We start from the raw sequence: 115,343 nt of genomic DNA, 5'->3' as shown, positions 1-115,343 counted from the left end.
TTGCTGAAATCTGTTCGGCCACGGGGCGGGCAGGCGAGGCGGAGGCGATGCTCGGGCTGGCGCTCGCCGGCGGCGACCCGGAAGCGTCGTGGAGACTGGCCGATGTGCTGAACGCTGAGGGCCGATTTGACGAGGCGGCGTCGCATCTGGAGACCGCTCGATCCGGGTTCGAAAGACTGCTGGAAAAGCATCTGTTGGCGTTCGCCGATCACGGCGCCGAATTTTACATAGGCAGCGGTTGTGATCCCCTGCGCGCACTCGAACTGGCGCAAATCAATCTCGCGAACCGCCCCACGCTTCGTGCATTTGAGCAGACTTACGCTATTGCTCGTGAAGCAGGCGAGAGCGAAGCCGCGGCGCAACTTCATGCAAGAGCGACAAAGCGCTGGGGAAGCTCACGCGCTTTCCAATATTCACAGTTTGCCAAGACGTCACTGCAGACCGGAAAAGGGGCAGCCGCATGATTGTCGATCGTCGGGTCTTCGTTGCCGGTGCGGCGGTTGCTGCCTTCTCGCCCGCGTTTCAATTGTTGGCGTCCGATGCTGCCGTCCCGGAGTTGAAGACGGCTCTACCACCCGTGTTCATGATCAGTGGCTGGAGCACGGAAGCGGATGGCAGCGTTGGCGACGTAATATGGTTGAGGGTCGGCCACGGCTTGCGGACAGTCTGGCGGTAGCCAGTCAACGCGGCCAAGCTTGGTGTCGAGCGAATTTGGGCCCTTAGTCGAGATACCAAACCGCAGATAGGCAAAAAGGTGTGCTGATGAAATTCGCAACCTTGGTCGTTGCCATGATCGCGTCGAACTCCGCCGTGTTCGCGCAGACAACCGTGCCGATGGCGAACCCACCCGGTGTCACGCAGGGACCATGGACAAGCGCAAAGCCGGGAAAATCGAGCTCTCAGTGCGGTCCGGGCGAATATGTGATGGGCATCGAGGTTGAGGCGACCCCGTCTGGAGCAAGTCCCTGTACTGGATGCGTTTCCAGGCTCAGAGTTATATGCCGACGTTACGGGATCTAGCGCCCGGTTGAAAATCGAACGATACCGATCGTACCATTGGGTGCTCGTGCCCTTTGGGCGCTCACCATTCCGGCGGCCGGACTGTGGGCCCGATGTCCTCTGGGCCCGGGAGGCCGGGATCAGGCGGTTGTGGTGCGTTCGGCGGCGGAAGCAAGCTGCCCCAGTCGGTTCGCGCTCGCATCTGGTCGACCGTTGCCGGGCTCACGAAATTGTTGCCTTCTCGTATCTGCCATCCACCGCCAAGCGCCCGAAAAACAGCGGTTAGGCCAAGCGAAACGTTGGCCGAGGCCCCGGCCAGGCCGTTCTGGGCCTGAAAGAGATTTTGTTCTGCGGTCAGCACCGTGGTGAATGACGTCCCCCCTTGCTCGTATTGCTCCAGCCCGATCCTGAGGGCGCCATTCGCCGCCTCGACGCTGCGACGGAGATAGGCGGCCTGGCTTCGTGATTTCACATATGTCACAAGCCCGTTGTCAACTTCCTGTTGTGCGCTCAACACGGTGTTCTGATAGTCGATCAGCAACTGCTGCAGCTTGGCATCCTGCAAACGAATGTTGTTGGTAATTTGCCCGTAGTTCAGGAGATTCCACTGGAACGACGGGCCCGCGGCATAGGCCACACCCTTCCAACCGACCACTTGACCAAGGTTGTGGCCGTTGGCGGTGCTGGCCGAGCCGCCGAAAGTGCCCGTAATGCTGATGGCGGGATAGAGTTGCGTCGTGGCGATTCCGATCTGTGCGCTCTGCGCCAGAGCGGCGAGCTCGGCGGCGCGGACGTCCGGCCTCCGGCGCAACAAGTCCGCGGGTATGCCAACCACGACGGAAGCGGGCGGCGACGGAATCCTGCCGACTGTTCGTGACAGCAACATGCCGAGCGACTGCGGCGGAACGCCGAGCAGGATGCAAAGAGCGTTTTCGCCCTGCTGCTTTTGGATCGTCAATTGGGGAATCGCCGCCCGCGTCTGTTCCAGAACATTTGTCGCCTGAAAGACGTCAAGTTCGGACGTCCCGCCGCCGGAGAATTTTGCCTTCGCGATGCGAAGTGCCTGTTCCTGCCGTTGAACATTGGCACGCGCGATACCGATCAACTGCTCCGTCGTGCGAATGCCGATGTAAGTCGCGGTCACATCGGCCAGCAGCGAGACCAAAACGCTGTCGTAGCTCGCGATCGACGCCAGATACACACTATCGGCCGATTCGACGCCGCGGCGAAATTTACCCCAGAAGTCCAGCTCCCACGCTGCCTGTGCAGCCAATGTATCGGTCCAAAAATACGAAGGTGTCGCATTTGGCCCTGCCAGCGGCGTCGCTGCGCTGCTTCGGTTGTAGGCTACCGATCCCACTCCCTGCTGCACCTGGGGATAGCTTATGCCAATGGCTATCCCCAATACCGCACGTGCCTGAAGCACCCGCGTGCCTGCGCTCTGCAGCGTCAGGTTCTGACCGTAGGCGATCTGGATCAGCTTGTTGAGGGTTGGATCGCGAAAGCCTTCCCACCAGTGTACGTACTCGAGGGGGCCCGCCTTGACGGAGCGATTATCTACGTCACGAAAATTGTCGGCGAGCGGAGCGAAAGGCGCTGTAAAGTTGGGCCCAATCGTACATGACACGGTAGGCAGGAGAAGCGCAGCCGCACGCATCCACCGAAATGAGGGCCAGAGAACGGCGCCGATAATGCATCGTCGCCCAAACGGTGTCTGATACGACGCCTCCAAGGCTTTCTCCCCACGCAATGCTTAGCTCGTATACACCCATTTATTGTTGGGTTGCAGGTTACGATGGCGGCTTTTCCACCGAAGGCATGACGTACAGCAGCCATTTCTTCATCCGGATGGTGACCTTTGAAATGACGTGGGTAGCCTTGCCCTTCCGCGTGTAAATGGCAGCCGATCCACCCGAACCCAGCGCAAGCTTATGGGCTACAGCCTCGTCGCTGAAATTGATCCGCACGGCGTAAAGGCCGTCGGATCCAATTCGTGCGGCGTTCGGGATGGTCCCGCTCGTTGTGAATTGACCGCCTCCAGTGGCCGGAATGACGTAGTCCACTTTCCCCAGGAAAAGGCGGCCCGGGTATGGATTAAGTACCATCTCGACGTCGTCGCCCGGTTCGACGTTCGAGAGCCAGTTCTGTGGGAACACGGCGGCGACGGCGGTATCGGACACATTGACGAACGTTCCAGCGGCGGCAAGAGGCATCGGCACCAGCATCGTTCCGATCTGAACCTGCCAGTTTGTGACGTAGCCGTCATCGGGCGCCGTCATCTTGCATTGCGTCAGGTTAAAGCGCGCTTCATCCAATTGTGCTTCGACGGCCGGAACGTTGCTTTTGGCCGTGCGCACGGCGGCTTCGGCCTGTTGCGCAGAAGCCTGCGCTTGCGCAAGGGCGGCTTCGCCTTGCTGAACGGCGGCGTCCGCCTCTTCGCGTTCCTGCGTCGCTTTGGCCACGTTGAGCACGCTGATAGCGGCTTTGTCCTGGCGTTGGATGTTGAGGGCGACTTGCTCTTGCGTCTTCGCTAACTCGTCGGCCGCCTTGACCTTGACGAGATTGGCCTGTGCGCTTGGGACAGTGGCAGTTGCGGTTACCAGCGCGGCTTCGGCTTGTTTTACGTTGGCCCTCGACGTCGCCAACTGCGCCTCGACCTGGTTGACCGTATATTGGTACGGCGCGGGATCAATCTCCAGCAGCAAATCACCCTTCTTCAAGCGCTGGTTTGGCTGGGCATGAATCGCTTTGACCTGTCCCTTCACGTAAGGGACGAGCTGTACCACGTATTGGCTGGTCACCATCTTGTCAGTGATCGGAGCGGCCTGTGTCCAGACCACCACGACGCCGCCAATCATGAACACGCCGACAACGATCATGCTGGCAATGATATTGGCCGTCGGCCGGATATGCATCATCTTGAACAGAACAAGGATGACGGCGGTATAGACTATGATCAATATTGCAATCATGGGCGGGGGTTCGCGTCAGAGGCGTGGCTTTCTGGCGTCGTCATAAACGCCCAAATAAACGCGATAGGCCAAAGCAGGCCGCCCGTCGCGATTCCGATCCAGCCCGCAGCGTTGATCGCGGCAGCCTGCGGATGCCGCCATTTCCTCGCGAGTTGACCAGGTAATTTCCCCAAACTGACGATGATCGCCACTGTGACAAAGATCAGAATGGCGAAGACCAAAAATGCAAAGGCGTCCAAGATCCCAAACGACGAATCCATTGCCACTCCCCGGGGTTACTTCCCGCGAACCCTAGCAGCTTTTACTCAAGGCCGCTCTCAAACAACCAAAGCCGCGGATCATGCCACTCTCGACGATTTGTCCCAGCGCACGAACTGGAGGAGGCTTCTTAGTTTGGCTCAATGTGTCGCCTCCAACGTCCGTACGCGGTCGAAATCGACGCAACCGCACGGCGGCAGGCGCCGTCACCTGGTTGGTCTTGCGGCCATCATGTTGCAAAGGACGGCACCAGCCTATGCAAAAACGGCAAGGACATCGAATACGAGGAGCCTCAAAATTTGCGTCGAGCGAGCATAGGCATGTTCGCACTCTCCGGAGCGACAAAATGACCTGCGTTTTTGCGTTTCGGCTTCCGAAATTGCATAGCGAGAAGGAAGCCTGGTCGTGCATCCTACCTGTTTAATGATCGCGTTTCGCAAATGCATTTGCGCTTCCAGCAGGAGGAAGTGGATGGCGGAAAACGGGACAGCCACATTTTCCGACCCGGATTTCTATCAGGCCGGCATTGGCGGTCTGAGCAGCGAAGGTGCGAGTGTGCGCTTCGTCGTCACCCACGGCGGCGAATTCAAGGCTCGCCTGACCTGGTTGAACTTGCACGATCTGCGTGTGCTTCGCGGATCCGCGAATTTGCCGAGTATCGCCTTTGTGTCGCTGCCGCCGGAGCGGGTAGTTGTTGTATTTCCAACCAGCACGGCGCCCTTGATATGGAGCGGGCTTAAGTTGCAGTTTGGCGACATCGTTTTCCATAGTCGCGGCGAGCGAACGCACCAATGGACGCCCGGCGAAGGTAAGTGGGGCCTTATCTCATTGCCGTCCGAGCAGCTATCGTTTTGCGGATCGAAGTTGACCGGTTCGAAAATGTCAGCCCCGACATTCAGTCGTGTGCTGAGGCCGTCGAGCGTCGTCGCATCTCGCCTGCTGCGACTTCACTCGAATGCCTGCCGTCTTGCAGAAACGCGTCTTGAATTGATTACGAATCCGGAAGTCGTGCGATCTTTGGAGCAGGAATTGCTGCATGCCCTGATTAATTGCCTTACGGTCGACGGTGCAGAGGATCATTCAGAAACCCGTCGGCATCATGCGGAAATCATGGTGCGGTTCGAGGATGCTTTGGCCATTCATACCGACCGGCAGCTCAACATATCAGCACTTTGCGCTGCACTCGGTGTGCCCGAGAGAACTCTGCGGATGTGCTGCAATGAATTTCTGGGCACAAGCCCTAGCCGCTATTGGGTACTGCGACGGTTGAATATGGCTCGCTCTGCATTGCTGCGCGCCGATCCGGAGACGACAAGTGTCGCAGAGATCGCCAGAAACCATCAATTCGTTGAACTCGGCCGCTTCTCGGTAAACTATCGCAATGTCTTCGGAGAAATGCCTTCTGCTACCCTACGCCGCTTGCCCCTCGTCGCGAATTGATCTGCGAGGCTTGCGTGACCGGTTGCCTTGATGAACGCCTTGAATTGCCGGTTCGCGACGGGCGTGCGGTTGATTAGGAACGAACTGACGGTAACGCGATGGACGGGGCTTCTTCGGGATAATGCTCGTCCGATCCCATGCGAAGGTGCCGCCCGGAATCTGGGCCATATCCGGATAGTTGCGCGTCTTGGCGTCAACGGTATCATTATCAAATCCTACCGTGCTCAAAACTGTGTTTCTTGAGGTTTGGACGGTCTGTGTGTTGCTATTGAGCGGCCATGGCCTCGATCTTCTTGATGGCTTCCGCGCAGCCGCCCGAAACCGTAGATTTGTTGTCGAGCAAGCACGTGGCGATGCGCCCCTGGCCCGGTACGATCTTCCCGCACACACTAGCTATCTCCGCTTTGCATGCGGTAACACCGTCCTTGAGGGCGTCAGCCGTGGTTTGCACGTTCGCCGCAGCATCTCCCAGTTCGAAGGCGCATTTGATACTTATTTTGTCTTCATGGGCCTGCATGCAGTAGACCATTCGTCCTTCGCCGGGCGTCACCGTGGTGCAGTACTTCTTGATGTCTTTGGCGCAGACGCTCTCGAGTTTCGAGACCTTCACGGCCAGCTTTTCAAGAATCGTTTTTCCGATGCTGGACTGCGCCGAAACGGAGCTGATTGACAGTATGGCCAACAAGGGCACCCCGACCTTGGTCAGCAAGCGCAATGTGAACTTCATCGAACATCCTCTGATGATTGGCTCGGAACCGAGCAGCTGGGTTAACACCGGTTGATCGGTGTTGTTCGCAGTTGTCCTTACTGGGCCAGAGCAAGCGTGAGACTGGAAACTCCAACAGACAGATTAATCCCGACGGAGCCTTCAACCGAGAGCGGTTGCAACGCGATCGAACGGTTGGATCCTCCTAACAGAAAATTGGCGCCCACGCCGACGCCGACCCCTATAGCGCCGCTCGCGCCGACATAGGTACCAGCCAATTTTCCTCGCATGGGACCTGCCGTCGGAGCCAAAACGCCCCATGCCAGAACACCGCCTGCGGTGACGCCGATATCAAGACCGATCGTGCCCATTACGCCGACATAGGCCTCTGGTGGATATGATCCGTTCGGAGCGAAGCGGCAGGCCATCCGCTGTCGCGATCCGAAAATCAAGCCGATCGAAGGCGCCATCTGGCAAGTGAGCGTGCCGGCACTGGTCGTCGGTGGACCCTGGGCGCGCGCTGGAGAAGCGGCGGCAGCGAGCGTAAAAAGGACCAGCGCAATAATGCATTTCAACATGACTGAACTTTCCGTTTCTGAAAATTAATCACTGGTACTGCGATCCATGATCGTCAGAATTTGTAGCCTGCTCTCGTGATAACCTGGTTCGGGCTCAGTTCATGTTTGAAGCCGATGCGGCGAGACCGGGATTCTTGGACTCGCGGTATTCGATCCCTGTGATCCAGTTGTTCAGAACGATTGTGACCAGGCGGTCCATGGATATCTCACGTGATGCGATACATTTTGTACGCGCTATTCGAAAGCGCATATCTGCTTGCAGTTTTTCTCCATGTCGATCCGAATCGGCTTCTCCGGATGGCTGCCTGAAGTGCCACGACTACGGCGTCGGTACGCAGCGGTTGTAGGGTGGATAATAATAGTAGCCGTATCCACAAGCGATCGGGGCGGCAGCGCCATAGTAGCCGGGGTAACCTGAGCCGTAGTAAGCACCCGCGGCGGCGGCGCCGACCGCAGCAGCACCGACCGCAGCAGCACCGACGCCCACCGCCACACCCGGGCGGTAGAAGCCACCGCGGTAGACACCACCGTGGTAGACACCACCACGTACGCCAACTGCCCGAACGCCGCCTGCCCGAAAGCCACCAGCGTGAACTCCACCTGCGCGGAAGCCACCGGCGCGGAAGCCACCGGCGCGAAAACCACCAGCACCGCGTGCGGACGCCTCGTCTGAAACAGTCAACATGAATCCCATGCCGAAAATGGCGGAGGCAGCGAGTGCCAGAACGGTTCGATGTGACATTCTCTTCCCTTCCTCACGGCTGGTGTGATCCAATCGCGATTAATCAGACCTGCGCCTCCGCCACGCACCTTTACGCGGAGTTTCGACGGAGGACTATGCAAAAACGGCGCGCTAGCAGGCATCAATGAGGGCTCTTCCTTGACTTGTTGAAATGTGCCCGCGTACGCTGCGGGTCAATCGCGTCGTTTTGACAGGTGCAGCTCACGTCTGGTCTAACCCCACAACCAGACATAATGGGGCCCGTCGGCATCCCTCAAAAGGGCCAGCAGGGGAATTGCTGGCGCCACGCCGGAAGGTGACGCTATGCCTCGAATTCAAGCAGTTTGAATAAGACTATTTGCAATGTTGTAGGCCAGTGCATTCCTCGGCTTTGGTGGTGCACAGTTGGCGCTTTGATTGAAGGTTTGATGGGGTGTTCGAAAGCACTTGGGCAATCCGACGCGATTGACCCAGAGCTGAGTTCGGGACCTTCCGGTGTATTCCTAAGACATGCCACTGCATCGGGCGCACTGGTGGGGCAAGTCAAACTCAGACGAAAGGCCGCGACCGCGCCGCAGGCGTTTTTCAGAACTGGCCCGGTTGAGCAGATGGGCTGGGCCAATCCGACCGCAGGTTGTTCGGGTTGCTTCGATCGAATAAGTCCTGCCTAATAAGGCCGCTCGGGCGAGTATCGATTGAGGGTGGGATTTTGCGAGGCTCATGGCTTGGTGCCACTACGATCGCTGGTCGTACGACGCAATAGGCAGGATAACCGGCGTGTTGGCAATAAACCACGGCACTGCCCGTTCTAGTGCTTCCAGCCAAGAACACAATTATTAGCGACGCCGACAACGCGATTGACAGTTTCATTTTTGCCTCCGTCGCCAAACCACGAACAGCATGATGGCAAGTGAAGTATGGCGCTATGCAAAAATGGCAAGATTATTGAGCGACGGATTTTCCCTTCGGGTCATTCGCATCTGATCTAGATTTCCGGGCCCTGTTCACCCAGACCGGCTCTGGTGTTGACGAAGAAGGTACCCCGCAATCGTTGGAAACAGCAGTAAGGACAGAACGGCGGCGCCCACGAGCACTGAAGCCATCAGAGGGCTCATGGTCTTCGCTCGGACGCCAATCTCTGTGATGACCACCACCAACGAAAGCGAGGCGACTGAACTGTAGAGCGCAAAGGAAGTGCGCTCTGCGGTCGTTAGATCGCTGCGATACAGAAACACGGGGGCGCCGCGCACGAGCAAAAAGAGCGCAAGGCAAATCGGGACCAACAACATCGTGAAGGTGCCGCCTGTTATCGATGCGAGATCGAATTTAATGCCGGTACCGACAAAAAAGAACGGAATGAACCATCCAAAGAAGATGGCATCAATCTTCATCCGCGGCGCTTTGCCTTCCGCTCCTTGGGTCGCCAATCCTACCACCATTCCCGCGGCAAACGTGCCCAGAATGCTTTCGAACCCAAATCTCTCCGAAAGTACGAAAAAAGCGGCGAACAAGAGCAAGGTCACACGTACCGGGAGCTGCGAACTCGCATGCATCGAGCGGCCCAGAAGCGCCAATACGCGCGGTGGCCGTAGTCCGAAGCTGACTGCGGCCGTTAGAACCACGACCGCGAGGAAAACCATCAGGAAGCCAAACTCCTGCAAGGTGGTGTACTGCTGGCTAAGGAGCAACGACATCGCCACAATCGGCCCCAGCTCGCCCATCGTACCTGCAGCGATAAAAAGTCGTCCGAAGCGCGTGTCGAGTTGATCGGCGTCGCGCAAGATCGGCAGCAACGTGCCCAAGGCGGTTGTCGCCAGCGCTAACGCCACAATCATCGGGTCATGGAGCGAACTTGCATGAAGCCCGGCTGCGGCAGAAAGCCCAAGCGCGACCGACATTCCCCACCCGACAACCGCCAGCCACAAGGGTCGACCACGAATTCTTTCGAACTCGAGTTCCATGCCTGCCATGAACAGGGTTCCGGCCATTCCGAACGCGAACATCGAAGCCACGATGCCGTCGAAGTGCACCAGCCCCAGCATCTGAGGACCAATGATGATGCCCAACACGACTTCGAGGACCACCGCAGGAATGCGAAATCCCACCGGAAGTTCGGCAAGCAATGGTCCGGCAACGGCCACCGACAAGACCAGCAGAACGGGAAAGTGACTTTCGGCAAACATCTTCAAAAACCATCATTCCGTCAGATCGTCGACGCGGTCAGCGGTCTTGGAGGAATGAAAACGTCGGGCTCGCGTTGCCGCTTGAACTTGAAAAAGACACGTCGGTCATCCTGGTCCTAAACCAGTACAGGCGTATCGGGTGCAGTCCCGGTAAACACCCCGGCATTCGAACGATGGCAACTGATTCAGGCGACGACAGTCGCGATAACGTGCACGACAGGTGTTTATGCATTGCTGCTTGCCGATCTGAGCCCCCGCGATAGTGGCGGGGGCGTCGCGCGCATCGAGTGTTCCTGAACCCAATGGGAAGAACGCTGCGGCGAGTACACAGACGGTGAGGAATGATGGCTTGCTACATTGCATGTTTTAGCCCTTTGAGATGAATATCACGATGAACCTTGGAGTGCTAGTGCCAGGCACTAAGCATGGCATTCGCAATTCCGCCGTCCGCAGTGACTTATGTTTCAAACATTGCCTTCAGGCTAACCAGTACAAACTGTATCCCCATTGATGCTACGATGAGACCCATTTGTAAGCGGATGTCGCGCTGATTTATCGAATTTGGTTCGCTCAAGATCCCAAGTTCAATAACGGGGAGCGAATACGTCGGCTCCCGCCTCATCCTCTTCCATGCTGTTGATCATGTTCTGCTCGGGGTTCGTAAAACCGCCGGACGAGCCGGGTAATAGCGTGTCTGCCGGCAAAGCCGCAAAACTGGTGCGATATTTATCCATCGCTGCCCTTTCTCCGACATAAGCGCAGGTACATCCCGAAAGGTCCGCATAGACGTAGTACGTGCGACCTTGCTTATTCCGCGAAACGAATTGGTGTGCAGGAAACGTCGTCAATCGTGACACCATATCGGGTGTCGTGGCGGCAACGGGACTGAATCCCGACAATATCAATAGCTGCCCTGTCGTTTGTTGAGCGTAAGCCGAAGCAACGGATACAAGCAGCGCGACGAGAGCGACATAGACAAGTCTCGAGACGGGCCGTGCCGAAATAAGCATTCTTGTTTCCTCCAGTTCAAGTTTCGCTCCCCAGATATTCGTCATGTCCGGTCTACTCTTTAGTGTCGGAAAGGAGGGGTAGCCTGTCGCTGTTGCAATAGACTTCGCCTCTCCGACACATGCGGTAAGCAAGCAGCCTGTTCAAGCAGTGCTTTCGCGAGTTCGTGGCACCGCACCGCGGTCAGGCTTGCCTCTCGCATTTAGGGCCCTTCTGCAATTGATTTGATAGATCTAACCAAATGCTGACTCGATGCGTTCTCGATGACGTGTTGTTCCGCTGACCTTGCCACGATGATGTCGCCTCGACTATGCAATTGCGGTGGCTGCCTGCAATTCTCATACACTGCCGATTTTGCATACTGGTCCTGAGGACGGGCGACAGTCGCGGCGTACGAGCCGCTGTTTACCGGCACCGGTGGTTAGGGCGGCTTTGCGCGATCCAAAAACCATCGGTCGACTGACGGCCGTATCAATGTCGCCAAAGGCGCTTCCTCAAACATTGAGCGCGATTTGACCGAGAAGGGTCCTTCGAGGGTGCCTATCCAGGAGGCTCGAGGCGAGTCTCGGAAGGATGCTCCGATCAAAGCTGCCGAGACCGCACAAACCATTGGTATGAGCAACTTTGCGGATCAATGCCGGTCAACGAAATCGGCCAGAGATGACGGGCGGTCCACAAGCCTGGACCGCTCAACCGCGGGCATTCGCAACGATTCCGACGGCAATTCTCCGAACAAGACACGGTATGCTACCGAAAAGCGACCCAGTTCCCAGAAGCCGTAATCCGTTGCAATCTGGGTAACGGTGGCCTTCAACGGATCAGCCCGCAAGAGTGCGCGACGTACAAGGTGCATTCTGCGAAGGGTCAGGTAGCGGATCGGACCCATTCCCAGGTGCTCCTCGCAGGCAGCCCGAAGAGTGCGCTCCGCAACTCCCAGTGCTGCGCAAATTTCTGCCAGATAGACCGGTTGATCTGAGTTGGCTTCGAGGAATTCCTCAAATCGCGCTATGATACGGTCGTGACGCCAACTACCGGCGCTCATCGAAAGAGAGACGCTGTCGGCCAGGCATCGGATCATAAGATGAATCAATTGTTGTTCCAGAGACCGAACTACCTCTGGCATAACAAAAATGCCGGGAGACGTTTTCGCTATCATCTCGACGGTCGCATGCACATGTAATAAGCGCGAGGTGAGGTCGGGATCAGGTCTCACAACCAATGCCAATGACTCATCCTGAATGTCGCAACCTGTGATGACCTTGCAGGCGGCGTGGAAGTCGTCGTGCGCCAGGGACATCGACCCCCAATTTCGGTTTGCGGCATTACGTCGGTGCTGCGAGTCGGTCCTGTGAACGATAATGCTTCCAGGCAGGACAGACTGGCCGCAGTATATCATATCCTGCTCCTTGGTCAGAAACGTGATAGCTTTGCGGATGGGCGTGACCTTTCCAGCCACCACCTGCGGCAGGTTTTCATGGCCGCGTTGCATCCAAATTTTATCCAAGTTGATTTGCGTCAACTCGGCGTGGAATTTACCTTTGTCCGTCGGGACGATTTCAATATCTGAAATCCAAAGAGCGGCCTGATAAGGCAGCGGATCGGAAAAGGTCAGGAAATTGCTCGAAGGCATTTTTATCCTCCATGAGCCGAGGGAATGGCCGGGTTTCCACTCTGCAATTGATCAATTATGCTGAAGGTGTCTTGGCACCACAATGCCCATTTTCGGAAAGCGCAAGCGGCCGCCTTGGTGATCTGCGTAATTTTCGAATGCTTTGTCAGGCAGTTAGGTGGAGGTAAGTCGTTGAATTCGCGCCGCCAATTCTTGTGTGCCGCGTCGGGAGCTGCACTAGTTGCGATATCGGACCGATCAGGGGCAGCACAGGTCTTCCCGACGCGCCCGGTAACATTGATCGTCCCGTTCTCGGCCGGCGGCACGACTGATGTCGTGCTCCGCGCCCTTGCTTCCGCGAGCGAAAAGCATCTGGGACAGCCGATCGTGATCGAGAACCGCGTCGGCGCAGGCGGCACATTGGGGCCGGCGATGATGGCTGCGACTGCCAAGCCGGACGGCTACACCGTTTCGCAAATTCCGTTCGTCATGTTCCGCGATTCCGCAATTCGTCGGACAAGCTACGATCCGGCTACCGACTTCAGCTATATCATCGGCGTAAGTGCTTACACCTTTGGCGTCGCGGTGAGGAGCGATGCGCCCTGGCGAACATTTCTAGAATTCCTAGCAGACGCAAAAGCAAAATCGGGCCAGATCAATTATGGGATAACCTCTCCTAACAGCCTGCCCAACACGGTTATGCGTCAAATCGCGAAACAGCAAAATATTGAATGGATCAGCGTGCCTTTCAAGGGCATAGCCGACGCGATCAATGCACTGCTCGGCGGGCATATCCACGCGATAGCGGACTCGACCGGATGGGCCCCGCAAGTGAATGCCGGCCAATTCAAACAACTGGTATTCTTCGGCGAGGCTCGCACGAAGAATTGGCCCGAAGTGCCGATATTGAAGGACTTAGGAATCAATCTGGTCGCGAGCGGGCCGTTTGGAATAGCGGGCCCCAAGGGAATGGATGAAAGTATCGTCAGCAACCTGCACGATGCATTTCGCGCAGGAATGTCAGAGCCATCGTTTCTGGACGTCCTTGCCCGCCTCGATCAGAACCTTTGGTACTTGAGCAGCGAAGCCTATCGAAACTACGCCTTGAAGACGGTAGAAAGCGAGAAGCGTGTGGTCCGCGAACTTGGACTAGATGTGGAATAGCGTCGGGTGGAGGCAATTATCGTTGTGGGTCAGAAGCCCCCATCAGGGGGCTGGGCTTCATGTCCCCTTGTGCGGCGGATTGAACCGATTGACGCGACGCTCTGATCTTTTAGCAAAGATAGAGTGTGGATATGAAACGACGGCGTCGCATTTGTTATTCGGCAACTCAAGAGTCTAATGAAGCACTCTCCGGAAATCTTATGTTGCAGCCGACAGCATGTTCTGTGGCTCCTCGACGAGGGCGCGGGCGCAGCGTGCCGACGCGGGCATACTTCTAGAAGGCCGGCGGTCGCGCCGGCGTTCTAGAAGTCTCTAGGGACGAGATCAGTATCTCGAGGCCGACGGACCTCCGAAGCGGTAGTTGATGCGAGCTGTGATCAGATTGACATCCGATCTCGTATTAGCGGTGATCGAGGTCACGGCAGGTGCCAGCGCGGGCGTCAGGAACGTGGTGCTATTGCTGACCCTGAAGAGATAGTCGTATTCAAGGGCGACCGACCAATTCGGTGTGAAGCCGTACTCAATGCCGGTTCCGACCGTGCCGCCCCAACGTGTCCGCTCTGCCTGATTGATGCCAACGCCAGTCGCCGTATTGAAGAGATCCCACCGTTGGTTAGCGACTGCAGCGCCACCCTTCACGTACCAAAGAACGTTGTTCCAGGCATAACCGACCTGACCTGTGAAAAGACCCAAAGCATTGGTCTTCGAGGTCCAGGTATTTCCTGGAAAGAACAGGCTGTCATTCGAGTTTCGGAGATTGGCCCAGTCGCCCTGTGCTTCCAGCCCGAACACAAAGTTGGCGGACTGCCATCGATAACCGATCTGGCCACCGACAACGCCACCGCCCGCATTGCGGCAACCTTCGGCGTCAAGGACGCCAACGCCATTGATCGCGGTAACGTCGTTGCACCGATTGCTCCATCCATACCCGGCATTCGCGCCGATGTAGAAGCCGGTCCAGTCGTAGACGGGAGCCACCATGGGTGGCGCCTTGGTGTAAGGACGAGCAGCCAGATCAGCGGCCGACGCGGGAGCTGCCATCATCAATGCTCCTAGCCCGACCGCAGCCAATAAAGTCTTCTTCATTGCATTTCTCCATCCCCGTCGCTCTGATCTTCCAGAACAGAAGAGCTTCTCGCGATCGCGCTACGATGTTGCCTGCGAATGACTTCCAACTTGCAACCCAAGCCTACACCTCGACGCCCACAGCTTGTGTATCTCGCAAACAACAATCGGCTTTTCAAATGCGGCTTGAATTGGGCGCGTCGTAGCGAACGTTAAAGTCTGCCGGATGAAGACGATCTTGGTCTGACCAGAATGTCGCGGGTGAAACGGGAGCCGCTTCGGTCAGTACTACCGACATGCGCGCGGCCGGCAAACGTCCACTTCGCGCCGCCGCCATTCGGATTGATGCAGTGCACCGTCAGTCAGGCAGATCGTCCAACGTTCAGCGGAGATGGAAGCGGCTGCGAGGGACAAGAGACCATGGCGGCGTTGTACTTTGGCTGCCGCAATGTCGCGGACGGCAGCTCTCCAAACAGCGTGCGATACGCAACCGAGAAACGCCCAAGTTCCCAAAAGCCATGGTCGGTCACGATCTTCGTGACGGTAGCCTTGGACGGGTCCGAATGCCGAAGCGCCCGCCGCACCATGTGCATTCGACGCAAATTCAGATAGTGGATGGGTCCCATGCCGAGATGCTTTTCGCAGGAGGCGCGAAGTGTTCGCTCCGCGACGCCGAGGGCGGCGCAAATATCGGTTATATAGAGCGGCTGGTCGGGATTTGCCTTTAGGAATTCCACGAAACGGCTGAGCATACTCTCCTGACGGCAATGAGTTGTGGTCAACTCCAGGCCATGGCCTTCGGCGAGGCAGCTCACCAGGAGACGAGTTAACTCAGTCTCCAGCGCCCGCGTCACCTCCGGGAGCTCCAGAATGTCCGGGGTATGGCGAGCGAGCTGCCCGATGATCTTGTGCAGGTCTAACAGTCGAGACATCAACGCAGAAGGCGGGCGGACAATGGACTTGTGAGATGTCTCCGGCAGGCAACGACCGAGCATTGAGTCCGCAGCAGCGGCGAGATCGTCTGTCGGAAGGGACACCGTGCCATAATGAAAGTTCGCGTCCGATCGTTGGTGTACGACATCGGACCTGTTGATGACGATGTCGCCGTGCCGAACTTCCAGGCCACAGTCCAGCAAAGATGATGAATTACATTCGGTAAGAAAGCCAACCGATTTGCGGCCGGGCTTAGCTGCGACAGTATTAATCTGGGGCAGCGATATGTGAATTCGATGCGTCCAAATGCGGGTCATGCCGACTTGCGTGATCCCGGCATGGAAATTCCCCTTTCCTGTCGGAAATAGCTGGACATCGGCAGAAGGGAAAACCGCCTGACAGGCCGCCGGATCGTCGAGACTGAAAACTTTACTCAAGGCCACTTTTTTCTCTCCGAAACAGGAGTGCCAGTCGGACAGCTGCTTTCAAAACTACGAGCGTGAGGAAAGCTTTAGCAAAAATGGACGGTGATCAGGGCATCGGAGTTTGGCACCGGTACAACCTATAATCAACATGATATATTCATTTCAATCATGCGCGGATTGAGATAAGGCGTCATGGCGCTTCGGATTAAACGACTGGCTTCAGCTTGGAATGTCGGGAGCGCCACCGCGAGGGCCGCTTTGGGTCATTGGACTAAACCGCTCGCGCGGTAGGGCACGACGGCCGGCAGCACGGCTGAGAGGATAGCGCAACGAGGCGTCCTGTCTTGAGATGAGGGGTTCGCAACCTTCACCCAAGACAGGAGCATCCCCATGACCGACGAGGCCACGAGCCCGTTGCGGCGGCGCATGATCGAAGACATGACGATCCGCAAGTTCGCGCCGAAGACCCAACATGACTACGTGCAGAGGGTCAAGAACTTCGCGGTGTTCCTCGGGCGATCGCCGGATACGGCGAGCTTCGAGGATGTACGGCGCTACCAACTCCATTTGGCATCGAGCGGTGTCGGCGTGCCGACCATCAACCAGACCGTCTCGACGCTGCGGTTCTTCTTCAAGGTCACGCTCAAGCGCCACGAGATCGTCGAGCACACCCATGTCGTTCAAGAGCCGCGCAAGCTGCCGGTGGTGCTGAGCCCAGAGGAAGTGGCGCGCCTGCGTTCAACGAGCCGACGCCCCCACATTCGGGTCCGCGTCGTGATCCAGGCAACCGCCAGTCCCAGCACCGTCGCCGCCGTTGCAGCGATGACCGTGATCAACAGGCTGTTGACGACTGTCGCCCGCACATCTTCTGACTGCCACAAATAGGAAACGTTGGCCGATGTGAACCGGCCTGACCACGTAAACGTCGAAAAAGCTGCCGCGGTGATGATGACGATTGGTCCAACGACGGTGAGCGTGAGATAGAACCAAATGATCGTAGCGACGACATAGCGACCGCCAGTGAGCTCAATGATTCTGGCCGGAACCCCTTGCCAGTTACCGTGACGAAAGAACGTCCACGCAGTGCAATGCTTTGCAATATGTTTGCGAGCGTCGACATGAACATCAGGTAGATTGCGAGCGCTGCAACTATCCCAAAGCTCGGTGGAAAATGCTGTAATTCTAGGTAGATCCGCGACGTGATCAGGTAGATTTCTTTGGTCATGCCGAGGAGCACTGGCGTGCCAAACAACCCAATGCTGATTACAAAGGCGAGGACGGCTCCAGAAAGAATCGTAAGCGTCGTTCTCAGGCCACGACCCTAAGCGCCGGGGCAATGGGATAGGCCCATGGCAGCAGATCGTCGACTTGGCTGTTCGGGTGAGCGTTGACGATCTTTGTGATGACGTCGGCAAGGTACGCGTGAGGTTCGATACCCGTGAGTTTGCAGGTTTCGATCAGCGAGGCGATGACGGCCCAATGCTCGCCGCCGCCGTCGGAGCCCGCGAAGAGTGCGTTTTTGCGATTTAGGGCGATCGGCCGGATCGCGCGTTCGACGACGTTGGAGTCGATCTCGATGCGGCCGTCAACTCGCTCAAGTACAAGACCGAGCTCGCGCTCGTGAAGGCACAGAATATCGACATCACTCAGTTTGAGAGCCAGCTCGAGACGTTCAAGACTGCATTCTCGAAGAACTACGATCTTGCTTCCAGGCACTTCCAGACGGCGATCGCTGAGATCGATAAGTCCATCGATCATCTGCAGAAGACGAAGGATGCGTTGATCGGCGCGGACCGCAACCTGCGCCTCGCGAACGACAAGGCCCAGGATGTGACGATCAAGAAGCTGACCCGGGGCAATCCGACCATGGCCGCGAAGTTTGCGGAGCTGAAAAGCTCACCTGCTGAAGCCGCGGAGTGAGGCAACCAGGGCCAGGCAGATTCGATTGTTTACGGGGCTAAAGAGAAGCATAGTACTTTCGGGAAGTAGGAATATATTCCATAATCTTCATTATGCGAATAAGAAGTGTAGCCGCAATATAGAGATGACACCCCTCCGCAAAGTTGAGATGGCACTCCTCAGTTGGAATGCAGTTGCGGAGAACGGCAATCGTGGTGGTGTCGATGAGCGAAGCCGAGTTTTCGCGGCTCAATGTGCTTCTGGACGTGCAAGCCAAACGACTGACTGTGGCCGAGGCGGCCAGCGTGCTTCAGTTGCATCGCCGACAGGTGTTTCGGCTGTTGCGAGGGCTGCGGCAATACGGTGCCGCCAGCTTGGCGTCGAAGCGCCGGGGCAAGCCCAGCAACAGCCGGGTGCCAGCCGTATGCGGACTTTGGGCCGACGCTGGCGGCCGAGAAGTTGCACGAGCACCACAACTGCCTGGTGTCGCGCGAGACACTGCGCAAGTGGATGATTGAGGATGGGCTGTGGATCGATCACAGACGCCGCCTGCCCTCGATGCATCAGCCACGCAACCGCCGGGAGCGGATCGGCGAACTGATTCAGATCGATGGCTCCAAGCACCACTGGTTCGAGAACCGCCGGCCGGCCTGCTCGCTGATTGCCTATCTTGACGACGCCACCAGCCGGATTCTGCACGCCGCGTTTGTGCCATCGGAATCGACACTCGACTATCTGCGCGAGACCCGGACATATGTGGAGCGCCATGGTCGCCCGATCGCGTTCTATTCGGACAAGCACGCGATTTTCCGCGTAAACAACCGCGAGGCCAAGGGCGGCGACGGTATGACACAATTTGGGCGGGCCCTGCACGAGCTCAACATCGACATCATCTGCGCCAACACCCCACAAGCCAAGGGTCGCGTTGAGCGTTCATTTGGCACGCTGCAAGACCGTCTGGTCAAGGAGCTGCGGCTCGCTGGGATCTCGACCCTCGAGGCTGCCAACGCGTTCCTGCCGGGGCTTCTGGCGAACTACAACACACGGTTCGGCAAGCTTCCTCAGTCCAATCAGGATGGGCATCGGCCGGCCGAGGATCTCCCGCCCTTGACCGATGTGTTTGCGTGGAAGGAAGAGCGTACGCTAAGCAACAATCTGACGGTGCAGTACGACAAGGTCCTGTTCATGCTGGAACCGAACGAGATCACTCGACCCCTCGCCCGCCAGCGCGTTACCGTCGTCGACTATCCCGATGGCCGGGTCGCAATCAGGCACCAGGGCCGCGACCTGCCCTACCGCACCTTTGACAAGCTGCAGAAGGTTAACCAGGCGGCCATCGTCGAGAACAAGCGGCTGGGCGAGGTACTAGCCTACATCGCCGAACAGCAGCAGCTGCGCGATGAAGGCCGTTCGCAGAAGACGCCGCGTCGGCGTGGCCAGGCCGACCGACACATATTCAAGGCCACATAATCGCGCCTCATCCGGGCGGTCGTCGCTGCGCTATCCCGCCCAGCTCCGCGCCGCCCGCCCTCCTCGCCGGCCATCCTGGGTGACATTTCTACTTTGCACCCGCGGTGCCATCTCTACCTTGCGCCGACAAGAAGTGTAGACCACCGTTAGAAAGGTCACACCTATCCTCATCAGAGATGTCACTTTCCCGGCCATGTCCTCAGTTCCCAGCATCCGCGTCACGCAAAGCCTCTCGCAATCGATCAGGAAATGTACAAATGGCGGCACCTCATCGGGGACTTCTTCGGCAGGCTCAAGGAGTTCAAGCGCATCGCAATGCGTCGACACAACCGATCAGAGCTTCGCCTCCGTGATCCAATCTCGCCGCAGGCGTGATAATCTCCCGATGAATCCAAACAGACCCAAGATCTTATGATCTGGTTGAGGGCGTGAATGCTTGGCAAGCGTCTAGTTGTTTGAAGCGTCCCTAGTCGCAGCACATTGCGACGTTACGCCCCGAACGCACTGAGCGGCGCCGAGAACGCTGAGGCGACGGGGTTCTGCGCTATAGCATGCATAAACGACGATTTACTGTTCTTGCCGCCGACGCCTTTTTAAGGGCGTCGACCGCTCGTTCAAGGCGACTACCGAGAAACCTCATCGATCAAGTATTGCCTTGAGAGCCTTACGCAATTCGGAGGTAGGGGCGGCTCCCTCCTTCATAGACCGCCAGCCGACATAACCGTCGGGCCGCACGAGAATGCAGCCGGTGTCTTCGATTTCGCGCCGTCTCGTCCATTCCCCCAAAGGGTCATTGTACGTTTGACGCGGACCGATCTTATAGCTTGCGATCTCGACGCCCAGTTCACCACTGGCCTCCTGTGATGCCTTGATCCAAGCGTCACCGCCGATACCGGTAATTAGGGCAAAACGACCAGACCGCGTGAGATCTAGTGTCGACAATTTCCGCCCCTCATGCTCAAGCCACACGTGTGGTAGATAAGCGCCGGGGTGCGTCGTCGGATGATAGTGCAGTTCGGGATCACGATCGTACGCAGGGAATGGCGTTCCGTCACTAACGACCGCCTTTGATTGATACCGCTGCCCCAGTTCGACTCCGATCGCATTAAATTGCCAATCCATCAGCTTAAGGCCTGCGATAAGTTCATGCCGACGCCGGGCCCCGGTCTCGGTTGGACCATAAAGCTCATCCAAGTTGGCCCAGGCCTCTTCCTTGGTCTGACCTGCCTTGAGTCCAAGCGCGGTGGCCCACGGTCCGAGCTCGGCGACGCTCTTGTTTGCACGATCGACCACTTGACGTCCGACGGGCTGACGCTCTGCATTGTATGTCTCCAGCAATCCTTCTCCGGCTCGGCCCGATAAGACGAACGCAAGCTTCCAAGCCAAATCGTACGAGTCCTGAATGCACGTGTTGCTGCCCAGACCGTTGGCCGGTGGATGACGATGGGCCGCATCTCCAGCCAAGAACACTCTCCCGATCCGATACCCAGCCGCGACGGCATGATTGATCTTCCAGGTACTGATCTTCTTGATCTTCACCGCAACCGACGGATCGCCGATAGCGGACCGGACCCTTTTTAGGACCTCATCTTCAGAAATGTCCGATGAGTCGAGTGAAAATCGGAGAAACAAGGGATTCCATTCCGTCCAAGGCTTCACGCAGGTCCATGCGCTTAACCACACATCGCTTCCCGGCTCACATACGAAAAAGAGCGCACCGGACCGATGTTTCGTATAGCGGGACAAATCAGCATCGAGCCACACGGTGAAAGCCTCACCGAGCCCCATCGCACCTTCGATTTCAAAGCCAATCTGCTCGGCCACAATGCTGCGCGCGCCGTCGCATCCGATGGCATACTTGGCGTGGATCTCGTATTCGCGACCCGTCGCCCGCTCCAGGATACGCGCGATAACGATGTTTGCGTCTTGTCGAATTTCAGTCAGTTCCGCACCGAACCGCATGTCCGCGCCATGTCGTTCCGCCGCCTGTCGGATCATCGGCTCCAACAGATGCTGTGGCATGTTGCACATGCTGCTCGGACTGGCCGCTACGTACTCAGCCTTTCGGTCGATTCCTGCGCCCCACGTCATCATCCTGCAGAGTTCTTCCCCAGCGAACGCGGTTGCAAAAACCTGCGTCCCCATCAAATCCTGCGGCATAGCCTCGGCCATCATCTCGTCTTCGATGCCGAGATCACGAAGCACCTCGACCGTACGTTGGTTCGTGATGTGAGCGCGCGGAGAATTGGCGGTGCCATTATATCTCGTGACCGTAATTGCGGCGATATTGTAGCGCGCGAGAAAAGCCGCCGCGGTCAAGCCGGCGGGCCCAGCTCCAACGACTAGCACGTCAGTTTGAAATACCTGCATCGATCGTCTTCTCCCATCATTCTATTGGTGCAAGGCCAATGGCTTTGCTCGCCGCTCGCATGCCGCGTGCTGCCGCTCAAGAAATGGCGCCGCGGATACGGTCGATTAGTGCGCGAGCATCGGCCGGGGCCCGGTCGCCTGACCAAGCGACGTGCCCATCGGGCCGAACAAGGACGAGTAGGTGTTTGTACTGCGGATCCAGCTTCGCCGACCGCACAGTGCGGATTGGCAGCTTACAAGACGCAGCTTCTCTTTCGATTGGCTCACTGTCCGCCCCTGCAAACGCAATCAGCGCAAAATCGAACCCAAACGCGTCATAAACCGATGTTTGTTCATCGAGCAAGAAATGAGGTGCCCGTGCGCCAGCCGCGTCGCTTGGCGTATATCGATCCCAAGAATCGACCGCCGGTGACTCAGTTGGCGGAACGACCACTGGCGAGAAATAGCGCTCGCCTAGTTGTATTCCCAGCGTCGCGTATTCGTCCCTGTCGTCCTCCGCAATGAAGGCGCCAAAGGACGCGCGCGACTTTTCGGCCGTCGGGGAGTCTTCATTGATGTCGGCAGGGATGTGCCACTTGTCCTTACGCGCAGCGCAGTGGATTCCAATCTGAGAATTACGCGTGCCGATCGGCCGACGTTCGGGATCATACGACTCGGTGAGGTGGCGCCCGCCCCAGCCCTGATGCATCGCGGCAAGTTTCCAGCCGAGATTAATAGCATCGCCGATTCCGGTGTTCATGCCGAAGCCACCGAGAGGGGTATATAGGTGGGCGGCGTCGCCGGCGATAAAGGCGCGTCCGTCAGAGTACTTGTCAGCGACGAGTGCTAGTCCTCCCCGCCACGGACCCGAGGAGAGGACTTCGTAATCTGCGGTTGGGCCCAACATCCGTGCCATCACATCTTCGGTCTTTAGGTTCTGCCAATCAACACCTGGCGGAACCTGATAATGAACGATGAATTTCTCACGGCCATCCTGCGACATGATGAAGCCGCGTGCGTCATGATTGACGATCCATGTCAAGACGGCCGGCGTGGCGCGGGATTTTCCGTAAAGCGTGGGGGATCGTATGAAATAAGCCATCATCGTGCCGGAAACAAAATTGCGGACGATCGAACCATTTTCGCCGACGAGCTTCGAACCGATGGTCTGACGGACCAGACTACTTGCGCCGTCGCATCCAATGACGTAGGCGGCGCGGACAACGTATCTTGCGCCACTCTTCAATTCTTCGACCAAGACGGTCGCGCCGTCTTCGTCCATCGTGATTTCCAATGCCTTGTGGCCGAACCGTATATCGATGCCGTCCTGTGTCTCAGCATGGGCTTTTAGTATTGGCTCCAAGAACAGCTGCGAAATGTTGTGCGGATATTCGGGGCCCGGCCAAACGCTCTCTTTTAGGAACGTCAGCTCGATGCGGCCGAGTTCATATTCCGTAAAGCGATTGCGAAACGATACGGCACGCGGAAAGTCGGCACCCAGTCCGGATCGTCGAACCTCTGAAGCAATGCCCAACCGACGAAAGTGCTCCATGGTGCGCGTATTGGAGTAATTGCATTTGGGATGCTGCGCCGTCACCGTCCCCTGGTTGACCAGAATCGTGGGGACATTCCGCCGGCCGAGATCGAGAGCGAGTGACAGACCGACCGGTCCGCCACCGATGATCAAAGCGAACGTTTCTTCCCGACTTATCAATATTGCCTCCGCTATCTTGCTCTCTGTACATCCGTGAAATTCTGAATCATGAGCATCAAACCAGCCGACACTCGGATTAGGTCATGCCTTGCCTGCACGCTGCACGGGGACGCGAAGGTGTCGTCGAATTCCTCGGCACAAACTCTTGACCGGCAGCGAACTGGCAATGCGGGCGCGGTTCAACCATGGTGATACCGTGCTGGGCCATTACGCTCGGCCAGATTTCTGGCGATCGGTGTCGAGCACCAGATTGTTGATCGACACATTGTTCGCGGCCAACGCTCGCGAGAGAGTCTTCGCAGCAGCTATCAGTCCCGCTCGCGCGCCGGAGAAAGCTCTAGGATCGAATACGTCGCTTTCACAATCGCCGAGGTTATATCGAGGGTCCACCCGAATTGTCGCGAGCGCATACCAACCGGCAACGTGGAAAGGCGCGAGTATCTTCAGCTCGATCGTCGCGCTCCATGCGGCGTGGTTGGGGCGGACAAAACTGCCGGGCGCCGGCCGCGATCGTTGTCGATGTCCGGTTCGGGGCACGCCTCCACCAGATTCGACCGAGCCGCTTTCCATGGTGATATGCGCCTCGGATAGCCCGTCAGCGCGCTGGATTGCCGCTCGCTCGCTGGTGAGAACGCGGCACCACGCGGGCGCCAGCGGCGGCGCACAGGCAAGTACCAAATCCTTGGAAGACGCGCAGACGATAACCGTCCTTCCACCCAGTCCCGGATCCATTGTTCCACCGGAATATATTATTGACTTTTCATGGCAGTAATATCTATATTTTTTGGTGATGACAAACATTTTCTTTTTTATGACCCCATGAAAACTGCCCTCTCTACCGAGACGTTGGCTACGGCCACGTATTTGAAACTGCGCACTGACGTGATCGCGGGGACGTTTCCGTTCGGCGCGAAGCTCAAGATTCTCGAGCTCTGTGAACGTTATGAGGTCAGTACTGCGCCTATGCGCGAGGCGCTGAATCGGGCTGCAAAGGACGGCATCGTCAGCCAATCGGAACAGCGCGGATTCTCCGTCGCCCCCTTGAGTGTGGAGGATCTTGACGACCTGCTTCAGACGCGCCTGCTCCTGAATGAAATCGGCCTCCGGCGCTCCTTCGAGTTCGGTGGAGCTGCATGGGAAGAGCAGGTTCTGGTTTCGTGGCATCGCCTTTCTCGTATTTCCTACACACCGGGGGCGATCGATCCTGCTTGGGAAAGCGCGCATCGTGTCTTTCACCGATCACTCATCTCGGCATGCAAAGCGCCACGGATCATCACCTATTGTGACCAGCTGTTCGACAGCGCGGATCGCTACCGGTTCATGGCGAGGACCGCTCCAGCCAAGGAGCCTCGCTTTGATGATCACAAATCGATCACGGACGCCGTTATTGCGCGGCAGCCGGACGAAGCTGTCGCGCATTTGAAGCGGCATTTCCAGGAAACGGCCGATCGCTGCAGGGCGCGGCTCCTGCCCCAGGATGAGACGCAATCCGCCGCGAGCGAGCGCCCGGACTGCTGACAACTTAACGCAAGCGAGCAAGAACGACGATTGGGAAGAAACGATTGGCCGACGACTTGAGGAAATGCAGACTCTGACTCTCGTTGTTCCGCGACGAGAGATTGCGTTCGGCGCAGAGGCTCATAAGAAAGCCCGCGCCCCTGTCGGCCAGCAACAAGACGAAACGCAAGAGAAGTCCTGGGAGGGACCTCATGAAACTGACAGGCGGCGTCGCCAGCATCCGCAGCGCGAAAGTTAAACTGAACGATCCGAATTCTGTCGATCTCGACCAATTTGTCGACGATCGCCCCATAAGCGCATTTCATATCAACCTGGTGATTTGGCCGCTGATCACGATGATTGCCGACGGGTTCGATCTCGTCGTCATGGGATTTTCAGCGCCGGAGATCATCAACGCATTCCATATCGATCGCGGCTCTATGGGTTGGATTCTGAGCGCGAGCCTGATCGGCATGCTGATCGGAACACCGATCGCCGGATATCTGGGGGATCGATTTGGCAGGAAGCCGCTGGTCGTGGCTGCAACGTTGCTGTTCGGCGCGGCTACTTGGGTGACCGTATTTGCTGATACCGCAACTCACTTTTTCGTTTTGAGATTTGTTGCAGGATTGGGTTTGGCGGGCATCATCCCAAATGTCACGGCTCTCGTGTCCGAATCGATTCCGCGCGCATCGCGCGGGTCATTGCTCGTTATCGTCCAACTTGGCGTTCAAGTCGGAGCCTTGGTCCCCGGCCTCGTCGCCGCCTATCTTGTTTCGAAATTGGGATGGCCAATCCTCTTTCATGTCGGAGGTGCCTGCCCGATCCTGCTGGCACTCGCGCTAGTCTTCCTGTTGCCGGAATCGATCAAGTTCCTTGCGCTCGACCCCAAACGCCGCTCCAAGGTATTAAAGATGGCTCGTGCGATCGATCGAAACGTCGCATGGGATGATGCGACCCGCATCGTTCAGCATGTTCCGGACGCAAAAGCCTCTCTGTCTCCCATCGTGCCGTATCGGAATGGGATGCATGCAATAACGCCCCTTCTTTGGGCGCTCGCGGCCATCGGCCTGTTCACAAATTTGCTGATCGCGAGTTGGGCACCGACCGTGTTGCGAGATCTGGGTCTCGTGCCAGCGAGCGCCGCGTTGACTGTCACTTTCTTTGCCCTGGGAGGCTTGGTCGGTAGCTTGGTTATGACGCTGGTATTTAGCCGCTACGGATTCCTGGCAGTCGCCATTTTCTACCTGATAGCGGTGCCGGTCATTGCCGCAATTGGATATGTCGATCGCGGCCGGCTTCCCTGGCTGATCTTTGTTGCCGGTATCTGTGTGTCGGGAACACAGTCCGCGATCAACTCCGCATTCGGCATGCTGTACCCAACGCCGATACGTGGCAACAGTATAGGATGGGGGATGGCGATCGGCCGGTTGGGCTCAATATTCGGTCCACTCTTTGGCGGCTTCTTGATGGGACGGCATGTCACCGGAGACCAATTTTTTGCCATCGCCTCTGTACCGATCGCCATCGGAATCTGCGTTGCCGTCGTGCTTACCTATCTATGCCGGCAGCGATTCCATTCCTGGTCACTGAACGACATGCCCCTCTAATTCTAAAACTGGCCGGCGACAAACTCGGAAGTGGAATCCTGCGGATTCCCGAGTTTCGAACGGGCAGCACTGATTTGGTCGGACGGGCTGCGTCTGACCAGCGGGCTTACGCGCGCCGAAGCAGCAACAGCGCGCGCCCCTTCGCCGACTGCACGATGCTTTTTTGGACGCAGTCTGCCAGCCCAATAAGATTTCTCCGACCGTCGGTCGCAGCCGTATCGCAAGTTCGTCCGATGCCGCTATGCGTCAATATTGAGTGAGCTGCCCGGAAACGTACAGCCACTTGCCGTTCCTTCGGATGGCGACCTGCTGGCAGCAGCCATTCATGATTTTCCCGCTCGCGAATTCGTTAAGCTGGTTCCCGGTCATGATCGCGGTATCATCGTAAATCCGGATGTCAAGATTTGAACGCGTGACTCTGCGCGGGTTCTTGGCGATTCCTGACAGATAGTCGTGCCGGTCATCGATCCGACCGGATGCATGGATATGCCGATAACCGCCGGTCAGCAGTTCGCCGAGCGCCGCGATGTCGCCATTGGACAGGGCTGCGCATCGCCGCTGTTCGAGTTCGAAAAGCTGTTCCATCGATCTGTCAGTCGTTGATGGCGTGTTGCCAAGTTCTGGAATGTTGCCGGCGGACAGCACGAAACGGAGCACCGGTTCACTGACACTGGTGTCGTCGGTATTGAACGAGCAGATTTGCGATATGTGCCCGTGCCCGATCGCCCTAAGTAATTGCGGGCAGATCGCGGCCCTGCCGGCCAGGGCGGCGAAAAGTTCGCCTGCCTGAACCTGCATTTGGGCTGGATCATGTTCGGCGTAAACGATCAGCGCTGCCACGTCAGTAGCATCGATCAGGCGGACCGTCGCCATGTCAGGATACTTCGAAAAATCCGCGCCGAAATACCCCTCGTTTCGCAGATCGGGCGCCGGGATGCCGAATGCGCTGGCCGCCCGCTTTTCCAGCGCAACGTCATAGGAACCCGAGACCAGGACGATACCCGCCGCGCCGAGCGGCTTGCCGTCGTGAAAGCGGGAGACCAGTGCGGCCAGAGCGACATGGGCCGCCCCGGCTGACTCTCCCATCAGCACGATGCGCCCGGAGTCGGCTCCGAGGCTGTCCGCGTTTTGTTGCGCCCAGCGCAGGGCGGCCACGACATCCTCCGCGCCTGATGGCCATCGATCCCGCGGAGCCAGCCGGTAGTTTGCGATCAGCGTGACTACGCCGTGACGCGCGAAGAAATAGCCGATGTTGCTGCGGTCCGCTTTGTCGCCGCGGCTGTAACCGCCGCCGTGAAAGAAGATGACGACGGGACTTGTCCGCCGCGCCGCCGCCGGCCGATAGATATCTAGAGCAAGCCGCTCCGCATCGCCGTATCGAACATCGCGAGCGAGGTCGACGCCCTCCGTCGGCTGGCTCGCCAGCGCTTCCGCGTAGATCATTGCCGTGCCGACCGGGTCGATCACCGAGCCGATGGCGCGTATCTTCGCCGCCACGTCAGGCGGTGGCGAAGCCATTGGCGGACCAGGCTGGCTTGCTCCCGTCATCGTGCCGCGGCTTTCTCGTCGATGCTCAAAGCGTTGAACCTTTCCCAGCACTGCCGCCAGAGCGCGGCGGCGGCGCTGGAGACGCCCATTCCATCGCGGAGTCTGACGCTGCGAATGTTATCGACGGTGGCGCGCGCGGCGCCGCCGTCTCGATGGTAGTAAGGGGCCAGCCGAACCGCACAGCGATTCATGATCAATTCTCGGGGTGCCGACACAGCGGCGGCTCCAATAAAAGCTGCGACATGGTGATGCCAGCTGCAGTGCTTGTCGCTCGTGGGAGTCGCGCTCACGAGCGCGAGCGTGCGGGTGGCTGGGCGCGCCCTTCAAGCATCAGTTGCTCCCTGCACCGGTTGGCGGTTTCCGTGAAATGTTCGCTCAGCAGCGCTACCGCATCGTCCGGCCGGCGCGCGATCACGGCATCGGTGATCAGCTTGTGGTCATTGCGGCGCGGCGCGCGGGTGCGCGAGGTCCGCGCCATGAAGCGATAACGGTCATTGCTGTCGAACAGCTGGTCGCAATAGGCGATGACGCGCGGCGCGCGGCAGGCAGACAGCAGGCTCGCGTGAAACAACCGGTGTGCGCGCTCCCAGGCCGCCTCGGTCGAGACCGGGTTGTAGGGGATGCGATCCAGCCGCATCCATGCCAGCATGACCTGTTCTTCCCATTCGTGGCCGCCGAATTCGAAGGACTTGCGTAGCGCATACTCATTCAGCACCAGGCGGGTCTGCAACAGGTCGTCGAGGTCCTCCACGCTGAGGGGCGCGACCGAAAAGCCACGCTGGTCCGACTGCTGGACCAGGCCATCCTTGGCCGCCCGGTTGAGCGCCTCCCGCATCGGCGCGGCGCTCACCCCGTAGCGCTCGCACAGCGCGCCGATCTTTAGCTTCCGGCCAAACGGAAATATGCCGCCGATCACTTCGGCACGGAGCTTCTGATATGCCGCCGTGGCCAGCGTTTCTGATGGAACCACAGGTTTCATGGAAATGCCCGTCGCGAAAAAAGCCAGTTGATCGTTATCAATAATATCTATATTCATGGTTATTTAGGCTAGCAATATATATTTGGAGGCAGTCTTGGACCTGGGCATCAAAGGGCGGACGGCGCTGATTTGTGCGTCCTCCAAGGGGTTGGGGCTTGCCTGCGCAATCGCGCTGGCTCGCGAAGGCTGCCGGGTCTTCATCAATGGCCGCGACGAGGCCCGACTGGTCGATGCGGTTGCGGAAATCGAACGCGCGGTCGGAAAGAAGGTCACGGCGCTGCAGGCCGACATCGCCGAGGAGAGCGGGCGTGAGGTTCTGATCGCGGCCTGCCCGGACCCGGACATCCTGATCAACAACAATCACGGTCCCTCGCCCGGCAACTTCGTCGAGTTGGGCCACGACGACTGGATCGAGGCGGTCGATCAGAACATGCTGGCGCCGCTGCTTCTGATCCGGGCCGTGCTGCCCGGCATGCGGCAGCGCAAGTTTGGACGCATCGTCAACATCACCTCCGCGATGGTGAAGTCGCCTCACCCGTCAATGGAGCTTTCCTGCGGTGCCCGCGCCGGGCTTACCGCCGCCTGCAAGGCGCTGTCGGTGAGCGTTGCTGCCGACAACGTGACCATCAACAACCTACTGCCCGAGCGCATCGATACCGACCGCCAGCGTTTCATGGCCGAGCGGATGGTGAAACAGCACGGCATCACCTTTGAGGAGGCGCGCACGCGGATCGCCGAATCGCTGCCGGCGAAGCGGTTCGGGCGACCGGAGGAGTTCGGCGATGCTTGCGCGTATCTGTGCAGCGCTCAGGCCGGTTTCATCACCGGGCAGAACCTGCAACTGGACGGCGGCTCATACCGCGGGCTCGTCTGAATTTCAGAACTACGAAAACATCAGCGGAGGCCCCATCTAATGCCGATCCCGAAGCCAGTCTACCGGCCACCTTTCAATATTACCCGTGCCAGCCACGTCGTGCTGCGGGTCAAGGATCTTGCAAGCAGCAAGGCCTTCTATGTGGACACGCTGGGCTTCGTGGTCAGCGGCGAGGACGACGGCCGGCTCTATCTCCGCGGACTCGAAGAGGCCTGCCATCACAGCCTAGTACTGGAACAGGGCGAGGCGCCGTGCGCGCTACGCGTCGCGTTCCGCGTGCTGACCGAGGAGGACCTTGAGATCGCCGCGCAGCACTTCACCAAAGCGGGCCTGGTGCCATCGTGGGTGGCGGTGCCGCATCAGGGCCGTACGCTGCATGTCAACGACGCCGTCGGCTCGCCGCTCGAAATCTGCGCCACCATGGAAACGCGGCAACGGCTGATTTTGCAAGCCAGCCAATTCCACGGTGCCTGTCCGCAGCGCCTCGATCATTTCCAGATCGTCACGCCGCACGTGGCTCGGGCGCTCGATTTTTACTATAGCATGGGTTTCCGGCTGTCCGAATACGTCTCGCTGGAAGGGTCGAACGAACCCGACTTCGTTTTCCTGCAGCGCAAGGGCAATCCGCACGACATCGTCTTTGTGCCGGGACAGGGGCCGCGGCTGCACCACGCGGCATTCATGGTGCCGGAAGCGCACCACCTGATGTTCATCTGCGATCTGCTGGCGGAAAAGGGCTACGGCCGCAACATTGAGTTCGGCCCGTGCCGGCATTTCGCCCCGGGCTACGCGCGTTTCGTCTACCTGCGCGATCCCGACGGCCATCGCATCGAGTTGTTCAACACCCACTACCAAACCATGGACATCGAGGACGAGCCGATCCGCTGGGAAATGACCAAGCTCCTCGCAGGCGGCTGGGGCCCTGCGCCGCCCGAATCCTGGCAGACCCAGGCGATGCCATTTGAGGATGCTTCGGTGGAGTAGGTCGTGTGCTCGATGAGAGAGACGCGGACTGAATCATTTGATGAACGGCGGCCGGAGCGCGATAGGCCTGGAAGTCGGCCTGCCTAATTGTTCTGTGACATGATCAAACAGCAGCCCCGTAGCCGGATGTTTTTCATCATGTGCACGTCACAAAGCGAGCGCGGCCAGCCAACCGCCCTAGTCCATGTTGAGGATAGGGCCGAACCGCAACCAACTCGAACCGTCGAACCGATGCATCTGCATTTGTCTAATCGGATAGTGATTGATGGGCGACGTCGTGAGGGTAATGCCCGGCAACAGAAGCCCGAGCTCAAGATGATCGAGACTTTCTGCCTGCCTCAAGACGTTCGCCCGGGTCAATTCGTCGCCGCATCGTTCGAGCACGTGCACGAGCGCTTGGGCAGACATGAATCCATACGCTAAGAGAGCATTGCTCTTGTTCTCTTGGGGCATGTACGTGGCCAGGAAGGCGAGAAATTCCTTCATGCCCGGATCGTCCGCCCAGTTAGGATCGTCGGGATCCTTGGTGTAGTGCGCAGTCAGAATATCCTTCGAGTTATCGAGCCCAGCGGGCTTGAGCACAGAACCTACTGAAGCCGACGCACTTTGCAGGATATGTACGGGCTTCCAGCCCATCTCGGCAGCCTTCCTGATCGCCATAGCTGCGAATTTAGCTGGAGTAAGATTGGCAAACACTTCGACGCCGGCTGCGCGCATCTCCACGAGGCGCGAATCGATCGTGGGCTCGGTGGACTCGTAGGTCAGTTCGGCAACAATGTTCGATGATGCTTTGCCGAGGCCGTGCTTGAACCCGACAATGTTGTCGCGTCCGAACCCATCATTCGGAAACAGTACGCCGATCTTGGCGTTGGGATAGTTCTCCGCGATGTAGCGGCCGTAAAGGTGAGCCTCGCCCTGGGTGTGCGGCTGAAGGCCCATCGACCAAGGATATTGTACATGATCTCCGAACAGGGTGCCGCCTGCAGCAATAAACAGCTGCGGCACGCGCTTGGCGTTAACATACTTGATGATGGCCAAATTGGTAGGCGTGCCCATCTGGCTGAACAGCAGAAGCACCTCATCGGCCTCAATTAGCTTGCGAACTTGTTCGACCGTTTTCGGAGGGCTATAGGCGTCGTCATAAGAGAGGAATTCGATCTTGCGGCCATTGATTCCGCCCCGCTCATTGATCATCTTGAAATAAGCGGCTTGGATGTGGCCAATGATTGCGTAGGCCGAATTGGGTCCACTGTAGGGATCGGTATTTCCGATCCTGATCGTGGTGTCGCTCGCGCCAGAATCGTATTTCTTTTCAGCACGAGCTATCTGCGCGTTGACAATCATGAGCGCGGCGGCAAGCAGGCTGACAGCCTTGTTTGACATTTCCCACCTCGGGCTTTTTAGGCAGTGCGCGGACTGACGTCGAAGCGCACGCGAATCGCTGCTCAACCACCCCGATCCCCTCTCGTTTCAGATAGCCAAATAGCAAGGCATGCTTCGTCGATGTGAGCTTATTTGAGCCGGGTCACCACTGCAGCGTCACCTTCCGGAAAAGTGATCGTCATCGAGTTATCTGGAATGAAATCGTGATCATTGACGGCGCCGTCTTTGCGGAACATCTCGTATGCGATCTCGCGTTCGATCTTGCCGTCCTTCATCTGGAACACATGGGTCAGCCGCACCGACATGCGGGTTCCAATTGGAAAGGGGACATTAGGCATTTCATCTCCAACTAACGTCGCAACACTAACTTGATCGTCGAACACGAACGTCTCGGTGGCGAAGCGCCGGATCGGAGTAGTCCTGTGGTACACAACAGAACGGAAAATTCCGTGATACGCCTTCAGGATCTCGCTCTTGTCGGTCATCACGATCCCGCGGTTAGGTGCCTCCCAAGTGACCTTGTCGGCGTACAGCGCAATTGCCTCATCGATATGTTCAGGATTTTCGTTGTGAAAATGAGCTTCGACCGCGCGCAAATTCCGCTCGATAATCTGCTCGCGGGTAAGCGCGCTGTCGGGCAGCAATGTCTCGACCTTCATGAGAACACGTCCTGCTTCTGCGGGTCTGCCCATTGGCGTCCTTTCCTTAATGGTGATTATCCGCGGTGGCTTGCATCGACGATTGGATTGGTCACACTGCCCAAGCCTGAGATGCTCACTGTGACGCTATCGCCTGGCCGCATCAGAATTCGGGGATTGCGGCTGTAACCTACTCCATCAGGCGTTCCAGTGAGTAAGACATCGCCCGGCCTCAGAGTGACATGGCGCGATGCAAAAGCGGCAATATCGCCGACGCTGAAGACCATGTCGTCGGTAGTCCCGGATTGCATCGTCTGTCCGTTAACGCGAGTCTCAAGCGTTTGCCCGCGATAGCTATATTCGTCGGCTGTCACCACGACGGAGCCGATCGCACCACTTTTGTCCGGATTCTTGCCCAGGCACCACTGGCCGGTAGACAGCTTGGTCATTTGGACCTGTGATGCCCGCGCGCTAATATCGTTCGCGACGGTGTAACCAAGCATCGAGCGCTCGGCCTTTCTGGCCTCCACATCGATCAGAGTGTCACCGACGATCGCCGCTAACTCCACCTCCCAGTCTAGGCCTTCGGGCTCCGCCCGTGGGACCGGCACCGGCGAGCCGTCGACGACCAATTCTGATGTCCACCGTGCAAAAAGATTCGGGAACTCGGGCGTAGGAAGGTTCGATTCCTTCCCGTGCGCGACATAATTGATCGCAGCACAAATGATCTTGGCGCCGATCGGCACTGGAGGCGCCAAATCGAGTTCGGCAAGAGACATGGTGCCCTTGAATTGTGAACGGGCACGCTCTTTCCATTTGGGAACGTGGTCGTAGAAGCTATCGATGTCAGTCAGAGGCGCGACCTTGTCGTCCACGAGTACGCCCATCGCAATCTTGCGGCGCATCGCTCGGCCTTCAGGATAATATGAAACAAGACGCATTGGTTCTCCCTGGTAGACAGTCGTTGCTCAGCGACCTGACGTGAGTCGGCACTGCTGTCGCGGGCTCTAGCTGAAGGGCGAAAACAATGTTCGCCCGCATGAGCAATCCGATTGCGTCCCGATTATGCGGGCTTGTATCCGTTCCCTACAGTAGTGCTGACCGCAAAGGCGGTCAACATGATTATATATATTTAGAGGTTCGTATATTATACGCTTCTTGGAGGAGCTTCCGAGCCCGCCGCTGATCCGGGGTAAGCCGCTCATCCCACAGCTGAAGGTGATGGAATATGGCAAAATTGCTAAATAGGGATGCCTCGGTCAATGTATGCAATTGGCCAGATTCTATAAACTGGAACCAGACATATGTCTTCCGTTAAGACTTTAGCCGTCGCTGGCGGCAAGAGGACCATGGCCTCCATCCTGACCGAGAGGTTGCGCCAGGATGTGCTGAGTGGGGCCCTCAAAGCCGGCGCCCGACTGACCATGAGGGATTTGGCTGAGCGTTACGATGCGGGTGCCATTCCATTGCGCGAGGCGCTGTCACGCTTGTCATCGACCGGCTTCATCACGGTGGAGGATCAACGTGGATTCAGGGTTGCCGAAATATCGGACGAGGAGGTTGTGGATGTCCAGACACAGCGTGCCGAACTGGAGTGTATCGCGCTGCGCAAGTCGATAGAAACTGGATCTCTTCAATGGGAGATCGATCTCATCTCCTCCTATCATGCACTGCTACATATCCAGTTACGACTCAGCGGCCAACCCTTGGCGAACAATCCGGATTGGGAAGCACAGCACTGCAAATTTCATTTCCATCTTGTTTCCGCGTGCGGGTCGAAATGGCTGCTGCATTTCATTCAAACACTTATTGAACACAGTTCGAGATATAGGCAGGCAGCTTCCATCGTCTTCAGTGCCAACTCCGGAAAACGCGATGTCGGAGCTGAGCACAAGGCCATCGTCGACGCCGCCGTGGCCCGCGATGCGGATTTGGCGTGCGCGCTGTTACGCGCCCATCATAGAACGACCACCGAATATGTAGTGGAGATGATCAGAAAGGCTCAAGACGCCGAAGTTAGCCGCGTTGATAAAGAAGAAAGGCCTTAGGCAATGCAGTGGCTGCTGGAAAAGATGAATGCCTGAGCGCGGGGACGAGTGCTCTCGCGGATGAAACAGTGAAGACGGAAACTCGAGATGCAAGACGGTATTTGGACGGACAACGGCTTGGGCGGAACGCCCCGTGCCGAAATGCATTATGATGGCCGGATGATGCTGTGTTTCCCCGAACGGCCTACCACGCTCGTGGAGATGTTCAACGATCTCGTGCATCGCGTTCCACACAGACCGGCCATCGTCGAGGATCGCGCGATTAGCTATCGCGAGCTGGATCATCTGGTCGGCGCGATCAGCGCCAATCTCGCCGGCCTCGGCATGGCGCGCGGCGACCGCGTCGCATTGTTCCTGGGAAACTGCTGGGAATTCCTGGCCTGCGTGATCGCCTGCAACCGGATCGGCGTCATCGTGGTTCCGATTGGCACGCGTCAGCGACGGGCTGAGCTGACCTTCCTACTGAATGACAGCGACGCCAAGGCACTGGTCTTTGAGAGCGATCTCGTCGATGCCGTTCCGCCGCCGCAAGACGTGCCCTCGCTCACCCACCGGTTTGCTATCCGCGGGGCGGCTGCCGATGCAAGGCCGTTTGCCGATCTGCTTGCCCCGAACGCGTCTACAGCCCGAGCCGCGGACCTGTCGGAAGAAGACGTTGCCATTATCCTCTATACGTCTGGCACCACAGGGCGCACGAAGGGTGCGCAGCTGACGCATCTCGGCATCATCCACTCCGCCCTCACCTTCGCGCGCTGTCATGGATTGGACGAGAGGGACCGCGCGCTGGTTGCTGTCCCGTTGTCGCACATCACCGGGCTGGTCGGGGTCGCGCTCTCGATCATGGTTGTCGGCGGCTGCGTCGTGCTGATGCGTCAGGCGTTCAAGACTTCGGACTTTCTCGCTCTCGCAAGCCGCGAGAAGATCACCTATTCGATCCTCGTTCCGACCATCTATACGCTATGCGTGATGTCGCCGGAGCTCGGGAATCACGATCTGTCTGCCTGGCGGATCGGTTGTTTCGGCGGCGCGCCGATGCCCGTGGCCACAATCGAGATGCTGGCGGTGAAATTGCCTCACCTCCAACTCCTCAACGCTTATGGCGCGACCGAGACGACCTCGCCGGCGACCATCATGCCGGGAACGCAATGGCGCGGACACATCGACAGTGTTGGCATGACCGTTCCATGCGGCCGGATCAAGGTGGTCGACGACGAAGGGATCGAGGTCCCTCGCGGTACGCCAGGCGAGCTGTGGATCGCTGGCCCGATGGTGGTCCCCGGCTATTGGCGGCGGCCCGATGCAAACCAAAGCGAGTTCGTCGACGGCTTCTGGCGTTCGGGTGACATCGGCACGATGGATGCCGAGGGGTTTGTGCGCGTATTCGATCGCAAAAAGGACATGATCAACCGCGGCGGCTTCAAGGTGTTCAGTGCCGAGGTCGAGAACGTGCTCTGCAGTCTCGATGGCGTCCTGGAATGCGCTATCGTTGGTCGTGCCGATCCCGTTCTTGGAGAGCGCGTGCACGCCGAGGTCGTAGTCGCCGAAGGAACCGTGCTCGCGGAATCAACCATCAAGAAATTCTGCGTCGAGCGGCTGTCGGACTACAAGGTGCCGGAAACGATCACGTTGCGTACCCTGCCCCTGCCACGCAACGCGAACGGTAAGATCTTGAAAGGAGAACTGCGGCAGAATGAAGCTGCTAAACCGCCACCGTTGCTGGACTGAACGCTAAGGGTCCGTGATCGAGATGGGAGATCATCCGCGGAGCCCGCTACGTCCCAATGTCCATCTTCGGAAAACGCAATCTTGGCCCGACATGGGTGCCGATTTGGTCGCGCCCGAGCTGCGGTCGCGCCGAGATCGTCATTGAGGCTCAGGACAAAGGCAGTGTCATGCTGCTTGACGGAGGATTTTGCGCCAAGTGGCCATACATGCCGTGCGGCGCTTGAGCCGAGCGCACGCACCTGAACAGACACTAGCATCGAGTTCCCTAGCGACTACCGGACGATCTCCAACCAGGTCTGCCCGCGCCGCCGACCAAACCTGCGCGGACTCGCTGCTTCATCAAGGGACGTGGCCGGAAGCGCTCGCCGTAGGCTTCATGCATAATTTCTTGTGCTTGCAAGCACAGACTCGATGTGGTCGCGTCCATCAGCTCGAAAGGTCCCATCGGATGCCCGAGCCCGAGACGACATACCGTATCGATTTGTTCGGGCGTCGCGACCCCCTCCTCCACGAGGCGGACAGCCTCGATCATGAAGATATGGAGAAGCCGGTTGACCGCAAATCCCGTCACGTCCCTGATCTCAACAGGTGTCTTGCCTGCCTCTGAGCATAGATGCTTTACGAAGTCGAGGGTCTCTGATGACGTGTCGAACGCCGGAATGATCTCAACCAGTTTCATTCGCGACACTGGCGAAAAATAATGAGTGCCGACAAATCGTGACCGGCGCGCCTCCCTAACATGAGTTGCCAGTGCCGAAATCGGGATCGTTGAGGTGTTGGTGGCAAAGATGCAATCGGAGCGGCAGATCTCGTCAAGTTCATGAAAGACATCAGCCTTGACGTCCTCGCGCTCGAAAACCGCCTCTGTGATAAAGTCACACGACACAAAGCGCTCGCGATCGACCGTCGTCTCAATACAGCCGAGAACGGCCTCCTTCTGGCCGGCCTCGTAGAAGCCACGGCCGACCCCCTTCTCATAAAGGCGATCGAGCCGCGCAATGGCGCTGTGAAGGGCTTCTTCCGATCTGTCGTTCAAGAGCACCGACTGCCCGGCACGCGCAAAAATGAAGGCGATTTCTGCCCCCATCAGCCCCGCGCCAACAATACCGATCTTCATTGGAAAGCTCCGCTAATTTTCCGCATTGGTTCGAGATAATGACTGGACGTGCTGAGTTCGCGTATTTGCGCAGCTGCAGCTTGCCCATCTTGCTGCGGTGAACGTCGTTTGGTCCATTCGCAAGCCGCAACGGATATGCGGTTGCATAGACGGCGGCCAATCCAAAATCGCTGCTGGTTACAACTCTCCTGCATCTGGATTGCCAAATCGACGACCTACCAAGTCTTGTTTGGCAGAGCGTCCTCTGCTCATCGCGATCTCTATCTTCGCCAGATCATCCAACGCCGGGCGTGAGCAGGCGCGCTATGCATCATAGTGCGCACTTCCCTGACACGCTCCTGCATCAAGATCAACTCGGGAGCTCCCTTGCCGAACCTAATGCGACTGGCCGTATGCGCAGTGGTTGCTCAGGCGAACTGCCGCGATTTCCGACATGCGTGCTTCCTCGCTCAAAACCACTGGGGTTGCATCAACAACGTCGTCTCGTCGAGGCTGTCGAGCAACGCCCGCTGGGTTCGGGCCTTTGGCAGTTCGTAAGAAAAGAAGAACTGGCAGGTTGTGATTTTACCTCGAAGGAAATCTGGATCGCCTTTGCCCGATTCCAACATCCGAACCGCGGTAACGGCTTGCGTCAACCACATCCATGCGACCACGATATGGCCCATCATGTCGAGGTAGACTGTTGCATTGGCAAGGGCGAGTCTTGGTTGGTCAGAGAGGATAGCAACGAGAGTTTCTGTCGTCGCGACCAATTCCGACAAATGGTCCGTCAGGACTTCTGCGTGGGAGCGAAGCGCCCCGATCTCCCTGGCTCTGCCAGCATCCGCCAAAATGCGGGCCACCAGGATCTTCAGCGCACTGCCGCCAGCCTGGATGACCTTCCGGCCAAGCAAGTCAAGCGCTTGCATGCCGTGCGTACCTTCGTGGATCGGGTTGAGACGATTGTCCCGATAGAGCCGCTCAACCGGGTAATCGCGCGCGTACCCATAACCGCCGAGTACCTGAATCGCATGCTTGTTGGCCTCCAGGCAAAACTCAGATGGCCAGGATTTTGCTAGCGGCGTCAACAGATCAAGCAGCAATTCGTCGTCGCGACGCTCAATTTCATCCGTGCCGGTACGGATCCGATCGACGAGCCTTGCAGCGTAGAGCAATAGCCCCAAAGCTCCCTGAACCGCAGCTTTTTGCATTAGGAGCAATCGCTTGATATCGGCATGCTCGATTATTGGGACTTGAGGAAGTGCGGCATTCTTACCGTCCGGATGGCGACCCTGAGCTCGTTCACGCGCGTAAGCGAGTGACACGCTGTAGCCGGCGGCTCCCAAGGCCGTGGCGCCAAGGCCAACGGCGATGCGTGCCTCATTCATCATCTGGAACATGTATGCGAGGCCCTTATTGGCCTCGCCTATCAGATAGCCGATGCACGGCGCATCTTCGCCGAAATGGAGCAACGTATTGGTTGTACCTCGATACCCCATCTTGTGATTGAGGCCAGCGAGCGCTATGCCGTTGCGACCGCCGAGCTTGCCATCGCTGGAAATAAGATACTTGGGAGCGATGAAGAGTGAAATTCCCTTCACGCCGGGCGGGCTCCCAGGAATTCTCGCCAGCACCATGTGAACGATGTTCTCGGAAATGTCCTGATCTCCACCTGATATCCACATCTTGCGGCCGTAAATGTGAAAATGACCGTCGGGTTGCGGTTCGGCGCGGGTTGTAATGTCCGACAGTGAAGAACCTGCCTGCGGCTCCGACAGGCACATCGTTCCGAAGAAGCGGCCTTCGACCATTGGTTTGAGGAAAGTATTCTTCTGTTCGGGCGAGCCGAACGCGGCGAGGAGGTTGGCTGCCGCGATGGTCAAGAGAGGATAGCCAGCCGTACTAATGTTTGCCGCTGAGAAGATATAAGCGCAGGCGCTGCGGACCGTCTCCGGCATTTGGGCCCCGCCCCATTCATTTTCGAAGCCGGCACCGAAAAATCCTGCATCCCTGTATGCAGCGAGCGCCTTGCCAACGCCAGCGCCCATCAGCACTCGGCCATCGACGAAGCGCGGCTCGTTCTCGTCGAGGTCAGCCGCGTGGGGCAGAAAATGTTCGACGGCAATACGTTCTGCCGAATCGAGCGCCGCTTCAATGCTCGGTCGATCGTAGTCGGCGTATCGCTGTGTCGCCTGCAGGTCATCTACGTGGAGCAGATCGAAGAGCTGGAACGCTAGATCGCGCCGATCGATAGTAATCAAGAGTGTCGCTCCAGGGTAAGAACTTGCCAACTCCCTCCGCGGTCTACGTCTATTTGGTGGGAGCGCGATGACATCGGTTGCTAACTTCCAGTGAACACTGGTGTCCTCTTCTCGAGAAAAGCTCTGGCGCCCTCTTCCTTGTCTTTCGTCGAGTAGCACAAGGCGAAGGCCTTGATTTCAGCCTGACAGGCCGCCTCTGTATCGGCGTCGACAGCAACCTTGAGCGAGGACTTCAGCTGCGCCAGCGCAAACGGTGAATGCGCGGCCAGCTTTAGGGCCAGCTCTTGAGCCGCGTCTGGCAAGTTTTCAGGTTCATGCATCGAGGCAATCAGACCCAGCTCAAGCGCACGCGAGGCCGATATGGGATCCCCTGTCATCGCGAGCAAGCGTGCAACCGACGCGCCGACCAACTTGGTTAGGCGTACCGTACCGCCGCCACCGGGAAGAATGCCAAGCTTGACTTCTGGCAGGCCAAACTGTGCCTTGCTCGATGCGATCCGAATATCACAAGCGAGAGCGAGTTCGAGACCTCCTCCCAAGCAGAAACCGTTGACCACGGCGACTACGGGTTTGGGACATTCCACCAAGGCGTCGGTGACGTGCTTGATCCGTGCCGCAATTGCGAGAGCATCCGCGGGAGAGGCGCCTACGAACTCGGAAATGTCGGCGCCTGCAATGAAAGCACGATCGCCCTCACCCGTTAGCTGCAAGACCCGCACCGCAGAATCAGATGACAGTTCGTTGATGGCGTCGAGCAACTGCTTCAAGACCGCTGCATTCAGGGCGTTGAGTGCTTTTGGTCTCCGCACTACGATCGTGCCTACAACGCCGTTGATCTGGGAAGTTACCAGTTTTTGAGTCACGATTGATTTCCTCCCGTTACGCGATCCGTTCGATCAGGACGGAAAGGCCCTGACCACCGCCCATACAGAGCGTCAGGACGGCACGATGGCCGTTGACGTCCTCGAGATGTTGTAGTGCGGTGATCGCCATCCGCACGCCCGTCGCGCCGGGTGGATGGCCGATTGAAATGCCGCCGCCATAAAGATTGGTAGCATCGCGCGGAACTCCGAGTTGTGCTTCCGCATGCAAGTTCACCGAAGCAAATGCTTCATTGACCTCAAAATAGTCGATGTCAGAAATCTTCAGGTTCTGGCGCTCAAGCAACTTACGTGTAGCGGGCACGGGACCACATCCCATTATGCGAGGCGGGACGCCGGCAATCGCGTAGTCAACGATTCTCGCGCGTGGTCGCACCCCCGCAGCTTCAGCTGCACCGCGCTGGGCAACTACGATGAACGCCGCTCCATCCGTCACACCACTGGAATTGGCCGGCGTGACCCTTCCTCCTTCGCGAAACACGGGCTTCATGGACGCAATCTTTTCCGGCGCGATCGTCGGTCGCGGAAACTCGTCCTTGTCGAAGGAACGCTTCGCCCTGCCGTCTGGCACATCAATCGGAGCGATCTGCCGGGCGAGAAAACCGCTGTCCGCCGCTGCTCCGGCTCGCCTTTGGCTGGTCAAAGCGAATTCGTCCATCGCCTCACGCGTGTACTGGTAGTCCTCGGCAAGGTTCTCCGCGGTCTCGCCCATGAGCTCCAGGCTCAGGGGGTCGCGATAGGTCCAATCTAGCGCGTCGATCATGATCTGCGGACCCCGCTTGACGCCCCAGCGAGCACCAGTGACAATGTAGGGTGCGCGCGAAAAGTTCTCGCCGCCGCCGGCCAGGGCCAGTTGTGAATGACCGCTGGCAATGTGTTCGGCAGCCGAAATGATGGCCTGAAGACCGGATCCGCAGGCGCGATTGACATTCATTGCCGTAGAAACGTCGGACAGTCCGGCCTTCAGAGCTATTGCGCGCGCCGCAAGGTAGCCCTCCTGGTCTACCGGAAGCACATTCCCCCAGACGAGGTGATCGATGCGCTCGGCGGCAAGTCCGCCGCGCTCCATTGTGGCACGCGCTGCATGCGCACCAAGTTCGATAAGCGGCACATCGCGGAGCGATTTCCCAAAATCACCGAACGGCGTACGCATGCCGCTCGCGATAACGATCTCAGTCATGACTGCTACCACCTTATTTCGCTTAATGCCGTTCTTCATGTCCTTAGGGCTACTGCATCGGTTTGCGAAGTCTCACCATGCTGCCCCGTTTGTTGCCGTACTCGGCATCTTTTCGGACGTAGATACCATGACCTGCTGTTCTTGCCATGATGACGGGAATGAGCGATCAGCAAACTACTTCTTGAGCAGGGGACAGCGCGACGCTTCCAGCGGCTGGAATGCCTTATCGCCGGGGACGGTCGCCATCAGCTTGTAGTAGTCCCAGCGCCCTTTTGATTCCGAAGGCTGTTTCACTTCGAATAGATACATGTCGTGAATCATCCGGCCGTCTTCGCGGATCTTGCCGTTCTTGGCGAACATGTCATTGATGGGTGCTTCCTTCATCGCCTTCATGACCGCGGCGGTCTCTGTGGTCCCGGCCGCCTTCACTGCCTTCAGGTAGTGACCGACGGCCGAGTAAAGAGCGGCCTGGACGGAAGTCGGCACGCGGTTGGTGTGCTCCTGGAAACGCTTTGTGAAGGCGCGGGTTTCATCGTTTAGGTCCCAGTACCATGATTCAGCGAGGAGCAAGCCTTGCGCGGTCTGGAGGCCCACACTGTCGATGTCGGAGACAAAAGCGAGCAGCGGTGACAGCTTCTGTCCACCAGTACGAGTAAGACCGAATTCGGCCGCTTGCTTTATCCCAGTGATCGTGTCACCGCCCGCGTTGGCGAGACCTACAACCTTGGCCTTAGAGGCTTGTGCCTGCAGCAGGAAGGACGAGAAGTCCGACGTGTTGAGGGGGTGCTTCACGCTGCCGAGAACCCTACCGCCAGATTTGATCACAACATTGGAAGTATCGCGCTCGAGATCCTGGCCGAAAGCATAGTCGACGGTGAGAAAGAACCAAGTATCGAGTCCTTGTCTTACCGTGGCAAGGCCCGTGACGTTGGCCTGACCATAGGTGTCGAACGTATAGTGGATAGTATATGGACCACAGGCCTCATTCGTTAAACGAACCGAGCCTGGGCTAGTGAGTATGATGATCTTGCCGCGGGCTTTTGCAATCTCATTCGCCGCAAGCGCGGTCGCTGAGGCCGCAACATCAATGATTGCCTCAACACCTTGATTGTCGAGCATGTCGCGCGCGATATTTGCCGCCTGGTCAGCCTTGTTGAGGTGATCGGCTGCGACGATTTGGATCTTCCGACCGAGCACCTCACCGCCGAAATCCTCAGCCGCCATCTTGGCCGCAGTTTCGCTACCTATTCCGGTAATGTCGGCATAAAGGCCGGACATATCGAGGATTGCCCCCAACTTCAGCGGAGGCTTGTCTTGCGCCATTGCGGCGCCGGTCTCATCAATCAGCAGAAGAGCTAGCAGAACCGCAAGAACCCGCCTCGCCTGGATTCGTGAAACAATAACGAAGTCCGCCATACGAATTATCATAGCAATAAGCTTCATGAGTGCCCCCCTAACAGTGCTTGTGTCCGTTTTTCGGCTTTCTTGTCTTTTTCCTCAGACCCAGCCGAACACAGACTGGCACTTGTTCAGATCGTCACATCTGCTCTGCGATCGTGTGCATCAACTGCGGGCTCGACGGATCATGTAGTTGCCATAGGTAGCATCGCAGATTTGATGCCGCTGATACTGTCGTTGCGGAAGGCAACCATCGATAGGTAGTTCGTCTTTGGCCTTGGGTTCTTTGACGAGATTTCAGCGAAGAGCTCATGGAAGAATTAGTGAGTGGCCAGCAGATCGAGGCGGACTGCGGGATGGCCAGCGCGCATGCACGCCCTTGTGTCGGAAGATGCTGTCCCGGCGAAGCTCTCTTGCGACCTGTCGCGACCGCGACAGATCGTGGCGAGAACGGCGAAGTTGTTGGCGTTCGAAAATCCAGCCCCCGGCAAAGGCAGGGTCCGCCCAAAGGCCGCGACACTGCAATGCGTGATCGCCTACGTACCGGAATGATGGAAGCGTTTGCCCGGCCAGGCACGTAACATCGCCTAGACTGGCCAGAGTTCCAGCGCCCGGCAATCTTTCCATCTGCGTGCGGGACCGCCTCAGTGCGCCGAACTTTTTAGCCCAAAGGACTGTTTCGATTGAATGTTTCACAAACGTCCACGCTGTCAGCGAATGTTCCCTCACTGAACTATTGGATTGATTGTTGAACACTTATACATATACAAAATTGATAATCAATATGCGCAGATTGAAAATCTTGGAGATGAATGATCTTGGCCGAGCCTGCCGTTACATTGGCCGCGACATCTCCGCATCGAAAGGATTGAGGACAAACATGCCGAAAACCATTGCATCTGCGAACGCAGAACCGGCGATGGCAATTGATAGTGCGCCCCGAAAGCGCGCGGTGAGCGCCGCTTACGAACTGTTTCGAGAGATAATCCGCGGGCTCTATGAAGGCCGCTACGTTCCGGGCCAGCGTTTGGTCGAAGCCGACCTCATCCGCGACCATGGCGTCAGCCGCTTTGTAGTGCGCGAAGCACTGAAGATGCTCATGAACGAGGGCGTGGTGTCGATTGGATTTAACCGTGGCGCACAGATTCCGCGCCTCACTCGCATCGAAGCGCGCGATTCCCTCACCGTGATGCAGTGGTTGTTCGCGCTCGCGGCGAGAAGCGCAGCAGAGCGCATTGATCTTGGCAATGATCGCGAGACTTTGGTGGCGAGTACGAATGCGTTACTCGCCTTCGCACATGACAGTGACTTCTTTGAATTCGGCCGTGCATGCAGCAACTTCTTTCGCACAATCACCAAGCTCGGCGGCAACAAGGAATTGCACCGGCTGCTTCCGACGCTGCAGATCCACATCGTCCGCGCGCAATTTCGCACTTTTCCGAATGCAACGGAAAACCACCGACTCACAAGCTTCAAAACAATGTCGGATGCGATCTTGTCGGGCGATCCGGACGCTGCAGAAGCAGCGGTCCGCCGACATTTCGTCGACCTGGCAGACGATATCGCGGCGCTTCCGGACCGGGCTTTTCGATAGGGTCAACAAGCATGCCATCCCGCAACGCTTGAAGCCCTTCGGCTTTCGGTCCGCATTACTTTTTGCGAGCATTGAGTTTAGCGAAGACATCCGCTGCTCTATGCTCCGTCGACAAAGCTTAGACTTGCATGGCTTGTCGGTTAGCTGCCGGTCTGAAAATGCAGCGTGCTTGCTCGATAGGCTCGACGGGAAAACGCTATCGATGACCAGGAATGGAAGGACAGAAGCCGCACGCGCCAACAATCGCGACATCTGACAACGATATCCCATTCGTTCCTGTGTCTCCTGACCGCTAGTGTTCGGAATCAAGGCCAACAGCAAGAGCAGGATATCTTCGCCGATCTCGTGCTCGCATCTTTACCATCCACATCTTGCGCCCATTGATGCGGTACCAGGGGCCCAATGCCCCGTCAGGCAGAGTCACGATATAGGAAAGGTTGGAGCCGGTCGCGGCTCGCTCAGATGGGTTGGCGATAGTGAGCAGCGAGCAGGCTCTCAGGGCGATGCTCGCCGAGCTGAAGAAGCTGTTGGCAGCCATTTCCACCGTGCAGGGGAAGTTGACTGTCCAACGAGATCGTTGGCGCAAGGCGTTCGACTGCGGTCGCCGCGCGGTCAACGCCAGGACGTTCGGCGATCGGCTTGCCGTGATGACGCCCGAGGCACCGAAATAAACTTGGGGCCCAGGAAGACGTCGAGCTGGGCGCATGATAGAGGGGCAGCGCGTGCAGCACGTTCTCGTCAGCATCCATGTCGCCATCGATGATGGTGGCCACCTCGGTTGAGACTGAAAGTTCACCAGATGTCCCCCTCTCAATCGCGATTTCTCGTAGTAAAGTGAGTTGATGCCCAGCGTAGCGAAAGCACCGTGGCGACGCGGCCTCTCGACGATAGGTCAGGATTGGCGACCTCATCTGACCTTGGCACGGCCGGTGATGGATTGGAGTAAAACAAATCCTGATCAAAGAGTTATGACTCGCGCGTGCGCGCGGCGGTTCTAACTTTCCTTCGGTTTTGTTCTCATGCAGTCGCCCCCGCCGAGCTGCTGAAAAGAACACTTGGCCATCGGCGCCTGTACTGGGTCCACCGGATCAATGGGTTGCTCGATTCGGAACCAGGCGACGTAAAGCGCCGGAAGGAATATCAGGGTGAGAACCGTGCCGACGATGATGCCGCCCATCATGGCATAGGCCATCGGCCCCCAAAACACCTCCCGGGCTATCGGGATCAGTGCGAGGCTTGCCGCAGCCGCAGTCAGCATGATCGGACGCATTCGGTGCTCGGTTGCCTCTACCACAGCCTCCCAAGGCGCCCGGCCTTCCTCGCGCAAACGTTCGATCTGCACGACGGGAATCACGGGGTTGCGGATCAATTGCCGATCAGTGCCAACACACCGAGAATCGCTACGAAGCCTAAAGGTGCTCCACTCGGCAGCAGCGCGGCGACCACGCCGATCAGCGCGAGAGGCGCCACTGCGAACACGAGGAAGAGACGCTGGAAGCTCTGCAGCTGCAGCATCAGGATTGTCGCCATGCTTAGCAACATCAGCGGTACCACCGCCACAATTAGCGCCTGGCTCTTGGCGCTGTCCTCGACACTGCCGCCAACGGCGACAGAATAGCCCGGCGGCAACCTTGAGATTGATCACTGATCAGTGCATACGCCGCCAGCGACCGAGATCAGCTGCCGAGAGTCGACCCCTCATTCGGATTGAGGAAGGCGCATCCCAGTCACGCGCCCTTTACCGAGCTGCGATTCCCGTAGTCGCTGGAGACCATCGGTCTATTGGCTTGGCCTCGCGATGAGAGTTTCAATCGAGGCGGTCGTCGATGTAACGTCTCAACGCGGCGGCGGCGTTCAACATGTGCGCACGCATCCTGCGTGAGGCCGTCTCGCCGTCGCCTTCGGCGATCGCCTGCATGATGGCATCATGCTCTTCGCGAGACTTGCGGATGCGATCACCCTGCCGCAATTGGGTGCGGCGGAAGGCGCTGAGCCGCGAGCGGACGTCCTGCGCCTGCTCGGCCAGAAAGGAGTTGTGCGTCGCGCGGTAGATGCCTTCGTGGAATTGCCGGTTGAAGGCGTCGTAGGCATCGACGTCATTGGCCTCGACCATCTTCAGCGAGGCGTCATGCAGCTCGATCAAATGGCTGCGCTCGAGCGGGGTCATCCGATAGGTCGCAAGCCTGACGCACATCGCTTCGACCTCGGCGCTGGTCTCGAACATGTCCATGATCCGCTCCGGCGTCATCCGCGCAACGACGAGGCCGCGGCGGCCGCGCACCTCGACGAGGCCGCTGACCACGAGTTGGCGAAGCGCCTCCCGCACCGGCGTGCGGGAAGCGCCGAAAAGATCGGCGAGTTGCTGCTCTTCCAGGGCCGAACCGGCGACGCGCGCGCCTGAGGCGATCTCGTCGGTCAGCGCGTTCCGGATGCGATCGGACAGCAGTCCCGCATCGTCTTCCGGATCAGTTGCGACCTTGAGCAAACCCGCCATTTAGCCTCCTGTGATCGCACGCACCGCAAAGTAGAGGATGGATGGTGCGACCAGGCATCCTAATCCCGTATGGAACGTCGCAGTCAACGCCCCGTAAGGCACCAGTCGCCGGTCGGTCGCGGCAAGGCCTCCGGAAACACCGCTGACTGTCCCCATCAATCCACCGAACACCATGGCGCTGCGCGGATTATCGAGGCCGATCATTTTCGCCACGAAGGGCGTGCCGATCATCACGATCACCGCCTTGAACACACCGGTCGCGATCGAAAGCGCAATGACCGGCGAGGATGCACCGATTGCCGCGCCCGTGACCGGCCCCACGATGTAGGTGACCGCACCGGCACCGATCGTCGTCAATGATTCGGCATCAGTGTAGCCAAACGCCGCGGCAACGAACACGCCGAGAATGAACGGGACCACCGTTCCCAACCCGAGTGCGACCGCACCGATCAGTCCGGCCTTGCGCGCATGGACGACATCGACCTCGAAAGCCGTGGCGACGATGGCAAAGTCCCGCAGCATCGCACCTCCCATCAGGCCGATCCCGGTCAGCGCCGGCAGATCGGCGACGCCCTTTTCACCGCCGGTGGCGATGCCGCCGAAAAAGGCCAGCAGGAGACCCAGCATGATCGCGATCGCCGAGCCGTGAATGCGTCCGAAGGTGAGGTATTTCGAGATCGCGCCGGAGATCCACATCAGGATTCCGACCGCGGCGAAGGCGGTGATCAGCGAATTCGCGGCGAGAACGTGAGATATCATGGTCATCCGATCCTCCCGGACTTGAAGTGAGGCACGCTCGCCTCGAGCGCCTCTCGGGCCTCGATCTCGTCCATGGTCTCGACGGGGCCACTGAACCGGCCGATCAAAGCCACCATCGCGAAACACACCGCGACTGCGCCGGCGCCCGCAATGACGACGACCGGACCGCCTTTCGCCGCGGCGACGACGTTCTGCTGCGCGGCCATGGCGACCACGATCGGAATGTAGAAGCTGCCCCAGAACTCGACGCCGGTCTTGAGCCCGTGGCTGAGCAGGCCATGTCGCAGCAGCCAGAGCCGGGCTGCGATCAGGAACATCATCGCAATGCCGACGCCGCCGACATTGGCCTTCACACCGAGGGCGACGCCGAGCAGGTCGCCAAGCAGGCCCCCCAGCAGCGTGCAGATCGCGAGAAGCGCTACGCCGGAAATGGTCACGGGCGCCTCCCCTCTGCGAGCGGAGCACGATCGCCAGGACCTGGACTATCTGCATGCATTCGCATCGTAAATTCCCTCCTGTGTATGCGAATATCCATCGTTTATGGGTTTGTGTATACGCCAATTGACTTTTGAAGGAAATGCAAATACATTAGGCCAATCGATAGCCAACTCCGCATGCCAAGGAGCCGAAATGAGCGATTGGGGTATGCAAAAGGCCGCCCTCGGCGAGCGCCTGGCGGCCGGCCGACAGCATGCCAGGGGAAAGGTCGTCCTGATCCCGAGCCTGGGCGCGTTTCTCAAGGCGGTGATCAGGTCAGGCGACCGGGTGTGCCTGGAGGGCGACAATCAGAAGCAGGCCGACATGCTTGCTTCGGCGCTTGCCAACCTCGACCCCCATGACGTGCACGACCTGCACATGGTGCAATCGGGCGTGGTGCTGCCGTCCCACCTCGACATCTTCGAGAAGGGCATCGCGCGGCGACTCGACTTCTCCTATTCGGGCCCGCAGGCGGCGCGCATCGCGAAGATGCTGTTCGGCCGCAAGATCGAGCTCGGGGCGGTTCACACCTATCTCGAGCTGTTCGCGCGCTATTTCATCGACCTCACGCCGAACGTCGCCCTGATCGCGGCGGTCAGCGCCGACAAGGACGGCAACCTCTATACCGGGCCGAACACCGAGGACACGCCGACCGTCGTCGAGGCGACGAGCTACAAGAACGGCCTCGTCGTGGCCCAGGTCACCGAGATCGTCGACAAGGTGCCGCGCGTCGACATCCCCGGCGACCTCGTGCATTTCGTGGTCGAGGCCGGCCGTCCCTTCTATGTCGAGCCGCTGTTCACGCGCGATCCCGCCGCCATTACCGAGACCCAGATCCTCACGGCGATGCTGGCGATCAAGGGCATCTACGCGCCCTACGGCGTGCGCCGGCTCAATCACGGCATCGGTTTCAATACGGCCGCGATCGAGCTGCTGCTGCCGACCTATGGCGAGAAGCTCGGCCTCAAGGGCAAGGTCTGCACGCACTTTGCGCTCAATCCACATCCGACGATGATTCCGGCGATCGAAGCCGGCTGGGTCGAGCAGATCCATTGCTTCGGATCGGAAGTCGGCATGGAGGATTACGTCGCGGCGCGTTCCGATGTCTTCTTCACCGGGCCCGACGGCTCGCTGCGATCGAACCGCGCCTTCTGCCAGACGGCGGGCCTCTATGCCTGCGACATGTTCATCGGATCGACGCTGCAGATCGATCTCGAAGGCCACAGCTCGACGGTGACGACCAGCCGCATCGCCGGCTTCGGCGGCGCGCCCAACATGGGCTCCGATCCGCGCGGCCGTCGTCATCCGAGCGAGCCCTGGCTCAAGGCCGGCGCGGAAGCCGACCCCGACTCCGATGCAGCGCTGCGCCGCGGCCGCAAGCTGGTGGTGCAGATCGGCGAGACCTTTGGCGATCGCAACGCGCCTTTGTTCGTCGAGCGGCTCGATGCGCTCGATCTGGCGCAGGAGCTCAAGCTCGATCTTGCGCCGGTGATGGTCTACTCGGACGACGTCACCCACATCGTCACCGAGGAAGGCATCGCCAACCTCCTGATGTGCCGGAGCAAGGACGAGCGCGAGCAGGCGATCAGGGGTGTTGCCGGATACACCGAGATCGGCCGCGGGCGTGACGCGAAACTGGTCGAGCAGCTCAGGCAGCGCGGCGTGATCCGGCGCCCCGAGGACCTCGGTATCGATCCACTCGATGCCGACCGGCGGCTGCTCGCGGCCCGTTCGATCAAGGATCTCATGTTGGCCTCCGGTGGCCTCTACCGTCCGCCCAGCCGCTTCCGCAATTGGTGAGGAGTTTCTGCATGGAAAAGCTCAGCTTCAGACTGACCGCACCCAGGTCTGCCGGCGGCAGCCGCGCGCAGGCGATCATCGGCGTCGTCGCCTCCGGCAATCTTGAAGTGCTGCTGGAACGCAATCTCCCGGCGGATGTCTGCACCATCGACATCGCAACGACGGCCCATGGCTTCGGCATGGTGTGGGACGCCGTGGTCCGCGACTTCGTCGCCCGCCGCTCGGCCGGGGGCCTGCGCATCTCCATCAATGACGGCGGCGCCCGGCCCGACACGGTCGCACTGCGCCTCGCGCAAGGCGTCCGCAAGATCGAGGAGCCTGAGAGATGACAGAGGCCGCTACCAATAATATCCCGCTGAGCTGGTACGAGGCGAGCGCCCGGCAGCGCATCGACGCGCTGGTCGATTCCGGCAGCTTTGCCGAATTCATCGGCCCCGAGTTGCGCGAGATAAGCCCGCATCTGGCGATCTTCGACCTGCCGGAGCAGTTCGACGACGGCATCGTCGTTGGCCGCGGCCGGCTGGACGGCGCGCCCGTGCTCGTTGCCGCACAGGAGGGACGCTTCATGGGCGGCGCCTTCGGCGAAGTTCACGGCGCCAAGCTCACCGGACTGCTGCGCGCAGCGCTGGCGCTCAAGCAAGACATGCTGATCCTGTTCGACACCGGCGGCGTGCGGCTTCAGGAGGCCAATGCCGGCGAGCTCGCCATCGCCGAGATTATGCGCGCGATCGTCGAGGCGCGGTGCGCTGGCCTCAACGTCGTCGGCCTGATCGGCGGGCGCGCCGGCTGCTATGGCGGCGGCAGCCTGATCGCCGGCACCTGCTCGCGCCTGATCATCTCCGAGCAGGGCCGGCTCAGCGTCAGCGGCCCCGAAGTGATCGAGACCAACAAGGGCATCGAGGAATTCGACTCGCGCGACCGCGCGCTGGTCTGGCGCACCATGGGCGGCAAGCACCGCTACCTCATCGGCGGCGCCGACACCTTCGTCGACGACGAGGCGCTGGCGTTTCGGCAGGCCGCGATCGATGCGCTCAAGGTCGGCAGGCGATGCGACGCGGCGGTGCTCGAAGCCGAGCAGAAGCGCCTCGAACGACGGCTGCAGCGTTTTGGCGAGGCCGAGGACGCCGTCGATATCTGGGAGACGCTCGGCATCGGGCAGCCGACCGAGATCCCCGCACTTCCGACCGGCGCATTTCTTCGCGCGGCCGCCAACAGGGAGAATGCCGATGACGCTCGATGACATCCTGGCCGGCCTGTTCCCGAACGGCCGCAAGATCGAAACCACCGGCGCGATGGTCGCGGGACAGGCGACGTTGCCCGACGGCGGACCGATCCACGTGCTCGGCATCACGCAGGGACAGCCGCTCGGTGTGGACGAAGCCATTGTGCTCGCGCGGCGCGTGATCGAGATCGTCAAATCAGGAGATCGGGCACCGATCCTGTTGCTGGTGGATTCGTCGAGCCAGCGTATGAGCAAGCGCGACGAGCTGCTGGGTCTCAGCGAATATCTGTCCCATCTCGCCAAGGCACTGCTGCTCGCCGAAGCCGAAGGACATCGCACCATCGGCCTGCTCTACGGCGGCAGCGCGGCCGGCGCGTTCATCGCAACGGCACTTGCCACCGGCATGCTGGTCGCGCTGCCGGGCGCCCAGCCGGCGGTGATGGATCTGCCGTCGATGGCGCGGGTCACCAAGCTGTCGATCGATGTGCTGAAAGCCAAGGCCGAAGCAACGCCCGTGTTCGCGCCCGGGCTCGACAACATGGTGATGACTGGCGGCATTCATGTCGTCTGGGATGACAATGCGCCTTTGGCGCCGCAGCTTGCCGCCGTGCTGCAACGGCCGCAAGGACAGGACGATCGCGGCCGGCTCGGTGCCGAGCGCGGCGGACGGCGCAAGGCGGCCGAGATCGCCGATCGCGTTGTCGCGCTCGCGACGGTCTCGCATCAGGACGCGCAACATGGTTGAGCCTCTCGCCCGCCACAGCATGGTGAAGGTCTCGACCACCGGTTGGGCGGCGGCGATGGGCCGCTATCCCGAGCTCGCCAGCGAGTCGATCGTCGCAGGCTGGGCGCAGGCCGGCCGTCCTCTCATCGTTCGCCGGCCAACATGCGGCGACGTCGCCGGAATGATTCCGCTCGGTCTGCCACTGCCGCCCAGCCACAGCAAACGACGCATTGCGGTCTCACTCGCCGCGACCGATATCGTCGCATCCGCTCCGCCCCCCTTATTGGCCGATGTCGCCGCGGCGGCGCCAGCGCACTGGCGTGCGACGATCGACCTGCTGCTTCAGCTTCTGCCGGAGACGCGCACGTTCGGCAGTCTGGCTTGGCAGCATCTCACCGGCCTGCCCTATCTGACTGACAGTTCGGACCTCGATCTGCTCTGGCCGCTGGCGGCCGCATCGCGAGCGAAGACCCTGCCATCCGACATCGCCGGAATTGCGAAGCAAGCGCCGATGCGGCTGGATGGCGAGATCATGGGTCCCGCCGGCGGCGTGCAATGGCGCGAGCTGACCGGGACCGACAAGGACGAAGTCCTCGTGAAAACTCCGGCCGGTGTCGCCAGCACGACGCGCGCAGCGTTTCTTCTTTCGGGCGCGGCGTCATGAACCTTGCGCTGAGATGGCAAGCACCGCCGCAACGCGCACTCCGCGCGGAGCAGCTCGGCCGTCTCGCGTCGCTCTGCCTGAAGCGCGAAGTCAAGACCTATCCCAAGCCAGGGCTGGTCAGCGATGTCGACAACGGTGCGCATCGCGACATGGACGCGGCGCTCCTGTGCAAAAGCGCCGACACGCTGGCGCCGTTCTTCAGCGAGCTCGCCGCCGCGGGCGCCGAGGGCGCGGGCATGGATCGCTTGCGCGCGATCGGGGTTGCGGCCGAGCGCGCGATGCTTGTCGCGACCTCGGGTGTGAACACGCATCGCGGCGCGATCTTCGGATTGGGTCTGCTCTGCGCCGCGGCCGGCTATCGCAGCAGGCTCAGCCTCCGCAAACCGCTCGGCGAACTGGTGTCGCAACGCTGGGGCGAGGCGATCCTCGAAGGTCCGATTTCCCTCCGCAGCCATGGCGCCGTGGCATCGCGTCGCTACGGCGCCGGCGGCGCCAGGGCGGAAGCAGCCTGCGGCTTCCCGTCCGTCTACGACGTCGCTCTTCCCGCGCTGGGGGCGGCGCGGACGCTCGCTCCTCATGATGAGGAGGCGGTCCGGGTTCAGACCTGCATGGCGCTGATCGCGGATGTCGCCGACACCAATCTGTTGCACCGGGGCGGAGCCGACGGATTGCGCTTCGCGCAGGCCAGTGCATCCGCATTTCTTGCCGCGGGCGGAATCGGTTGCCCAGGCTGGCGCGACCGCGCGGCCGGCATCCACATCGCCTTCGTCGCACGCAATCTCAGCCCGGGCGGCTCGGCAGATCTGCTGGCCATGGCCTTGTTTGTCGAGGCTCTGTCCGTTGAAACCCGCGTGATCGATCGGCTGGACTGATGCTTGCATTGCTCTGCGGCGGACAAGGCACCCTGTCGGACAAGATCTTCGACCTTGTCGCGACGCAGCCTGCCGCGGAGCCGGTCTTCGTTGCGGCCACGGACTGTCTCGGTGAGGACCCGCGGGAGCTCGTCAGGACGCGCAGCGCGGACGAGCTATCCGCCAACCGTGTCAGTCAGGTTCTGACCGTCACATCGGCGCTCGCAATCCACGCCTGCATTGCCGACCTGCTGACCGGTCAGACCGCCGTCGCCGGCTACAGCGTCGGCGAGACGGCGGCCTGGAGCGTTGCGGGAATATGGACCGCCGACGAAGCCCTGCGACTGACCGATATTCGCGCACGGTTGATGGACAGCGTGGCCGGACCGGATGGGCGGCTCGGCTATGTCCGCGGGCTCGATCGGACCGCGCTGCAACCTCTGCTCGACAAGCATCGCTGCCAGATCGCGATCAGGAATCCCGAGCTTCTTTTCGTCGTCGGCGGCACCGGGCGGGATGTCGTCAATCTCTGCCAGGAGGCGTCGACGCTGAGCGCGGCACGCGCCGGTGTTCTCGCCGTCAAGATCGCCTCGCACACTTCACGGCTCGAACGCGCCTGTGACCCCTTGAAACAGGCGCTGGAGGCGAGCCGCCATGCGTCTGTCGCGCATCAGCGGATCCTCCTCGCCGGAGATGGCGGTGAACGCATCTTCTCCGTGTCCGATGCGATGGCAAAGCTCGCCTGCCAGGTCGCACGCCCGATCGACTGGGCCGCGACGCTTGAGGCTCTTGCGGAGCAAGGCGTCGACCGCGTGCTGGACCTCGGTCCAGGTCACGCGCTTGCCGAGATGATGCAGGGCTTCCTGCCATCGATCCGCTGCTACGCTGCCGACGGGTTCCGTACGGCCGACGGGCTGCGTAACTGGATTGCCTCGGACTAGCCGGACAGCCGATCTCCACCGTGACCAGGGAAGGCGGACTTGCCGACCAGGTCACGCATCATTCACCTCGGGCACAAAAACGTAGCCGCCTGCCCGCACTGTCCGGATCATCGAGACGCCCTCGACGCGATCAAGCTTGCCGCGCAGCCGGCTGACGAGCACATCGACGCTGCGCTGGAACGGGCCGCCCAGACGTCCGGTCATGCCCAGGAGGTTTTCCCGGCTCAGGACCCGGCCATGGCGTTCACAAAGCACCTGGAGAAGCTCGAACTCGGCGCTCGTGAGCGCAATTTTCGCTCCGCCGGGATCACGCAGCTCGCGCAGCCGCAAGTCGATCAGCCAGCCGTCGAACGTCAACCGCTTTGTGGTGCCTCCTGACGATCCCACCGTGGCCGTTGGCCGGCGTCTTAGGACCGCATTGATGCGCGCAACCAGCTCGCGCGGATTGAATGGCTTGACGATGTAGTCATCAGCTCCCATTTCGAGGCCGACGATCCGGTCGATCTCGTCGCTCTTAGCGGTGAGGAAGATGATCGGTGTCGGATGAACGACACGCAGACGCCGGCACAGACTGAGACCATCCTCTCCCGGCAGCGTGATATCGAGCACGATCAGGTCGACGCGGTTCTGCGTCATATGGCGATCCATCGCGCGGCCATCCGGCACCAGATCGACCGAGAAGGAATGCCCGCGCAAATAACGCGCGATCAAGCTCCCTGTCTCCTGGTCGTCTTCCACGATGAGGATGCTCCGGGTGGTCATCGGCTTGCCGTTTGTCCTGTCATTGGAAAGCTCGCCGATCACCCGTGCACCAGACCATCGCAGCGCCGCCCGGCGCCTGAGCTGCAAGCTCAGCTCAACTCCCCGGCGGCACTGGTGACGCCGCGGTGGGCGATCAGGGCGTAGGCGACCGGCACCACGAACAGCGTGAACAGCGTCCCGATCGACAAGCCGGTAGCGATCACGAGTCCCATATTGTAGCGGGACACCACGCCCGCGCCGCTCGCCGTGACCAGTGGCAGGACGCCGAGCACCATCGCCGCCGTCGTCATCAGAATCGGCCGAAGCCTGATCGTTGCCGCCTCGATGATGGCCTCGCTGCGGTTCTTTCCCTCCGCGCGCAGCTCGTTCGCCACCTCCACCATCAGGATGCCATGCTTGCTGACGAGCCCCATCAGCGTGACGAGACCGACCTGGGTGTAGATGTTGATGCTGGCGCCACCGAGGCCGACGCTGATGAAGATCAGCGCGCCGGCGAGCGACATCGGCACCGAGATCAGGATGATGACGGGATCCATGAAGCTGTTGAAGAGAGCGGCGAGCGCAAGATAGATGATGATCAGCGCGAACAGGAACGTGGCGATGAAGCCGCCGGACTCCAGCTCCAGCTGACGGGAGGCGCCCGCGAAGTCGACCGAGTAGCCGGCTGGCAGGGATTTGGCCAGCGTCTTCAAGGTCGCCAGCGCATCGCCCATCGCGACGCCCGGCATGGCGACGCCGGAAATGGTCGCGGCGTTGATCTGCTGGAAATGGTTGAGCGTCTGCGGAACAGTCTTGTCGTCGAGATGCGCGACCGTCGCCAGCGGCACCATCGTGTTGTTGCTGGTGCGGATCTGGTAGCTCAGCAATTGCTCGGTGGTGAGGCGGTCGTTCTGCCGAACCTGCGGGATCACCTTGTAGGAGCGGCCATCGAGGCTGAAATACTCGACGTAGTTGCCGCCCAGCATGGTGGCCAGCGCGCCGCCGAGATCGCTCATCTTCAATCCGAGATCGCCGGCCTTGTCGCGATCGAACACCACGGTGCTCTTCGGCTTGTCAACCTTGAGGTCGTTGTCCAGGAAGATGAACTGTCCGGTCTTGAGCGCCTCGGCCATGAAGTTGCGGGCGACCTCGTCCAGCTCGTTGAACGAGCCCGTCGTGCCGATCACGAACTGGATCGGTAGACCGTTGCTGCCCGGCAGCGGCGACGGCTGGAAGGCCACCGAGCGCGTGCCGGCAATGTCGTTGAGCAAGTTCTGCAATTCCGGCTGGAGAGTCTTGGTCGTCGCGGTCCGCTTGTCCCAGGGCTTCAGCACCCAGCCGCCAATCGCCTGCGAGGGCGTGTCGATCTGGAAGACCACCGCGGTCTCGGCCCGATTGGCGATGAGATCGTAGAGCTGCTGACCGTAGAACTGGCGCTGCTCGGCCGTTGCCGAAGGCGCCGAATTGGTCAGCATCAGCACCACGCCCTGATCCTCGTCGGGCGCGAGCTCGCTCTGGGAATTCACATACAGCCAGGGAATGCCCGCGAGCAGCAACAGCGCGAACACCACCACCACGGATTTGGTTTCGAAGACCGATTCGAGCCCGCGGCGATAGGCGGCGGTCAGCCGCTCCAGCGTATGGTCGATCCGGCGCACCAGGCGCGCTTCCCAATTCGTGGCATCCCGCTCCGTCCTTCGCAGCAGCCAGGCGCAGTTCATCGGCGACAGCGTCAGCGCAATGACCGCCGACACCATCACCGAGCCGGCGAGCGTAAAGGCGAACTCCGTGAACAGCGCGCCGGTGAGGCCGCCCTGGAAGCCGACCGGCACGTACACCGCGATCAGGACCACGGTCATCGCCAGGATGGGACTGGCGAGCGCGCGCGCGGACTGGATCGCGGCTTCGATCGGCGTCTCCCCCTGGTCGATCAGGCGATGGACGCTCTCGACCACGATGATGGCATCGTCGACGACGAGCCCGATCGCGAGCACGAGCGCCAGCAGCGTCAGCAGGTTGATTGAAAAGCCCATCAGCAACATCAGGGCAAAGGTGCCGATCAGCGACAGCGGGATCGCGATCACCGGGATCAGGACCGACCGCCATGAGCCGAGGAAAAGGAAGACGACGATCGTCACGATGAGGACCGCCTCGACCAGCGAGTGGACGACCTCGTCGATCGAGCTGTTCACGAACGCGGTCGAATCGTAGAGAATTTCGCTGACGATGCCGTTCGGCAGGTTCGCGTTGATGTCCGGAAGGGCCGCCTTCACCCCTTTGATGACATCGAGCAGGTTGGCGGTCGGCGCGACCTGGATGCCGAGATAGACGGCTGTCTTGCCGTTGAACTTGGCCGAGCTGTCGTAGTCGTCATTGCCGAGCGTCACGTTCGCGACGTCCTTCAGGCGGATGATGGCGCCGTTGACCTGCTTGACGACGAGGTTGCGGTACTGCTCCAGCGAATGAAGGTTGGTCGTGGCCGAAAGGTCGACCTGGACCAGCCGCCCCCTCGTCGCACCGAGCCCGGCGATGTAGTCGTTGCCTGACAGCGCGGTGGAGACATCGGTGGCCGTCAGCCCATAGCCGGCGAGCTTGTCGGCGTCGAGCCAGGCACGCAACGCGAACTTCTTGCCGCCGAGCAGCTCCGCGGTCTGCACACCGGCCACGGACTGCAAACGCGGCTGCACCACGCGCGAGAGATAGTCAGTGATCTGGTTGGGAGCCAGCACGTCGCTCGCAAAGCCGATATACATCGCATCGATGGTCTGGCCGACCTTGAGCGCCAGCGTCGGCTGCTGGGAGCCGGTTGGAAGCTGGTTGAGTACGGAGTTGACCTTGGCATTGATCTCCGTCATCGCCTTGCCGGAATCGTAGTTCAGCCGCAGGTTCACCGTGATGGTGCTGGTGCCGGTGATGCTGCTGGAATTCATGTAATCGATGCCGTTCGCCTGGGCGATGGCATTCTCCAGCGGCGTCGTGATGAAGCCGGCGATGATGTCGGAATCCGCGCCAGCATAGGCCGTCGTCACCGTGACGATGGCGTTCTGGGTGCGCGGATATTGCAGGATCGACAGCGAGGTCATCGACCGCAATCCGAGGACCAGGATCAGCGCGCTGACCACGATGGCCAGCACCGGGCGGCGGATGAAGATGTCCGTGAAACGCATCGTATCGGCCCTCGGCTGGCGCGTCGTTTACTGATCGACGACGGTCGGCGCCGCCTCGGCCAGCGGCACGTGGGAATTGTCGATCTTGACCGGACTGCCGTTGCGAAGCTTGATCTGGCCCGCGATCACCACGCTCTCGCCGGGCTTGATCCCGTCGGTGACGGCGATGCGGTCGCCCTTTGCCGGCCGGGTCTTGACGAACGTCTGCCGCGCAGCGCCCTGCCCGTCGTGCAGGTTGTCGACGACATAGACGAGGTCGCCATAGGCGTTGTTGACGATCGCAGTGAGGGGAACGGTGACGATGTCTTCGGCCTTGCCGATGTCGATCTCGGCCCTGGCGAACATGCCGGGCAGCAATCGCGCGGGATTGTTTGCGATCGTCGCGCGGACCTGAATGTTGCGGCTGCCGCTATCGACCTTGGCATTGATCGCCGAGACGCGACCGGCAAAACGTTCGCCGGGAAAGGCGTCCACCGTCGCGGTGACATCCTGCCCGATGCTGATCGAGGCCAGCGCCTGCTGCGGCAGATAGAAATCGACGTAGATCGGATCGAGGCTCTGAAGGGTGACGATGGTGGTGCCGGCGCTCAGGAACTGGCCGATGTCGACGGCGCGGATCCCCAGCCTGCCGGCGAACGGCGCCTTGAGCGTCTTCTGCTCGACGATCGCCTTCTGCTGCTCGACGAGGGCTCTGGCGTTCTTCAGATTGGCCCTGTCGCTGTCGAGCGTGGCCTGGCTGACCGCGTTGAACTTGATCTGCTCCTCGTCGCGCTTGAGCACGATCGCGTAGTTCTCGGCGGTCGCCTGGAGCGACTCCAGTTTGGCGACGTCGTCGGTCGCTACGAGTTGGAGCAGGGGCTGGCCCTCGGACACCTCGTCCCCGGAGGAGAACTGGATGCGCTGCACGATCCCGGACGCTTGCAGCGCCAGATCGGCTCCGTTCACGGCGCGCAGCGAGCCGACCGACGAGAGCGTCGATCGCCACGGCGCGGTGGCTGCAACCACGGTGGAGACGGTCTGCGGCGGATTCGCCTTGGCGCCGATCGCCTTCCGGATCATCATGTCCTTGAAGGTCTGGAAGCCGTAGAGGCCACCGAACAGAACGGCCATCACGGCCAGCATGATCGTCATGCGCCTGGTCATCGCGCGGCTTCCTGGCTTGAGCGGTTGGGGCCGGCGAAATAGCCGGGATTGACGCGGGGCGAGGCAGCGGTCGTCAGATCGGCCCTGTTCCACCAGCCGCCGCCGAGCGCCTGGAACAGCGCGGCGGTGTCCGAGAAGCGCGCGGCCTGCGCCTTGATGCGCGCGATGCGCGCGTTGAGGTAGGATTGCTGGGCGGTGATGACGTTGGCGTAGGGCACCGCACCGGTCTTGAACTGCTCGATCGACATGGACAGGCTGTCGGATGCGGCCTTCTCGGCTTCGGCCTGCGCCTTCAGCGTCGCCGCGTCGTACTGAATTGCCCGCAGCGAATCGGCGACGTTCTGGAACGCCGACAGCACCGTGCTCTTGTAGGCCGCCATGTCCTGCTCGAAGAGCCCAACGTCGGCCTCTTTGGTGTGATAGAGCGTGCCACCGTCGATCAGCTTCTGCGTGATGCTGGACGTCGCGTCCCAGGCGATCGTGCCCGGCGAAAACAGCTTGCCCGCTCCGCTCGCGCCGTAGCTGCCCGACAGCGTGACCTGCGGCAGAAGATTCGCGACCCCGACGCCGACGGTCGCGGTCGCCTGATGCAGCGTCGCCTCGGCCTGGCGAATGTCCGGGCGTTGCCGGACCAACTCCGACGGCAACGACACCGGCAGGCGTCCGGGCAGACGCAACTCGGCAAGGGCCACATGCTCGCCGCGATCCTCGCTCGGCAATCGGCCGAGATAGGCCATCAGTTGGTTGCGCTGCTGCGCCATTTGTTTCTGGAGCGGAGGCAGCGTCGCCTTGGCCTGTGCGAGGGTCGATTCCTGCGCCAGCACGTCCGACCTGGAGACGGCGCCGATCTCGAACTGGTGCTGGATGCGCGCGAGCTGATCCGTCTCGGCCTTGACGATGTCCTCGGTCGCGGAAATCTGGTCGCGCAGCGAGGCGTCGGTGATCGCGGCTGTGACGACGTTGGCGGTCAGCGCCAGATAAGTCGCCTCCAGCTTGAACGCCTGATAGTCGGCCTGAGCCTCCAGCGCCTCGACCTGGCGACGCGTGCCGCCCCAGAGATCGAGCGCATAGGACACGCTGACCGAAGTGTTGAAGAGCTTGTATTGCGGCCCCTGCTCGCGCGCCGCCGATCCGCTTCCGCTCACCTGCGGAAACAGGGCTCCCTGCTCGGCGAGCGCGTTCTCGCGGGCAGCGCGTAGCGCGAATTCGGCGGACTGGACATCCGGATGGTTGCGAACCGCCTCATCGACGAATCCCGTGAGCTTGCGCGAGCGGAAGAGTGTCCACCAGACGCCCGAGACATCGCTTCCGGGCGAGAAGGCTTGCGACGTGCCGCCTGGCGTGCTGGTGCTCCCAGTCGAGGCGAGCTGAGGTTCACGCGTGTAGCGACTGACGGCCGGAGCATCGGGCGCGGCGAAATTCGGCCCGACCGCGCAAGAGGCGAGCAGAATGGCCGGCACGGCAACGCCGGCCAAAAGCCGCGCATGCCCGGCCATCGACGCACGAACGCAGCTCTCGGTCCACAGCCCCGCGAAATTCCCCTGTCTTCTCAAGAGTAACTCTTTCGTCCTCAATAATCGAACCATACGGTTCAGTATCGTTATTGGCGACGATCCGCCCTGTCAAATAACCGTACCGTGAAGTTCTATTGTTGGGCAGAAACATGAGAGAGGCGTGCAACGCCGCGGCTGACGACGGCCTGCCGCATCGGCGCGGGACAATCATCCTGCCGCCAGGATATCGAGGCCTGTCGCGTTCGATGACGACGAGCGGCGCCGCTCGCTCTCAACCGGCTCCGCCGCCGCGACAGGCGGCCAGAAAGAACGCGACACTCTCCGCCACATGGGTGTGGATCTGCGATCTGAGCGACTTGGGATCTTCGCCCATCACCGCTCGCAGCAGCAGCGGCGCGACCGCGAGGTCGAGGAAGAACTGTGCGGTTCTGGGCAGACGTTCCGGTGCGAAGGCGGCATGCAAACTGTCCTGCTTCGACAGGGTTACATCCCGCAAGACGGTGGTGGCGTGATGGGTGCCGCGCTCGCGCATCATGCGGCCGACCTTGGCCAGATCGGGAAAGCGGCGCGCTTCGGCAGCGGCCAGCCGCATGAAATCGATGTTGTCGTTAGCGAGCACGTGCTTGAGGATCTCGCTAGCGAGCGCTGTGAGCCGCTCCTCGATCGTATCGCCCGGCGACAACGCGTTCTCGAAACCCTGCCGCACGTTTTCCGAGTTGCGGATCGCGATCGCGGCGAACAGAGCCTCCTTGGTGGGGAAGCGCGCGTAGATCGTTCCCTTGCTCGCATGAGCAAGGCTTGCAATCTCCGCGACACTGACGCCGAGCCCCCGTGCCAGGAACAGCTCACGCGCAGCGTTGAGAATCCGCTCGTCGACTTCGGCGGCCAACTCCTTGGGAGGACGCCCAGTTCGGACGGCGCGCCGGGGAGCCTTCGCCCTTGTGACCTTCTCCACTCGTGCACCTCGGTTACGTTCGCCGGACCGGCCTCATGGAGAGGGACCCGTGCGCGCAAAGGACCTAGCGAAGAAGTCGACTGGAGTAAATGGAACCGAATGGTACACATCCGTTCGATTTGCGCTTTCCCAAGATTGCGCGTCTTGAACATATTACGGTAGTATGCCTTGCGCGGGTCCCGAACGCCCGTCTCCATTGCGAGCTAGTCGGACAATCATCTGATTCGAGCGATTGAATTTTCCGCAGCCACAAGGTGCACTGGGTAAAGAGTTCCAAAGTCCAGCGCGTGCCGGTCACGGCTGCACCGCTCAGGCATCAGGTGGCAAGCAATCTGCGAATCGCAATCATCGGCAGTCGCTTTCAGCCCGGCGAGCGGTTGAATGAGAACGAGCTCTGCTCCTGGACCGGAGTTAGCAGGACCGCCCGTGCGCGAGCGCTGCGGCAGCACGAAGGCGAAGGCATCGTCGACAAGATCCCCAGCCAGGGACCCGTAGTGGCGCGCGTATCGCCAGCCGAGGCGGCAGCACTATGAAGTCAGAGGCACGCTGGAAGGCCTGACCGCAAGGACCGCTGCCCAAAACAATTTCGGAGCCGGAAATCAAGGAACTGCGCAAGCTGAAGCGGGAGCTGGACCGCGCTTTCAGTATCGCCAAAGTGCTCGAGGAAAAAAAGCTCGAGGAGTTCTTGATGGACGTTTCGCGCCGAAAACGTCGTCAAGGGCATTGTCACCGTCATGCGCGCCCGCCTGAGTTACATTGAAGCCGCGTCGATGCTCCGACGATTCCGCCAGCATGATCGATTGGGCGAGAGGCAATACCGGCCCTCCGCCAATCCCATGACCAGGCGGGCGGCCAGCAGCGCGCCGAACGAGTTCGCCAATCATGACTGTCGACGTTCACCTGCCCTCTATCGCCGGTGGTCGCTGTCAGACACGGCGAGCACCATTTGTGTGCCTGAGCCCGAAGTGGTAGTTGAGATGAAAATACCCCTTATCCGTCACGCGGCCGTCCTGAGCTTTGCCAGGCGGACATTGCTCGAATGTACGGATCAAGCTGTCCTTCACACCAAACACCACGTCGGTGTCGAGGTACTTGTCTCCTGCCACGAAAACGTGCGTCACGAGTTGCTCGAAACCAGGAGCAGAAATCATGAAATGCACGTGAGCAGGACGCCAGGGATGCCGCCCCTGCGCCTCCAGCATGTCCCCAACCGGGCCGTCGTGAGGAATGGATAAGGCGCCGGCTTGATGGACCAGAAGTGAAAGCGCCCCTTGTCGTCTGCCCGAAAGCGCGCTCGCACGGCGAGGTCGCCGATCTTGTCGAGCTGTTGAACGTCATAATAGCCGTCATCGTCAGAGTGCCAGACATCCACTACGGCGCCTGGGAGCGGCCGGCCGTCGACGGTCGAGACCGAGCCGGTAACAAGGAGAGGATCGCCCTCCATGATCCCCGAGATGTCGTCACCATTCTGCTTCTCGGGCGCCGCCTGAACGAAGAACGGACCCAGGACCGTCGTCTCGGTTGCGCCCTCCGAGGTCGGGTGGTTGATTGCGTCGACCAGCATCGAGACGCCAAGCGTATCCGACAGAAGGATGAACTCCTGGCGCTTGTCGTCGCACATATGGCCGGTCCGGGTGAGAAATTCGATGCCGAATTCCCACTCCTTCTGCGTCGGGCGGACCTCACGCACGAAAGCATGCAGATGACGGACCAGCGCCTCGCTCACCTGCTTGATTCGCGGATCGGACGCATCTTTGATACGCTCCAATACGGCGTCCGTGATTGTGATCTCGTTGAAATTACGCATGCGACCTCCGTCAACTCTGCTCTCGGACGAAACGAAGCGCGGTCAGATGCCGGCTTGCTTGATGGGGTAATCGACCTGAAAACGCCCGATGCGCAGGTCACCTAGCTTCTCGCGGACGCGAAGATGCTCGGGATGAGTCGCATACGCCTGGAGGGCTGCTCTGTCCCGGAACTCGGAAAACAGGACAACGTCGCAGGCATAGTCGACATCGCTGACGTCAACGCCGACTTCGATATGGGTAAGCCCGTCGATACGCCCCTTCAGGCCCTCGAACAGGGGTTTTAACCTTGGTCCGCGCAGCAACCCGCTCGTCAGCGGTTTCGCCGCGCAGCCGCCACATCACGATGTGCCTGATTGCGCCCGACATACTCGTTTTCCTTCCCATTGTTCTGAGCAGGCATCGCCTGCAACCTCACGCGATAGCCGACGGGGAATAGCGATAGGCCCCAGCGATTGGCGAGGAAGCCCCAAATTCCTTGCGGGGCGACCATCATGACTAAGATGGCCAAGCCGCCGAGGACGATCAGATAGATGGAGCCGAAGTCCGCCAGGAATTGCCGCAGGACAAAGTAAAGTAGGGTCCCGACGATCGGCCCCTCGATCGTTCCGATGCCGCCGATCACCACCATGAAGATCACGAAGGCAGTCCAGTCGGTCACACTGAACGCAGCGCTCGGTGCAATTCGTAGTTTCTGCATGAAGACGAGTGCGCCCACCATCGCGGTCGCGGCGGCAACGGCGACGTAGACCAGCAGCTTCACGCGCGTGATGGACACACCGAGGCTGGACGATGCAACTTCGCTGTCGCGGATCGCGGTAAGAGCCAGTCCGATCCGGGAGCGAAGCAGGAGATAGACGATCGTAATCGAGCCGGTGCCGAGCAGGAGCGCAGCCCAATAGATCAGAGCCTCCCGCTCAGCCTTGGTACTCGCCATTTCCCTCATCACCGTAATCGGCAGGCTGAGCCCGGATCCGCCGCCCAGCGACGACATTTGTGCGAACCCCAGACGAAACACCTCGGCAACGACCCAGGTCCCGATCGCGAAATAGGCGCCATTCAGCCGAAAGACGAGTAGGGCCACCAGGGCAGATATCGGCGCGGCGACGAGGCCCGCGATCGGAATCGCATAGAGCGGATTCCATCCAAGAGAGATGCAGATGGTGAACAGCATGTAGCCGCCGAGCCCGACATAGGCCTGCTGTCCAATCGAGACGAGCCCCGTGAAGCCGGCGAGCAAGTTCCAGAGACTGGCGAGAGCCAAATACACCATGATCTCGCCGAGCAAGCGCAGGTTGGCTGTCGATCCCCAATAGGGAGCAGCAGCAAGCACCATCACGAGCAAGATGGCACCAACGAGAGCGAGATGGCTTGCCGTCGTTGCGCGGGTTACCTCACGCATCACCGCGCCCCCCTTGGAAACAGGCCCTCAGGCCTGATGGCGAGGATGACAAGGAATGCGATGTGTCCGGCCAACAGCTGCCATCCCGGATCGATCTGCGCACCGATCGCCTGCGCGACACCGAGGATCACACCGCCGACCAGCGTGCCCCACAGGTTTCCAAGACCACCGATAATCACCGCTTCGAAACCGAAGATCAGTCGGCTCGGCCCCATGAAGGGATCGAAGTTCGATCGGGTCGCCAGGAACACGCCGGCGATCGCGACCACGGCGAGGCAGAGTGCCATGGCAAGGCCGTAGACCTTGCGGTTGTCCAGACCCATCAGCTGCGACGTCTCCGGATCGTCGGATACTGCGCGGAAGGACCGACCAATCTCGGTCCGGTAGAACACGAACTGGAGACCGGCAACGACGACGACCGCCGTCAAGAATGTCAGGAGCGGCAGGTACCCGATGTCGATCCCGCGGGCCAAGGGGAAGCTTCCTGTTTCGATCGGGCCCGCAGTAAGCCTGCGGCTATCGGCGCTGTAGACCTCGAGCAGCCCGTTCTGAACGATGATCGACAGCCCGAACGTAACGAGCAGTGGCGGCAGGATATCCTTGCCGAGCGTCCGGTTGAGGATGGCGGTCTGCAGGAGATAGCCGACAAGGCTCGCGATCGGGATGACGATCAGCAGGCTGACGAGCGGATGCAGACCTGATAATTGTATGACCGTGAAGGCGAGATAGGCGCACGCGATGATCATGTCGCCATGCGCGATGTTCACGATTCGCATCACGCCGAAGATGAGCGACGGCCCTGTGGCGAACAGAGCAAAGAGCCCGCCGACGAGCACGCCCTGCACGATGCCGTTGACCCAATCCATCGTTCAGGTCCCGAAATAGGCTGCAGTGACTTGATCGCGGCTGAAGTCGGCAGGCTTTCCCTCCAGCGAGCTGTCAATCGGCCCTTTAATTGCGGATTGATGTCAATTCTCTTTTTTAAAGCCATTCGGCAAGACGGTAGCGCTCGACCCATCGGAGCGGGTCGGGGTTGCGGAGACGGGGCGAGCGCGGCTGGTAGATCGATAGCCAGCTCGGTAGTCGTGGGCCGATTAGCCGTTACCTAAATCTCAATGCGATCAGCTGCCCGTCGCTGGGGTCATGGTCCTTTCCGAGGTCGCAAGCGCCTCATGATGATGTCCGGATCGGGTGCCTCATCGTTTGCAACGGCGTGCGGGCGAGCCCGCCACCAGCCGATTGACCGAGGTCACCACGACCACCGTCCCAGCGGGACATCGCCTGGCCCGGCGGACCGGGCCAGGAACTTGCACAATAAGGTCAGGCCGGCGCGTGGCCCCAGTCGAACGACGTGCCATCGACCCAAATGCAGTGGAGGATCACAGCGATCTTGCGCGCGATGGCGACCTTTGCCTTTTTCATACCGACCCGCTTCGCGAGCTTTATTCCCCAGGCCTTGAGGGAAGACCATTTTTTGGTCCGATAGAGAAGGACGGTCGCGGCCTCGAACAGGTAGGTTCGGAGAAGCCTGTCGCCCCATCGAGATATCTTGCCACTAGTGTCAGTTTGACCAGATTGGTTGCGCCGAGGTGTGAGGCCGAGATAGGCGCCGACTTTCGAAGCCGATCGGAAGCGGGACGGGTCATCGATCGTATGGCGGAACGTCAAGGCAGTCACCACGCCGACACCAGGAACCGTCATCAGGCGACGCGTCGTCTCGTCAGACTTCGCCAATCGGCGGACCTCGTCGTCGAATTTGCCCTGCTGCTGGCAGATATGTTCATGAATCGACAGGAGCGGATCGATCACGCTGAGGAGTCGATGATCTTCGCCCAATAGCTCGCCGACCTGGTTACGGAACTGTCGGCCAATGGCGCGAGGGAATAGCAACCCACATTCCTTGATCAGACTGCGGACCTGGTTCTCGATATCCCGGCGCATGGACACAAGGCGGAATCGCGCGACGAGGATCGCTCGAACCTTCTGGCTCTCCTCGCTCTCGATTTTGACTTCTCGATACCACCCAACCCGCACCAGTTCGGCAAGGCCCCGAGCATCATTCCGATCGCTCTTGTTCATGCGGACCGACAGTGCTGCGTGCGCATGCCTTGCATCGATGCAAACGACAGGGAGTTCAACCCTACGAAGCTCGTGCCAAAGCCAGCTTGCCATCGCGCCCGTCTCAAATCCGATACGCTCCGCCGATGGCGCATGTTTACGAAGCAGCTTGGACAGATCGCCGGGATCAGACTTGGCCTTTCCTTCAAAAATCGCTTGACCATTCTCGTTGACCACGCAAACAGAAGTCTCTCTTTGCGAGACATCCAGGCCGACGTATTGCCTCATGACAGCTCCTCCGAATCGCTTGATTGCGACAGCTCGACGATAACGGAGCTTTCGTGCCCCGAACGCTGACCGCAGCCTGGAGCATTGCGGGAATCTGGACCGCTGACGAGGCCCTGCGACTGACCGAGATTCGCGCGCGACTGATGGACGACACGGCGGGACCGGATGGCCGCCTCGGCTATGTCCGCGGGCTCGACCGGACCACCTTCGACCGCTTGCTCGAAAAAGCACCGTTGCGAGATCGCGATCAAAAATCCGGACCTTCTGTTCGTGGTCGGCGGCGCAGAGCGGGATGTGATCGCGCTCTGCGATGAAGCTGCAGCAGCGGGAGCGCGCAGCGGCCTTCTTGCCGTGAAAATCGCCTCGCACACATCGCGCCTCGCGCAGGCCTGCGCCCCGCTGCAACAGGCGTTCGACGCCAGCAAACGTTTCCCCGTCTCAGGCCAGCGCATCCTGCTCGCGGGCGGCGAACGCATCTTCACGCCAAGCCGTGTAACGGCGAAGCTCGCATGCCAAGTCGCGCACCCCATCGACTGGGCAGCCACGCTGACGGCGCTCTCCGAGCTGGGGACCACGCGTGTTCTGGACCTCGGCCCGGGACATGCGCTCGCCGAGATGGCGCGGGCCTTCCTGCCCTCGATCCGCAGCTATGCAGCCGACGGGTTTCATTCAGTGAATGGCTTACGAAGTTGGATCGCTTCCGAGTAGTCGTGATTGTCGGAAGGATCCTACTTGCGCAGCCAGCACGACCGACTGACGCAGGGACCTTGCATGAAGAGGATTGCGACCGGAAGCACGAGAGCGGCTGACGATTGCAGCAACCGTATATCGTAGTCCAGGTGACACACGATCAGGACTCGAGCTCGATCGAGCACCTCAGAATAATCGGAGGAACCTGCGCGAATCTCGGGACGTCTTGAACTACCGCATGACCTTCCGGAGATTCCATTGCCGCACCTAGCGCTGCGGCATCGGCGAACTCGGCTTCGAACACGCAAAAAACGCTCGCTGCGCCGCCAAGCGAGTGCACATCGAAGCTGTAGCGAGATGTCCGTAGGCCGGGTAACTTACGTACCAGCGGAATGTGGTTCGACACATAATAAGCCTTGAACGCGTCCGGGTTCGGTTGATCCGGATAGAGGACGAAAAGCTTTTCCAATTTAACATCCCTTCTGCGGTTTATGGGAACAGCACTTCAAATCATGTTCCTGGTCAATGGAAGGGTCGGCTGATCAAGCTTTTCCGTCCAATAGCATCGTCTTGGTTTCGAGATATCCGGAGAGACCTTGCTCGCCACCTTCACGCCCGATGCCTGATTGCTTAAATCCGCCCCAAGGCAGCGAGAAGTCGGCTCGCAATCCGTTCTGAGCGACATTCCCGGCTCTCAGCCGCCTGGCGACCGCCGCCGCCGCATCCGCGTCGTGCGTTAAGACCGACGCGTTTAGGCCATAGATCGAGTCGTTTGCGATTCGGATCGCATCATCGGTGTCCTCGCAAGCGATGAGGCAAAGCACTGGCCCGAATATCTCCTCCTGGGCGATCGTCATATTGTTCTTGACGTTTGCAAACAGAGTAGGCTCGAAGAAAAAGCCACTTTCCAAGTGAGGTGGTCTCGCTCCGCCAGTTACGAGAGTGGCGCCCTCTGACACGCCGGTTGCTACGTAGTGTTCGACACGCTCGAGCTGTCGTTTCGTTGCAAGCGGCCCCATCTGCGCTTCAGGGTCATCGGAGTGACCTATGCGAATCTGCTTCATCTCAGCCGCGACCGCTTCCGCGATCGCATCGTGACGGTGGCGGGGTACGATCGCACGCGTCAGCATCGCACATATTTGCCCACTCAGCGTGACTATTGTGTTGGTAAGCGTCTTCGCTGCTTCCTCATCAGAGAAGTCGTCCAGCACAATGGCCGCGGACTTTCCTCCCAACTCTAATGAGCAGCGTCGAATGCTTTCCCCGCAGACCTGCGCAATCTTCCGACCGACTGACGTTGAGCCAGTGAATGCGATCTTGTCGACGCCCGGATTGCGCATCAAGTGGTCGGCCGCTTCGCGCTCGGAAGGAACGAGATTAAGCACGCCGGGGGGCAATCCCACCTCGTCAGCGCATTCTGCGATGATATAGGCTTCGACCGGCGTTTCCGGCGCTGGCTTCATTATCACAGTGCAACCCGCGATCAGGGCCGGCGCAATCTTCGCCGTCATCAGCATGTAGGGAGTGTTCCAGGGTGTGATCGCAGCGACGACGCCCACTGGATCGTGAACGACCCGCGCCAACGTGGCGACGGCGCTCTGCGGATTCATCTCGAACCGGAACTCTCGGCCAATCTTGATAGCATCCAATAAATTTTGAGTCCCGTAGCCAACGACATGGGATGCAAGAGCCGTCGGCCCACCCATTTGCACGGACCAAGCTGCGGCGAGTTCCGGCGCTCGGCGCCCCAATGCATCGGCGAGCCGCTGCACGGCTTCGATGCGTTCGAGTACGGGTCCCGTCGACCACCCTCCCCGGTCAAAGGCCTCACGCGCGGCTGCAACGGCTCGATCCATGTCGCGTGGACCGGCACCAGCGACCCGAAACACGATCTGCTCCGTATCCGGAGACACGATGTCAATTGGGCTCCCATCAAGAGACGGTACCCATTCTCCCCCGATGTAGAGACGATCAGGATGTTTCACACGGAACGTCATTGTTCAGTACCTCCGAACGCGCAAAAAGTCCTCGCCACGCCTAGACCCCAGGCCTCAGCTTGCGCCATTGCTCGACAGGAATGTTTCGATTGCCTTTGCGGTAGCGACGGGATTCTCGAGCTGAAGGGCGTAGTGCCCTTCGATGTCCACCACGTGCGCATCTCGCCAGAAGCCTGCGATTTCGTCAGCCTGCTCGCGCGTGAGTGCGTCGCCCAGGCTGCCTCGCAGAATCAAGACGGGACACTCAACGCGAGCGGCGTATGGCCGCAGATTATAAGTCAAATGACCGAGCCCCTGCGCGACTCGAACCTTATCGTAGCGGGGAACTAGCCGACCACCCTCCAGATGCACGTAGTTGTGAGCGATCCGATGATGAAGCCCCGCATCGGGATCATGAATCCAGGGTCTTCTGGACCGGAGAAAAGAAAATGCCTCCTCTTTCGATCCAAACTCATCGGGATAATTTATCGTGGCGTACATTCCCTCAATGATCTTTTGGGCACTGTCGCGGGTGCCATAGAAATTGGTGAGGTGAGGGCCAGCAATCAGCGCAAGGGCCGACACGCGTTGCGGGTATCGGGCAGCAAATACCTGAGCGACGCGGCCGCCCAGCGAATGCCCGACAAGCACTGCGCGATTGATCCCCAATTCCTGCATGAAGAGATTGAGGTCTTCGGCGTACTCTTGGGCCGAATAGTCCCCATCGGCCTTGTCAGTGTAACCGTGCCCCCGCTGGTCGGGAGCGTAGATGTGAAACTTCCCTTTCATTGCGTCCGCCATCCACTCCCACATGCGACCGTAGCCCAGAGAGGGATGAAGAAAGATCAACGCAGGTTTCGGCCCCGCCCACTCGTAGTAGTGCATCGAAATGCCATTCGGAAGTTTAATGGTAAAGGCACGCGACACTAAATTCCTCCCACTGGCAGCGAGTTCTTCAGCTTTGCGGATTGGCAAAGAGGTCTCGCGTTGGCGCGTCATCGACGAGCGTCGAAGTGACAAGCACGACCTTTACTTTGTTTCGCGCTCGGGCAGCGCAAGAAGCACAAATGCCATCCGGCACATTCTGCCCGATCGATTGGACCAGCTGTGGCTTGTCGCACGCTGTATCAGGACATCGCCAGCCCGCATGAGCGTCTCGCCGACGTCCATCATGGCGTATATCTCGCCCTCGAGAACGATCGCGTAATCCAAGGAAAGCGTCTTGTGGAACCAGGCATGTCGACCAGGCTTCTCGCCCAGGACGCGGTTTTCCGCCAAAAACTTCGCGAGCTTCGCGCTATCGATCTGCTCGTCCGGCGCAAAGTCGGCGATCCTCAAGAGCGAGCCGCCGTCGGAGTGGAATGCAAAGCGGTGCCCCGCCGGCGCCGGGTCATCGCCGGGGGCAATACCGGAGCCCGTGGCCCACACGACCTGACCAGCGCCGGATGAGAAAGTTGGGAAAGCCACGTTTGGCGTAGGCCCGTCGGACACGATCACGGAGCGCCCCTGATCGTCCTCGCCGGTCACGATGCGCCGGACAGGCCGGTACTCACGCTCCGCAATAGGTGTGGACGTTTGCCTTCCCCTTAAATCGCTCATCGCTTTACTCGCTTTACGTTGCGTTGTTGAACTATTTTAGATACGATGCGTTTCGTATTGTCAAGGACCACATCGACCACTCGATAGAGGATGCTTCAATCCCCCTCGATGAGGTGGCGCGAAGACGGGACGCGCCCGCCCGCAAGTGCTTGGGCTGAACTGGGGACATTTCGATCCTGCCCCGCGGAAATCCGGCAATCGATTCACGACGGCAAGGCCGGCCAGCCGAAACAAGCGCGTGACCAGACAATAGAAATATCTCGGGAAGGGGATTAAGACATTGGTCCTCGTACAACTTCCCCTTCTTCGATCCACGCATACCTTTTAGCACAATCGTCACGTGGCCGGAAAAATGACCTCTGCCTTCGATCGCTACGTCTTCAGACGAGGAATGAGTCTTTGCATATTACCGCTTTCCAGCTGCGCCAATTCCTTTTCGTCAAAGAGCTTGGAATCTGAGAGATTCTTCACGTGCTCCGCCATGGTTCGGAAAGGATAGTCGGTTCCGAACACGATCCGTGACGCGGGGACCAGCTGTTTGAGTGCTGTCAGCGAAACAGGATTGGACGCTTGAGCGATGTCGAAATAATCTTCTCTGATCTGGTCTCGGAAGGTCCGTGGGCGCGCGCCCCTGTACGGCGGAATGGTTTCAAGCCAGTCAAACCGCTCGATCAGCGACGGCATGGTGCCGCCGGCATGGCTCCAAATCATCTTGATGTCGGGAAATTTCTCTGCAGCGCCACCGAACGTCCAACGCGCAATCGCTCGAGTCGTGTCGGTGCCGAATTCGATGATGTTCTCATAGATCCCGGGAATGATATTTACGCAGCATGCGGATAGCGTTGGGTGAATATAGACGACCATCTTTCGCCGATTCAGTTCGGCAAAGACACTATCATACGTCGGATCGCCGAGGTATTTGCCGTCGTAGCTAGTCATCAGCACGACACCGTCGGCTTTCAGCTGATCCAAGCTATAAGCGAGTTCGGCGAGGCTGCCTTCTGCATCGACCAACGGAAGCGAAGCGAACATGCCAAGTCTTTTCGGATTGGCTTGCACCAACTTAGCGGCAAAATCATTGGCCTCGCGGGCAAGCCGTCTGCTGCCCGCAATGTCTCCCATCCAGACTCCGGGCGTTGCGACGGACAGCAGCGATACCGAGATGCCGGCTCGATCCATCTCATCGAGATGGCTAGCGATGGACCAATTCGCGGTCGCAGGTAGAATCTTTCCAGCGGGAGCCAGTTCGGCAATGTAGCCGGGTGGCGAGAGATGGGCATGAACGTCGATGCGTGGTGGCGTCACTTGCGCGCCGGCCTTAGGCACAAAGCCAGTCAAGCCAGCGGTTAACGCAGCGGCGCCGCCCGCGAGAAATCCACGGCGATCGATACCACAGTTGCAGCGTGACGGGCGGCATGGATCGACCACTTCTGCGCTGAAAGCATCTCTTCTAGCCGTCGCCCTGGTGAAAACATGCATGACGCTCTCCCAACGATTGTCGCGTGGAATACCCGCAATTCGATTTTTGGATCTAGGTGAAGACCCCAAATGGATTGCATCGATCTGTCGAGCCAAGCACTTCAGCGAACGGGTTCCACAGCCTGAAACAAGCGAGAATTCCAGGCGCTGGCGATCACGCCGAACAACGTTATGCCATCCGTACCCGACCGCGCCAAAGGTCATTCTGCGAAAACGGCTGCGCGGTCCATACTTGGCCTTGCATCTCGCCCAGTGTCGGGCATTTTATATTCTAGTAACGAAACGTATCGTTTCGATTATTACTCGTCAACTGCTCGCCCCCGTTGAGTACTCCAAGGGTCTGAACCGGCTTGATCCCGCCGGGGGCCTTGACGGTTGGCTGCCGATACCTTGAAGAGGTTGCGACGCAGCAAGGCTAGCCTTCCGGCGCGGCCGCAGTCGGCAGTCTGACAGGGCTTACAGCGAAAAGCACCGCCGGCGGCATAGATGCTTTCGAAGAAAGCCACAGAACCGCGCAGGCCGATGCTACAGTGCGCGTTCTTTCGCATGGGGAAGCAGTTGTAACGCGCTCTCCGGGATCAAGCACTAATTTGTCGCCGGCCTCGTGAATGCGCGATTGTTTTCGTCGCGGCCCCCGCTCCCGCTCAGTGCAGATTCAGCTAGGGTTTGCGAGCGGAGCTTTTGAACAATCCGAGCATCGTCTTCGCGTGCCCTTCGGCAAAGGATCTACTTAGTGGAGGACTGCCGAGCAAGAGCCGGAAGTATACCGGAGCATAAAGACATTCCGCCATTACTTTGGCGGGAACATCCTTGCGCAATTCGCCGCGTTTCTGGCCCGCCTCGATAACCCGCAAAACGAGCTCGGATCGATCATCCGCGAATCTTTCGCGGAATGCCTTGAGCACAGCAGGATCATTTTGACCTTCGGCGATGATCTGAGCAACGAGTCGTCCGGACCTGCTGTCGCCATACTCTTTGACCAACAAAACGAGATGAGCAGTAAGGGCCTCGACGGCAGGTAACTCCGAGTCCATTGGAGTACTGACGACGTGGTGCTCCATAAATGCATCAATCACTACTGCGGCTTTCGATGACCACCAGCGGTATATGGTTGCTTTGCTTACGCCTGCCGCTTTTGCGATCGCTTCGATCGTCACCGACTGAATGGTCACCGTGCGCAGCAATCGGAGTGTAGCCGCCAGGATCGCGCGCCGGGTCGAATCGCTACGGGGCCGCCCGCGTAGTCGCTTGTGCGACGCCGACTTCTTCACAGGTGTGGGATGGTTCGGATTTGACATTTCAATCAGTCTATCTTCGTATCCTGAGGCCAGACACGGGCCACCGCTGCGAAAACGGCTGGGATGAAGATAGACGAAGACGTGGCTGAGAAGCTAGTGCTCATCTCGTGGCAATGGAGCAGGCGTGGGATAGTGTAGAGTCAATTGCGCTATCGGTTCGCGATCTAGAGAAGCAGGTCGATCGTCCGTCCAAACCGTCTGGGCACGATGAAAGTGTTTGCCCCAGCTCGTATGCCATCTTGAGCAAGAATCGGGATCGGCTACACGACGACCAGATTTCGAGTTTTCGATGATGTCGTGGCTATGCAACCCATTTCGGGATGCTTCGCTTAGTTCGCAAATTCCCATTTCGATTGTGCTCCGCGACTTCTACCTGCTCCTGCTGTCCTTACTTGGCCAACTCGCTGAACTAGATCAAGTGCCTACCCGCGATCGCCTTCGTCGCCGGAATAGCGATTTCAACTCTCATACCGTCACGCCGACCGCCGCGCGTAACTCCGGTGACTTGCTTCTGAATCCCGACGATGCGCATTTGTCCCGCTATCTCAGCTCGCAAAGGGGGTATGAAAGGAAGCGCATCTCTTATCCAGAACGGTGGGATCGTCCTTCCGGATTCTGTACGGTGTCCGGGCGAACCGGAAGCTCGGATCAGAAAACACTCTTCCGCGGTCGAATCGAAGATCGGAAAAGGTCCGACGACAGCGCAATCTATGAGGTTCGGTGACATGCACTGGAGCTCTCGCTTGCTCTTTATGGCATCGTTCGATCCAGGTTCTTGGGCGCATCCGGACCAAGATGAAGGCTGGATGCTGATCGAGCGCAAGTTTGCGGAGTCCACCTATATGGGCGGCCGCCACCAAGCCGAGCGCATGGACGGCTGCGTCGCCGTACCAATAAGGTTTTACATCTCGTCCACTTGTGCTATCGTTCGCATTACGTCGCGAGAGAGCTTGCGGTTTAGCGCTGACCCAGCAAGCAGTGGGAGGTCGCGTTCCTCATGCTCATTATTCCTCGTCAGATAAAAGCGGCCCGCTCGCTAATCGGATGGGAGCAATGCGAACTCGCGAGGAACTCGGGCGTGGCGATTTCGACAGTACGACGCTTGGAAGCTCTCGACGGCGCGATACGCGCGCGAAGTCGGACGATCGAGAAGATCCGAAGAGCGTTCGAGAACAGCGGCGTTGAATTGTTGGGGGATCCAAGTCCAGGCGTTCGATTGAGGCCTGGTTGCGGTTAGCTGACAACAATTCGCTTCAAACGAAGCGAATTCGGCTGATGACGCTAAGCTGCGTGAGCCCTTCCCGTGCTGCAATCAACAGCTAAGCCGCGCGTAAGAAACAGGAATGGCGTTCGGATGCATGCTTGCGCGAGCAGCGCACCCGGTTGATTTTCTCGTTATCGACGACTGACGCTCTGCCTGATCGACAAGCTAGCGGGATATAGCATGTTGCGGCTTTGCCTTCTCAGGCGAGTTTTGGCTATTCGCGAGCTAGCCCCCGCGGCCGATCGTCTGCGCTCACGACGAAGTGCAACCACGCCCAATTCGAGATATTGCCGTGGGCGGTCCTAAGAGCAGATATCTGGACGCAAGATTGCTCGGTGTTCGGCCGGTCGGTCGGTCCGGCAAATAGCAGCGGCTAGGATCCTCGCTTTTGTCCGTTCCCAATCAGGCGAATATCCCGCGGCGGCGCGCCCTCGTGGCCACCTCTAACGCGCACCGTCTTCCGCATAAAGGTCTTCCAACGCGGGCTGAAATTAGTTGTGAGATACAAGATGTTGCGATTTTGCCAGCCTTCTTATTAGAAAAACGATACGACTCGGTTATAATTGATGGAATTCCGATGTTGTGCTCCCTTGTGATTAGCCGACCTCAAAAAAAAGTTGGAGGAGGCGATACTCATATGGGGAGGACGAAAATGATTTTGAGGAATGCATCTGTTACTATGTTGGCGCTGGCTCTGTTTGTGCCAACTGCAGCTGAAGCTTATGAACTTCGCTACCCCGGTTGGGCACTAAAGCCGGGCATTACGCTGGGGTCAGGTTCAGCTGGCACCCCGCCTGCAGGCGTTTACATGTTCAATCAATGTTCGACCTACCAAGCGAAGTTGGTGGGACCGACCGCACCAAACGTTGGCGGAACTCCGACGGAGATTCACCAAGCGGCCGCAGCAACAGGTATTCTCTTCGTTCCTGGATGGCAGTTCTTGGGAGCAACTTACGACGCCGTAATCGTCCAGCCATTTATTGAGGCTTCCGCCACTGCCCCGGTCAACTCATCAGCTGCGGGAATGCACAACACATACATAGTGCCAGTCGAGTTGAGCTGGAAACTCGGGCAGAGCGGCTTCTTTGCAAAGGCAGGCTTTGGTATAACGGCTCCGACGGGTTCGATCTCGGGTCCCACCGGCTTGGCAAATTGGGGCAATCCCTGGTGGACATTCCACCCCTCGTTTGTGGTGTCGTATCTGAAGGATGGCTGGAATTTTACAGCGAACATGTTCGCAGAGCTCAACACTCGCAATACGATCACCGACTACAGGAGCGGAACTGTCTTTCACGCCGAATTCACAGCTGCCAAGACGATCGGCAAATGGACTTTCGGTGCTATCGGATACTACGCGGGACAGGTTGCCAGCGATCAATCGAGCGCATTTTACAACAACGTAATAAATAACGGTCATACGATATCTGGGCAGCTGGCGGTCGCGTTAGCTACGATTTTGGACCCGTAGCTCTGAATGTGTGGGGCCTCAAGGAACTTTCGACCCACGTCGTAGGCGCCACCCCGAACGTCGGAGTTGCGTCCAATGGGTATACTATTCTTACTTCGCTCAGCTACCGATTGTGGTCGCCCGATCCTCCGACTACCCCGAAAATTCCGTTGATCAATAAGTGAGTGTAGCAATTGTTGAGTGACGTCGCACGTCGCAATCGGCCGGTTTGCTAAACCACTGCATTGCGAAACGCGGATGAACTCCACGTACCCGACAGTGCCACACAACACCACGGGCACCGCGATAAACTCGCTGCTAGCGGATCGCCTTACGCGCTCGCGCGATGTCATCCCAAGGAAAATTGCGCCGAGGGGTAACTTGGGGAAGCTTTAAGCGTCTCAACCACTACATGGCCAATGCCAGCGGCGCGCCAGTCATGGCCGCCGCTGTTGGCGTTCGTGTCGCCCTCAATAGGCAGCTACGGGACGCACCACCACTACTTCAAATATGATTGGATGAAAGAAGCCTGGCGGCGTCAACGCCGCCGTATCCGTATCGTCCAACCCAAATATCCCACGGCCTATGATCGAGCCACATAGAGACGTCACGCTCACCGCGAGAGTCTCGAGAGCCTAAACTTCGTTAAATGTCTCGCTGACCCAGTCCGCTACCTAGTCACGCAGGATCGTGCCATTGTCGGCGCCGAAATGCTCCACCTCAAGATCGTCTTCGGTCGTGACAAACAATTCCCGCTTCGGGCTTCGGATTGCCTGATCGTACGTCTGTTGCGCGTATTCAAGGTACGCATACGACGAGGACCGTCTGATTGACGCATGCGCGCGGGCACAATGAGCTCTATGATCGGTGGGGTAAAGGTCAGGCGGCCTGCTGACCGGCGGGCTTATCGGCTTGGCGCAGGAGCTTCCATTCCCAGGGCAGCAGTTCGTGCAGCCGCGACGTGGGAAGATCGGCGATCCGGGCGAGGACGTCGGCGAGCCAGGCCTTGGGATCGACGTCGTTGAGGCGACAGGTCGTGATCATCGTCAGCATGATAGCGGCACGGTCGGCGCCACGCTGGCTACCAGCGAAGGTCCAGTTGCGCCTTCCCAAGGCAATGCCTCTCAATGCACGCTCAGCGCAATTGTTGGTCAAGCAGATCCTGCCATCGTCGAGGAAGCGGGCGAAGTCGTCCCAGCGCCTAAGCATGTAATTCATAGGCTTCAGAACCTCAGAGGAGCGCGAGAGGGTTTCGCGCTCGCGGAGCAGCCAGTCGTGCATGTCGTCGAGAAGCGGCTTGCTTCTCTCCCGGCGTACGGTACGCCGCTCGTCAGCATTTCGGCCGTTGATGGCGCGCTCGATCTCGAACAGGGCGTCAAGACGCCTGACCGCCTCCAGCGCGATCGGGGAGACAGGTTTGCCTTTCTGTCCGTCCCGGGCGGCTTTCTCGATGTCAGCCAGCTCGAAGAATCCCCGCCGCGCATGGGCCAGGCAAAATGCCGGCGTGATCGGCATCGCTTTCCCTTTTGGGTCGAACAACGGCTCGAAGCCGCTATAGCAATCCGCCTGCAGGATACCGGCGAAGGCGGCCAGATGCTTCTGGGGATGTTCGCCCCTTCGGTCGCCCGAGGCGTAATAGACCGCCGCCGGCGGCGCAGGTCCGGCGAACGGCCGATCATCCCGCACATACGTCCAGATCCGGCCGGTCGTGCACTTGCCCTTCGCCAGGATGCGGATGGTGGTGTCGTCGCCATGAAGGCGTTCGGCCGCGAGCACATGACGCTCGATCAGCTGGAACAGCGGCATGACGGCGAACGTTCCGTGGCCGACCTGGTCGGCCAGCGTCGACAGCGGCAGGTCGATCCGCTCGGCCTTGAAGCGCACGCTCTGGCGATTGAGCGGGATATGCATGCCGAACTTGTCGAACAGGATCGTCGCCAGCAATTGCGGACCGATGAAGCCGCGCGGCGTGGCATGGAACGGTGCCGGCGGCTGGCTGATCTTCTCGCAATCGCGGCAGGTGAACTTCTCGCGTACTGTCTCGATCACCGTAAGCGCGAAGCCGATACCCTTGCTTCAGAATTCGAATGAACGTGCGAAGAAGCCTCCGACTAGGACGGAGGTTTGGGATGGGATTGGACAGCAAAAAGGACGTCCATTTGGACGGCTCGTCGGTAGGGCCGGTGAGCCGGCTGGAGGTCCTTGAAGGACCGTCGGGACGCCGCGTGCGTTCGGAGGCTGAGAGAGCTCGGATCGTCGCCGAGAGTCTGCTACCCGGTGCCCAGGTGTCCGAGGTGGCGCGCAAGCACGGAGCGACGCGCTGGCAGATTTACGATTGGCGACGGCGCTTTCGACAGCGAGGCATGTTGCCGCCGTGCGAGGCGTCGCAGCCGACATTCGCGCCGCTGGTCGTGGAAGGTGCGTTAGAGGAGCGTCACGTTCCGGCGATCAAGCTTGTGATAGCGATCGGCGATGTCGTGGTGCGGACGGACACGGCCATAGATGGCGAGCAGCTGTCTCGGGTGATCCGCGCGGTACGAGCGTCACGATGATCGCGCCCGGTGCTGATCTGAAGATTTACATGGCGACGCGGCCGATTGACTTCCGCTGTGGCCATGATGGGCTTGCTGCGAAGGTGCAGGAGATGCTTCGTCTCGATCCGTTCAGCGGTGCAGCCTTCGTGTTCCGATCGAAACGAGCGGACCGGATCAAGATTTTGGTCTGGGATCGAACGGGCCTAGTGTTGGTGCACAAGCGCCTCGAAGGCTGCAAGTTCGTTTGGCCAACGATCGCAGACGGCGTGATGCGCATATCGCCGGCGATGTTCGCAGCCCTGTTCGAGGGGCTGGATTGGAGGTTGGTCCGCCCGCAAGAAGCGCGGCGTCCGCAGGCGGCGGGATAACTGCGGCAGAGTGACTCGGAAGGTATTTTGCACGTGACGCACGCGGCGGCGGTGTGCTCGAATTAGCACATGAGCATCGCGGCGCTGCGCGACGAAAATGAACGACTGAAGGCGCTTTTGGCGCAAACGCAGGCGGCCTTGAGCGAGCATCAGGGGGCGCTGGCGGCGTCGGAGGAAGCGCGGCGTCGGCTGGAGGTCATCCTCGGCGAATTGCGACGCGAGAAGTTCGGCGCGAAGTCCGAGAAGCTGCGGCCAGATCAGTATCACTTGCCGCTGGAAGACGTGGAGATCGCGCAAGGCATCCTGGACGCGGCGCAGGAGAGAGCCGAGGCTGTGATCCAGGGCCGATCGCGGAGTGTGCCGGATCAAGGTTCTCATCGCAATCGCGGCTGCTTGCCTGCCCATTTGCCTCGGGTGGAACGGATCATCGAGCCTGCGAGCACGCTCTGTCCGTGCGGTTGCGGCGCCATGACGAAGATCGGCGAGGACGTCAGCAAACGGCTCGACGTGATCCCGGCGCAATGGCGAGTGTTGGTCACGCGCCGCCCGAAATACATCTGTCGCCGCTGCTCGGGCCCTGTCGTGCAGGCGCATGCACCGGAGCACGTCGTGCCTGGTGGACTGCCGACCGAAGCGGCGATTGCGCACGTGATCGTCTCCAAGTTCGGCGACCATGCGCCGTTTTACCGTCAGGCCGAGATCTATGCGCGCCAGGGGATCCGACTTGATCGGGCGACACTGGGCAACTGGTCCGGCCGCGCCTGCTTCCATCTCCAACCCGTAGCGGACCACATGCGTCGCCATCTGGAGAGGGCAGATCGTCTGTTCATGGACGAAACCACGGCACCGGTGCTCGATCCCGGGCGTGGCCAAACGAAGAAAGGCTACTTCTGGGCGGTCGTCTCCGACGACCGCGGCCACAGCGGCCCAAGTCCCCCGATCGTGCTGTTCCGATATGCCCCCGGTCGCATCGGCGCCTTCGCGGAGCAGTTCCTGCATGGCTTTAACGGACGCTTCCTGCAATGCGATGCCTATGACGGTTATGACCGGCTGACCGAAGTTGCTCGACCGCAGGGGCCGTGGACGCTTGTGCATTGCTGGAGCCATTTGCGCCGACGCTTCGTCAAATTGGCCCGCAACAGCAAATCGCCGATCGCCGAGGCCGCCGTTCGACACATCGCACAGCTTTACGCCATCGAAGCCATGGTACGCGGTTCATCGTCGGACATCCGGCTGGCCGCGCGCAAGGAGCACTCGCTGCCTATCGTCGCCGCGTTAAAGCCGTGGTTCGAGAAACAGCTGTCGATGATCTCCAGTGGTTCGACGCTCGCCGAGGACATCCGCTACGCGCTCAATCACTGGCAAGGGCTGACCCGCTTCCTCGAAGACGGGCGCCTCGAGCTCGACACGAACCCGGTCGAGAACGGCATCCGGCCAGTCTGCCTGACCAGAAAAAATGCGCTCTTCGCCGGTCATGAAGTCGGCGCGGAAAACTGGGCCTTGCTCGCGTCGATCGTCGCCACCTGCAAGCTCAACGACGTCAACCCGGCCGCCTACATCGCCGAAACACTCGAGGCGATCATCGACGGCCATCCCGATAGCAGGATCGAAGACCTCATGCCGTGGCGATTCCGCAAAACGTCAAGCCAGCATCAATAGGGTTGCGGCTAAGCGCTTACCGATCACCTTGAAGCGACGCGGGATCTCCTCCAGCGTCTTGGTCACATCCTCCCCGATCTTCGCCAGCCGCGATCCACCGCAGCAGGCGCAGCTTGTTGGAGCCTCGATGACGACGCGCTCGTGTTCGATGTCGTCCGGCCATGGCTGGCGAACCGACCGCTTGCGCATGAAGGGGCGGACGTTCTGCGTCTTCGCCGCTGCGGCCTGCGCGGCAAGCTCATCCTCGCTCGCCGTCGTGACGAGTTCCTCGAGCTCCAACTCCAGCTGCTCGATCAGCCGCGCCGTGCGCTCGGATCGCTGCCCGTGCAGTTCGCGCTTGAGCTTCTCGATCCGCAGCTTGAGATGCGCGATCAGCGCCGCGTTATCCGACAGCTCCGCCTGCGCGCTGGCAGCTATCGCCTCGGCTCGTCACGCTCGGCTTGCAGCGCTGCCAAGGCACTGACAAGGTCCGACGGGAGGTCGTCCGGCTTCGATATCATGAAGCCATTGAATCAGATCGAGCAGCAGATTCAAACCCAAAACGGTTATCCGACCCGCGTCGGACGCTGGGTTTCTTGCGGATTGCGCCAATCGATCCCGGACAGCAGATAGCTCAACTGCGCCGGCGAGATCGTTACCGATTCACCGGCAACCGATGGCCAGATGAACTTTCCTCTCTCGAGTTTTTTTGTGAACAAGCAGGCTCCCTGGCCATCGTGCCAGATCGCCTTGACGAGATCGCTGCGGCGACCGCGGAAAACGAACAGATGACCGCTGAGCGGGTCCTTGTGTAGCACCTCCTGCACTTGGAGGGCCAGCGACGGAAAGCCTCTGCGCATATCCGTGTAGCCTGTCGCGAGCCACACTCGCACATTCCCCGGTATAGAAATCATCGGCGTCCAAGCACATCGAGGACCCGCGCCAGCGCCTCCGGATCGACGTGCGCATCCACCCGGATGCACCGTCGGTTGCCGTGATCGATCTCTATCAATCCAGTACGCGCGGCTGCCACCGAGCGAACTCGGCCATCGACCGTAGGCAAGAGCTTCGGAGGTTCCTCAGCCGAGGGCGCTACGGCGGCGATCTGCACCGGCGTAAAAGATGGTACAACTTGTTCCGATGTCCGTGCTTGTCGACGCCAGGTAAACACCAGGCTGGCCGCTACTCCGTTGCGACGCGCAACCTCAGTTACCTTCGCGCCCGGTGTCAGCGTCTCCTCGACAATCCTTGCCTTGTCGTCCTGCGACCAGCGCCGCCGCCGCTCCAGCCCGCCCAAAACCTCGATCCGCATCGCCTGATGACCTTAAAGCTAGACTTAAGGTCACACGCTTCGCGAATTACCACCCGTCACGCAAGACGGCCCTCGTCGGAGGCGTACTATTCAAGCGGAATTTGACGATCACCTCCGGGATGGGTCACAAGGATGGGAACGCGAGTCTTCTCGACCACGCCGGTCAGATCCATGCTAGGTGCCCAAGCCATAAATGCGTCGAGCGACCGTCGCGAAGCTCGACCGCCAGCCGCTGGGTGTGCTCGATCGCAGCGAACATACTCGCAACTTCCGCGAAAAGCGTCTGCGCCTCGGTCGTCGGCTTCAGCCGTTTCTTCTGGCGCTCGAATAGTCTGAATCCGAGACGTTCCTTCGCCTGTTGCAACATGCGACTGACGGCCGGCTGGAAAATATTTAGAGCGGTGGCCGCGTTCTTCACCGAGCCCGATTGCATCACGCGCAACCGCAAGATGCCTTGCGAGCCGACCGTCAGCCATTTTTTGCAGTGCCGCCGCCCGATAGGATGCCGCTCCGCGGGAACAGCGCCGCCGATTAAGTTCGGCGTAACAATTCGCTAGAGGCGCAATTTCGAGATGAAGCGCCCGTCCGGAGCGGTCAACAGCGCTCGGGATCTGCGATCGGCCTAGCGTTCTGGATACATCGCACACGTCTAAACACTCAAACTTCCGCATATGGCGCGTCCGTCGCGTTCACCCGGCGTCGCTTTATCCGTGTTGCGCGGCTAGGCCTGCTGCTAAGTTGCGCCTCCTAGCCCGCATTATGCTCGGTACTCGTCGATTGCGCCTTTGTCGGTCTCGACAAGGACGGTTCCTTCGTTGGTGCCATCAAGCAGAGACAGAAAAGCGATGGGCAGCAGTTCAAAGCCTGTGTGCGTGTGCTCCCGATGGACCAGCTTGCCGTTCTGTGTCCAGCCCCTGAGATCTTCGATCGCCTCCGCGAACAAGTGCTGAAACTGGGAGCAGAGAAATCCCTGCATTCTGATGCTCCGGTAGATCAACCGCATCATATTGCGCGGTCCTTCAGGTTGTTTCCCGGTATCGTAGGTCGAGATCTGTCCGCACAACACGATGCGACCGAAATGCGCCATATTGTTCACCGCCGCCTGCAGAATCTCGCCGCCAACATTGTCGTAGTAGATATCAATACCTCCCGGGGCGAGGATCTCCAGTCGCCGTGCAACGGACTCCGTCTTGTAGTCAATGGTGGCATCGACCCGGCATTCACGGTGCAACCAGTCGCACTTGGCAACGCCACCAGCGATGCCAATGACCCTCATTCCCTTGATCTTTCCAATCTGAGCGACAATGGAGCCGGTAGAGCCTGCGGCCGCGGACACAACAAGAGTTTCGCCCGGCTTTGGCTCACCGACCCGAAGCAATCCGAAGTAAGCAGTCAATGGATTGAGCCCATAGCGCCCCAGCGCATCCAGATAGGTCGTCCCAATGGGGATCTTGGTCGCGCTGCCGAGTTCGGCTGCTGTGAGTACCGCATAGTCCTGCCAACTGGAAAGAACCTGCAGGCGATCGCCCACTCGGAAGTCGGAATTCGCAGACTCCAGGACGAGCCCGGCCGTCGGCCCAATCACTGGCTCACCCACGGGCATCGAAGGATAGCCACCGTTTCCGCCCTCCTCCATCCAGTTGCGCATCGTCGGGGCACACCTGAAGGCAACGTTCCGGATCCGCACCTGTCCATCTCTCAAAGGCAGGTCTGGGATCGAACTCTCCCGATATCCAAAATTGTCGAGAGTTAGCCGATCATGTGGCGGCCCAGTCAGGATCCATTGCCGGTTTATCGCTTCTGTTGACATCGCCGTTCGCCAAATTACCGCCCGATTTCAGTACGCCCAACCGACATCCGCAAATTCAGCAAGCTCACCGTCCGAAATTGCCCTCGGCAACTCTCACATTTTCAGCAAAGCGCTGACGCAGTTCCCGCTTTAGCAATTTTCCGCTCGGATTCTTCGGTAGGCTATCGATGAAGATCACGCGCTTGGGTACCTTGAAAGGCGCCATCGTGTTTGCGCAATGGTCTATCACGTTATCTTCGGTCAGGTTCTCCCCAGACCTGACAACGACGATCGCAGTCACCGCCTCGATCCAACGAGCGTCTGGCAATCCGATAACCGCCACTTCAGATACCGACGACAGCCCATAGATGGCTTCTTCCACCTCGCGGCTAGCGACGTTCTCGCCTCCGGTCTTGATCATGTCCTTAACGCGATCAACCACCGTGATGTAACCGTCGGAGTCGACGGTCGCGAGATCGCCGCTGTGAAACCATCCATCGCGGAAGGCGGCGGCAGTCTTATCCGGATCACTATAATAGCCAGATAGGAGCTGAGGTGAGCGGTGCACAATCTCGCCGATTTCACCTACGCTGACGTCCTCCATCGCACTGTCGACAACGCGCGTCTCAACATTGATCGCCGGTGTTCCGGCTGCACCGGCTTTTCGTATTTGGTCTTCCGGCGTCAGAACGGTTGCGAGCGGAGCAATCTCTGTCTGTCCATAAAAATTCCAGAACTTCACCCGTGGTAGCCGTCGCTGCAGTTCAAGCAGGATCTCCACCGGCATGATCGACGCTCCATAGTAACCCTTCTGGAGTGTCGAGAGATTGGTCTGATCGAAATGCGCAGACCGGAGCATTGCGATCCAGACAGTCGGTGGCGCGAAAAACGATGTGATCTCGTGCGTCTCGATCAATGACAAGATGTTGTCAGCGGTCGGCTTGGCCGTGATAAGGCTGCTCGCCCCGAGGTAGATTGCAGGACCGAGAAAGACATCAAGCTGTGCACAATGGTACAGCGGCAGCGCATGTAACACTCTGTCCTCTGTCGCCATGCTGCCCTCAAGGACGCAGCTGACATACTGCCACATGACTGCGTGATGCGTTAACACCGCACCTTTTGGTAATGACTCCGTGCCGCTGGTGTAGATGATTTGGGCTGGATCCTCGCCGTCGACGAAATCGTCGAGCTGTGATCCGTCAGAGTGCAGAAGATCGTCGAACGTAATCATTCCGGGAGGCGGTAGTGCCGGCTCTTCGCCCGGCATCCAGATCAAGGCTTCAACCGCACAACCTTTTGCGACGGCCTCCCGGGCGGACTCTACAAAATCCGCGCCCGTTGCCAGAATCCTGGCGCCGGAATTGACCAGAATAAAATTGATTTCGTCCGATTTCAGCATGAAGTTGATTGGAACCAAGATCGCGCCGATGCGCGCGACGGCAAAACGCATGGCAGCAAAAGCGTGCGAATTGCGTGACAGGATCGCGACGCGATCGCCTCTACTTACCCCGGCTCGACGCAGTCCGCGCCGATTGCAAATCACATCCAACTCCACGAATGTCCAGACCTCCCTGCCACAAATCACGGCCGACTTGTTCGGAGTGCGACTGGCCGATCGGCGCAGCAGGTCGCCTATTGAATGCTCTCGGGCCTTCCGGATTGTTGCTCGAAACTCCTGGCTCACCTCGTGATCTCCATACTCACTCGATAAGGTGACATTAGCCGCCGACGTCCGTGCTGAGCAGGTCACCGAACAGCTCCCATGTCTCGCCCTTGAAGCGCATTAAGCGCATCCGCGATAGCGGAGCGAAGTTGGACGGACTGGTGTTCATTTTGATACCTGGCAACAGGCCGGCAAGCTCAAAATCCCGAATGTTGGCGGCCTGCTTCATTACGTTATCGCGTGTGAGGTCGTCTCCGCACTGCCTCAAGACGCGCTCCAGGGCTTGCGCCGCGGCATAAGCGTTGACCACCGCGAAATCGGTTCGATTAGCTTCCGGATAGTACTTATTTAGAAACTCGTTCCAGGCCTTCATCGCCGCGTCTGTTTTCCATTGCGGGTCGGTGGGATCTTTGAGGTAAGCGGAGGAAACGATGGCCTGCGAATTCTCGAAGCCGGCGGGCTTGATGACACTGCGTATCGACACCGAGATGCTGCTGAGCAGGTGCATCGGCTTCCAGCCGCTCTCACCCATCTTCTTGATGGCTTGCGCAGCGAATTTCGGCGTGGTGAAGTCGAGAAATACGTCCGCTCCGGACGATTTCAGCTTGACGATCTGCGAGTCGATGGTCGGTTGGGTGACCTCGTAGTTTTCCTCCGCGACTATCATCGATAAGGCCTTGCTACCAAGGCCATCTTTCAGACCCTTGACGTAGTCTTTTCCAAAATCGTCATTTTGATAAAGGATTGCGATCCTGGCATCGGGCTTCTCGCGCAGAATATACTGCGCGTAGATTTGCGCCTCACCTCGAAAGCTGGGTGAAAAGCCCATCGTCCAGGGAAAGTCCTTCGGATTATTCCACTTGGACGCACCGCTGGAGACGAACAATTGCGGCACCTTCTTGGCGTTCAAGTATTTCTGGATGGCAGAGTTCTGCGGCGTTCCCTGCGGGTTGAAGATCAGGAGAACCTCATCTCCCTCCACGAGCTTTCGTGCCTGCTCAACGGTCTTTGGCGGGCTATAGGCGTCGTCATAGGAGATGAAGTTGACTTTACGACCATTGATACCCCCCTCTGCGTTGATCTTCTCGAAATATGCCGCTTCGGTCTTGGCAATCACAGCAAATGCAGACGCGGCCCCCGAGTAAGGCGCGATGTTGCCTATCTTGATCTCCGTGTCGGTTGCGCCTGGGTCGTATTTTTTCTGGGCGACGGCTTCTATTGAATTAGTGCCAATGAGTAGCGCGATTGCGGCAGCAAGTGCCGCCCGTCTCCATTGTGCTGCCGACATGAACTTTCCCTCCTTTGGATTGGGTCGCCGCTTCTCTTCGGAAGCTTGCGAGACGCAGCTGGATGGAGTTCTCCATCCAGCCCTTAGAGAGCACTACGCCCACCGGCGCCGCCGAGGCCGATCGGTCACAGCCCTGAATCTTACGACATCAGCGACAGTTGATTTCTGTCGTCTCACCGTCAGCGACGGCCAACATTGCAGGGGTTGGATTCAGTGGCTTGAACGTATCGACGCTGACGCCGGTGAGCATCGTCTGCATGCCTTTGACACGCGTTCTATTGAACTCTCGCCTAAAGGCGTCGGGAGGACCATGATGGATCCCTTGCGGTGAAAAGATGAAACTAGCCCCTTCCCGCCCCGTGTCGCTATGAACGAAAATCGCCTCATCGCAATCAATGTTGCGATGTGACGAAGGCAACTCCTCCGCGTCCAGATCGTTTACCGAAGGCCGCGGCAAAAATGTTACGACGACGAAGCCTGGCGCCTGAAACGTTGCCCATGAGGTCGGCGCGATATGAATTCGCTCCGAGCTCAGCGTATGGATATCGCGCATGTTGATCTTGAAGGGGAACAGATCACCCTTCCAGCCGACCACGTCGAAAGGCGACTTCTCAAAGAAGACCGAGGTGAGCTCGCCCTGGGAGCGGATACACAGCTCCCACTCGTCCTGCTCCGGCCAAGCGTACTCTTCCGCGGACGGAACTGTGATAAGCTGCGGATCGAACGGAAAATGTCGCCCCTGCTGAGGATGTGCCGCGAAATCGATTGGTTGTACTGACTCGATGACGAAGGCATATGTCAGGCCATCGTTCGGCATTTGGCGGAAGGTCGTGCCCCGCGGCAGATAGATATAGTCGCCGGGTTCGTAAGGGATCGGACCATATTCAGTCGCCATCACCCCCGTCCCCTCATGAATGAAGTACAGGAGGTCCCCGTCGGCGTCACGATAGGCGTACGGCATCGCCGACCGCCGATTGCTGACGCTGAGGGTGACGTCGGAGTTGGTGAGGAATGGTAAGGGTAGCCCCCGACCGTCGTTGCCTTCGCCGGCCATGAGCTTGCGGGTGGAGAACATACGCGGCTTCAGCTTGCCGACGATGCGCAAGACGTCTCCGGGCGGCCGCGAGTGATAGAGCGTCGCGGTCGGACCTGCAAATCCCTGACGTCCGAAAAGCTCCTCGCGGAGCTCGCCAAGCCCCACTCGAGCCTGACGAACATACCGGCCCCGGGCCAAGTGGATCCATGACGGCTTCATCGTCCTCTCCTACATTAATGTCATTTTGGCACTAGCGCCATATTTTTACATTCCTCGCAAGCCTTCCGATTGTTTGCCACTCGTGTATCCGGTAGGTTCGGTCCGGCAGGAAGGGATTGAGCGTCGAATGGAGATCATCAAGGCGACACCGGCGCAGCGGAGGCGCGAAGCACAACGTGACCGAATCATCGCCGAGGCTGTGCGGCTGTTTCAAGAGAACGGTGGCGAGCGGGGCGGCGGTTTCGAAGCGACAACCATCGAAAGCATTGCCGAGCGCGCCGACATCTCGGTCCGTTCATTCTTCCGTTACTTTGATAGCAAAGCGGACGTGATCTATCTCGACTTCACCAGGTCTCTGGAAGACCTGCATCGCGCGGTGCTCGCGCGGTTGGAAATCGATCTTCCACTACACGCCGTGCTGAATGGCGCCCTCGATACCTTCAACGCATTCACCAATAATCCGGTCAACAGGGCTCGTCTGGCCCTGGCCCTAACCTCAAGCAATTGGGCGGACCGCCGGGCCGTTTGGATGATGCAACGACGGAAAATTGCAACTGATATTCTTATGTCGTTCTGTGATAAGACCGCAGCCAATTATCAGCGCGCCCAAATGGGGGCGAGCCTTGCACTCTCTCCAACCGATGTAGCTGCCAGCACTTGGGCACGTTACCCCAAATCCGATCTGCAGGATCTCGCACGGGCCGAGACGGTCCGAGTTCTCAAGCTTCTGAACATCTACGAGCTGGAACAGCCATCTCGCGAGAGGTCCGGCAAGCCGCGCCCCCAAACGCCGCGGCGAGCTCAGGGGACTTCCTGACAGACCGCCCTCCGGCACGGCGGTGCCCGTCGACGACATCGGACGCCATACAAGTGAGCGCGTAGAGGTTAGCCCCGCCGATCAGGAGACCCGGGACGCCTCCGGCTCCGGCTCCGACACGGCACGTCCTATCAACTGACTCATCGAACAAGCACTTTACCCGTCTCGGTATCGGTTTGCGAAAGGAGGGCAATCCGACAGCATCCGCCGAGCGGCGAGGCGTCAAACGCTCAGAATTGACACCCGCACCATAATGGCAGTAATGTTATTGTGGCAGTCATGCCAATATTGCAAAATCGACACTCGATGCGGAGCGGCGGAGAACGGTTGGCCGAGCTCAGAGTGGAAGCGAGGAAATATGAGCTTTTCTCATGACGATCCCCGCCCCGAGCACCCGAGCTCCGCCTATTGCATCGGTCCCGGCATCTCCCTGCCGGATGGGGAGATCCGCATGCGGAGCGGCGCCGTATCCCTTGCGAAAGCGACGGCACAATCCACTGGCGGCGTAATGAGCGTATTCGAAATTACGGTCGCCGGCGGCCGACCGCTGCACCTGCACGAGAACGAGGATGAATGCATCTACGTTCTTTCCGGCAAATTGGGCGTCCGTGTTGGCAAGGAGACATACGAGGCTGCAGCGGGAAGCTTCCTTTTCTTGCCGAGGCGCGTCCCGCACCGATTTTGGTCGAATGAACCGGGGACTAGGCTGCTCCTTCTCACGGTGCCTGGTGGCGTCGAGGAATTTGAACGGGAGCACGTCGCTGCGAAAACGGAGGACGAGCGTCAGCTCGTTTATGCGAAGTATGGAATTCGCTTTGTGTCCGAGGACGAAGGCGATCCGCCGATTAGTTCGAACGCCGACTCGTCTCGCTAGTTGCGCGATCGATGGGGATCTCCGACTGAGGTCGAGAACGAGGGGGAACGATGGAACACAAGAAGAAGGTGCCAAACAGCATCGGCATTTTCGGCGCGAGTGGCCACATTGGCGGCCCTATGGTGCGTTGGTTGCGCTACAACGCCCCGGATGTCAGATTGCGACTAATCAGCAGCGGTGAAGACAAGTTGGCGCAGTTGCGGGCGAGCTATCCGGACTGCGAAATCGCCATCGGCAACTATTATGACTTGCCGTCCCTTACCGCGGCTGTAAGCGGCATGGAAGGGCTCTTCGTCATCGCGCCCAACGGCACGCGCGAAGAGCATGCTATGACGAATCTTATTTCTGCTGTTCGCAATTCCGACAGCTTAATTCACATGATTCGCGCGGTCGGTGTTTTTCCTTCCGTCAATCCCCGGCGAATGCCCGAGGCGCTAACGAACATCGGATGGGGGATCGCGACCCAGCACCCGATCGCGCGTCGGCTTCTAGATGAATCCGATCTCCCAGTCACCTATTTCAATATCGGCGCGAGCTTCATGGACAATTTCCTGAACCCTCGCTTTCAGATGTTGTCACCCGGCAAGGTGACATGGCCGAACCGTCGAGTACCGTTCATCGACCCGCGCGAAATCGGAGAAGCGGGCGCGCGGATATTGCTCAGTGACAACGCACGGCATCTCTATCAATTTCACACTCTCAACAATGGATACGACAACCTTTATGTGGGCGATGTCGTCCGGATGATGGGTGAAGTGCTCCAGACGGATATTGCCTACGACTCCACCAAGGAAGGGCTGATCGCCCTTTTCGAATCGGCAGCAACGCGCGACCGGGTACGGTCGGATTTGGCGGAGTATCTGTGGCAGTTCTTTCGCTATGAAGATGCGAATGACGTGGCGTGGACATTGAACGATTTTCTGGAGCGAACGCTTGGCCGCAAGCCGACTACGGTCCGCGCCTGGCTTCAGGAGCATCAACAGCAGCTACGGGAGAGGCTGAAAGATCGTCGCAGTCGGAGCCCGACAGCCGATTTCGTGAGGTGAACGCGCGAGCGACCGCAAGCGCCAACGAAGGTAACGACATGCGTAAAGTCACAACTGATGTGCTCGTGATCGGGGCCGGGCCGGCTGGTCTGGTAGCCACCTCGATCTTAGCCATGCACGGCATCTCTACCCTGACGATAGCTCGGCACAGAGGCACAGCGCATGTGCCGCGGGCGCACATCACCAATCAGCGCACGATGGAGTTGTTTAGAGATCTCGGCATTGAGGATCGCGTTCGCGACGTCGGATATCCGCTGTCAATGCTATGCAACAATCTCGTGGTGACATCATTGTCTGGGCTCGAGATCGCTCGCTTCAAGAGCTACGGTTCGGCACCCGAGCGGCTATCCGACTACGCGGCAGCAAGTCCTTGCACGGCCGTAAATGCACCCCAGCATGTGCTTGATCCCGTCCTTCTCGCAAGTACGCTCGAAAGAGGCGCCGATATCCGCTTCATGAACGAACTAGTGCATATCGAGCAAACACCTGACGAAGTGTGAGCCGTGGTGCGCGAACGCGAGAGCGGGACGGAGTACGTGGTGCACGCACGATACGCGATTGGTGCTGACGGCGCACGCTCGCGGGTCGCGGAGCAACTGGGGCTGGGGCTTGAAGGTGAAGCAGGCCTTAGGGGGATGGCCAATAGTTGGCTTGAGGTCGACCTAACGAAGTACACAGCTCACCGGCCGGCGGTGATCTATTTGGTTGCGCAACCTGACCGCGACCAATGGTTTGGAACAGCGAGTTGGGTTAACGTCCGGCCGTGGAATGAGTGGAGCCTGTTGCATCCCTGGAATCTTGATGAAGGACAACCGTCGGAGGAGGCCGTACTCGCCAGAGCGCGGCTGACGCTCGGTGATCCCGATCTCCAAATAAAGGTCAAGGCAATCAGTACCTGGCAGGTCAACAATGTCGTGGCCACAGAGTACCAAAAAGGCCGGGTCTTTTTGGCAGGCGATGCCGCGCACCGCCACCCGCCCACGGGGGGCCTCGGCACCAACACGTCGGTGCAAGACTCGTACAACCTTGCCTAGAAGCTTGCTTTTGTCGTGGCCGGAAGGGCGGGTCCTGGTCTGCTTGGTAGCTATGGCGCGGAACGCCGGCCTGTAGGACAACACGTCGTCGAGCGTGCGATCAAGAGTTGGCACAACATGGCCGTACTGAACAAGGCACTCGGTTTCGAGCCGGATCAGTCGACCGAGGACGGCTGGGCAGCTCTTCGGGAACTGTATGCCGATTCACCGCAGGCATCGCGGCGGCGCAAGCGGTTCGCTGAGGCTCTTAAGCTGCAGAACTATCGGGCGAACGCACTCGGAGTAGAGCTCGGCCAGCGGTATACCTCGTCCGCCGTCGTTGACGACGGCACCCCTTTCCCGGAGGTGCAAGGCGACGTGGACCTCTACCATCAGCGAACGACGCACCCGGGGGCATATCTTCCCCATGCATGGGTGGAGCACGAGTGCCGACAGATATCCACACTCGACCTCGCCGGACACGGCCGCTTTTGCCTCATCGTGGGTATCGGTGGCAGCTCCTGGGCACAAGCCGCAGTCAAAGCCAGTGATGAACTCTGCATTGATCTGCCCGTTTTCGCCATTGGACTCCGTTGTCCCTATGACGACGTCCTCGGGGAGTGGACTGCGATCCGGGAGGTGAGCGATTGGGGTGCAATCCTAGTGCGGCCTGATCGACACATCGCTTGGCGATCCATGGACATGGTCGAGTCACCGGCGGACGTCCTTACGTCTGCCTTGGGTCAAGTCCTGTCAGTCAACTCTTCAGGCATAGGTGTTCGAAACCATCCGGGTTAAGAAATGCCCGCTCGTAGTTCGACCGCAACAACCCAGGACTCCATCATCCGCTCTTTTGTCACGCGCTCCCTCTCAATGAGTTTTTCAGAAAGAGATTCGTGTCAGGAGCACGGTCAGCTTAAATATGGCGGCATGTTGAGACAGAGCCCGCCATCTCGCTGAGTGGCAGAGAAGCATCATAAGTGCTGCAGCACAGACCGAATGCGACTAATCGCTGCTTTGACACGTTGCGAAGAGAGCTTCTCGGCCTTGTAGATTTAATGAAAGGTGAGCTTGGCGTGAGGGGCACAAGACGCAAAATGGCCTCCTTCAGAACACGGCGCACGGGGCGACGTAAGATCAGCCAATCAACCCACCAAGGCGAGCCCAAGGTCGTTATTGCGACCACCCCTCGCAGCTGCTTAAGTCTTGGTTGTATGGCACCAAGATCGGCTGCGTGATCATATGCAACGCCGGGCGCCCACGCCCTGTCGAACCATCCCTTTAACATTGTCGGTGGTCCGAATCACCACGTGGGAAAGATCTGCACAATGGCTTCGGCCCATAGCAAGTCGTCGACCTCCTTAGCCACCTCGGCAACCGAAAAACTGGAATAATAGCTCGCACGTTCTGTCGCCGTGAAAGCCGGCGTGAAGCCGGATTAATAGAGGTCAACCCGCCTGCACTCGTGCTTTGCTTCCATCTGCGTGTCGATAGATGTGCGCGCGAATGCGCGGCAAAGGCTCGCATAGTGGATGGGCCGTGACTATATCTGTTTCGTGTCCTGAGGCTAGACTCGGACACTACGTTCCGACGACTGCTGCCGCTGCGAAAACGGCTCGGGGAAGATAGACGCAGACACGACCGAGAGGCTAGTGCTCATCTCCCCGCAATGGCACAGCCGCTGGACAGTGCAGCGCCCCCCCTTGCGCTACCGATCACGACGCTGCGAAGCAGGTCGATCACCCAAAACCTCTTGTTACGCGCCTCAACTTCCAGTCTCGTAACCTGCCCCGGCCAGTCACTGTGTTGCACGGGGCTGAGGCCCTGCACCAGCAGAGGTCGGTCAGCGGAGCAAAATGCGCGCCTCAACCCGAATTGTCGGTTCGCGCGGAAGCAGCGGAAGCGAAGCGTTAACGTCACGCCAACGGCTATGATACCCGCGGATAGCTATCACGGTGTTCGCATTTCTGCTCGACCTCGCGCCTTGGCTGCATGACGACGGCCTTTGGTCACTGGAGCGGCGCTTGACAGCCAATTTACGAAACGTTACGTTTTGTAAATAATCAACAAAAACAAAGCCGTTGGGGATAGCGCAAGGAGACCAGGATGGACACCGGAACGATTTTCAAGGGCGAGTTTTGGCGCGGCCGAAACGTAATCCTGGGCTGCCTGCTCGGGATGATGATGAGCTATAACTCCATTTTCTTTTATAGCTCCGGTCTGTTTCTAAAGCCGCTCGCCGCAGAGTTCGGTTGGGGGCGTGGGGCAGCTTCGCTCGGCATTCTCGTGCCGCTCATAACCGCCGGCATCCTCAGTCCGTTTACAGGCCGATTGATCGACAGATACGGGGCCTTCCGAATGGCGCTTTTGTCCGCGGTGGGATTATCACTATCGTTTCTATTGCTAGGTATCGCAACTGTGGGACTATTGAGCTTCCTCGCTCTCACCTTTCTTCTTGCTCTCCTAAGCAACGCGACATCGCCTCTCTCGTATGGACGCTTCGTCTTAGCCAATTTTCCAAGGCACTTGGGACTCGCGTATGGCATCGTTTACATCGGACCAGGTCTCGGAGCGTTGGTGTTTCCGCCCCTAGTCACAAAATTGATGAGCATCTACGCATGGCGAGGTGCTTATGTCGGACTTGCGATCGTCGTTCTTGTTTCCGTCCCAATTATAGCTTTGCTACTTAAGAATCAGTCCGCACGCAATGTAACCGACGCTGGAACTGCGAATAGGCAATGGAACTGGAGCTTGTACACTGATCGGCAGTTCGTGCTTCTGGCAGCGATCTTTCTATTTGCCTCAACGGGGATATTCGGAACCGTTGTTCACCTCGTTCCCATGTTAACTGATATTGGTCTTTCGCCTGCAAAAGCAGCTGAATTCGCAGCACTGATGGGCTTCGCGGTCATTGCCGGGCGGCTGATTACAGGGTTTCTCCTCGACCGCATTGAGGCGAACCTGCTTGCGGCAACCATCTTTGCGCTGTCTGCCGGCGGCATAATGTTGCTGGCAACAGGCAACATAGCAGCGATTCTTCCAGGCATTTTGGTTGTCGGCTTCTCCATTGGATCAGAGATCGACCTTGCTTTCTTCATTATTGGTCGACGTTTTCCGTCGATACATTTCAGCACGTTTTTTGGCGGTATCCTTTTCGCCGTTTCAATCGGTGGCAGCTTGGGGCCGACGGTTGCTGGGATTCTCTACGACGCGGCCGGCAACTATCTTCCCTGGTTTGTCATAGCGACGACCAGCATGGTCGGTTCATCCATCCTCTGTCTCGTTGGTCGTCGGTCATCGCTTCGATACGGCGTCACCGATCGGGTAGGCCAACAAGCCATGCCGTGACCTATACCACGTCTGCCGTCTGCGATAATTGTCCAGAAAAGGTGTAGCTGCGAACTGCCAAGAGATTGTCCATTCGGACCTGACCACGAACTTCGAAGTCGCCGACACTAGGTTCGGGGCTAGCCGAATGGGCGTCCAAGAGCAGCTCCGCTGCCCCGAAAGGTCGAAAAGCCAGGGTACTGAGGAAGGAGAGTTGAGCAAGGCGGATACCGCGCGCCGAACTTGCGGTCATTCTGAAGACGGCCGCGAAGCTGAGCCGTCGTTTCCGTTCCAAAGATCGCGAAGCTTGCAGAATCGCTCGTCTCGGCTCATTCAATCCCAAGTTAAATCGCGATGGCTCCGTACGCTGGAAACGGTATTGCTGCGCCTCGCTTGATCGAAACCACCATCTTTCACTTGCCTCACATCATGGACAGCGAGTGGAAGTTCCGCACGTCAGGTTCAGCAAGGCTGATCATGTGGCCGCCGCCACTTGCCTCGCCCAGAAGCGCGGCGGGTGGTTGTGAACGCCTCCCCAGCTAAAGAAATGGCGAGAGCGACAAATATGTGATCGCTCTCGCCTAGTTGCTCGGGAGAAATGACCTTACGGCGACGTCAGGCACGAAGGCGCTGCCGCGGTCGAGGGTTGACGCTTCGGCTCACTACGCAGGCGCGCGTGGAACAGAGGCGGCGGCGTAGCTCGCCCCCGGAGGCAGCCGAACTTGCGGATCTACAAAAATATCTGGTTGCAGTGCGCTGGCGGGATCGTTCCGGTAGCCGTCAAAGTTGGTGATTCCCTCCTCGGCTAGAACGTCGTCGTCCAGTACGAAATTTCCGGTGTAATTGCGCGAAGAGCGGCACAGAATGGCATAGGCCGCATCAGCCATAATCTCCGGAGTGCGCGAACGCCGCAACATCCCGTCATCGTCCAGCGCGAACTCAACTGCCGCCGTCGCGACGGTGGTGCGTGGCCAAAGCGCATTACAAGCAATGCCAGCCTCGCGCAGCTCGCTGGCCAGTCCGAGCATGACCATGGACATGCCGTACTTTGACAACGTGTAGGGAAGATGCTGAGCAAACCAGTCGGCTCGCATCACCAACGGTGGCGATAGCGCCAAGATATGCGGGTTGCTGCTACGACGCAAATGAGGGATACAGGCACGGGAGGTGAGGAACGTCCCGCGCATGTTGATCTGCTGAATTAAATCGAAGCGCTTGAGTTCGATGTCCTCGGTCTTTGCCAAGTTAATAGCTGAGGCGTTGTTGATGCAGGCGTCGATGCCGCCAAAATGCTCCGCTGCCTTTGCTACAGCGGCATTGACCTGTGCTTCCTCACGTACGTCGACGATGAGCGGAAGCGCTCGTCCGCCGACATCCTCGATCGCCTCAGCGGCACTATAGATCGTGCCGGGCAGCTTGGGGTGCGGTTGGGCAGTCTTGGCTGCGATCGCTATGTTCGCGCCGTCACGCGCGGCGCGTAGCGCAATGGCCATACCGATCCCCCGACTCGCGCCGGTGATGAACAAGGTTTTCCCCTGTAGTGGCTTCTCGCTCACCCTCGCGCTCCAGCCTCGACGCCACAGCTCCACATATCAACCATCCATCTTAGCGCAATGCAAACGGTCGCCCTCAACGAGGGCGAACCGAACCTACGGAAGAACACCCAGCTTACAGACCGCGCCTTCACGACGGTCAGTGCTGAAGACCGACGCCTTTTGTCGAGCTAGTGCGCCGCCGCCATGTTGCGAGCGTGGCTGGCCGACGCCGCTAATTCCTGCAGCGCCTTGACGGGGTCTTCGCCTTTGCGCACGGCTTCAGCCTTGGTCTCACACCACCGCTTCAACGCTGCTTCGCCGTTCTGAATCTTGTTAGTCCAGTTCTCATCAACGTTTCTGGTGATCTCCAGGCGCACCCCGTTGGGGTCGCTGAAGTACAGACTCTCGATGATGCCATGATCCGTGCGAATGACGGAAACCCCATTTTGGATCAGCCAGTTGTGCCAGTTCTCAATCTCTGCCCCGGTATCCACCTGCAAAGCCACATGGTTGAACGCTTTGTGGACCGGATGATCTGAAAATAGCGGAAGTTCAGGGATACCTGCAGCTTCAAAGAATGCGAGTGCGGAACCATCCCCTAAACTGAAGAACAGATGCAAATAGGTGCATTCTTCGCCGGTCGACGGAATCTTGTCGTCCATCACCGCGGCGATCAAAGGCATACGCATGATGCGGGTATAGAAATCTGCCGTCTTCCCGGCATCGTAGGTAACGTAAGCCAGATGATGATGCCTTTGTGGAGGCCCGAGCGGCACGCGCAACAGAGTTTGAGAATTGTCTGTCATTTGATTTGATTCCTTTTCAGGTAGGTTGAGACGGGATAACCGCTCGAAGAACCCAAGGCGAGCTACTGAATTGCAGTGGAATTCATACCTCTCCTCGTGGTCAAACGAATATTTTTAATTGGCTCATGAATTTCAGATGCGTTGGCAAAGGAGCAGAACTGCTTGAGTGTTAGATTTGTCATATTCGTTTCGTGCAGAATCGTAAGAACCAACTACGACACGGCAGTCGGCGGGAATATACCTGCTCCCCGCAAACTTTGTGATGATCTCACGCAAGGGCGGTAGCTCTCTTGCAATGATGACCGTCGCGCTGGTGCGCCGATACTAGTACGCGCCCGGTTAGCGTTTCTAAGACCGCGCCCGGCGTAGGACTATCGCCCTTGGCTCGCCAAGCGATGATCTGGTCCGGCCGGACAAGAATGGCAGACGCACCAAGCAGCTCGTTCAGTTCGGGTTGATCGATGCGATGAATGACCAAGGGAATGAGCCTCTCGGCCGCTGCAGCCTTGAAGGCACTGGAAACCGTATCGTCGCCAATCTCAATGAGCGTATAGACATCGCCGACCAGATCGAGCGTCGAGCGTCCATCCGCAAGCCAGGCATGAGGGATACGATGGCCCGGTCGAGCCGTACGCGTCAGTTGGACAATATCATCCGGTGGCTCTGGCGTGCCGTCATCGACGATGACTGGCGATCCACTGTATCTATATCCCAGCGAAACGCCCATCGAATTGTATTCTCGCTTGAAGGTCTTGCTGATGAGTTCGCCGGCACGCTCACGAGCGGCAGCACCTTCGGCATTATCCTGGTTGAGAAGCCCGAGAGACTGATCGATAACCGGCTTGATCTTACCCCAATCCGCGTAAAGCTCGCCGGCCATGGCTGCCGTTCGTGCAGCCCCTTTCTTGCGATCGAACTCATAACTGTCGAGCAGGGGATCATCAGCCCATCCCTGAAGCACTGCAGCCAATTTCCAACCGAGGTCGAAGCCATCCAGCACACCGGTATTCATTCCATGCCCGCCGGCGGGTGGCATGGTGTGCGCGGCATCTCCGGCAAGAAAGACTCGCCCAGCACGGAATCTTTCAGCGACCCTCTCGCGATTGATCCACGGCAGGACTTCGGTCAAATATGTATAATTCACCTTGCGGCCCACGAGTTGATGAATCCCGTTGTCCATCCGGGCTCGGTCGACTTGGCTGGGCTCGGCCACAAGGACGATCCGAAACCGATCAACCCCGTCATACGGAAGCAGCGTTACCGACACTCCGTTGTCGGTAACGGCCGTGTAGCGACCGCCCATCCGCGGGCGCGCGAGATCGGCAATCTCCCGACTTTCAATAATGGCTTCAGCCGCGTAGCCGTAGATCCCCGAACTTTGGTATTCAACGCCGACTTGCTCTCTCACGAAGCTGCGTGCACCATCGCAACCTACGAGATATTTGCAGCGGATGGTCTTGACCGCACCGCCCGCCTCTACCGGTTGCACGTCGACCAAGACTCCGTCCTCATCCTGACGCAGCCCAAGGAACTTGTGCAGCCAAAGAAACTGCACCGTCTCGAAGCGGCCGGCGTAGCGATGAAGAATGGGATTGAGCCAACTCTGCGGGCAGCGTTGAGCGAAAGTTGGACTCTCCGGAGGAGGTACCATCTTGGAGATCGGCGCCCATGGGAGACGGGCCAACTCATAGCCGACGAGTGACGTTAGGTACGAGGCATCCTGGGGGTGGTCGACAGGCCAACCACAATTGCGTAAGTCGTCCGTGATCCCCCACTTTCGAACGAGCTCCATGGTGCGGATGCTGACCGCGTGAAGGCGAGGATCCTTGAAGACTCCGTCGGTCATTTCGACGACAGCGCACTTGACGCCTCGCCTTCCCAATTCCGCCGCCAGGCAACTTCCGACAGGCCCAGCACCAATGATGACGACGTCGGCTTCCATGGAAGCGGTCTCCTCACCCTTCTATCTTCGATTCATGTTGACGGCAGCTCGGGCGCCGCCAACAGCGATATTTGCGCTATCGTTAGCATAGGCACGATGGCGCGTCTATGCTTTAGCGACCCCCGAAGAGCATTTTAGTTCTGCATGGATGGACATTTTCGGGCCAAAGCACGCTAGGGCATTCGAAGCTGACAACGGTCGGATTAGGCTAACGTTCGCAAAATAAGTGAATGTTCGGTTCCATCAGCAACCAACTGCCTCTGATCGCAGTCGGCATGAGGCCTCTTCCTGTGCTCGCCTCCAAAGCATCGTCCAATGTAGCGGACCATCCGCCATGCGCTTGCACCGGCGGCAACGTACAGACGCTTGCGGTCATGCGAGGCGCAATGCGGCCATTCCGGACTCCTCGGCTAGCCCCACCTCACCACAAATGAGCTTTGACTGACCCGATCCACTCCACCACCCTCGGAAGCAGATCTAGAGCTCGTCTCGGCTTGGAGACTGGAGCCCGCCTACACCCGGTGGCGCAGCTTGCCCAGGAAGTCGATCTTGCCGACAGCGACGCCCTGCGCCCGCAAAATGTCGTATGCGGTCGTCGAGTGAAAATAGAAATTGGGCTGCGAGAAGGACAAGAGGAAGTCCTCTACGAGAAAATTCAGTTTGTATGAACCGGCCTCGAATCGTAAATCGCGCCCCAGGAATCCGTTGACCTCGGCCCGGCTAAGGGCTGACAGCCGGTCAATGGCAGTGGCCACCTGATCGCGGAGCCCCGCAAAGCTATCTGGCCAGGGCGACCGATCGGGAAGGTAGGCCCCCATACGCGCTCCTTCCAACGCACCGATAGAATGCACAACGGTGGCCTTAACCTGATATCCTAACGGATACATGTCCGGTGCGAGACGAGTATCGATGAGCGTCATTGGCGCCAGTTGCTGTTTCGCGCAGTAAGCGTCAGCTTTGTCCAATAAACTCGAGACCGAATCCAATATCTGTAGCCAGGACGGCACCAACGCGTCGTAAAGAGTGAAGCTCATGAGAAGTCTGCCTGACCGACATTCGCCCGGTCTTTTCCGCGGCGCGCGGTCTCGAGATGTTTGTTTTCAGGCGACCACGCCATGCTTGTCGCGTTCTGCTCCGTCATGCCGCTCACGCATTTCGTTCGCAGTTCCAGGCGCGAAGCCGCGACCTCTTTTGCATACGTGTCCCGCACGTGTCCGTATCCCCGAATCTTCTCCGGGAGCGACGCCAAGGCGACGGCATCCGAGGCACTAACCACGCGTCGGGCCTGCGTCAGGAGGAAAGCGAGATCATCTTCGTAAGCCGCGAGCACCTCGCGTGCCAGCTTTCGCTCGGAGTTGTTGCGAAACGGGTCTAGCCAAGTGCCGCGCAAGCCCCGAAGCGATTGCAGCACGCGTAAAGCCGGAAATATCCAAGGACCTAACTCACGTTTCTGCAGAGCCCCTGTCACCGGATCGCGTTTCGCGAAAGGCCAGGCTCCCAGGTTTAGCCGTACCTGGTAGCCTCCCTCGAACTGATCTTCGATTTCCTTTCTGAAGGCTGGCGATGCGTAGATGCGCGCGACCTCAAACTCGTCCTTGTTCGCAAGCAGCTTGTAGTAATAGCGCGCAACGGCTCTGGCCAAGCGCCCCTCCGCACCGATAAGCTCATCGGCCTGCCTGACGCGCTCCACCATGGCCACATACCGTTCAGCCAAACCCTCGCCTTGATAAGCGACGAGTCGCCTGCGGCGATCGGCGACGATGTCCTCGAGCTGCTCCAGGGGGAGTTGGGCAAGCCGGATCACGCTCGCAACACCTGGCTTCGATCCGCTCGTCATATGACACTGGACGGCTCGGGGATCGACCGCCATGCGGCGTCCCCATTCGAAGCTGGTGCGATTGAAGTCTACCTGGACACCGTTCAACTCGATGGCGCGGAAGAGCGCGTCCAAGCCGACGGGAACACGACCGAGCTGCCATGCATAACCGAGCAAGAACATGTTCACCGCGATCGCATCTCCCATGAGCGCCGTTGCGATATCGCTAGCTTCCAGCGTCCGCACCCGTTCGCCGACCATGCCGCGCAGCCTTCCAGTCAAGCCATCAATGTCCGCTTGCCAGTCTGGCATCTTGGGAAACGCCGCCGTCGGCGCAAGCGTTGTATTCACGATAACGTAGCTGTCACCAGCTCTCAGCTTGCCGAGCGCCTCATCTCCTGATGCAACGATCAAATCACAGCCGATCAACAGGTCCGCTTCACCCACGCCAAGTCTCGCGCTGCGTAACTCCTCGCCTTGCGGCGCGAAACGCAAGTGCGACATCACCGCACCGTATTTCTGCGCAATGCCTGTGACGTCCAACACGCTGGATTGCCTTCCCTCAAGGCTTGCAGCCATACCTAGAATTGCACCGACAGTCACAATGCCGGTTCCACCAACGCCCGCGATGAGCACACCATATCCACCTGTGGTGTCGGGCAACGTTGGAAGTGGTAGCGCACTCCAACCGTCTTGCGACCGAAGGTCCGCCGCCTGTTTTTTCAGACGCCCTCCGCGCACTGTCACGAAACTTGGACAAAACCCCTCTACGCAGGAGAGATCCTTGTTGCAACTCGACTGATTGATCTTTCGCTTGCGGCCCAATTCGGTTTCGAGCGGTTCGATCGACATGCAATTGGACTTGACGCCGCAGTCGCCGCAGCCCTCGCACACCTCGGCATTGATCAAGGCACGCCGTGCGACATCCAACGACGGATTCCGCTTGCGCTGCCGCCGCAGCTCCGTTGCGCAAGCCTGGTCGTATATCAGTACCGAAACGCCGTCGAAGTCGCGCAGTTCGCGCTGGACCAGATCTAATTCGTTCCGTGGTCTGACAGGGGTTCTCGCCGGCAGCCTGATCGCGTCATAGCGTTTAACGTCGTCAGCCACCACGACCACCTTGGCTACCCCCTCGGCCAACACCATCTCGATGGCGCGCGTGACGGTCAATTCGCCGTCAATCTTCTGTCCTCCCGTCATGGACACATAGCCATTGAAGAGCAGCTTGTAGGTCATTCGTACCCCGGCAGCCACTGCCTGTCGGATTGCCAAGCTTCCCGAATGGAAGAACGTGCCATCCCCGATATTGACGAATACGTGCTGCTCGGCGGTGAAGCGCGACTGCCCGACCCAGAACATGCCTTCCGCGCCCATGTGCGTCACGGTCCCGGTGTTCTCGGGCCGGATCCACATGGCCATCCCGTGACAACCGATGCCGGGCATCGTCCGGCTGCCTTCGGGCACAACGGTCGACCGGTTGTGGGGACACCCAGAACAGAAGTTCGGCGTGCGCAGTAGCCCGGCAACGGCGGAGGACGTGACCGCCCCGTATCGAGTTTCATCGACGTCCGGCAATCCGACAAGCCCGGCGATGGTACGAGCGATGCTTATCGGCGTGAGCTCGCTCGCTATTGGCAGCAGAACAATCCCCGGCGGTGCGCGGCTCGCGTCCAACGGATCCGCCTTGCCCCACACTCGGACTCCCGAGCCTCGAAGGCTGCTCTGCAAGATGGCTTTGATCTGATCTTCCAGGAATGGCCGCTTCTCTTCGACGACGAGGATCTGGTCGAGCCCTTCCACGAACGTCTCAACGACGAGCGGGTCGACGGGCCAACTCATGCCGAACTTCAGCAGGCGGATGCCCGCGCCCTCGACCGCAGTGTCATCGAGCCCTAGCGCCGCAAGCGCGCTGCGTACATCAGTCCAGCTCTTGCCGGCGGACGCGATACCCAACCGGGGCTTCGCGGGGGCGAGCATGATCCTGTTCAATCCGTTCGCACGCGCGTAAGCGATCGCCGCTGGGAGCCGATGCTGGTAAAGCCGCGCCTCCATGTCGAGCGGGGGTTCGTTGGCGCGGATATGCAAACCACCGGGTGCCTGCGTCGGCAGCGGCGGCTGATTGGGTCGGACCCGGGAGAGCCCGACCTCTACCGTTGTCGTCGTCTCCACAACATCGGTCACCAGCTTGATAGCCACCCAGCAGCCGGCGTAGCGGCTCATGGCGATGCCATGCAGTCCGTAATCAAGGATCTCCTGCGTGTTGGACGGATAGAGTGTCGGTATGCCGGCGGCCTTCAGCTGCATGTCTGATTGTGCCGACCTCGACGACGACTTGGCGGCATGATCGTCGCCGACCAAAGCTATCACACCGCCGTTTGGGGAAGTGCCAGCCGTGTTGGCGTGCTGGAAGGCGTCCCCGCTGCGATCTACGCCGGGACTCTTGCCGTACCAAATGCCGAAGACTCCGTCGACCTTAGCTCCCGGGTAAAGATTGACGTATTGCGTGCCCCACACCGCGGTTGCCGCCAGATCCTCGTTAACGCCGGGCTGAAACTGAATATTGCAGTCCTCGAGTCTGGAAGCTATCCGCCAGAGTTCTTGATCGTAACCACCTAATGGCGAGCCACGGTAACCTGAGATGAAGCCGCCGGTGTTGAGCCCCAGCTCGCGATCGCGCCAGTGCTGCTCCAATGGCAGACGCGCCAACGCCTGGGTACCGGACAATGATACGTAACCTTCACGGAGGTCATACCGGTCTTCGAGGCTCTTCTGACGGGGCTTTTCTTCCAGTTCCATGACGTCATTCTTCGTTCGCATTGGCGACTCGGGTTACTGCCGAGGTCATTGGTTGCATCCAGTCATTTTGCGTGTGGACGTGCGCCTCGGTGACTTGGCGAAAGGAACGATCTTTCTGTCGCGCAGAGGACGCCGGCAAAAAGCCTCTTATCTACAGAGGAGATCCTCGTCACAGATTGCCGAAAGAGCTAAAGCAAATGGCGCGAAGTGAGCCAATCGCTGATTAGTCGTGTCGCCTCGGCAATCTGCTCCGGCTGATTTGCATAGTAATGTGTCGCTCCTCTGATCACGTGCATCGTCTTGTCCTTCGCGGTGGAGGCCTCGAAAATCCTCCTGGAGTGCGGTTGAGGTACGCCATCATCCGCGCTGCCCTCAATGACGAGAAGCGGGGCAGAAATGCCCGCAGCACAAACGAAACCATTGGCCCGAGAATCGTCCAGAGACCACTGGGAGAGCCAAGACCGCAATGTGCAGAACCGCGCGAGCCCGATAGGTCCGGAGTTGACCGTCTCGGGCTTTCCCATCAACAGCCCGCCTGGCTTGCGGTCGTTGGGATCCAAGGATGGGTCCAGAAATCGTGGATCTGCCCATGTTCGGTGAACGACAAAGCCGCGCTCGATTTCATCCGTGTTTCGGCTCTTGAGTTCTGCGAGCATCCCCTTCACCCAAGCCGTGATCCGCCGAATGCGCGCAAGCTGTGCCGCGCGATAGCGGGCGACATATTCGGGTGCATATGGCGGCTGGTTAGGGTTGCGATGGTCATAGATGTCGAGCTCGACATCGCGGTCATCGGGATTCACTTCATCGCGAACAGATGGATCAATCACCTCAGCAAGCATTAGCGCCCTACTCGCATGCGCCGACTGAAAAATTACCGCGTCCGCGGGAACGAGACCAGCAGCTATTATATCTACGGGGTCACCTGCCGGTGTATCGACGATGGTCGGTGACTCGGCTTGGGACTGGTAGAACAAGGACAATGATCCACCTCCACTCCATCCCAGAAGCACGACCCTCTCATATCCCCACTCCCTTTTGGCGTGCCGAACATAGGCGCCAAGATCGAGGACAACCTTCTCCATGATCAAGGCGGCATCATTCTTCGGATATTGGCTGGCAGCGCACAACACATGCATACCCGCTTTAGCAAGCGCTCGCGGCACCGGCAGCAGGTGCAGCGTGGAGCTCGGATGCATCAAGACCATCAACGTTTTGGAAGGCCGGTTCCTGGGCCGTATCAAGACTCCCTCAAGGTTGACCGTCCCTTGGCTACCCGCAAAACCATACGTCTCGGCAAACTTCAGACGTCCGTCGTAGGCAAGATGCACCCACTCGTTTTCAATATCCCGAACATCGTTCATGTCGCATCTCCTCTTGATCACGCGGATACCGCAGCCATGGACCGCGATTCCATTTGAATCTCGGCCACACAGTGATCCACGCACATCCCGCTGGTACACATCGCACGACAGCGAGGTTTATGAGCTGCCGTTGGCTCCCGCACCCGTGGAAGGTCGCGGGAGACGTCCTGCATTTCCGCACGCGATATTTGTCTGTGTCATCGGAATGGCCCGCCTAAAAGGCTCCGGGTCTTGCTGTCGAACCGCTCCAGCTTGCACCGCTTGAATGGATAGTGTTTGAGGCGACCTACCCAACGTGATGGTACGCGGCGTTCTTAGCCGGCGAAGTGATAAGCGAAGAGTATGCGACATTCCCATTGCGCCGACCCACAACAGCCTGAGCATCGTCGTACGCGAATTCGAATTAGCCGACCGCGGCATGTCGACAACGCCGCGAATGATCCGAGCGCTCGCGACATCGACGCTGAGCACGCAGTGCCGAGGCTGCGCCGATCGGTCGAGCTCGTAACCAGATTCTCCCTTGCCTTCGAAAAACAATTCAGATCCCGGCATATCGCGAGCTGCAAACTCCCACCCCTGAGCAAGAGCGCGGACGATGCGCCCCCAATTGGGCAGTCGCCACCTGGCCTCGTCCCGTCGGTCGGAACGCGCCCAGCTCTTCTCGCCATAAACGACGGTCATCGCCCCCCGCTCCCGACTTTGGCTGAGCGCGGTCGAATTTGCAGCGATGTAACGACTCCAGATCTCCGACCAACTAAGCGGCATCGTCTCCTGCACAATCTCGAACGTCTCGCATGGATGATTCCTGGCGAAACGTTCGCTTCTTTTGAACTGCAAGTTCGTTGCTCGGTGGCATCCGCAAAGCTGGATCAATCCGATCCCTCCTCGTCATGCCGGCGACTTCGCTTCCGGCCAACTTTCTTATTGCGCAAGCATCCGGAGCCACCTCCGGATGTTTGAATAACTGGCAGAGGTGCACCCACTTGCACGAGACGAGCCGGGCATCCATCGTCAGCCCCCTCCAAGAAATCAAATGGCCGCAGGGAAACCGCGGACCTCCTCCGCATAGCGATAACGGCGGGCTGAATGATCCGAACCAAACGCTTCGGACACCTCTGGATTGACCGATCGCCTCTTCATTGCTCATCTCCTCCATTTCCAACACACGCATCAAAACCGGCGCCAGACCCGCTTTACGCTTTACAGGTTCTATGCTATCGTTAGCGCAACGTCATCCTAAAGGGAAGGCAAAACTGACAGAATGGGAGGGAGATCATAGATCAATGGCATGTATAACGATTGCATGAGATTGCCGGCCCAACGGGGCATCGAGATCCAATTCCTTCCACCTTCACCGCGAGCGTTTCGTCTTGAAACGAGATGCCTCCTGCACCCATCTGCAAAAGTTGAGCATGCCGGCACGCCCCACTTTCCAAACGCTCCTTTCATCTGGAAGCCCCCTGGTGATGCCATGCGCGCACGACGCATTGTCCGCGCGATTGATCCAGCAAGCGGGATTCTCTGCGATGGCCATCGGGGGCTCTGGCGCACTGGCCGCACGCTATGGTTTGCCGGATCTGGGCATCGCTGGGCTGGCGGACATGTCGGCGATCACCCGTGACATTCTTGATGCTACTTCGATTGCCTGCATGGGCGATGGGGACGATGGCTATGGCGACATAAAGTCGGTCGCCCGCACAGTACAGGTTAACGAAGTGCTCGGTGTTGGCGCGCTGGTGCTGGAAGATCAGACGCGATCCGCAAAGCGTCCAGGACAGAACGCAGCCCTGGATGTCGTAAGCGACGATCAAATTGCAGCAAAATTGCGCATTGCGGTTGAAACACGCAGCAGCCGCGACTTCTGGATCATCGGGCGGACCGATGCCTACGGCGCGCACGGCATGGAGGCGGCGCTTCGTCGTGGAGAACTCTACCTGCGTTGCGGCGTCGACGGCCTCTTCATTGCAGGAGTGCGCAAAGCAGACGAGATCGAGCGCATCGGCCGCACTTTTCGGGGAACACCACTCTCCGTGGTTGTCTATGGTGGGGAAGGATGGCCCTCTCTGTCGGTATCGGAGTTGCACGCGCTCGGGTACACGCAGATTCTGTATCCGCTCGCGCTGCTGCTGCCAATGTGCACGGCACTTGTCGACGCTTTGGAAGACCTCAAGCGCGCCACGGAGCGTGGAGAAGCTCCACCCATCCGCACCGACGAAAAGCGTGCGCGAACGATATTTGCAAACGCCGTCAATCTTGATCACTGGATGTCTTTGGAGTCAGCCAAATACGACGGGCTCGATGCCGACAAATGCGAAGGGCCTCCGAGGTGAAGGGCCTGATCGTCGATACCAGTGCCTCGTTGCACCCGCGCTTGGTCCTTGCCGAGCTGCCCGCGCCACAAGTCGGAGACAATGAAGTCGTTGTGCGAGTGGAAATGGCTGGCTTCAATCGCGCGGATCTTGCGCTGACGGCCGATCACTATCCTCCCGAAACGATCGCTGGCAGTGAACTGGCCGGCGAAGTCGTGGAAGTTGGCCGCCACTGCGTCGGGTTCAAGATGGGGGATCGCGTGATGGCCTTGTCGCGAGGCTCCCACGCAGAATTCGCAGCTGTCGACTGTCGGCTTGCTGTCCCAATTCCCGAGGGAGTTTCCTGGCAGGTAGCGGCTGCGCTGCCCGCTTGGTACATGACGGCGCACGACGCGCTCTTCAACCAAGGAGAATTGCGCGCCGGAGAAACCGTTCTGATACAGGGCGTGACCTCTGGTGTAGGACAGGCTGCCGCCCAACTCGCCCGACTGGGCGGCGCGCGCACCGTTGTGGGCGTTGCCCGCTCCAATGCCAAGCTGCGGCAACTGGTGGACACAGTGGTCGACCTGGGCCTGCTCATGGAGACCGACTGGCCCGCCGAGGCGAGAAAAGCGACCGAGGGGCGAGGGGCCAATCTCGTCATCGATATGGTCGGCGGTGGAGCGCTCACCGGGAATCTTCAAAGCTTGGCAATAAGCGGTCGCCTTGTCACCGTCGGACGACTTGGGGGAAGCAGCGATACGCTCGACATCGGAATGCTTGCTTTCAAACGCGCCCGACTAATCGGCGTCACGTTCCGCTCGCGCAGCCTCGAGGACAAAGCTGCAATAGCTCGTTCGTTCGCCACCGACGTTCTACCGCATGTGATCGAGGGTCGGCTCATGCCGAGAATCGATCGAATCTTCCCGCTCAGTGCAGCTTCGGCTGCACAGACGCTAGTGCAACGCAACGAACATTTTGGAAAGGTATTGTTGGCAATCCGATGAATGGTCCCGACATGAAGACGGCCGCAGGAGCGGCGAAGATCAGGGCAGAAAGCGAGCCGACATTGAAGGGACGACTCCGAGGACGTCGCATCCTGATCACCGGCGGGGGCACGGGTATTGGTCGGGCGGTCGCCGAGGGCTGCGTAGCGGAGGGTGCCACGATCTGCGTGCTAGGGCGCAGAAAGGAACAACTCGAGCAAGTTCGAGCCTCGACCGGCGGATTTGCGATTAGTGTCGACCTGCGGGATGAAGCAATGACAACCCGCGCGATCGACGAATGCGCACAGCACATGGCCGGTATCGATGGGCTGGTGAACGCAGTCGGCGTCCTTGATGTCTGTACATTAGAGGAGAGTGATCTCGCACGCTGGAACGAAAGCATCGCGGCTAACCTGACGGCCCCCTTCCTTGCCTGCCGCGCGGCGCTGCGTCATTTGCGCCAAGCCGCAAACACCGGAGAAAGCTCGACCATCGTCAATATCGCCGCCCTTGCCGCACTGATGCCCGGTGTTAGCAGCGCAGGTTACTCCGCGGCGAAGGCCGGGCTGCTTCAATACAGCCGAACGATCGCCGCTGAGTTGGGACCTGCCATCCGCGTGAACAGCGTCTGTCCTGGAGCAGTTGATACTCCCATGATGAACGGATATCTGGCCATGCCCGAGGTAGATCGGGACAGGTTTATTTCCCGCTATGCGCTGGGTCGCCTGGCACGGGCCCAAGAAGTGGCGAACGTCGTGACCTTCCTGCTCAGCAGCGACGCGTCATGTGTCATTGGCAGCAATTTTGTCGTAGATGGAGGACGAGCTTATCGGTGACTGCAGAGGATCCGACGCCCTGACGTTATCGCGCGCTCTCGGGCTCTCCGTGACGTGCGCGTCGATTGATCTTATCAACGCTGATGCTGCCCGTGCTGCCCCTGACAACAAGTTTGCCTGGTGTAACTGAACCATAGGGAGAAGCTGCGCCGGCAGATGCACCCTGTTTCATCTGGTGAATGAGCCAGAGACCGCAGGCGGTTGTGATCTCCGCGTTTGGCACGGAGATCGTCGTCAGGCCCGGCCCCCACCATCGAAAGCCCGGCTCGTCGCTGAATCCCACCACCGACAACTGCTGGGGAATCTGAATGCCGCCATCCACGACTTCGTCGAGTATGCCGCGTGTGATTTGGAGGGAGCCCAGCACCAATCCCGTTGGGGGATGCTTCAGATCGAGCAACCGACGCAAGGCCTGGCGCCCAAATTCCGACGAAACGCCGGGTCCGAAGATCGTCAGCTCCTCATCGATTGGCAGGTTGTCCTGGGCCATTAGGAAACCCTCAAGGCGCTCCTGCCCAACGGTCACCGTACGCGGAGGGCCGATGTAGGCAATGCGCGAATGGCCCAGCTCTAGCAGATGCCGAGTGGCCATCCGAAGTGCTTGGACATTGTCGAAACAAAACCACTGATCGTACAGCAGCGAACTCCGACGGATCAGTTGCACGTAAGGTGTCTTCTTCAGCAGCCTGACAGACTCCGGGAGCGGCTTGACGCTGGGAACGATGACGATACCGGCGACCCCCGCGCTGCATAACTCGCGCAGATGGCGCAATTCCGCGGCGGGATCGTCGTTGGTTTCTGACAAGACCAACTGGTAGCCTGCGGCTTCCATGCACTTCGAGAGAGCATGAGCCCCGATGCTGTACTGGCTGTTCCCTAGGTCGGGGAGCATCAATCCTACAAGTTTGCTGGATGCTCCGCGCATCATTTGAGCTGCGCGATTGGCAACGTATCCCGCCCGGAAAGCCGCCTCCGTGACGCGCTGCCTCGTCGCTAGGCTGATCCTCGAATCGTTGGCAAGTGCACGACCGACCGTGGATACGGACAGTTGCAGTTCGTTGGCAAGGTCTTTGGCAGTGATCATAGCAATACTGAAGCGCCCCCCTTCTATCGATATCACAGGCCGGAGAGCCGTTCATAACGGCGGCCGCTATCATGGCCGAGGGAGCCACTTGCACGACCTCCCGCTCGGCAGAGTAAGTGCGGACCGCCGCGACCATCGTTAGATGCATCATATGCTTTCGTTTGCATCAATTGATAGTCGAAATCGTCTCCCACTGATCTCTTGAGGCCCCCCTTGCTGTGAAATCTCCAATTGCAATCCGCCGGCGGCGGCTTTAGTTGTATGCTAACGATAGCATACACAGATGACCCGATAAGAAAGAGGGTGAGCCCGCGGGGGCGGCTATGAATTCAGTTCAATTTCCGAGGGGAGGAAAAATCATTTCTGGAAAGACGCTTACAGCCACGTTGTTGTTCGTCCTAACGATAGGAGCCGCATTTGCCCAGAAGTACGATCCGGGCGCTTCTGATACCGAGATCAGGCTGGGGCAAACTATCCCCTATAGCGGCGCGGTTTCGGCTTCAGCAGCGGTCGGGCTGGCCTCAATTGCGTACTTCGACGACATCAACAAAAAAGGCGGTATTCATGGTCGTATGATCAGACTCCATTCTGTCGACGACGGATACAATCCACCAAAGACCGTAGAGCTTACACGTCGGCTCATCGAGAGCGACGAAGTATTAGCCGTGTATGGATCGCTCGGCACGCCCACGAACGCCGCAGTACAAAAATATCTAAATGCAAGAAGAATCCCGCAGCTTTTTATTGCGACTGGCGCCAGCCGATTCAACGATCCAAAGGCCTTTCCGTGGACGGTACCGCTGCTCCCGAACTTCGGGGCAGAGGGGCGCGCAACGGCTCGCTACGTGCTTTCTGCGATTCCAGATCCGAAGATTGCTGTCGTTTACCAGAATGACGACTTTGGAAAGGATTATTTAGCCGGCTTCAAGGCCGGCCTTGGCGAGAAGGCCGGGACACTAATCATAAGTGAACAAAGCTACGAGGTAACCGCGCCGACGATCCAATCCCAGATTGTCGCTGCGAAAGCATCCGGTGCAAACGTATTCTATTTCGTAGGGACGCAAAAGTTCGGCGCTATGCAGATCCGCCTGCGCCATGAGATTGGCTGGAAACCAGTGTCTCTCACATGTAGCATTTCTTCTGGGCTGGAGACCGTGCTTAAGCCCGCCGGCCTTGAACAGTCTGAAGGCCTAATCTCTACGGCCTACAGCAAGGATCCAGCAGATCGCAGGTGGGAGAATGATGACGATGTCAGGGGATATCTAGCTTGGGCCAAGGAGTATCTTCCGCAGAAAGACCCGAACAGCGACAGCATCCTGGTTGGTTACCTTGCGTCATATCTAATGGCGCACGTTCTCGAAAAAGCCGGATCGACGCTAACACACGAAAACCTGCTGGAAATCAGCTCCCATCTAACTCAAGTAAAAGTGCCAATGCTGCTTCCCGGCATCACGGTAACGACCACGCCGGACAACTACAGTGTGATCAACAAATTCCAATTGCAGAAGTTCGAGTCAGGACGCTGGGTGCCGTTTGGTGACCTCGTGAGTGGGGAATAGCGGGCCATCAGGCCCTTTCTTTTGCACAGACAACCGGGACCAGCTCTTCCCAAGGCTTGTTGCCGACCTTCCACAGAGCACGATTCGTCCGCGAGGCGCCATGTTGTTGACCGCTGCTTGCAGAATTTCTCCACCGACATTGTCGTAATAGACATAGACATGGCCGCTGCACCCGCTCAAGCTTTTCTATCGGCCTTGCTGCAAGTCTTGTCGTTGACGTCTTCGAAGACGGACGGAAATCACACGAAGTGATTCAATGCCCCATCTCGATAATAGATTGATAAATCGACGGCGGACGCTTCCGAGGTGCGCTCAGCGTGAGTCGAAAGCCGGAAGCATTGAAGAATGCGTGAAACTGCGACAGCAGCGACGAGTTGCCAGGCCCCCCTGCTGCCGCGGGCATACAACTGCCAAGCGACCGAGCATTTCGCACGTCCACAATTGCCGGCGGCAGCTGTAACTGCGTCAGAGTCCTCTGGATGCTGAGCAGGCAGACGATCAACTACCAGCGCCCACCCTGAAGACAAATCCCCGCGGCCGCAAATCGCACAACCCAAAATAGTCTCATTTCTTTTTCATGACCTTGGCAGTTGGTCGTCATGGATAACCGGTCGCGGCAAGCCGGCCGATGAGAGCAAACAATTCGCGCGCGACAGGCGGCGCAAGACCGGCAGACGGCTCGTCGAGCAGGATCAAACTCGGCTCGGAGACGAACGTGACCGCAAGCGCCAATGCCTGCCGTTGGCCGCCGCTAAGCAGTCCGGCTTTTCTTTCCCGCAATGTTTCGAGTATCGGAAACCATTCCCACACCTGATTGATCTCGCGCGGCGTACGACCCCGTGCGCGCGCCAGCCGCTGTCCCAGAACGAGGTTCTGTGTCACCGTCAACGAGGCAGGCAGCCTCCCGCCTTCACGAAGCAGCGTGAGACCCTTCAGCGCTCTTTCCGAAGCTCGCAAGCCGGCGATAGACAGATCGCCCAGCCGAATCTCGCCGCTGCAGTGGTCGTGAAGGCCAGCGATCGACCTGAGCAGAGTTGTCTTACCGGCCCCATTGTGACCGAGAATTCCAACGACGCGGCCTTTCTCGACCGTAAGACTAATATCGTCCAGAGCGAGAGCCTGGCCGTACCAAGCCGACATGTGCGCCACCGCAAGGTTCATGATGCTGCCCGCACCGGAGTTGGAGTCGGATCATGTCGGAGATATGCCGCCAGGCTGGCGGGAAGCCGTTCCTTCAGATCGGCGCGGCAGGTCACCTGACCGTTTTCCAACAGCAACAGTCTGTCGCAGACCCTGAGAACGAATGGCACATTGTGTTCGACGACAAGGATGGTGATGCCTCGTGCGGCGATTTCTTTCAGCCGGTCGCCTAGCCCGGATATCTCACACGGATCGAGCGCATCGAGGCGCCGAATCAGCGAAAGTTGTTTTGCGAGAACGACTTTGAGATGATTCGAGAGGCG

At 59.2% G+C, this 115,343-nt stretch carries 91 protein-coding genes and 10 pseudogenes (1 of these 101 running past the window's edge); 37 read left to right on the top strand and 64 right to left on the bottom strand.

Annotation, left to right across the window (positions count from 1 at the left end):
* Positions 1 to 464, top strand: the final stretch of a protein-coding gene (locus tag ABIA90_RS42005; RefSeq protein WP_354116509.1) for a tetratricopeptide repeat protein. 697 nt of this gene lie to the left of the window's left edge; the window shows 464 of its 1,161 coding nt (coding positions 698–1,161); its start codon lies off the left edge, out of view; it ends in the stop codon at positions 462 to 464.
* A 617-nt stretch (positions 465 to 1,081) separates the two neighbouring features.
* Here the strand turns inward: ABIA90_RS42005 and ABIA90_RS42000 are convergent.
* From ABIA90_RS42000 to ABIA90_RS41990, 3 genes are read right to left on the bottom strand one after another with little or no spacing between them, the layout of a single operon-like run.
* On the bottom strand, positions 1,082 to 2,731 hold the full coding sequence (locus tag ABIA90_RS42000) for an efflux transporter outer membrane subunit (protein ID WP_354116510.1): 1,650 nt from the start codon (positions 2,729 to 2,731) through the stop codon (positions 1,082 to 1,084).
* Positions 2,732 to 2,789: 58 nt separating this feature from the next.
* Positions 2,790 to 3,971 carry an HlyD family secretion protein gene (locus ABIA90_RS41995; RefSeq protein ID WP_354116511.1) on the bottom strand — a complete coding sequence of 394 codons (1,182 nt, stop codon included), beginning with the start codon at positions 3,969 to 3,971 and terminating at the stop codon, positions 2,790 to 2,792.
* Complete coding sequence (locus ABIA90_RS41990; RefSeq protein WP_354116512.1) at positions 3,968 to 4,231, bottom strand: DUF3302 domain-containing protein; 264 nt, start codon at positions 4,229 to 4,231, stop codon at positions 3,968 to 3,970. Before ABIA90_RS41990 ends, ABIA90_RS41995 begins: the two co-directional genes overlap by 4 nt.
* A 469-nt stretch (positions 4,232 to 4,700) precedes the next feature.
* Between ABIA90_RS41990 and ABIA90_RS41985 the strand changes: the two genes are divergently transcribed.
* A complete protein-coding gene (locus tag ABIA90_RS41985) occupies positions 4,701 to 5,669 on the top strand; it encodes an AraC family transcriptional regulator (RefSeq protein ID WP_354116513.1) in 969 nt (322 codons plus the stop codon).
* On the opposite strand, the gene ABIA90_RS45655 is transcribed toward ABIA90_RS41985, so the two are convergent.
* The 7 genes from ABIA90_RS45655 to ABIA90_RS41950 all read right to left on the bottom strand — a co-directional run bounded on the left by ABIA90_RS45655 (position 5,603) and on the right by ABIA90_RS41950 (position 12,495).
* Positions 5,603 to 5,875 (bottom strand): SUMF1/EgtB/PvdO family nonheme iron enzyme, encoded by a 273-nt coding sequence (locus tag ABIA90_RS45655; RefSeq protein ID WP_502916678.1) that lies wholly within the window; start codon positions 5,873 to 5,875, stop codon positions 5,603 to 5,605. The genes ABIA90_RS41985 and ABIA90_RS45655 overlap by 67 nt on opposite strands.
* A 59-nt stretch (positions 5,876 to 5,934) precedes the next feature.
* Positions 5,935 to 6,396, bottom strand: a complete 462-nt coding sequence (locus tag ABIA90_RS41975; protein ID WP_354116514.1) for a cysteine rich repeat-containing protein — start codon at positions 6,394 to 6,396, stop codon at positions 5,935 to 5,937.
* 77 nt (positions 6,397 to 6,473) lie between these two features.
* Positions 6,474 to 6,953 carry a DUF992 domain-containing protein gene (locus tag ABIA90_RS41970; RefSeq protein WP_354116515.1) on the bottom strand — a complete coding sequence of 160 codons (480 nt, stop codon included), beginning with the start codon at positions 6,951 to 6,953 and terminating at the stop codon, positions 6,474 to 6,476.
* A gap of 319 nt (positions 6,954 to 7,272) precedes the next feature.
* A complete protein-coding gene (locus tag ABIA90_RS41965; protein WP_354121710.1) occupies positions 7,273 to 7,695 on the bottom strand; it encodes a hypothetical protein in 423 nt (140 codons plus the stop codon).
* A 983-nt stretch (positions 7,696 to 8,678) separates the two neighbouring features.
* Positions 8,679 to 9,857 (bottom strand): cation:proton antiporter, encoded by a 1,179-nt coding sequence (locus ABIA90_RS41960; protein ID WP_354116811.1) that lies wholly within the window; start codon positions 9,855 to 9,857, stop codon positions 8,679 to 8,681.
* A gap of 584 nt (positions 9,858 to 10,441) precedes the next feature.
* Positions 10,442 to 10,912 (bottom strand): hypothetical protein, encoded by a 471-nt coding sequence (locus ABIA90_RS41955; RefSeq protein ID WP_354116810.1) that lies wholly within the window; start codon positions 10,910 to 10,912, stop codon positions 10,442 to 10,444.
* Positions 10,913 to 11,496: 584 nt separating this feature from the next.
* Positions 11,497 to 12,495: an AraC family transcriptional regulator gene (locus ABIA90_RS41950; protein WP_354116809.1), complete on the bottom strand. Its 999-nt coding sequence runs from the start codon at positions 12,493 to 12,495 to the stop codon at positions 11,497 to 11,499.
* A gap of 57 nt (positions 12,496 to 12,552) precedes the next feature.
* Between ABIA90_RS41950 and ABIA90_RS41945 the strand changes: the two genes are divergently transcribed.
* A complete protein-coding gene (locus ABIA90_RS41945; protein ID WP_354121709.1) occupies positions 12,553 to 13,638 on the top strand; it encodes a Bug family tripartite tricarboxylate transporter substrate binding protein in 1,086 nt (361 codons plus the stop codon).
* 324 nt (positions 13,639 to 13,962) lie between these two features.
* Here ABIA90_RS41945 and ABIA90_RS41940 read toward each other — a convergent pair whose 3' ends face one another.
* Both ABIA90_RS41940 and ABIA90_RS41935 read right to left on the bottom strand, forming a co-directional pair.
* A complete protein-coding gene (locus ABIA90_RS41940; protein WP_354116807.1) occupies positions 13,963 to 14,724 on the bottom strand; it encodes an outer membrane protein in 762 nt (253 codons plus the stop codon).
* Between the two features lie 341 nt (positions 14,725 to 15,065).
* Positions 15,066 to 16,079 carry an AraC family transcriptional regulator gene (locus tag ABIA90_RS41935; RefSeq protein ID WP_354121708.1) on the bottom strand — a complete coding sequence of 338 codons (1,014 nt, stop codon included), beginning with the start codon at positions 16,077 to 16,079 and terminating at the stop codon, positions 15,066 to 15,068.
* 372 nt (positions 16,080 to 16,451) lie between these two features.
* On the opposite strand from ABIA90_RS41935, the gene ABIA90_RS41930 reads away from it, so the two are divergent.
* Positions 16,452 to 16,946: a site-specific integrase gene (locus tag ABIA90_RS41930; protein WP_354116780.1), complete on the top strand. Its 495-nt coding sequence runs from the start codon at positions 16,452 to 16,454 to the stop codon at positions 16,944 to 16,946.
* A 423-nt stretch (positions 16,947 to 17,369) separates the two neighbouring features.
* Here the strand turns inward: ABIA90_RS41930 and ABIA90_RS41925 are convergent.
* Positions 17,370 to 17,669 (bottom strand): annotated as a pseudogene (locus tag ABIA90_RS41925) (transposase domain-containing protein); the annotation flags it as partial.
* On the opposite strand from ABIA90_RS41925, the pseudogene ABIA90_RS41920 reads away from it, so the two are divergent.
* Together ABIA90_RS41920 and ABIA90_RS41915 are read left to right on the top strand one after the other, a co-directional pair.
* Positions 17,637 to 17,981 (top strand): annotated as a pseudogene (locus ABIA90_RS41920) (DUF2130 domain-containing protein); the annotation flags it as partial. The pseudogenes ABIA90_RS41925 and ABIA90_RS41920 sit on opposite strands and share 33 nt — an antisense overlap.
* Positions 17,982 to 18,184: 203 nt before the next feature.
* Positions 18,185 to 19,430, top strand: a pseudogene (locus ABIA90_RS41915) (ISNCY family transposase).
* 636 nt (positions 19,431 to 20,066) lie between these two features.
* Here ABIA90_RS41915 and ABIA90_RS41910 read toward each other — a convergent pair.
* From ABIA90_RS41910 to ABIA90_RS41900, 3 genes are all read right to left on the bottom strand, one after another.
* Complete coding sequence (locus ABIA90_RS41910; protein ID WP_354116383.1) at positions 20,067 to 21,800, bottom strand: FAD-dependent monooxygenase; 1,734 nt, start codon at positions 21,798 to 21,800, stop codon at positions 20,067 to 20,069.
* A gap of 76 nt (positions 21,801 to 21,876) precedes the next feature.
* The gene (locus ABIA90_RS41905; RefSeq protein ID WP_354116384.1) at positions 21,877 to 23,493 is read right to left on the bottom strand and encodes an FAD-dependent monooxygenase; all 1,617 of its coding nucleotides are present in this window, start codon (positions 23,491 to 23,493) and stop codon (positions 21,877 to 21,879) included.
* Between the two features lie 207 nt (positions 23,494 to 23,700).
* Positions 23,701 to 24,294, bottom strand: coding sequence for a Rossmann-fold NAD(P)-binding domain-containing protein (locus ABIA90_RS41900; protein ID WP_354116385.1), 594 nt, complete (start codon positions 24,292 to 24,294; stop codon positions 23,701 to 23,703).
* 18 nt (positions 24,295 to 24,312) lie between these two features.
* On the opposite strand from ABIA90_RS41900, the gene ABIA90_RS41895 reads away from it, so the two are divergent.
* Together ABIA90_RS41895 and ABIA90_RS41890 are read left to right on the top strand one after the other, a co-directional pair.
* Positions 24,313 to 25,011, top strand: a complete 699-nt coding sequence (locus ABIA90_RS41895; RefSeq protein WP_354116386.1) for a GntR family transcriptional regulator — start codon at positions 24,313 to 24,315, stop codon at positions 25,009 to 25,011.
* Between the two features lie 191 nt (positions 25,012 to 25,202).
* Positions 25,203 to 26,600 (top strand): MFS transporter, encoded by a 1,398-nt coding sequence (locus tag ABIA90_RS41890; RefSeq protein ID WP_354116387.1) that lies wholly within the window; start codon positions 25,203 to 25,205, stop codon positions 26,598 to 26,600.
* Positions 26,601 to 26,846: 246 nt separating this feature from the next.
* On the opposite strand, the gene ABIA90_RS41885 is transcribed toward ABIA90_RS41890, so the two are convergent.
* Positions 26,847 to 28,118, bottom strand: coding sequence for an alpha/beta hydrolase fold domain-containing protein (locus tag ABIA90_RS41885; RefSeq protein WP_354116388.1), 1,272 nt, complete (start codon positions 28,116 to 28,118; stop codon positions 26,847 to 26,849).
* A 316-nt stretch (positions 28,119 to 28,434) separates the two neighbouring features.
* Entirely contained in the window at positions 28,435 to 29,184 is a 750-nt protein-coding gene (locus ABIA90_RS41880; protein WP_354116389.1) for a GntR family transcriptional regulator, read from the bottom strand.
* 37 nt (positions 29,185 to 29,221) lie between these two features.
* Between ABIA90_RS41880 and ABIA90_RS41875 the strand changes: the two genes are divergently transcribed.
* Positions 29,222 to 30,001: an SDR family oxidoreductase gene (locus ABIA90_RS41875; RefSeq protein ID WP_354116390.1), complete on the top strand. Its 780-nt coding sequence runs from the start codon at positions 29,222 to 29,224 to the stop codon at positions 29,999 to 30,001.
* A 39-nt stretch (positions 30,002 to 30,040) separates the two neighbouring features.
* The gene (locus tag ABIA90_RS41870; protein ID WP_354116391.1) at positions 30,041 to 30,985 is read left to right on the top strand and encodes a VOC family protein; all 945 of its coding nucleotides are present in this window, start codon (positions 30,041 to 30,043) and stop codon (positions 30,983 to 30,985) included.
* A 177-nt stretch (positions 30,986 to 31,162) separates the two neighbouring features.
* Here the strand turns inward: ABIA90_RS41870 and ABIA90_RS41865 are convergent, their stop codons facing one another.
* The 3 genes from ABIA90_RS41865 to ABIA90_RS41855 form a co-directional block, all read right to left on the bottom strand.
* Positions 31,163 to 32,368, bottom strand: coding sequence for an ABC transporter substrate-binding protein (locus ABIA90_RS41865; RefSeq protein ID WP_354116392.1), 1,206 nt, complete (start codon positions 32,366 to 32,368; stop codon positions 31,163 to 31,165).
* Between the two features lie 128 nt (positions 32,369 to 32,496).
* Complete coding sequence (locus ABIA90_RS41860) at positions 32,497 to 33,027, bottom strand: nuclear transport factor 2 family protein (protein ID WP_354116393.1); 531 nt, start codon at positions 33,025 to 33,027, stop codon at positions 32,497 to 32,499.
* Positions 33,028 to 33,083: 56 nt separating this feature from the next.
* A complete protein-coding gene (locus tag ABIA90_RS41855; RefSeq protein WP_354116394.1) occupies positions 33,084 to 33,947 on the bottom strand; it encodes a fumarylacetoacetate hydrolase family protein in 864 nt (287 codons plus the stop codon).
* Positions 33,948 to 34,355: 408 nt separating this feature from the next.
* Between ABIA90_RS41855 and ABIA90_RS41850 the strand changes: the two genes are divergently transcribed.
* Complete coding sequence (locus ABIA90_RS41850) at positions 34,356 to 35,054, top strand: GntR family transcriptional regulator (RefSeq protein ID WP_354116395.1); 699 nt, start codon at positions 34,356 to 34,358, stop codon at positions 35,052 to 35,054.
* A gap of 87 nt (positions 35,055 to 35,141) precedes the next feature.
* Positions 35,142 to 36,779, top strand: a complete 1,638-nt coding sequence (locus tag ABIA90_RS41845; protein ID WP_354121707.1) for a class I adenylate-forming enzyme family protein — start codon at positions 35,142 to 35,144, stop codon at positions 36,777 to 36,779.
* A gap of 265 nt (positions 36,780 to 37,044) precedes the next feature.
* Here ABIA90_RS41845 and ABIA90_RS41840 read toward each other — a convergent pair whose 3' ends face one another.
* From ABIA90_RS41840 to ABIA90_RS41820, 5 genes are all read right to left on the bottom strand, one after another.
* A complete protein-coding gene (locus ABIA90_RS41840; protein ID WP_354121706.1) occupies positions 37,045 to 37,896 on the bottom strand; it encodes a 3-hydroxyacyl-CoA dehydrogenase family protein in 852 nt (283 codons plus the stop codon).
* Between the two features lie 449 nt (positions 37,897 to 38,345).
* Positions 38,346 to 40,136: an acyl-CoA dehydrogenase gene (locus tag ABIA90_RS41835; protein ID WP_354116397.1), complete on the bottom strand. Its 1,791-nt coding sequence runs from the start codon at positions 40,134 to 40,136 to the stop codon at positions 38,346 to 38,348.
* Positions 40,137 to 40,216: 80 nt separating this feature from the next.
* Entirely contained in the window at positions 40,217 to 40,999 is a 783-nt protein-coding gene (locus ABIA90_RS41830; protein ID WP_354116398.1) for an enoyl-CoA hydratase/isomerase family protein, read from the bottom strand.
* A gap of 16 nt (positions 41,000 to 41,015) precedes the next feature.
* On the bottom strand, positions 41,016 to 42,236 hold the full coding sequence (locus ABIA90_RS41825) for a thiolase family protein (protein ID WP_354116399.1): 1,221 nt from the start codon (positions 42,234 to 42,236) through the stop codon (positions 41,016 to 41,018).
* A 135-nt stretch (positions 42,237 to 42,371) separates the two neighbouring features.
* On the bottom strand, positions 42,372 to 43,520 hold the full coding sequence (locus tag ABIA90_RS41820; RefSeq protein WP_354116406.1) for an ABC transporter substrate-binding protein: 1,149 nt from the start codon (positions 43,518 to 43,520) through the stop codon (positions 42,372 to 42,374).
* A gap of 823 nt (positions 43,521 to 44,343) precedes the next feature.
* Here ABIA90_RS41820 and ABIA90_RS41815 point away from each other — a divergent pair.
* Both ABIA90_RS41815 and ABIA90_RS41810 read left to right on the top strand, forming a co-directional pair.
* Positions 44,344 to 45,189, top strand: coding sequence for a GntR family transcriptional regulator (locus ABIA90_RS41815; protein WP_354116400.1), 846 nt, complete (start codon positions 44,344 to 44,346; stop codon positions 45,187 to 45,189).
* Between the two features lie 476 nt (positions 45,190 to 45,665).
* The gene (locus ABIA90_RS41810) at positions 45,666 to 45,860 is read left to right on the top strand and encodes a hypothetical protein (RefSeq protein WP_354116401.1); all 195 of its coding nucleotides are present in this window, start codon (positions 45,666 to 45,668) and stop codon (positions 45,858 to 45,860) included.
* A gap of 323 nt (positions 45,861 to 46,183) precedes the next feature.
* Here the strand turns inward: ABIA90_RS41810 and ABIA90_RS41805 are convergent.
* From ABIA90_RS41805 to madL, 4 genes and pseudogenes are all read right to left on the bottom strand, one after another.
* Positions 46,184 to 46,824, bottom strand: a pseudogene (locus ABIA90_RS41805) (efflux RND transporter permease subunit); the annotation flags it as partial.
* 172 nt (positions 46,825 to 46,996) lie between these two features.
* Positions 46,997 to 47,683 (bottom strand): GntR family transcriptional regulator, encoded by a 687-nt coding sequence (locus ABIA90_RS41800; protein ID WP_354116402.1) that lies wholly within the window; start codon positions 47,681 to 47,683, stop codon positions 46,997 to 46,999.
* Positions 47,684 to 48,448 (bottom strand): malonate transporter subunit MadM, encoded by a 765-nt coding sequence (gene madM, locus ABIA90_RS41795; RefSeq protein ID WP_354121705.1) that lies wholly within the window; start codon positions 48,446 to 48,448, stop codon positions 47,684 to 47,686.
* A complete protein-coding gene (gene madL, locus ABIA90_RS41790) occupies positions 48,445 to 48,879 on the bottom strand; it encodes a malonate transporter subunit MadL (protein ID WP_354121704.1) in 435 nt (144 codons plus the stop codon). The genes madM and madL overlap by 4 nt, the downstream gene beginning before the upstream one ends.
* A 193-nt stretch (positions 48,880 to 49,072) precedes the next feature.
* On the opposite strand from madL, the gene mdcA reads away from it, so the two are divergent.
* From mdcA to ABIA90_RS41755, 7 genes are read left to right on the top strand one after another with little or no spacing between them, the layout of a single operon-like run.
* Complete coding sequence (mdcA, locus tag ABIA90_RS41785) at positions 49,073 to 50,719, top strand: malonate decarboxylase subunit alpha (protein WP_354121703.1); 1,647 nt, start codon at positions 49,073 to 49,075, stop codon at positions 50,717 to 50,719.
* An 11-nt stretch (positions 50,720 to 50,730) separates the two neighbouring features.
* Entirely contained in the window at positions 50,731 to 51,048 is a 318-nt protein-coding gene (gene mdcC, locus ABIA90_RS41780) for a malonate decarboxylase acyl carrier protein (protein WP_354121702.1), read from the top strand.
* Positions 51,045 to 51,959, top strand: coding sequence for a biotin-independent malonate decarboxylase subunit beta (locus ABIA90_RS41775; RefSeq protein ID WP_354116598.1), 915 nt, complete (start codon positions 51,045 to 51,047; stop codon positions 51,957 to 51,959). Before mdcC ends, ABIA90_RS41775 begins: the two co-directional genes overlap by 4 nt.
* A complete protein-coding gene (gene mdcE / locus ABIA90_RS41770; RefSeq protein WP_354116597.1) occupies positions 51,946 to 52,686 on the top strand; it encodes a biotin-independent malonate decarboxylase subunit gamma in 741 nt (246 codons plus the stop codon). The genes ABIA90_RS41775 and mdcE overlap by 14 nt, the downstream gene beginning before the upstream one ends.
* The gene (gene mdcG / locus ABIA90_RS41765; protein ID WP_354116596.1) at positions 52,679 to 53,329 is read left to right on the top strand and encodes a malonate decarboxylase holo-[acyl-carrier-protein] synthase; all 651 of its coding nucleotides are present in this window, start codon (positions 52,679 to 52,681) and stop codon (positions 53,327 to 53,329) included. The genes mdcE and mdcG overlap by 8 nt, the downstream gene beginning before the upstream one ends.
* Complete coding sequence (gene mdcB, locus ABIA90_RS41760) at positions 53,326 to 54,201, top strand: triphosphoribosyl-dephospho-CoA synthase MdcB (protein ID WP_354116605.1); 876 nt, start codon at positions 53,326 to 53,328, stop codon at positions 54,199 to 54,201. Before mdcG ends, mdcB begins: the two co-directional genes overlap by 4 nt.
* Positions 54,201 to 55,121, top strand: coding sequence for an acyltransferase domain-containing protein (locus ABIA90_RS41755; RefSeq protein WP_354116595.1), 921 nt, complete (start codon positions 54,201 to 54,203; stop codon positions 55,119 to 55,121). The genes mdcB and ABIA90_RS41755 overlap by 1 nt, the downstream gene beginning before the upstream one ends.
* A gap of 51 nt (positions 55,122 to 55,172) precedes the next feature.
* Here ABIA90_RS41755 and ABIA90_RS41750 read toward each other — a convergent pair whose 3' ends face one another.
* The 5 genes from ABIA90_RS41750 to ABIA90_RS41730 form a co-directional block, all read right to left on the bottom strand.
* The gene (locus ABIA90_RS41750) at positions 55,173 to 55,883 is read right to left on the bottom strand and encodes a response regulator (RefSeq protein WP_354116604.1); all 711 of its coding nucleotides are present in this window, start codon (positions 55,881 to 55,883) and stop codon (positions 55,173 to 55,175) included.
* A gap of 89 nt (positions 55,884 to 55,972) precedes the next feature.
* Positions 55,973 to 59,029, bottom strand: coding sequence for an efflux RND transporter permease subunit (locus tag ABIA90_RS41745; RefSeq protein WP_354121701.1), 3,057 nt, complete (start codon positions 59,027 to 59,029; stop codon positions 55,973 to 55,975).
* A gap of 27 nt (positions 59,030 to 59,056) precedes the next feature.
* Positions 59,057 to 60,172, bottom strand: coding sequence for an efflux RND transporter periplasmic adaptor subunit (locus ABIA90_RS41740; RefSeq protein WP_502916677.1), 1,116 nt, complete (start codon positions 60,170 to 60,172; stop codon positions 59,057 to 59,059).
* Positions 60,169 to 61,668, bottom strand: a complete 1,500-nt coding sequence (locus tag ABIA90_RS41735) for an efflux transporter outer membrane subunit (RefSeq protein WP_354116602.1) — start codon at positions 61,666 to 61,668, stop codon at positions 60,169 to 60,171. Before ABIA90_RS41735 ends, ABIA90_RS41740 begins: the two co-directional genes overlap by 4 nt.
* A gap of 289 nt (positions 61,669 to 61,957) precedes the next feature.
* Positions 61,958 to 62,575, bottom strand: a complete 618-nt coding sequence (locus tag ABIA90_RS41730) for a TetR/AcrR family transcriptional regulator (protein WP_354121700.1) — start codon at positions 62,573 to 62,575, stop codon at positions 61,958 to 61,960.
* A gap of 320 nt (positions 62,576 to 62,895) precedes the next feature.
* Between ABIA90_RS41730 and ABIA90_RS41725 the strand changes: the two genes are divergently transcribed.
* Entirely contained in the window at positions 62,896 to 63,174 is a 279-nt protein-coding gene (locus ABIA90_RS41725) for a GntR family transcriptional regulator (RefSeq protein ID WP_354116592.1), read from the top strand.
* Between the two features lie 393 nt (positions 63,175 to 63,567).
* On the opposite strand, the pseudogene ABIA90_RS41720 reads toward ABIA90_RS41725, so the two are convergent.
* From ABIA90_RS41720 to ABIA90_RS41700, 5 genes and pseudogenes are all read right to left on the bottom strand, one after another.
* Positions 63,568 to 64,448 (bottom strand): annotated as a pseudogene (locus ABIA90_RS41720) (dioxygenase family protein).
* Positions 64,449 to 64,490: 42 nt separating this feature from the next.
* A pseudogene (locus tag ABIA90_RS41715) lies at positions 64,491 to 64,815 on the bottom strand (Dabb family protein).
* Positions 64,760 to 65,848, bottom strand: coding sequence for a branched-chain amino acid ABC transporter permease (locus ABIA90_RS41710; RefSeq protein WP_354116590.1), 1,089 nt, complete (start codon positions 65,846 to 65,848; stop codon positions 64,760 to 64,762). Before ABIA90_RS41710 ends, ABIA90_RS41715 begins: the two are co-directional and overlap by 56 nt.
* On the bottom strand, positions 65,848 to 66,714 hold the full coding sequence (locus ABIA90_RS41705; protein ID WP_354116589.1) for a branched-chain amino acid ABC transporter permease: 867 nt from the start codon (positions 66,712 to 66,714) through the stop codon (positions 65,848 to 65,850). Before ABIA90_RS41705 ends, ABIA90_RS41710 begins: the two co-directional genes overlap by 1 nt.
* A gap of 454 nt (positions 66,715 to 67,168) precedes the next feature.
* Positions 67,169 to 68,194, bottom strand: coding sequence for an IS110 family RNA-guided transposase (locus tag ABIA90_RS41700; RefSeq protein WP_354121699.1), 1,026 nt, complete (start codon positions 68,192 to 68,194; stop codon positions 67,169 to 67,171).
* 180 nt (positions 68,195 to 68,374) lie between these two features.
* Between ABIA90_RS41700 and ABIA90_RS41695 the strand changes: the two genes are divergently transcribed.
* Positions 68,375 to 68,902 (top strand): ACP S-malonyltransferase, encoded by a 528-nt coding sequence (locus ABIA90_RS41695; protein ID WP_354121698.1) that lies wholly within the window; start codon positions 68,375 to 68,377, stop codon positions 68,900 to 68,902.
* A gap of 142 nt (positions 68,903 to 69,044) precedes the next feature.
* Here ABIA90_RS41695 and ABIA90_RS41690 read toward each other — a convergent pair whose 3' ends face one another.
* The 6 genes from ABIA90_RS41690 to ABIA90_RS41665 form a co-directional block, all read right to left on the bottom strand.
* A complete protein-coding gene (locus tag ABIA90_RS41690; protein WP_354116586.1) occupies positions 69,045 to 69,353 on the bottom strand; it encodes an EthD family reductase in 309 nt (102 codons plus the stop codon).
* Positions 69,354 to 69,426: 73 nt separating this feature from the next.
* Positions 69,427 to 70,881: an aldehyde dehydrogenase gene (locus ABIA90_RS41685; protein WP_354116585.1), complete on the bottom strand. Its 1,455-nt coding sequence runs from the start codon at positions 70,879 to 70,881 to the stop codon at positions 69,427 to 69,429.
* 54 nt (positions 70,882 to 70,935) lie between these two features.
* Positions 70,936 to 71,859 (bottom strand): alpha/beta fold hydrolase, encoded by a 924-nt coding sequence (locus ABIA90_RS41680; RefSeq protein ID WP_354116584.1) that lies wholly within the window; start codon positions 71,857 to 71,859, stop codon positions 70,936 to 70,938.
* Between the two features lie 30 nt (positions 71,860 to 71,889).
* Positions 71,890 to 72,459 (bottom strand): cupin domain-containing protein, encoded by a 570-nt coding sequence (locus ABIA90_RS41675; RefSeq protein ID WP_354116583.1) that lies wholly within the window; start codon positions 72,457 to 72,459, stop codon positions 71,890 to 71,892.
* A gap of 372 nt (positions 72,460 to 72,831) precedes the next feature.
* Positions 72,832 to 73,938 carry an amidohydrolase family protein gene (locus tag ABIA90_RS41670; protein WP_354116582.1) on the bottom strand — a complete coding sequence of 369 codons (1,107 nt, stop codon included), beginning with the start codon at positions 73,936 to 73,938 and terminating at the stop codon, positions 72,832 to 72,834.
* A gap of 659 nt (positions 73,939 to 74,597) precedes the next feature.
* Positions 74,598 to 75,236, bottom strand: coding sequence for a TetR/AcrR family transcriptional regulator (locus tag ABIA90_RS41665; protein WP_256468614.1), 639 nt, complete (start codon positions 75,234 to 75,236; stop codon positions 74,598 to 74,600).
* Between the two features lie 1,916 nt (positions 75,237 to 77,152).
* Here ABIA90_RS41665 and ABIA90_RS41660 point away from each other — a divergent pair.
* Positions 77,153 to 77,968: a SphA family protein gene (locus tag ABIA90_RS41660; protein ID WP_354121697.1), complete on the top strand. Its 816-nt coding sequence runs from the start codon at positions 77,153 to 77,155 to the stop codon at positions 77,966 to 77,968.
* An 858-nt stretch (positions 77,969 to 78,826) separates the two neighbouring features.
* Here the strand turns inward: ABIA90_RS41660 and tnpC (ABIA90_RS41655) are convergent.
* A pseudogene (gene tnpC / locus ABIA90_RS41655) lies at positions 78,827 to 79,996 on the bottom strand (IS66 family transposase); the annotation flags it as partial.
* Positions 79,997 to 80,076: 80 nt separating this feature from the next.
* Here tnpC (ABIA90_RS41655) and tnpA (ABIA90_RS41650) point away from each other — a divergent pair.
* The 3 genes from tnpA (ABIA90_RS41650) to tnpC (ABIA90_RS41640) all read left to right on the top strand — a co-directional run bounded on the left by tnpA (ABIA90_RS41650) (position 80,077) and on the right by tnpC (ABIA90_RS41640) (position 82,508).
* On the top strand, positions 80,077 to 80,499 hold the full coding sequence (gene tnpA, locus ABIA90_RS41650; RefSeq protein ID WP_354121696.1) for an IS66-like element accessory protein TnpA: 423 nt from the start codon (positions 80,077 to 80,079) through the stop codon (positions 80,497 to 80,499).
* On the top strand, positions 80,496 to 80,849 hold the full coding sequence (gene tnpB / locus ABIA90_RS41645) for an IS66 family insertion sequence element accessory protein TnpB (RefSeq protein ID WP_247316068.1): 354 nt from the start codon (positions 80,496 to 80,498) through the stop codon (positions 80,847 to 80,849). Before tnpA (ABIA90_RS41650) ends, tnpB (ABIA90_RS41645) begins: the two co-directional genes overlap by 4 nt.
* Before the next feature lie 69 nt (positions 80,850 to 80,918).
* Positions 80,919 to 82,508 (top strand): IS66 family transposase, encoded by a 1,590-nt coding sequence (gene tnpC / locus ABIA90_RS41640; protein ID WP_354116580.1) that lies wholly within the window; start codon positions 80,919 to 80,921, stop codon positions 82,506 to 82,508.
* Between the two features lie 21 nt (positions 82,509 to 82,529).
* Here tnpC (ABIA90_RS41640) and ABIA90_RS41635 read toward each other — a convergent pair.
* The 8 genes and pseudogenes from ABIA90_RS41635 to ABIA90_RS41600 all read right to left on the bottom strand — a co-directional run.
* Positions 82,530 to 83,008: pseudogene (locus ABIA90_RS41635) on the bottom strand (IS66 family transposase); the annotation flags it as partial.
* A gap of 45 nt (positions 83,009 to 83,053) precedes the next feature.
* On the bottom strand, positions 83,054 to 83,374 hold the full coding sequence (tnpB, locus tag ABIA90_RS41630) for an IS66 family insertion sequence element accessory protein TnpB (protein ID WP_434056885.1): 321 nt from the start codon (positions 83,372 to 83,374) through the stop codon (positions 83,054 to 83,056).
* Positions 83,375 to 83,397: 23 nt separating this feature from the next.
* Positions 83,398 to 83,799 carry an IS66-like element accessory protein TnpA gene (tnpA, locus tag ABIA90_RS41625; RefSeq protein WP_354116579.1) on the bottom strand — a complete coding sequence of 134 codons (402 nt, stop codon included), beginning with the start codon at positions 83,797 to 83,799 and terminating at the stop codon, positions 83,398 to 83,400.
* Positions 83,800 to 83,962: 163 nt separating this feature from the next.
* On the bottom strand, positions 83,963 to 84,232 hold the full coding sequence (locus ABIA90_RS41620; RefSeq protein ID WP_247303317.1) for a LysR family transcriptional regulator: 270 nt from the start codon (positions 84,230 to 84,232) through the stop codon (positions 83,963 to 83,965).
* A 324-nt stretch (positions 84,233 to 84,556) separates the two neighbouring features.
* Complete coding sequence (locus ABIA90_RS41615) at positions 84,557 to 85,609, bottom strand: NADP-dependent oxidoreductase (RefSeq protein WP_354116578.1); 1,053 nt, start codon at positions 85,607 to 85,609, stop codon at positions 84,557 to 84,559.
* A gap of 64 nt (positions 85,610 to 85,673) precedes the next feature.
* On the bottom strand, positions 85,674 to 87,272 hold the full coding sequence (locus tag ABIA90_RS41610; RefSeq protein ID WP_354116577.1) for an acyl-CoA synthetase: 1,599 nt from the start codon (positions 87,270 to 87,272) through the stop codon (positions 85,674 to 85,676).
* A 34-nt stretch (positions 87,273 to 87,306) separates the two neighbouring features.
* Positions 87,307 to 88,539 (bottom strand): ABC transporter substrate-binding protein, encoded by a 1,233-nt coding sequence (locus ABIA90_RS41605; protein ID WP_354116576.1) that lies wholly within the window; start codon positions 88,537 to 88,539, stop codon positions 87,307 to 87,309.
* Between the two features lie 148 nt (positions 88,540 to 88,687).
* Positions 88,688 to 89,794 (bottom strand): homogentisate 1,2-dioxygenase, encoded by a 1,107-nt coding sequence (locus ABIA90_RS41600; protein WP_354116575.1) that lies wholly within the window; start codon positions 89,792 to 89,794, stop codon positions 88,688 to 88,690.
* 127 nt (positions 89,795 to 89,921) lie between these two features.
* On the opposite strand from ABIA90_RS41600, the gene ABIA90_RS41595 reads away from it, so the two are divergent.
* The 6 genes and pseudogenes from ABIA90_RS41595 to ABIA90_RS41570 all read left to right on the top strand — a co-directional run bounded on the left by ABIA90_RS41595 (position 89,922) and on the right by ABIA90_RS41570 (position 96,892).
* Complete coding sequence (locus ABIA90_RS41595; protein WP_354116574.1) at positions 89,922 to 90,611, top strand: TetR/AcrR family transcriptional regulator; 690 nt, start codon at positions 89,922 to 89,924, stop codon at positions 90,609 to 90,611.
* A gap of 358 nt (positions 90,612 to 90,969) precedes the next feature.
* The gene (locus ABIA90_RS41590) at positions 90,970 to 91,485 is read left to right on the top strand and encodes a cupin domain-containing protein (protein WP_247303306.1); all 516 of its coding nucleotides are present in this window, start codon (positions 90,970 to 90,972) and stop codon (positions 91,483 to 91,485) included.
* 50 nt (positions 91,486 to 91,535) lie between these two features.
* Positions 91,536 to 92,531 (top strand): NmrA family NAD(P)-binding protein, encoded by a 996-nt coding sequence (locus ABIA90_RS41585; RefSeq protein WP_354116573.1) that lies wholly within the window; start codon positions 91,536 to 91,538, stop codon positions 92,529 to 92,531.
* Positions 92,532 to 92,569: 38 nt separating this feature from the next.
* Positions 92,570 to 93,565 (top strand): annotated as a pseudogene (locus tag ABIA90_RS41580) (FAD-dependent monooxygenase).
* A gap of 117 nt (positions 93,566 to 93,682) precedes the next feature.
* The gene (locus ABIA90_RS41575) at positions 93,683 to 94,342 is read left to right on the top strand and encodes an aromatic-ring hydroxylase C-terminal domain-containing protein (RefSeq protein ID WP_354121694.1); all 660 of its coding nucleotides are present in this window, start codon (positions 93,683 to 93,685) and stop codon (positions 94,340 to 94,342) included.
* 1,308 nt (positions 94,343 to 95,650) lie between these two features.
* Positions 95,651 to 96,892: an MFS transporter gene (locus ABIA90_RS41570; RefSeq protein WP_247303300.1), complete on the top strand. Its 1,242-nt coding sequence runs from the start codon at positions 95,651 to 95,653 to the stop codon at positions 96,890 to 96,892.
* A 641-nt stretch (positions 96,893 to 97,533) separates the two neighbouring features.
* On the opposite strand, the gene ABIA90_RS41565 is transcribed toward ABIA90_RS41570, so the two are convergent.
* From ABIA90_RS41565 to ABIA90_RS41540, 6 genes are all read right to left on the bottom strand, one after another.
* Positions 97,534 to 98,427, bottom strand: a complete 894-nt coding sequence (locus tag ABIA90_RS41565; protein WP_346016133.1) for an SDR family oxidoreductase — start codon at positions 98,425 to 98,427, stop codon at positions 97,534 to 97,536.
* A 167-nt stretch (positions 98,428 to 98,594) separates the two neighbouring features.
* Positions 98,595 to 99,212 carry a VOC family protein gene (locus ABIA90_RS41560; protein ID WP_354116571.1) on the bottom strand — a complete coding sequence of 206 codons (618 nt, stop codon included), beginning with the start codon at positions 99,210 to 99,212 and terminating at the stop codon, positions 98,595 to 98,597.
* A gap of 268 nt (positions 99,213 to 99,480) precedes the next feature.
* Positions 99,481 to 101,154: an FAD-dependent monooxygenase gene (locus tag ABIA90_RS41555; protein WP_247303120.1), complete on the bottom strand. Its 1,674-nt coding sequence runs from the start codon at positions 101,152 to 101,154 to the stop codon at positions 99,481 to 99,483.
* Between the two features lie 512 nt (positions 101,155 to 101,666).
* Positions 101,667 to 102,188, bottom strand: coding sequence for a DUF1993 domain-containing protein (locus ABIA90_RS41550; protein ID WP_354116570.1), 522 nt, complete (start codon positions 102,186 to 102,188; stop codon positions 101,667 to 101,669).
* Positions 102,185 to 105,766, bottom strand: a complete 3,582-nt coding sequence (locus ABIA90_RS41545) for an indolepyruvate ferredoxin oxidoreductase family protein (RefSeq protein ID WP_354121693.1) — start codon at positions 105,764 to 105,766, stop codon at positions 102,185 to 102,187. Before ABIA90_RS41545 ends, ABIA90_RS41550 begins: the two co-directional genes overlap by 4 nt.
* Before the next feature lie 188 nt (positions 105,767 to 105,954).
* The gene (locus ABIA90_RS41540) at positions 105,955 to 107,127 is read right to left on the bottom strand and encodes an alpha/beta hydrolase (RefSeq protein WP_354116568.1); all 1,173 of its coding nucleotides are present in this window, start codon (positions 107,125 to 107,127) and stop codon (positions 105,955 to 105,957) included.
* Between the two features lie 1,412 nt (positions 107,128 to 108,539).
* On the opposite strand from ABIA90_RS41540, the gene ABIA90_RS41535 reads away from it, so the two are divergent.
* The 3 genes from ABIA90_RS41535 to ABIA90_RS41525 are packed head-to-tail and all read left to right on the top strand — an operon-like array spanning position 108,540 to position 111,237.
* On the top strand, positions 108,540 to 109,457 hold the full coding sequence (locus tag ABIA90_RS41535) for an isocitrate lyase/PEP mutase family protein (protein WP_354116567.1): 918 nt from the start codon (positions 108,540 to 108,542) through the stop codon (positions 109,455 to 109,457).
* A complete protein-coding gene (locus ABIA90_RS41530) occupies positions 109,454 to 110,422 on the top strand; it encodes a zinc-binding dehydrogenase (protein WP_354121692.1) in 969 nt (322 codons plus the stop codon). Before ABIA90_RS41535 ends, ABIA90_RS41530 begins: the two co-directional genes overlap by 4 nt.
* An 11-nt stretch (positions 110,423 to 110,433) precedes the next feature.
* Positions 110,434 to 111,237, top strand: a complete 804-nt coding sequence (locus ABIA90_RS41525) for an SDR family NAD(P)-dependent oxidoreductase (protein WP_354116565.1) — start codon at positions 110,434 to 110,436, stop codon at positions 111,235 to 111,237.
* Between the two features lie 25 nt (positions 111,238 to 111,262).
* Here ABIA90_RS41525 and ABIA90_RS41520 read toward each other — a convergent pair whose 3' ends face one another.
* Entirely contained in the window at positions 111,263 to 112,321 is a 1,059-nt protein-coding gene (locus ABIA90_RS41520) for a LacI family DNA-binding transcriptional regulator (protein WP_247311596.1), read from the bottom strand.
* Positions 112,322 to 112,644: 323 nt separating this feature from the next.
* On the opposite strand from ABIA90_RS41520, the gene ABIA90_RS41515 reads away from it, so the two are divergent.
* A complete protein-coding gene (locus ABIA90_RS41515; RefSeq protein ID WP_247311599.1) occupies positions 112,645 to 113,880 on the top strand; it encodes an ABC transporter substrate-binding protein in 1,236 nt (411 codons plus the stop codon).
* A gap of 597 nt (positions 113,881 to 114,477) precedes the next feature.
* Here the strand turns inward: ABIA90_RS41515 and ABIA90_RS41510 are convergent.
* Entirely contained in the window at positions 114,478 to 115,041 is a 564-nt protein-coding gene (locus ABIA90_RS41510) for an ABC transporter ATP-binding protein (protein WP_247309662.1), read from the bottom strand.
* Positions 115,038 to 115,343 (bottom strand): annotated as a pseudogene (locus tag ABIA90_RS41505) (hypothetical protein); the annotation flags it as partial. The pseudogene ABIA90_RS41505 and the gene ABIA90_RS41510, both read right to left, overlap by 4 nt.

Source organism: Bradyrhizobium sp. LA6.8 (genome assembly GCF_040547935.1).
Lineage (GTDB): Bacteria > Pseudomonadota > Alphaproteobacteria > Rhizobiales > Xanthobacteraceae > Bradyrhizobium > Bradyrhizobium barranii.
Note: the sequence above shows the minus strand (reverse complement) of the source record. Positions and strands in the feature narration are given on the sequence as shown.

Coding starts and splice junctions, on each gene's coding strand:
- ABIA90_RS41685 (WP_354116585.1), bottom strand. CDS start 70,881: ATGACGTTCCGTGTGAAACATCCTGATCGTCTCTACATCGGGGGAGAA.
- ABIA90_RS41670 (WP_354116582.1), bottom strand. CDS start 73,938: ATGCATGTTTTCACCAGGGCGACGGCTAGAAGAGATGCTTTCAGCGCA.
- ABIA90_RS41545 (WP_354121693.1), bottom strand. CDS start 105,766: ATGGAACTGGAAGAAAAGCCCCGTCAGAAGAGCCTCGAAGACCGGTAT.
- ABIA90_RS41600 (WP_354116575.1), bottom strand. CDS start 89,794: ATGAAGCCGTCATGGATCCACTTGGCCCGGGGCCGGTATGTTCGTCAG.
- mdcE (WP_354116597.1), top strand. CDS start 51,946: ATGACGCTCGATGACATCCTGGCCGGCCTGTTCCCGAACGGCCGCAAG.
- ABIA90_RS41940 (WP_354116807.1), bottom strand. CDS start 14,724: ATGAAGAAGACTTTATTGGCTGCGGTCGGGCTAGGAGCATTGATGATG.
- ABIA90_RS41955 (WP_354116810.1), bottom strand. CDS start 10,912: ATGACGAATATCTGGGGAGCGAAACTTGAACTGGAGGAAACAAGAATG.
- ABIA90_RS41960 (WP_354116811.1), bottom strand. CDS start 9,857: ATGTTTGCCGAAAGTCACTTTCCCGTTCTGCTGGTCTTGTCGGTGGCC.
- ABIA90_RS41560 (WP_354116571.1), bottom strand. CDS start 99,212: ATGACAGACAATTCTCAAACTCTGTTGCGCGTGCCGCTCGGGCCTCCA.
- ABIA90_RS41840 (WP_354121706.1), bottom strand. CDS start 37,896: ATGAAGATCGGTATTGTTGGCGCGGGGCTGATGGGGGCAGAAATCGCC.
- ABIA90_RS41660 (WP_354121697.1), top strand. CDS start 77,153: ATGATTTTGAGGAATGCATCTGTTACTATGTTGGCGCTGGCTCTGTTT.
- ABIA90_RS41825 (WP_354116399.1), bottom strand. CDS start 42,236: ATGAAGAACGGCATTAAGCGAAATAAGGTGGTAGCAGTCATGACTGAG.
- ABIA90_RS41985 (WP_354116513.1), top strand. CDS start 4,701: ATGGCGGAAAACGGGACAGCCACATTTTCCGACCCGGATTTCTATCAG.
- ABIA90_RS41800 (WP_354116402.1), bottom strand. CDS start 47,683: ATGGCGGGTTTGCTCAAGGTCGCAACTGATCCGGAAGACGATGCGGGA.
- ABIA90_RS41845 (WP_354121707.1), top strand. CDS start 35,142: ATGCAAGACGGTATTTGGACGGACAACGGCTTGGGCGGAACGCCCCGT.
- ABIA90_RS41775 (WP_354116598.1), top strand. CDS start 51,045: ATGACAGAGGCCGCTACCAATAATATCCCGCTGAGCTGGTACGAGGCG.
- ABIA90_RS41970 (WP_354116515.1), bottom strand. CDS start 6,953: ATGTTGAAATGCATTATTGCGCTGGTCCTTTTTACGCTCGCTGCCGCC.
- mdcC (WP_354121702.1), top strand. CDS start 50,731: ATGGAAAAGCTCAGCTTCAGACTGACCGCACCCAGGTCTGCCGGCGGC.
- ABIA90_RS41695 (WP_354121698.1), top strand. CDS start 68,375: ATGTCCGCGGGCTCGACCGGACCACCTTCGACCGCTTGCTCGAAAAAG.
- ABIA90_RS41575 (WP_354121694.1), top strand. CDS start 93,683: ATGGCCGTACTGAACAAGGCACTCGGTTTCGAGCCGGATCAGTCGACC.
- tnpB (WP_247316068.1), top strand. CDS start 80,496: ATGATCGCGCCCGGTGCTGATCTGAAGATTTACATGGCGACGCGGCCG.
- ABIA90_RS41900 (WP_354116385.1), bottom strand. CDS start 24,294: ATGTTTGTCATCACCAAAAAATATAGATATTACTGCCATGAAAAGTCA.
- ABIA90_RS41745 (WP_354121701.1), bottom strand. CDS start 59,029: ATGCGTTTCACGGACATCTTCATCCGCCGCCCGGTGCTGGCCATCGTG.
- ABIA90_RS41520 (WP_247311596.1), bottom strand. CDS start 112,321: ATGATCACTGCCAAAGACCTTGCCAACGAACTGCAACTGTCCGTATCC.
- ABIA90_RS45655 (WP_502916678.1), bottom strand. CDS start 5,875: ATGATACCGTTGACGCCAAGACGCGCAACTATCCGGATATGGCCCAGA.
- ABIA90_RS41680 (WP_354116584.1), bottom strand. CDS start 71,859: ATGACGCGCCAACGCGAGACCTCTTTGCCAATCCGCAAAGCTGAAGAA.
- madM (WP_354121705.1), bottom strand. CDS start 48,448: ATGACCATGATATCTCACGTTCTCGCCGCGAATTCGCTGATCACCGCC.
- ABIA90_RS41710 (WP_354116590.1), bottom strand. CDS start 65,848: ATGCGTGAGGTAACCCGCGCAACGACGGCAAGCCATCTCGCTCTCGTT.
- ABIA90_RS41870 (WP_354116391.1), top strand. CDS start 30,041: ATGCCGATCCCGAAGCCAGTCTACCGGCCACCTTTCAATATTACCCGT.
- ABIA90_RS41750 (WP_354116604.1), bottom strand. CDS start 55,883: ATGACCACCCGGAGCATCCTCATCGTGGAAGACGACCAGGAGACAGGG.
- ABIA90_RS41950 (WP_354116809.1), bottom strand. CDS start 12,495: ATGCCTTCGAGCAATTTCCTGACCTTTTCCGATCCGCTGCCTTATCAG.
- ABIA90_RS41965 (WP_354121710.1), bottom strand. CDS start 7,695: ATGTCACATCGAACCGTTCTGGCACTCGCTGCCTCCGCCATTTTCGGC.
- ABIA90_RS41895 (WP_354116386.1), top strand. CDS start 24,313: ATGAAAACTGCCCTCTCTACCGAGACGTTGGCTACGGCCACGTATTTG.
- ABIA90_RS41885 (WP_354116388.1), bottom strand. CDS start 28,118: ATGGCTTCGCCACCGCCTGACGTGGCGGCGAAGATACGCGCCATCGGC.
- ABIA90_RS41595 (WP_354116574.1), top strand. CDS start 89,922: ATGGAGATCATCAAGGCGACACCGGCGCAGCGGAGGCGCGAAGCACAA.
- ABIA90_RS41890 (WP_354116387.1), top strand. CDS start 25,203: ATGAAACTGACAGGCGGCGTCGCCAGCATCCGCAGCGCGAAAGTTAAA.
- ABIA90_RS41615 (WP_354116578.1), bottom strand. CDS start 85,609: ATGTCAACAGAAGCGATAAACCGGCAATGGATCCTGACTGGGCCGCCA.
- ABIA90_RS41550 (WP_354116570.1), bottom strand. CDS start 102,188: ATGAGCTTCACTCTTTACGACGCGTTGGTGCCGTCCTGGCTACAGATA.
- ABIA90_RS41930 (WP_354116780.1), top strand. CDS start 16,452: ATGACCGACGAGGCCACGAGCCCGTTGCGGCGGCGCATGATCGAAGAC.
- ABIA90_RS41515 (WP_247311599.1), top strand. CDS start 112,645: ATGAATTCAGTTCAATTTCCGAGGGGAGGAAAAATCATTTCTGGAAAG.
- ABIA90_RS41605 (WP_354116576.1), bottom strand. CDS start 88,539: ATGTCGGCAGCACAATGGAGACGGGCGGCACTTGCTGCCGCAATCGCG.
- mdcA (WP_354121703.1), top strand. CDS start 49,073: ATGAGCGATTGGGGTATGCAAAAGGCCGCCCTCGGCGAGCGCCTGGCG.
- ABIA90_RS41850 (WP_354116395.1), top strand. CDS start 34,356: ATGGCCTCCATCCTGACCGAGAGGTTGCGCCAGGATGTGCTGAGTGGG.
- ABIA90_RS41820 (WP_354116406.1), bottom strand. CDS start 43,520: ATGGCGCAAGACAAGCCTCCGCTGAAGTTGGGGGCAATCCTCGATATG.
- mdcB (WP_354116605.1), top strand. CDS start 53,326: ATGAACCTTGCGCTGAGATGGCAAGCACCGCCGCAACGCGCACTCCGC.
- ABIA90_RS41510 (WP_247309662.1), bottom strand. CDS start 115,041: ATGAACCTTGCGGTGGCGCACATGTCGGCTTGGTACGGCCAGGCTCTC.
- ABIA90_RS41555 (WP_247303120.1), bottom strand. CDS start 101,154: ATGGAAGCCGACGTCGTCATCATTGGTGCTGGGCCTGTCGGAAGTTGC.
- ABIA90_RS41910 (WP_354116383.1), bottom strand. CDS start 21,800: ATGCAGGTATTTCAAACTGACGTGCTAGTCGTTGGAGCTGGGCCCGCC.
- ABIA90_RS41590 (WP_247303306.1), top strand. CDS start 90,970: ATGAGCTTTTCTCATGACGATCCCCGCCCCGAGCACCCGAGCTCCGCC.
- ABIA90_RS41755 (WP_354116595.1), top strand. CDS start 54,201: ATGCTTGCATTGCTCTGCGGCGGACAAGGCACCCTGTCGGACAAGATC.
- tnpA (WP_354116579.1), bottom strand. CDS start 83,799: ATGCGGATCGAGGTTTTGGGCGGGCTGGAGCGGCGGCGGCGCTGGTCG.
- ABIA90_RS41585 (WP_354116573.1), top strand. CDS start 91,536: ATGGAACACAAGAAGAAGGTGCCAAACAGCATCGGCATTTTCGGCGCG.
- ABIA90_RS41860 (WP_354116393.1), bottom strand. CDS start 33,027: ATGAAGGTCGAGACATTGCTGCCCGACAGCGCGCTTACCCGCGAGCAG.
- ABIA90_RS41525 (WP_354116565.1), top strand. CDS start 110,434: ATGAAGACGGCCGCAGGAGCGGCGAAGATCAGGGCAGAAAGCGAGCCG.
- ABIA90_RS41665 (WP_256468614.1), bottom strand. CDS start 75,236: ATGTCAAATCCGAACCATCCCACACCTGTGAAGAAGTCGGCGTCGCAC.
- ABIA90_RS41865 (WP_354116392.1), bottom strand. CDS start 32,368: ATGTCAAACAAGGCTGTCAGCCTGCTTGCCGCCGCGCTCATGATTGTC.
- ABIA90_RS41570 (WP_247303300.1), top strand. CDS start 95,651: ATGGACACCGGAACGATTTTCAAGGGCGAGTTTTGGCGCGGCCGAAAC.
- tnpA (WP_354121696.1), top strand. CDS start 80,077: ATGGGATTGGACAGCAAAAAGGACGTCCATTTGGACGGCTCGTCGGTA.
- ABIA90_RS41855 (WP_354116394.1), bottom strand. CDS start 33,947: ATGCGTCTTGTTTCATATTATCCTGAAGGCCGAGCGATGCGCCGCAAG.
- ABIA90_RS41945 (WP_354121709.1), top strand. CDS start 12,553: ATGCTGAAGGTGTCTTGGCACCACAATGCCCATTTTCGGAAAGCGCAA.
- tnpC (WP_354116580.1), top strand. CDS start 80,919: ATGAGCATCGCGGCGCTGCGCGACGAAAATGAACGACTGAAGGCGCTT.
- ABIA90_RS41700 (WP_354121699.1), bottom strand. CDS start 68,194: ATGAGGCAATACGTCGGCCTGGATGTCTCGCAAAGAGAGACTTCTGTT.
- ABIA90_RS41880 (WP_354116389.1), bottom strand. CDS start 29,184: ATGAATATAGATATTATTGATAACGATCAACTGGCTTTTTTCGCGACG.
- ABIA90_RS41990 (WP_354116512.1), bottom strand. CDS start 4,231: ATGGATTCGTCGTTTGGGATCTTGGACGCCTTTGCATTTTTGGTCTTC.
- mdcG (WP_354116596.1), top strand. CDS start 52,679: ATGGTTGAGCCTCTCGCCCGCCACAGCATGGTGAAGGTCTCGACCACC.
- ABIA90_RS41675 (WP_354116583.1), bottom strand. CDS start 72,459: ATGAGCGATTTAAGGGGAAGGCAAACGTCCACACCTATTGCGGAGCGT.
- ABIA90_RS41975 (WP_354116514.1), bottom strand. CDS start 6,396: ATGAAGTTCACATTGCGCTTGCTGACCAAGGTCGGGGTGCCCTTGTTG.
- ABIA90_RS41540 (WP_354116568.1), bottom strand. CDS start 107,127: ATGAACGATGTTCGGGATATTGAAAACGAGTGGGTGCATCTTGCCTAC.
- ABIA90_RS41705 (WP_354116589.1), bottom strand. CDS start 66,714: ATGGATTGGGTCAACGGCATCGTGCAGGGCGTGCTCGTCGGCGGGCTC.
- ABIA90_RS41995 (WP_354116511.1), bottom strand. CDS start 3,971: ATGATTGCAATATTGATCATAGTCTATACCGCCGTCATCCTTGTTCTG.
- ABIA90_RS41535 (WP_354116567.1), top strand. CDS start 108,540: ATGCCGGCACGCCCCACTTTCCAAACGCTCCTTTCATCTGGAAGCCCC.
- ABIA90_RS41735 (WP_354116602.1), bottom strand. CDS start 61,668: ATGGCCGGGCATGCGCGGCTTTTGGCCGGCGTTGCCGTGCCGGCCATT.
- ABIA90_RS41620 (WP_247303317.1), bottom strand. CDS start 84,232: ATGCAATCGGGCTCGGTGAAGAACGCGGCCACCGCTCTAAATATTTTC.
- ABIA90_RS41740 (WP_502916677.1), bottom strand. CDS start 60,172: ATGACCAGGCGCATGACGATCATGCTGGCCGTGATGGCCGTTCTGTTC.